The 96692-nt window shown below is 63.9% G+C and carries 96 protein-coding genes, 3 pseudogenes and 1 riboswitch; of the genes and pseudogenes, 52 read left to right on the top strand and 47 right to left on the bottom strand.

Annotated elements, in window-relative coordinates; translation table 11 throughout:
- Window positions 1-374 precede the first annotated feature (374 nt).
- Window positions 375-986: an FMN-dependent NADH-azoreductase gene (locus tag ACIP21_RS21275; RefSeq protein WP_400691655.1), complete on the top strand. Its 612-nt coding sequence runs from the start codon at window positions 375-377 to the stop codon at window positions 984-986.
- Window positions 987-1119: 133 nt separating this feature from the next.
- A complete protein-coding gene (locus tag ACIP21_RS21270) occupies window positions 1120-2166 on the top strand; it encodes an alpha/beta hydrolase family protein (protein ID WP_400691652.1) in 1047 nt (348 codons plus the stop codon).
- On the opposite strand, the gene ACIP21_RS21265 is transcribed toward ACIP21_RS21270, so the two are convergent.
- The 4 genes from ACIP21_RS21265 to ACIP21_RS21250 form a co-directional block, all read right to left on the bottom strand.
- Window positions 2128-3321 (bottom strand): MFS transporter, encoded by a 1194-nt coding sequence (locus tag ACIP21_RS21265; protein WP_400691650.1) that lies wholly within the window; start codon window positions 3319-3321, stop codon window positions 2128-2130. The genes ACIP21_RS21270 and ACIP21_RS21265 overlap by 39 nt on opposite strands.
- A 252-nt stretch (window positions 3322-3573) precedes the next feature.
- The gene (locus ACIP21_RS21260) at window positions 3574-5160 is read right to left on the bottom strand and encodes an ABC-F family ATPase (RefSeq protein ID WP_400691647.1); all 1587 of its coding nucleotides are present in this window, start codon (window positions 5158-5160) and stop codon (window positions 3574-3576) included.
- 32 nt (window positions 5161-5192) lie between these two features.
- Window positions 5193-6347, bottom strand: a complete 1155-nt coding sequence (locus ACIP21_RS21255; RefSeq protein ID WP_400691683.1) for a tyrosine-type recombinase/integrase — start codon at window positions 6345-6347, stop codon at window positions 5193-5195.
- Entirely contained in the window at window positions 6248-6622 is a 375-nt protein-coding gene (locus ACIP21_RS21250; RefSeq protein WP_400691688.1) for a hypothetical protein, read from the bottom strand. Before ACIP21_RS21250 ends, ACIP21_RS21255 begins: the two co-directional genes overlap by 100 nt.
- 98 nt (window positions 6623-6720) lie before the next feature.
- Between ACIP21_RS21250 and ACIP21_RS21245 the strand changes: the two genes are divergently transcribed.
- The gene (locus ACIP21_RS21245) at window positions 6721-7224 is read left to right on the top strand and encodes a hypothetical protein (RefSeq protein WP_400691644.1); all 504 of its coding nucleotides are present in this window, start codon (window positions 6721-6723) and stop codon (window positions 7222-7224) included.
- 43 nt (window positions 7225-7267) lie between these two features.
- On the opposite strand, the gene ACIP21_RS21240 is transcribed toward ACIP21_RS21245, so the two are convergent.
- The gene (locus ACIP21_RS21240) at window positions 7268-7750 is read right to left on the bottom strand and encodes a class I SAM-dependent methyltransferase (RefSeq protein ID WP_400691641.1); all 483 of its coding nucleotides are present in this window, start codon (window positions 7748-7750) and stop codon (window positions 7268-7270) included.
- A gap of 284 nt (window positions 7751-8034) precedes the next feature.
- Here ACIP21_RS21240 and ACIP21_RS21235 point away from each other — a divergent pair, with 284 nt between their 5' ends.
- From ACIP21_RS21235 to ACIP21_RS21225, 3 genes are all read left to right on the top strand, one after another.
- The gene (locus ACIP21_RS21235; RefSeq protein WP_400691638.1) at window positions 8035-8679 is read left to right on the top strand and encodes a hypothetical protein; all 645 of its coding nucleotides are present in this window, start codon (window positions 8035-8037) and stop codon (window positions 8677-8679) included.
- Window positions 8616-8966: a hypothetical protein gene (locus ACIP21_RS21230; RefSeq protein ID WP_400691681.1), complete on the top strand. Its 351-nt coding sequence runs from the start codon at window positions 8616-8618 to the stop codon at window positions 8964-8966. Before ACIP21_RS21235 ends, ACIP21_RS21230 begins: the two co-directional genes overlap by 64 nt.
- A 63-nt stretch (window positions 8967-9029) precedes the next feature.
- A complete protein-coding gene (locus ACIP21_RS21225; protein ID WP_400691635.1) occupies window positions 9030-9254 on the top strand; it encodes a hypothetical protein in 225 nt (74 codons plus the stop codon).
- A 128-nt stretch (window positions 9255-9382) separates the two neighbouring features.
- Here the strand turns inward: ACIP21_RS21225 and ACIP21_RS21220 are convergent, their stop codons facing one another.
- Window positions 9383-9712 carry a hypothetical protein gene (locus tag ACIP21_RS21220; RefSeq protein WP_400691633.1) on the bottom strand — a complete coding sequence of 110 codons (330 nt, stop codon included), beginning with the start codon at window positions 9710-9712 and terminating at the stop codon, window positions 9383-9385.
- An 82-nt stretch (window positions 9713-9794) separates the two neighbouring features.
- Between ACIP21_RS21220 and ACIP21_RS21215 the strand changes: the two genes are divergently transcribed.
- The 5 genes and pseudogenes from ACIP21_RS21215 (at window position 9795) to ACIP21_RS21195 (ending at window position 11965) form a co-directional block, all read left to right on the top strand.
- Complete coding sequence (locus ACIP21_RS21215) at window positions 9795-10391, top strand: putative metallopeptidase (RefSeq protein WP_400691678.1); 597 nt, start codon at window positions 9795-9797, stop codon at window positions 10389-10391.
- 32 nt (window positions 10392-10423) lie between these two features.
- Window positions 10424-10498, top strand: a pseudogene (locus ACIP21_RS21210) (DUF2280 domain-containing protein); the annotation flags it as partial.
- 8 nt (window positions 10499-10506) lie between these two features.
- Window positions 10507-10758, top strand: a complete 252-nt coding sequence (locus ACIP21_RS21205; protein ID WP_400691686.1) for a hypothetical protein — start codon at window positions 10507-10509, stop codon at window positions 10756-10758.
- Window positions 10759-10775: 17 nt separating this feature from the next.
- Window positions 10776-11465 carry a hypothetical protein gene (locus ACIP21_RS21200; protein ID WP_400691630.1) on the top strand — a complete coding sequence of 230 codons (690 nt, stop codon included), beginning with the start codon at window positions 10776-10778 and terminating at the stop codon, window positions 11463-11465.
- An 11-nt stretch (window positions 11466-11476) separates the two neighbouring features.
- A complete protein-coding gene (locus ACIP21_RS21195) occupies window positions 11477-11965 on the top strand; it encodes a pyocin knob domain-containing protein (RefSeq protein WP_400691628.1) in 489 nt (162 codons plus the stop codon).
- Here the strand turns inward: ACIP21_RS21195 and ACIP21_RS21190 are convergent.
- Window positions 11912-12768 (bottom strand): IS5 family transposase gene (locus ACIP21_RS21190; RefSeq protein ID WP_400691625.1). Its coding sequence is split into 2 segments (ribosomal slippage): window positions 11912-12427 and window positions 12430-12768, totalling 855 coding nucleotides; the frame shifts between segments, so codons are not numbered across the junction. The genes ACIP21_RS21195 and ACIP21_RS21190 overlap by 54 nt on opposite strands.
- 630 nt (window positions 12769-13398) lie before the next feature.
- Between ACIP21_RS21190 and ACIP21_RS21185 the strand changes: the two genes are divergently transcribed.
- Complete coding sequence (locus tag ACIP21_RS21185; protein ID WP_400691623.1) at window positions 13399-13749, top strand: tail fiber assembly protein; 351 nt, start codon at window positions 13399-13401, stop codon at window positions 13747-13749.
- Window positions 13750-13774: 25 nt separating this feature from the next.
- On the opposite strand, the gene ACIP21_RS21180 is transcribed toward ACIP21_RS21185, so the two are convergent.
- Window positions 13775-14098: a YceK/YidQ family lipoprotein gene (locus tag ACIP21_RS21180; protein ID WP_400691620.1), complete on the bottom strand. Its 324-nt coding sequence runs from the start codon at window positions 14096-14098 to the stop codon at window positions 13775-13777.
- Window positions 14099-14187: 89 nt separating this feature from the next.
- On the opposite strand from ACIP21_RS21180, the gene ACIP21_RS21175 reads away from it, so the two are divergent.
- The 3 genes from ACIP21_RS21175 (at window position 14188) to ACIP21_RS21165 (ending at window position 15514) form a co-directional block, all read left to right on the top strand.
- Window positions 14188-14814: a glycoside hydrolase family 19 protein gene (locus ACIP21_RS21175; RefSeq protein ID WP_400691617.1), complete on the top strand. Its 627-nt coding sequence runs from the start codon at window positions 14188-14190 to the stop codon at window positions 14812-14814.
- Window positions 14811-15173: a hypothetical protein gene (locus tag ACIP21_RS21170; RefSeq protein WP_400691614.1), complete on the top strand. Its 363-nt coding sequence runs from the start codon at window positions 14811-14813 to the stop codon at window positions 15171-15173. The genes ACIP21_RS21175 and ACIP21_RS21170 overlap by 4 nt, the downstream gene beginning before the upstream one ends.
- 152 nt (window positions 15174-15325) lie before the next feature.
- Window positions 15326-15514: a hypothetical protein gene (locus tag ACIP21_RS21165; protein ID WP_400691611.1), complete on the top strand. Its 189-nt coding sequence runs from the start codon at window positions 15326-15328 to the stop codon at window positions 15512-15514.
- Between the two features lie 21 nt (window positions 15515-15535).
- Here the strand turns inward: ACIP21_RS21165 and ACIP21_RS21160 are convergent, their stop codons facing one another.
- Window positions 15536-15808: a hypothetical protein gene (locus tag ACIP21_RS21160; protein WP_400691608.1), complete on the bottom strand. Its 273-nt coding sequence runs from the start codon at window positions 15806-15808 to the stop codon at window positions 15536-15538.
- Window positions 15809-15942: 134 nt separating this feature from the next.
- On the opposite strand from ACIP21_RS21160, the gene ACIP21_RS21155 reads away from it, so the two are divergent.
- The gene (locus tag ACIP21_RS21155) at window positions 15943-16236 is read left to right on the top strand and encodes a hypothetical protein (RefSeq protein ID WP_400691605.1); all 294 of its coding nucleotides are present in this window, start codon (window positions 15943-15945) and stop codon (window positions 16234-16236) included.
- The gene (locus tag ACIP21_RS21150) at window positions 16233-16520 is read left to right on the top strand and encodes a hypothetical protein (protein WP_400691602.1); all 288 of its coding nucleotides are present in this window, start codon (window positions 16233-16235) and stop codon (window positions 16518-16520) included. The genes ACIP21_RS21155 and ACIP21_RS21150 overlap by 4 nt, the downstream gene beginning before the upstream one ends.
- Before the next feature lie 216 nt (window positions 16521-16736).
- Here ACIP21_RS21150 and ACIP21_RS21145 read toward each other — a convergent pair.
- Window positions 16737-17084 (bottom strand): annotated as a pseudogene (locus tag ACIP21_RS21145) (site-specific integrase); the annotation flags it as partial.
- Between the two features lie 116 nt (window positions 17085-17200).
- Here ACIP21_RS21145 and ACIP21_RS21140 point away from each other — a divergent pair.
- Together ACIP21_RS21140 and trbK are read left to right on the top strand one after the other, a co-directional pair.
- Entirely contained in the window at window positions 17201-17374 is a 174-nt protein-coding gene (locus ACIP21_RS21140; RefSeq protein WP_400691599.1) for a hypothetical protein, read from the top strand.
- Entirely contained in the window at window positions 17371-17616 is a 246-nt protein-coding gene (gene trbK, locus ACIP21_RS21135) for an entry exclusion lipoprotein TrbK (protein ID WP_400691597.1), read from the top strand. Before ACIP21_RS21140 ends, trbK begins: the two co-directional genes overlap by 4 nt.
- Before the next feature lie 166 nt (window positions 17617-17782).
- On the opposite strand, the gene ACIP21_RS21130 is transcribed toward trbK, so the two are convergent.
- From ACIP21_RS21130 to ACIP21_RS21110, 5 genes are all read right to left on the bottom strand, one after another.
- Window positions 17783-18442, bottom strand: coding sequence for a hypothetical protein (locus tag ACIP21_RS21130; protein WP_400691594.1), 660 nt, complete (start codon window positions 18440-18442; stop codon window positions 17783-17785).
- A 304-nt stretch (window positions 18443-18746) separates the two neighbouring features.
- The gene (locus ACIP21_RS21125; protein ID WP_400691592.1) at window positions 18747-18983 is read right to left on the bottom strand and encodes a hypothetical protein; all 237 of its coding nucleotides are present in this window, start codon (window positions 18981-18983) and stop codon (window positions 18747-18749) included.
- Between the two features lie 34 nt (window positions 18984-19017).
- Entirely contained in the window at window positions 19018-19290 is a 273-nt protein-coding gene (locus ACIP21_RS21120) for a DUF3077 domain-containing protein (protein WP_400691589.1), read from the bottom strand.
- A gap of 156 nt (window positions 19291-19446) precedes the next feature.
- The gene (locus tag ACIP21_RS21115) at window positions 19447-19689 is read right to left on the bottom strand and encodes a hypothetical protein (protein WP_400691586.1); all 243 of its coding nucleotides are present in this window, start codon (window positions 19687-19689) and stop codon (window positions 19447-19449) included.
- 343 nt (window positions 19690-20032) lie between these two features.
- The gene (locus tag ACIP21_RS21110; protein WP_400691583.1) at window positions 20033-22918 is read right to left on the bottom strand and encodes an autotransporter outer membrane beta-barrel domain-containing protein; all 2886 of its coding nucleotides are present in this window, start codon (window positions 22916-22918) and stop codon (window positions 20033-20035) included.
- Between the two features lie 363 nt (window positions 22919-23281).
- Between ACIP21_RS21110 and ACIP21_RS21105 the strand changes: the two genes are divergently transcribed.
- The 4 genes from ACIP21_RS21105 (at window position 23282) to ACIP21_RS21090 (ending at window position 24875) form a co-directional block, all read left to right on the top strand.
- Complete coding sequence (locus ACIP21_RS21105) at window positions 23282-23425, top strand: hypothetical protein (RefSeq protein WP_400691580.1); 144 nt, start codon at window positions 23282-23284, stop codon at window positions 23423-23425.
- Window positions 23426-23601: 176 nt separating this feature from the next.
- On the top strand, window positions 23602-23769 hold the full coding sequence (locus ACIP21_RS21100) for a hypothetical protein (RefSeq protein ID WP_400691578.1): 168 nt from the start codon (window positions 23602-23604) through the stop codon (window positions 23767-23769).
- 190 nt (window positions 23770-23959) lie between these two features.
- Complete coding sequence (locus tag ACIP21_RS21095) at window positions 23960-24328, top strand: hypothetical protein (protein WP_400691575.1); 369 nt, start codon at window positions 23960-23962, stop codon at window positions 24326-24328.
- 217 nt (window positions 24329-24545) lie between these two features.
- Entirely contained in the window at window positions 24546-24875 is a 330-nt protein-coding gene (locus ACIP21_RS21090; RefSeq protein WP_400691573.1) for a hypothetical protein, read from the top strand.
- Between the two features lie 8 nt (window positions 24876-24883).
- Here the strand turns inward: ACIP21_RS21090 and osmE are convergent, their stop codons facing one another.
- The gene (gene osmE / locus ACIP21_RS21085) at window positions 24884-25246 is read right to left on the bottom strand and encodes an osmotically-inducible lipoprotein OsmE (protein WP_400691570.1); all 363 of its coding nucleotides are present in this window, start codon (window positions 25244-25246) and stop codon (window positions 24884-24886) included.
- A gap of 250 nt (window positions 25247-25496) precedes the next feature.
- Here osmE and ACIP21_RS21080 point away from each other — a divergent pair, with 250 nt between their 5' ends.
- Together ACIP21_RS21080 and ACIP21_RS21075 are read left to right on the top strand one after the other, a co-directional pair.
- Window positions 25497-26285, top strand: coding sequence for a lipopolysaccharide biosynthesis protein (locus ACIP21_RS21080; RefSeq protein WP_400691568.1), 789 nt, complete (start codon window positions 25497-25499; stop codon window positions 26283-26285).
- Between the two features lie 84 nt (window positions 26286-26369).
- Window positions 26370-26870: a methylated-DNA--[protein]-cysteine S-methyltransferase gene (locus tag ACIP21_RS21075; protein ID WP_400691566.1), complete on the top strand. Its 501-nt coding sequence runs from the start codon at window positions 26370-26372 to the stop codon at window positions 26868-26870.
- Here ACIP21_RS21075 and ACIP21_RS21070 read toward each other — a convergent pair whose 3' ends face one another.
- From ACIP21_RS21070 to ACIP21_RS21060, 3 genes are all read right to left on the bottom strand, one after another.
- Window positions 26871-27113 (bottom strand): hypothetical protein, encoded by a 243-nt coding sequence (locus tag ACIP21_RS21070; protein ID WP_400691563.1) that lies wholly within the window; start codon window positions 27111-27113, stop codon window positions 26871-26873.
- Window positions 27110-27853, bottom strand: coding sequence for a carbon-nitrogen hydrolase family protein (locus ACIP21_RS21065; RefSeq protein WP_400691562.1), 744 nt, complete (start codon window positions 27851-27853; stop codon window positions 27110-27112). Before ACIP21_RS21065 ends, ACIP21_RS21070 begins: the two co-directional genes overlap by 4 nt.
- A gap of 77 nt (window positions 27854-27930) precedes the next feature.
- Window positions 27931-28443, bottom strand: a complete 513-nt coding sequence (locus tag ACIP21_RS21060) for a DUF3016 domain-containing protein (protein WP_400691560.1) — start codon at window positions 28441-28443, stop codon at window positions 27931-27933.
- A gap of 75 nt (window positions 28444-28518) precedes the next feature.
- Here ACIP21_RS21060 and ACIP21_RS21055 point away from each other — a divergent pair, with 75 nt between their 5' ends.
- Complete coding sequence (locus ACIP21_RS21055; protein ID WP_400691557.1) at window positions 28519-29238, top strand: metallophosphoesterase; 720 nt, start codon at window positions 28519-28521, stop codon at window positions 29236-29238.
- Window positions 29239-29261: 23 nt separating this feature from the next.
- Entirely contained in the window at window positions 29262-29885 is a 624-nt protein-coding gene (locus ACIP21_RS21050; RefSeq protein WP_400691555.1) for a LysE family translocator, read from the top strand.
- On the opposite strand, the gene ACIP21_RS21045 is transcribed toward ACIP21_RS21050, so the two are convergent.
- The 8 genes from ACIP21_RS21045 to ACIP21_RS21010 form a co-directional block, all read right to left on the bottom strand.
- A complete protein-coding gene (locus ACIP21_RS21045; protein WP_400691552.1) occupies window positions 29882-32152 on the bottom strand; it encodes an autotransporter outer membrane beta-barrel domain-containing protein in 2271 nt (756 codons plus the stop codon). The two genes, ACIP21_RS21050 and ACIP21_RS21045, sit on opposite strands and share 4 nt — an antisense overlap.
- A gap of 135 nt (window positions 32153-32287) precedes the next feature.
- On the bottom strand, window positions 32288-32563 hold the full coding sequence (locus ACIP21_RS21040) for a peptidylprolyl isomerase (protein ID WP_013972552.1): 276 nt from the start codon (window positions 32561-32563) through the stop codon (window positions 32288-32290).
- Between the two features lie 102 nt (window positions 32564-32665).
- Window positions 32666-33436, bottom strand: a complete 771-nt coding sequence (gene hbdH / locus ACIP21_RS21035; protein ID WP_400691549.1) for a 3-hydroxybutyrate dehydrogenase — start codon at window positions 33434-33436, stop codon at window positions 32666-32668.
- Window positions 33437-33459: 23 nt separating this feature from the next.
- The gene (locus ACIP21_RS21030; RefSeq protein ID WP_400691546.1) at window positions 33460-34476 is read right to left on the bottom strand and encodes an ABC transporter permease; all 1017 of its coding nucleotides are present in this window, start codon (window positions 34474-34476) and stop codon (window positions 33460-33462) included.
- Window positions 34476-35534 (bottom strand): microcin C ABC transporter permease YejB, encoded by a 1059-nt coding sequence (locus ACIP21_RS21025; RefSeq protein WP_400691543.1) that lies wholly within the window; start codon window positions 35532-35534, stop codon window positions 34476-34478. The genes ACIP21_RS21030 and ACIP21_RS21025 overlap by 1 nt, the downstream gene beginning before the upstream one ends.
- The gene (locus tag ACIP21_RS21020; protein WP_400691675.1) at window positions 35531-37459 is read right to left on the bottom strand and encodes an extracellular solute-binding protein; all 1929 of its coding nucleotides are present in this window, start codon (window positions 37457-37459) and stop codon (window positions 35531-35533) included. The genes ACIP21_RS21025 and ACIP21_RS21020 overlap by 4 nt, the downstream gene beginning before the upstream one ends.
- Window positions 37460-37466: 7 nt before the next feature.
- Window positions 37467-37748 carry a peptidylprolyl isomerase gene (locus tag ACIP21_RS21015; RefSeq protein WP_400691540.1) on the bottom strand — a complete coding sequence of 94 codons (282 nt, stop codon included), beginning with the start codon at window positions 37746-37748 and terminating at the stop codon, window positions 37467-37469.
- Between the two features lie 81 nt (window positions 37749-37829).
- Window positions 37830-38891: a 3-deoxy-7-phosphoheptulonate synthase gene (locus ACIP21_RS21010; RefSeq protein ID WP_400691537.1), complete on the bottom strand. Its 1062-nt coding sequence runs from the start codon at window positions 38889-38891 to the stop codon at window positions 37830-37832.
- Between the two features lie 632 nt (window positions 38892-39523).
- Between ACIP21_RS21010 and benA the strand changes: the two genes are divergently transcribed.
- The 10 genes from benA (at window position 39524) to ACIP21_RS20960 (ending at window position 48520) form a co-directional block, all read left to right on the top strand.
- A complete protein-coding gene (gene benA, locus ACIP21_RS21005; RefSeq protein ID WP_400691535.1) occupies window positions 39524-40882 on the top strand; it encodes a benzoate 1,2-dioxygenase large subunit in 1359 nt (452 codons plus the stop codon).
- Entirely contained in the window at window positions 40879-41364 is a 486-nt protein-coding gene (benB, locus tag ACIP21_RS21000) for a benzoate 1,2-dioxygenase small subunit (protein ID WP_400691532.1), read from the top strand. The genes benA and benB overlap by 4 nt, the downstream gene beginning before the upstream one ends.
- Window positions 41365-41436: 72 nt before the next feature.
- A complete protein-coding gene (gene benC, locus ACIP21_RS20995; protein WP_400691529.1) occupies window positions 41437-42447 on the top strand; it encodes a benzoate 1,2-dioxygenase electron transfer component BenC in 1011 nt (336 codons plus the stop codon).
- 156 nt (window positions 42448-42603) lie between these two features.
- On the top strand, window positions 42604-43365 hold the full coding sequence (locus ACIP21_RS20990) for a 1,6-dihydroxycyclohexa-2,4-diene-1-carboxylate dehydrogenase (protein ID WP_400691527.1): 762 nt from the start codon (window positions 42604-42606) through the stop codon (window positions 43363-43365).
- 51 nt (window positions 43366-43416) lie between these two features.
- A complete protein-coding gene (locus ACIP21_RS20985) occupies window positions 43417-44538 on the top strand; it encodes a muconate cycloisomerase family protein (protein ID WP_400691525.1) in 1122 nt (373 codons plus the stop codon).
- A gap of 160 nt (window positions 44539-44698) precedes the next feature.
- On the top strand, window positions 44699-44989 hold the full coding sequence (gene catC / locus ACIP21_RS20980) for a muconolactone Delta-isomerase (RefSeq protein ID WP_400691522.1): 291 nt from the start codon (window positions 44699-44701) through the stop codon (window positions 44987-44989).
- 39 nt (window positions 44990-45028) lie between these two features.
- Entirely contained in the window at window positions 45029-45943 is a 915-nt protein-coding gene (catA, locus tag ACIP21_RS20975) for a catechol 1,2-dioxygenase (RefSeq protein WP_400691519.1), read from the top strand.
- A gap of 143 nt (window positions 45944-46086) precedes the next feature.
- Window positions 46087-47142: a metal-dependent hydrolase gene (locus tag ACIP21_RS20970; protein WP_400691517.1), complete on the top strand. Its 1056-nt coding sequence runs from the start codon at window positions 46087-46089 to the stop codon at window positions 47140-47142.
- Between the two features lie 69 nt (window positions 47143-47211).
- Window positions 47212-48123, top strand: a complete 912-nt coding sequence (locus tag ACIP21_RS20965) for a LysR substrate-binding domain-containing protein (RefSeq protein WP_400691514.1) — start codon at window positions 47212-47214, stop codon at window positions 48121-48123.
- A gap of 184 nt (window positions 48124-48307) precedes the next feature.
- Window positions 48308-48520 (top strand): cold-shock protein, encoded by a 213-nt coding sequence (locus ACIP21_RS20960; RefSeq protein ID WP_400691511.1) that lies wholly within the window; start codon window positions 48308-48310, stop codon window positions 48518-48520.
- Window positions 48521-48588: 68 nt separating this feature from the next.
- Here the strand turns inward: ACIP21_RS20960 and ACIP21_RS20955 are convergent, their stop codons facing one another.
- Both ACIP21_RS20955 and ACIP21_RS20950 read right to left on the bottom strand, forming a co-directional pair.
- Window positions 48589-49686: an alkene reductase gene (locus ACIP21_RS20955; RefSeq protein WP_400691508.1), complete on the bottom strand. Its 1098-nt coding sequence runs from the start codon at window positions 49684-49686 to the stop codon at window positions 48589-48591.
- A gap of 167 nt (window positions 49687-49853) precedes the next feature.
- Window positions 49854-50864, bottom strand: a complete 1011-nt coding sequence (locus tag ACIP21_RS20950; protein WP_400691505.1) for an aldo/keto reductase — start codon at window positions 50862-50864, stop codon at window positions 49854-49856.
- A gap of 262 nt (window positions 50865-51126) precedes the next feature.
- Here ACIP21_RS20950 and ACIP21_RS20945 point away from each other — a divergent pair, with 262 nt between their 5' ends.
- Window positions 51127-53295 carry a PQQ-dependent dehydrogenase, methanol/ethanol family gene (locus tag ACIP21_RS20945; RefSeq protein ID WP_400691502.1) on the top strand — a complete coding sequence of 723 codons (2169 nt, stop codon included), beginning with the start codon at window positions 51127-51129 and terminating at the stop codon, window positions 53293-53295.
- Between the two features lie 7 nt (window positions 53296-53302).
- Window positions 53303-54736, top strand: a complete 1434-nt coding sequence (aldA, locus tag ACIP21_RS20940) for an aldehyde dehydrogenase (RefSeq protein ID WP_400691672.1) — start codon at window positions 53303-53305, stop codon at window positions 54734-54736.
- Between the two features lie 91 nt (window positions 54737-54827).
- On the opposite strand, the gene ACIP21_RS20935 is transcribed toward aldA, so the two are convergent.
- From ACIP21_RS20935 to ACIP21_RS20925, 3 genes are all read right to left on the bottom strand, one after another.
- Window positions 54828-56726: a sigma-54-dependent Fis family transcriptional regulator gene (locus ACIP21_RS20935; protein WP_400691500.1), complete on the bottom strand. Its 1899-nt coding sequence runs from the start codon at window positions 56724-56726 to the stop codon at window positions 54828-54830.
- A gap of 105 nt (window positions 56727-56831) precedes the next feature.
- A complete protein-coding gene (locus ACIP21_RS20930) occupies window positions 56832-58352 on the bottom strand; it encodes an FAD-dependent oxidoreductase (RefSeq protein WP_400691497.1) in 1521 nt (506 codons plus the stop codon).
- Between the two features lie 153 nt (window positions 58353-58505).
- The gene (locus ACIP21_RS20925) at window positions 58506-59834 is read right to left on the bottom strand and encodes an MFS transporter (protein ID WP_400691495.1); all 1329 of its coding nucleotides are present in this window, start codon (window positions 59832-59834) and stop codon (window positions 58506-58508) included.
- A 161-nt stretch (window positions 59835-59995) separates the two neighbouring features.
- On the opposite strand from ACIP21_RS20925, the gene ACIP21_RS20920 reads away from it, so the two are divergent.
- On the top strand, window positions 59996-61093 hold the full coding sequence (locus tag ACIP21_RS20920; RefSeq protein ID WP_400691492.1) for a sugar diacid recognition domain-containing protein: 1098 nt from the start codon (window positions 59996-59998) through the stop codon (window positions 61091-61093).
- Window positions 61094-61203: 110 nt separating this feature from the next.
- The gene (locus tag ACIP21_RS20915; protein ID WP_400691489.1) at window positions 61204-62340 is read left to right on the top strand and encodes a glycerate kinase; all 1137 of its coding nucleotides are present in this window, start codon (window positions 61204-61206) and stop codon (window positions 62338-62340) included.
- Here ACIP21_RS20915 and ACIP21_RS20910 read toward each other — a convergent pair.
- Together ACIP21_RS20910 and ACIP21_RS20905 are read right to left on the bottom strand one after the other, a co-directional pair.
- Window positions 62337-63539 (bottom strand): MFS transporter, encoded by a 1203-nt coding sequence (locus ACIP21_RS20910; protein ID WP_400691487.1) that lies wholly within the window; start codon window positions 63537-63539, stop codon window positions 62337-62339. The two genes, ACIP21_RS20915 and ACIP21_RS20910, sit on opposite strands and share 4 nt — an antisense overlap.
- Before the next feature lie 30 nt (window positions 63540-63569).
- On the bottom strand, window positions 63570-64946 hold the full coding sequence (locus ACIP21_RS20905; protein ID WP_400691484.1) for a 3-deoxy-7-phosphoheptulonate synthase class II: 1377 nt from the start codon (window positions 64944-64946) through the stop codon (window positions 63570-63572).
- Window positions 64947-65241: 295 nt separating this feature from the next.
- On the opposite strand from ACIP21_RS20905, the gene ACIP21_RS20900 reads away from it, so the two are divergent.
- From ACIP21_RS20900 to asnB, 7 genes are read left to right on the top strand one after another with little or no spacing between them, the layout of a single operon-like run.
- On the top strand, window positions 65242-66558 hold the full coding sequence (locus ACIP21_RS20900) for a phenylacetate--CoA ligase family protein (RefSeq protein WP_400691481.1): 1317 nt from the start codon (window positions 65242-65244) through the stop codon (window positions 66556-66558).
- Window positions 66555-68270, top strand: coding sequence for a prenyltransferase/squalene oxidase repeat-containing protein (locus ACIP21_RS20895; RefSeq protein ID WP_400691479.1), 1716 nt, complete (start codon window positions 66555-66557; stop codon window positions 68268-68270). The genes ACIP21_RS20900 and ACIP21_RS20895 overlap by 4 nt, the downstream gene beginning before the upstream one ends.
- Window positions 68271-68279: 9 nt before the next feature.
- Entirely contained in the window at window positions 68280-68687 is a 408-nt protein-coding gene (locus ACIP21_RS20890) for a hypothetical protein (RefSeq protein WP_400691477.1), read from the top strand.
- Window positions 68684-68968: an acyl carrier protein gene (locus ACIP21_RS20885; RefSeq protein ID WP_400691476.1), complete on the top strand. Its 285-nt coding sequence runs from the start codon at window positions 68684-68686 to the stop codon at window positions 68966-68968. Before ACIP21_RS20890 ends, ACIP21_RS20885 begins: the two co-directional genes overlap by 4 nt.
- The gene (locus tag ACIP21_RS20880) at window positions 68965-69960 is read left to right on the top strand and encodes an AMP-binding protein (RefSeq protein ID WP_400691474.1); all 996 of its coding nucleotides are present in this window, start codon (window positions 68965-68967) and stop codon (window positions 69958-69960) included. The genes ACIP21_RS20885 and ACIP21_RS20880 overlap by 4 nt, the downstream gene beginning before the upstream one ends.
- The gene (locus ACIP21_RS20875; RefSeq protein WP_400691471.1) at window positions 69947-71332 is read left to right on the top strand and encodes an amidase family protein; all 1386 of its coding nucleotides are present in this window, start codon (window positions 69947-69949) and stop codon (window positions 71330-71332) included. The genes ACIP21_RS20880 and ACIP21_RS20875 overlap by 14 nt, the downstream gene beginning before the upstream one ends.
- 10 nt (window positions 71333-71342) lie before the next feature.
- Window positions 71343-73178: an asparagine synthase (glutamine-hydrolyzing) gene (gene asnB, locus ACIP21_RS20870; protein ID WP_400691469.1), complete on the top strand. Its 1836-nt coding sequence runs from the start codon at window positions 71343-71345 to the stop codon at window positions 73176-73178.
- Here the strand turns inward: asnB and ACIP21_RS20865 are convergent.
- On the bottom strand, window positions 73167-74138 hold the full coding sequence (locus ACIP21_RS20865) for a LysR family transcriptional regulator (protein WP_400691466.1): 972 nt from the start codon (window positions 74136-74138) through the stop codon (window positions 73167-73169). The genes asnB and ACIP21_RS20865 overlap by 12 nt on opposite strands.
- Window positions 74139-74411: 273 nt before the next feature.
- Between ACIP21_RS20865 and ACIP21_RS20860 the strand changes: the two are divergent.
- A pseudogene (locus ACIP21_RS20860) lies at window positions 74412-75059 on the top strand (SDR family NAD(P)-dependent oxidoreductase); the annotation flags it as partial.
- On the top strand, window positions 75036-76136 hold the full coding sequence (locus ACIP21_RS20855) for an SMP-30/gluconolactonase/LRE family protein (protein WP_400691669.1): 1101 nt from the start codon (window positions 75036-75038) through the stop codon (window positions 76134-76136). The pseudogene ACIP21_RS20860 and the gene ACIP21_RS20855, both read left to right, overlap by 24 nt.
- On the opposite strand, the gene ACIP21_RS20850 is transcribed toward ACIP21_RS20855, so the two are convergent.
- The 5 genes from ACIP21_RS20850 to ACIP21_RS20830 form a co-directional block, all read right to left on the bottom strand.
- Complete coding sequence (locus ACIP21_RS20850) at window positions 76126-77076, bottom strand: site-specific integrase (RefSeq protein ID WP_400691463.1); 951 nt, start codon at window positions 77074-77076, stop codon at window positions 76126-76128. The genes ACIP21_RS20855 and ACIP21_RS20850 overlap by 11 nt on opposite strands.
- 157 nt (window positions 77077-77233) lie before the next feature.
- Complete coding sequence (locus ACIP21_RS20845; protein ID WP_400691460.1) at window positions 77234-78106, bottom strand: phosphate/phosphite/phosphonate ABC transporter substrate-binding protein; 873 nt, start codon at window positions 78104-78106, stop codon at window positions 77234-77236.
- Window positions 78094-80421, bottom strand: coding sequence for a putative bifunctional diguanylate cyclase/phosphodiesterase (locus tag ACIP21_RS20840; protein ID WP_400691457.1), 2328 nt, complete (start codon window positions 80419-80421; stop codon window positions 78094-78096). The genes ACIP21_RS20845 and ACIP21_RS20840 overlap by 13 nt, the downstream gene beginning before the upstream one ends.
- An 80-nt stretch (window positions 80422-80501) precedes the next feature.
- Window positions 80502-81488, bottom strand: a complete 987-nt coding sequence (locus ACIP21_RS20835) for an SCO family protein (protein WP_400691454.1) — start codon at window positions 81486-81488, stop codon at window positions 80502-80504.
- Window positions 81489-81550: 62 nt separating this feature from the next.
- Complete coding sequence (locus tag ACIP21_RS20830) at window positions 81551-84946, bottom strand: Ig-like domain-containing protein (RefSeq protein WP_400691452.1); 3396 nt, start codon at window positions 84944-84946, stop codon at window positions 81551-81553.
- 250 nt (window positions 84947-85196) lie between these two features.
- A riboswitch (TPP riboswitch) is annotated at window positions 85197-85311 on the top strand.
- Window positions 85312-85389: 78 nt separating this feature from the next.
- Between ACIP21_RS20830 and ACIP21_RS20825 the strand changes: the two genes are divergently transcribed.
- Window positions 85390-86037 carry a TenA family protein gene (locus ACIP21_RS20825; RefSeq protein WP_400691449.1) on the top strand — a complete coding sequence of 216 codons (648 nt, stop codon included), beginning with the start codon at window positions 85390-85392 and terminating at the stop codon, window positions 86035-86037.
- Window positions 86034-86699, top strand: a complete 666-nt coding sequence (gene tenA / locus ACIP21_RS20820; protein ID WP_400691446.1) for a thiaminase II — start codon at window positions 86034-86036, stop codon at window positions 86697-86699. The genes ACIP21_RS20825 and tenA overlap by 4 nt, the downstream gene beginning before the upstream one ends.
- 33 nt (window positions 86700-86732) lie before the next feature.
- Here tenA and ACIP21_RS20815 read toward each other — a convergent pair whose 3' ends face one another.
- From ACIP21_RS20815 to icmH, 7 genes are all read right to left on the bottom strand, one after another.
- The gene (locus ACIP21_RS20815; RefSeq protein WP_400691443.1) at window positions 86733-86933 is read right to left on the bottom strand and encodes a hypothetical protein; all 201 of its coding nucleotides are present in this window, start codon (window positions 86931-86933) and stop codon (window positions 86733-86735) included.
- Window positions 86934-87695: 762 nt separating this feature from the next.
- Window positions 87696-88016 carry an Imm45 family immunity protein gene (gene imm45 / locus ACIP21_RS20810; RefSeq protein WP_400691441.1) on the bottom strand — a complete coding sequence of 107 codons (321 nt, stop codon included), beginning with the start codon at window positions 88014-88016 and terminating at the stop codon, window positions 87696-87698.
- Window positions 88017-92612 (bottom strand): RHS repeat-associated core domain-containing protein, encoded by a 4596-nt coding sequence (locus ACIP21_RS20805; protein ID WP_400691439.1) that lies wholly within the window; start codon window positions 92610-92612, stop codon window positions 88017-88019.
- Window positions 92613-92665: 53 nt separating this feature from the next.
- Window positions 92666-93097 (bottom strand): DcrB-related protein, encoded by a 432-nt coding sequence (locus ACIP21_RS20800; protein ID WP_400691437.1) that lies wholly within the window; start codon window positions 93095-93097, stop codon window positions 92666-92668.
- Between the two features lie 43 nt (window positions 93098-93140).
- Window positions 93141-95126 carry a type VI secretion system Vgr family protein gene (locus ACIP21_RS20795; RefSeq protein WP_400691435.1) on the bottom strand — a complete coding sequence of 662 codons (1986 nt, stop codon included), beginning with the start codon at window positions 95124-95126 and terminating at the stop codon, window positions 93141-93143.
- A 71-nt stretch (window positions 95127-95197) separates the two neighbouring features.
- Window positions 95198-95713: an Hcp family type VI secretion system effector gene (locus ACIP21_RS20790; protein ID WP_400691433.1), complete on the bottom strand. Its 516-nt coding sequence runs from the start codon at window positions 95711-95713 to the stop codon at window positions 95198-95200.
- Window positions 95714-95845: 132 nt separating this feature from the next.
- A complete protein-coding gene (gene icmH, locus ACIP21_RS20785) occupies window positions 95846-96637 on the bottom strand; it encodes a type IVB secretion system protein IcmH/DotU (RefSeq protein ID WP_400691666.1) in 792 nt (263 codons plus the stop codon).
- Window positions 96638-96692: the final 55 nt, after the last annotated feature.

The raw sequence follows: 96692 nt of genomic DNA, 5'->3' as shown, positions 1-96692 counted from the left end.
ATGGGTTTCGATGAAGAGATCGGAGACCACATCCCAGGCCTCGTCCGTGAGTTCGTAGCGCCTTGCCATCACAGAATTCCTTTCCGTTAATGGCGTGTGACTCTACAAAATCTCAGCGCTGGAGGATCGACAATTAGGTTTCTCGGGATTTCGTACAGAGCCTAGGGAAGAGAAGGGCTGAGCATTTTGACCTTTTCCTCCCCTAAACTGGCATTCCCCACAAAACGTTGAGGTCTTGCATGGGAATGTCTCACTGTTCCACCCGTGGGACAAACTAACGCATTTTCCATGACTTTTCAGCCATTCGGCATCCCGGTAGGATTCTCCCCATCGTGATCGCCCAACGCCGCGGTCTTCATTCACAGGAGAGTCCCATGAAACTGTTGCACATCGATTCGAGCATCCTGGGCGACAATTCCGCCTCCCGCCAGCTGAGCCGCGAAGTGGTCGAGGCCTGGAAGGCCGCCGACCCGAGCATCGAAGTGGTCTACCGCGACCTGGCCGTGGACGCCATCGCCCACTTCTCCGCCGCCACCCTGGTTGCCGCCGGCACCCCGGAAGAAGCCCGTGACGCTGCCCAGGCCTTCGAAGCCAAGCTGAGCGCCGAGACCCTCGCCGAATTCCTGGCGGCCGACGCCGTGGTGATCGGCGCGCCGATGTACAACTTCAGCGTGCCGACCCAGCTCAAGGCCTGGATCGACCGCGTCGCCGTCGCCGGCCAGACCTTCCGCTACACCGAAGCCGGCCCGGAAGGCCTGTGCGGTGACAAGAAAGTGGTGCTGGTGTCCACCGCTGGCGGCCAGCACGCTGGTCAGCCGAGCGGTGTAGGCCACGAAGACTTCCTCAAGGTGTTCCTCGGCTTCATCGGTATCACCGACCTGGAAATCGTCCGCGCCCACGGCCTGGCCTACGGCCCGGAACAGCGCACCCAGGCCATCGACGCCGCCCAGGCGCAGATCGCCAACGAGCTGTTCGCCGCCGCCTGATCGGCTTCGGCATGAAGAACCGGCTGTCGCCTTCGGGTGACTGCCGGTTTTTTTTCATCCAGTTTTCATCTGCCGCAGGCCGCGCTGGCCCTATGCTGAACGCTATCCTGCTGACGTGCGCAATGGCCAGCCGATGAACACTCCCCGCTGCTTGCTGGCACTGCTCCTGCTCGGCGGCCTGCTTGGCCAGGCCGAAGCGTCGCCTTGGGTGGCAGGCCTGCACCAGATGACCCTCGACGACCCGGTCGATGCCCGGCCGATGCAGGCCATGGCGTTCTACCCCGCCAATGGCACGCCGCACAGCGTGCGCATCGATGGTTACCCGCTCGAGGTTGCCGAAGAGGCCCCCGTGGCGTTGGGGCAGTTCCCGCTGCTGGTGCTGTCCCACGGCAATACCGGCAGCCCGCTGGCCCTGCATTACCTGGCCACTTCCCTGGCGCGTCGGGGGTTCGTGGTGGTGGCGGTGGTGCACCCCGGGGACAACGCCCGCGACCACAGCCGCCTTGGCACCCTCAGCAATCTCTATGGCCGCCCGTTGCAGGTCAGCGAGGCGATTACCGCCACCCGTGAAGACGCGCTGCTGGGCCCCTACCTGAATGACGGCAAGGTCGGCGTGATCGGTTATTCGGCGGGAGGCGAAACCGCGCTGATCCTTTCAGGCGCCCAGCCGGATCTTGATCGCCTGCGCCGCTACTGTCTGGAGCGTCCCACCGATGGCGATGCCTGCAAGACCCATGGCGTATTGATTGCTGACCGTAGCGAGCTGGCGCCCAAGGCCGACCCACGGGTGGGCGCGGTGATGCTGATGGCGCCGCTGAGCCTGATGTTCGGCCGCCATGCCCTGGCTGGCGTGAACATCCCCGCATTGATCTACAGCGGCGACCGCGACCAGCTGGTGGCCGTGGACCGCAATGCCGAAGAACTGGCGCGCAAGCTGCCGATCACTCCGGACTATCGGCTGCTGGCCGGGGCCGGGCACTTCGTGTTCATGGCCCGCTGCGACGCGGAGCAGCTCGCGCGCATGCCCGCGTTGTGCAAGGACGCCGATGGCGTCGATCGCCGCCATATCCATCATTCGCTGCAGCGCGATACCGCCGCGTTCTTCAGCCAGGCCCTTGGCGGCCCGGCACATGCCGAGCGTTCAGCCGCGACGGCTGCGCCGCGCCAGCAGCAACGTTAGGCCAACCCCGGTCAAGGCGAGCAGGGCCGCGACACAGAAGATCGACGCATAACCTTTGTGTACCGCCACGGCGCCCATCAGCGGGCCGGCAACGGCCAGCGCCATGTCGAAGAACACCGCATAGGCCCCCAGGCCCGCGCCGCGGCTGCTGCTCGGCACCTGCTTGATCGCTTCGACGCCCAGCGCCGGGTACACCAGTGACAGGCCAAAACCGGTCAGGCCAGCGCCGAGCAGCGCCCAGGCCGGCGCGGGTGCCAGCCACAACAGGCCGAGGCCGAGCACTTCGGTGGCCATGCACGCCACCGCCACGTTGTAGCCGCCAAAGCGGTTGACCGCGTTGACGAACAGCAGCCGCGAAATGATGAAGCACAGCCCGAAGGCGCTCAGGCACCAGGCCGCGCCAACCCAGCCGCGCTCCAGGTAATAAAGGGTAACGAAAGTGGTCAGCGTGCCGTAGCCAATCGAGGCCAGGGTCAGCCCCAGCCCGCACGGCGCGACCCGGCTGAACGCCGCCCAGAAGGGCAGCCGCTCCCCGCGGGTCACCACCACGTCCGGGCGCTTGCGCAGCACCAGCAAGGCCACCAGGGCCAATACCAGCAGTGCAGGGCCCAGCACGCCGAAGCCCAGCCCGGCCACCGCCAGCACGCCGACCGGCGCGCCAATGGCGATGGCACCGTAGGAAGCAATGCCGTTCCAGGAGATCACCCGGGCAGTGTGTTCAGGCCCGACCTGGCTGATGCCCCAGCTCAGGGTGGCAACACCGATCAGCCCTTGGGCCAACCCCAGCAGCACCCGGCCACCGAGCAACAAGGCCAGGCTCAGCAACGGCACTTGCAGCGACCAGGCCGACAGCAGCGTCAGCACCCCGCAGCCGGCGATGCCCAGCAGGCCAAGGCGAATGGCCTGCTTGCCGCCCAGGGTGTCGGCCACGCGCCCGGCATAGGGGCGGCTGAGCAGGGTGGCAAGGTATTGCAGGCCGATGGTCACCCCGGCGATCACCGCGCCGAAGCCAAGCTGGTCGTGCACGTAGCTGGGCAGTACCGCGATCGGCAGGCCGATGCAGAGAAAGGCGATGAAGGTGTAGAAGACGATCGACAGGATCTGCAGGGTGATGTGGAAGGTGCTGCTGGCGGGGGCGGGTTGCTGCGCGGTCATGGGCTCGTTCGCGGGTGGGCGGTTGGGCGTGACCTAATGATGGACGGTGTCGGTGGGAAATGAAAGCAGGCTAACGAATTATTCGTCGGGCAGTATCAGTCTGTGGGATTGGTGGTGGATTCTTCGCGGGTGAACCCGCTCCCACAGGGATATCACCAAGCCTGAAGGCTGCGCCATACCTGTGGGAGCGGGTTTACCCGCGAAGAGGCCGGCCCAGGCGCCACGAGGCAACCAGGCCAGCGTTCAGTCACTTCAGACCACGACACCCTGGCTGCGCAGGTAGTCGTCATAGGTCCCGCTGAAGTCAACCACCCCATCGGCGCTCAGCTCGATGATGCGGGTAGCCAGCGACGACACGAACTCACGGTCATGGCTGACGAACAGCAGGGTGCCTGGGTAGTTTTCCAGGGCCAGGTTCAGCGCCTCGATCGATTCCATGTCCAGGTGGTTGGTCGGTTCGTCCATCACCAGCACGTTGGGCTTCTGCAGGATCAGCTTGCCGAACAGCATGCGGCCTTGCTCACCACCGGAGATCACCTTCACCGACTTGAGGATCTCGTCGTTGGAGAACAGCATGCGCCCCAGGGTGCCGCGGATAATCTGCTCGCCGCTGGTCCACTGGCCCATCCAGTCGAACAGGGTCAGGTCTTCTTCGAAATCGTGGGCGTGGTCCTGGGCGTAGTAGCCCACTTCGGCGCTGTCGGTCCACTTCACCGCGCCGGCATCCGGAGTCATCTCGCCGACCAGGGTGCGCAGCAGGGTGGTCTTGCCGATGCCGTTGGGGCCGATGATCGCGACGCGCTCGCCGGCTTCCACGGTGATGTCGAAGTTCTTGAACAGCACCTTGTCGTCGAAGGCCTTGGCCATTTTCTCGACTACCACCGCCTGGCGGTGCAGCTTCTTGGTCTGCTCGAAGCGGATGAACGGGCTCACCCGGCTCGACGGCTTGACCTCGGCCAGCTGGATCTTGTCGATCTGCTTGGCCCGCGAGGTGGCCTGCTTGGCCTTGGAGGCGTTGGCCGAGAAGCGGCTGACGAAGGTCTGCAGCTCGGCGATCTGGGCTTTCTTCTTGGCGTTGTCCGACAGCAGCTGCTCGCGCGACTGGGTGGCGGCGGTCATGTACTCGTCGTAGTTGCCCGGGAACAGGCGCAGCTCGCCGTAGTCCAGGTCGGCCATGTGCGTGCACACGCTGTTGAGGAAGTGACGGTCGTGGGAAATGATGATCATGGTGCTGTTACGCGCCGTGAGGATCGTTTCCAGCCAGCGGATGGTGTTGATGTCCAGGTGGTTGGTCGGCTCGTCGAGCAGCAGCACGTCCGGGTCCGAGAACAGCGCCTGGGCCAGCAGCACACGCAGCTTCCAGCCCGGCGCCACTTCGCTCATCGGGCCGAAGTGCTGTTCCAGCGGAATACCCAGGCCCAGCAGCAGCTCACCGGCGCGCGATTCGGCGGTGTAGCCGTCCATCTCGGCGAATTCGGTTTCCAGCTCGGCGACGGCCATGCCGTCTTCCTCGGTCATTTCCGGCAGGGAGTAGATGCGGTCGCGCTCGGCCTTGACCTTCCACAGCTGGCCGTGGCCCATGATCACCGTGTCGATCACGGTGAATTCCTCGTAGGCGAACTGGTCCTGGCGCAGTTTACCCAGGCGGGTGTTCGGCTCGAGCATGACCTGGCCACCGGACGGCTCCAGGTCGCCGCCGAGGATCTTCATGAAGGTCGACTTGCCGCAACCGTTGGCGCCGATCAGGCCGTAGCGGTTGCCGTTGTTGAATTTGACCGAGACGTTTTCGAACAGCGGCTTGGAGCCGAACTGCATGGTGATGTTGGCGGTAGAAATCAAGTGCTTGTCCTGCGGGGGTTCCAGAGGTGTATTTAGGCCCTCTCGTCCGTTTTGGGCCAATTGTGGGCCAATTCGACTCGGGGCGGCAGCTTCTCCAGCTCCCTCCAATCCGAGGAGGAGCTGATCCATTTCGCGTAGGTAGAAAGCAACATCTCCACGCTGTGGCCGAGCTGGTTCGCGATAAACGCAGGGTTTATCCCAGACATGAGGCACATGGTTGCGTAGGTGTGGCGGGTGTCGTACTGACGGCGTTCACGGATGCTCAGCGCCTTGAGCGCTGATTTGAAGTGGCGGATTGTAACACTTGGCTCGTTGATCCACAGCCCACCTTTGCTCGGTTGGAATACAAAAGGGCTCACTGGGTGGGCCGATTTGGATGCCATGCGTCGAAGAGTCGCCATCCGCTGGGCCTGGGTGATGGCGTTGAGCGCGCGTTCGTTGAGCAGTACCACCCGGTGATGCTTGGTCTTCGTGCGCTCCTCGGGCGCCCGATTGACGATGCCCCGGCGAATCGTTGCCGATCGCTGGTCCAGGTCGACATCCTCCCACTTCAGGCCCATTGCTTCGCCAGGCCGGACGCCGCTGAAGAAGCAGAACTCGAAGAACGCCGCGTAGATTTGGGAGTACTTGCGAAGCGTGGCATAGAGGTGCGAGATGATTGTCTCGGCCTCCGTCCGGGTGTACGGATCGACAACCTTCTTCACAGGCCGTGGCTTGTCGAGCGAGGCGGTAGGATTCTTGGTGATCAAACCATCGAACACCGCCGTCTTGAACACGCTCGAGAGCTTGATGATCGCATTGCGCTTCACGCCGACCGAGGTCCATTGGATTTGCGAGATCACCCCGCGAAGCATGGTAGGGGTGATCAGGTCGAGCCGGCGCTGGCCCAGGTATGGCATCCAGTACATGTTGAAGATGCTCTTGTAGTTGTTTCTGGTGCCTAGGACGATGTCCCGGCTGTCCAGCCACATCTGGGTGTAGGCGCCGAGGCTCGGCATGGCGTCGGCAGCCTGTCGGGCTGCTTCCGAGCCCGGAAAGAGCTCTGCGTACTTCTCATCATCGAGCAGGCTGTGCCGGATCAGGTTGACTACTTGATCACGTAGACGGCTGGCTGCTTTGATACCCTGCGCTGTCGGAGGATGTGCGACGGTTTCCCCGCGACGCTCACCGTTCCAAGTGAAACGGATTCGGAGCGAGTCTCCTCGGATTTCAATTCCAGGGGGCAGACCCACAGGCTTTCTAGCCATTCCTCATATCTCCATCTGCTGTACATGATGTTGCGACCGTTCTTGTTCCAGACGCCCTCGGGGATCTTCCCGCGCTGGCGCCTGGTTTGAAGGGCGCGCAGCGTAATACCCAGCAGGTCGGCCATCTTTTCTTCCGTCACCTTGTCCATTTCCTGGGCAACGGCCTGTTCTTGCCCGGCGTGTTCATCGCCTGGCTTTTTCCTTTTTGAATGCATCGAGGTCTCCACGCCGCCGGTGGCGGCAGGTTGGGCTATGGATAATCCATTGGCGCGCGGGTAATCTCCGGCTTCCGTTTCCAGAGCCAGGGGGCCACATGTCGAATGGAATCAAATGGTGTGCAGCGATCCTGCTGGCCGTTGCGATGTCTGGCTGCGGTAGCCAACGCTTGAGCTATGCACCGTCCGCTGCGCAATTCAGTGACCGTCAGCAGGCTGCTGACTTTGTCGAGCAGTCATTTTTCGAGGACTATGGAAAGAAGTTCCGACCACAGTCGGTGCTGATCACCGATAGAGTAATCATCTTGTCTGACGGGGTTATCTCGGAGGCTACTGGATTTGCATCCGCGGCTCCCCTTGGCACGGGCGCTATCGCAGCTGGCAGCAGCCGGAGCGTGACCAGGGACGCCAGCAGACGCATCTATCTGAGTTCTATCGACGACATCTCCATTTATCAAAAGCGTGGCAGGTCTAGCCGTTTCACGGTGATCATCCGGGGAGCAGATGGCCGGGAACTCGGCTCAATCCGGACCGGCAGCCTGGACCGAGCTCAGCGATTCAGCGACGCCCTGACTTACTTGAAAGCATCAGCGAGGCCATGACTCGCCCGCGCATGTCGGCTGGCTTGAGTTGTAGGGGGAGGGGTTAGGCTGCTGGGCGTTTCATGAAGGTGATCCAGTGCGTCTTTTCGCGCTTGCCGGACTTGTGGCCAAACAGGGGCTTTTCATCGGTCAGGGCCAGCAGGTCGCTTACCAGCACCTGCGTTTCGTTCCACTTGAAGATCAGGATTCCCTCAGGCTCGAGTACGCGGAAGCACTCGGCGAAGCCTTGGCGGATGTCCTCCCGCCAGTCGCTGGTGAGGACTCCGTATTTGGCTCGCATCCAACTGTCCACACCGGCCCGGGTCAGGTGAGGAGGGTCGAATACCACCAGGCGGAAGGTGGAGTCTTCGAATGGCAGGTTCCGGAAGTCCATCAGCACATCGGGTTCAACCTTCAGCACTCGGCCGTCGCAGAGCAGGTGTTCCTCGTCGCGGATGTCGCCGAACAGGGCGCGCTGGTCTTCCTTGTCGAACCACATCATGCGGCTGGAGCTGCAGGGATCGAGCACTTTGGCCACAGCGCTCATCGCGGCGCCTTCCATACCAGGTAGGCCATGTACATCAGGGGCAGGATCATGACTGCGTCTCCTCCATGCCGGTGTCTACTGCCTTGTCCAGGGCATCCTTTGCCAGGATGTCTTCGTGCTAAGGGCACGAAGACACTCGACCACTACCGCATGTACCTCACAGCTAAGAAAGTCACTGGAATCGCCGTTTTCGGCCATTCCCAGCTGATCTACCTAAGGGATGCGGGGGCATTTCCTGTGCTGGGGTTCGACAAGCAGCACCAGTTTCACTTCGAGGTGATGTCATGAGCATCATCCGTGCGCCTCGGCCTGAAGCCAACTTCTACATGCTCAACAAGTCGATCAGCGAGGACGGGCGCCTGAGCTGGGCTGCCCGTGGCCTGCTGGTCTTCCTGCTGGGCAAACCGGACCACTGGGCCGTGTCCGTCACTCACCTGCGCAACGAGACTGCCAAGTCCTCAAAACCGACCGGTCGTGACGGCGTGTACGGCCTGCTGCAAGAGCTGATCGCCGCTGGATACGTAGAGCGCCGCCAGGACCGTGGCAAGTCCGGCTTGCTGGGCGAGACCCATTACGTCGTGTCGGAAACACCGCTTCCGGATTTGCCGTATCCGGTTGAACCGCTTCCGGCTCAGCCGTATCCGGCAAATCCGACACTAGTAAGTATTGAAGGTAAGCAAGGATTGAATGGAGTAAGTACCGACGCTCGCCAAAGCGAGCTGGTCGACTTCGAGCGCTTCTGGAAGATCTATCCCCGCAAGGTGAGCAAGGCCGACGCCAAGAAGGCTTGGGCGAAGATCAAGGTCGGCGCTGACCTGTTCGACCTGATGGCCAATGCCCTGGCTGCATGGACCGTTTCGACTGACTGGACCAAGGACGGCGGCCAGTTCACCCCGCAGAGGTCTGGATCATCGCCGCGCTGCTGGTAGCTGGCGGGGCGGTGCTGGGCTGGCAGTCGGCCTACTGGTCTATGACCTCAGCCCAGGCCAACCAGGTAACCCAGATCCGGGAAGCCTACGACGCGGCCATGGCCGAGCGCGACAAGCGCCTGGACGAGCTGACCAGTAAGGCCGAGAGCGCCGCGACCAAGGCGTCGAAGGCTGCGACCACTGCGACCCAGGCAGCAGACAAGGCTGATGAGGCTCTCAATCGGGTCTCCCCATCATCACTCCAATCCGGTGCATTAGATGGAGAGGGTGCGTCGGGGGGGCATTGACCGGCAGCCAGCCGAATAGAGAGTCTGATACCATCCTCGGACAATCCAGTTTGAGGGGTAAGAATGGCTGTCTCCGTGAGGGTTCTTGTGGGAGCCGATAAACCAAAGCAGTACCATAAAGCTGAAATCTTAGCCGTATGGGAGGTGGTAGTGAATGGCGTAGTCAGGCACTTCATCGATATCGAAGAAGCCTTCGCACATGTTAAGCACATAATGGACATCGAACTGAAACGTGCGCTCAACCCGAGAAAACAGGAACTCGAAGATTCGATGGGGATGTCGGTCTGATCCTTCATCTCTGTTGAGGGGCGTCATTTAAGTACCAAGCAACCCGACTGGGAGGCGTTCAAGCGAGCCTTCCAGCCCGGGGAGCTTTCCGTCCGCATCGGTCGGTTCCTCCGACTGATCCTGTAGGGCTAGATGTGCACTTCGTAAAGTTTCCAGCAAGCTTCGATGGCCATTTCGCGGGTAACGAAGAGCGTTTTTGTTGGATCTGGGTGCGGAATTTTCAAGTCAGTAATCGGGCCCAGTAGGGTTAGAAAATCTCTTGGATCCCGATTGACGTGCACTTGCTCCAGTTGATTCAGCAGATAACCATTCTCCGCAAGAAACGTAACGGCCCCTTCCTTGTGAGCTCGGGCAAAGCTGATGGCGGTCTCGCTTGCCTTGTCACGGTTGGCGAGAAGTAGCAAAGAGGCCGCAAGCTGAGTCGCTGCTTGGCCTGGCTGGTTGTTAAAGTCAATCATGTCCTGTGCATCCTCTTGGTTGGCGTCTTTGAAATGGGGTTGATAAGTGCAGAATCAAGTCCTGATTGAATCGCGGCGACCGGTGCCGGCGGCTGACCAAGTCGAGTCGTTATGGCTTACGCTTCGACCAGCGCCGGAGGTGTGGGAGTGGATCTCGCGCGAGATTCTCGCCGACACTGGCAGCATTCATAATCCTGAGCATGCCCACCTGATCCACGCCAACATCGGTGTGCTCTGGGCATCGACCGGGTTCGCCAAACAGGGGCGGGTGGTTCTCGGTCAGGCTGAGCAGCTGATCTTCCGTGCGGGTGGATGGCAGAAGGCTCGACAAGAGCAGCAGATGCGGGAGTGGTTCGGCGAAGAGCCGGCCTATCTCATCACCTTGGCTGCCGACTACTGCGCCCAGTGCACCGACGCCGAGTTCTGCGCCCTGGTCGAACACGAGCTTTACCACATCGCCCAAGCGACCGATGAGTACGGTGCCCCCAAGTTCACCCAGGAGGGGCTGCCCAAGCTCTACCTGCGCGGCCACGACGTAGAAGAGTTCGTCGGTGTGGTGAGGCGCTACGGAGCCAGCAACGACGTACAGCAGCTGATCGACGCTGCTAGCCGGCCGCCTGAGGTGGCCAAGATCAACATTTCGAGGGCCTGCGGAACCTGTCTGCTCAAGTTGGCCTGATTCCCTGACGGGGTTTGACGGATGGCAACCATATGGCAGCACTACGAAGCGAGGTCAAAGCCTACATCGTGCAGGCGCTGGCCTGCTTCGATACGCCTACCCAGGTAACCTGGTGGTGGACATCACCGATCGCCTGGCCAAGATGCTTGGCACCATCTACACGGGCGCTTCGTCTGGTTCGGCATCGGTTCCCGGGCTCAGCTCTGGTGCCCCGTTCTACGTGGTCACTCCGGTTTCCACCGACCCGGCGGCCATGGCGATGTTCGCACCGGCCATCTCGCTCAACCAGGACGGCGAGACCATCAGCTGGACGTTTGAGGCGAACAAGGCGCAGTCACCCTCGTACATTACCGTGGGGGTGTTCTGATGCCTGCAGGGCTCCAAGTGTTCACGCCCGACGGTCTCGTGCAGATCGATGATACCTGGGTGAACTTCGCCATGGTCAGTAAGCAATCACTGACTTCGGCAGACAACATCCCGTTTGATGGCACGTATGTGCGCGGCGTGCAGTTCTTCGTTTCGTCGCCGCAGGATCTCGTGTTCGTCCATAGCACGAGCGAATTCGGCTTCATGATGCGGCGCATCGAGACCAACGGAAATAACCGCTGCATTGTCGTCACCAAAGCCTTGGGCGTGGTAATCGAGGTGTTCGTTTTCCGCAAACAGCCGCCGGCGGCCTCGCTGTTCGGCTTGCAGATCTGGAATGCTGGCGGGGAATTGGTATTCGACGCAGCCTCGAAGTTCTGCAAAGTGACCGGTGTGATACCGGCCTTCACCGGTTCAGGAAGTTACTCCCAACCAGCAGGGAAGAAGTACGCGATCTGCTTTCCGCAATACATGGGTCGATGGACTGCAGATTATGTCCCGTCTTCTTCGGGCGAGATTCCGTTTTACCGGCACGCCTGGTACACGTACTTCTTATATTGCAGGTCGGACGGGGTGACGCTGACAGGGCTGTATCCGTACATGGCGCTTGAAGCTCCGTGGTACGTCCCCGTTCCGCCAACTCCCCCGTCTTATGACCGGTATTACACCGGTGGCGGCTCTTTAATTGCCGATGTCACCAACTACTGAAAAGGTAAAATATGCCACTTGATCAAGTCAGACTTGGCACGCCACCGCTGGGCCAAGATGGGGATGATCCGCGCACGGCATTCACGCGGATAAACACCAACTTCAAAAACTTGGATGACTTCGGTTTTTCTGGTCCAGTTCAACGAGCTGTGACCAATCTGGATGATGCAATCGCTCCTGGGTGGTACTCGGCCCTGACGGGCACCGCCTCCAGCCTTCCACCCGGAATCACCAAGCCGCTGTTGTTCGTGGCCACCACTCCGGCCGGAGACATCGTTCAGCGGGCAACCGATGTGGTTACCGGGACTTCTGCGGAGAGGATTTTCGGTTTTGCTGCGGGAGCGTGGACGGCCTGGCGCGTGCTGGGCACTGCTGCCGCCGCGAACCTTACCACCACAGCTACCGACGCGACCCTCGGCCGCGTGATCAAGGTAGGCGATTTTGGCTTAGGCTCTGTACGAAAAGAGATGTCGCAAACACCGCATGGAACAAGCCAGTGAGACCATGGCGGCATAACTTTTCGCGAGCTTGTCGAAGCGTGTCACGATCCTGCGGTTCTCTTTCAGCCAGCCAAACATGCGCTCGATGATGTTGCGCTGTCGGTATTTAGGCCGATCGAACAGCCTGGGTAAGCCAGGCTTGGGTTTGCGCTTCATTGAGCGCAGCGGGATGACGGGCTGCATTCGATATTGATCGCAGTAGCGGCGTAGCGCTTCGGCGTCGTAGCCCTTGTCGGCCAGCAGCCATTTACAGCGTTTGCGCGGGCGACCACGTTGGCTTGAAGGAACTCTGACTTCGTCCAAGAGAGGCTGGGCGTAGCTGATATCACTGGCTTGACCGCCAGAGAGAAGGAAGCGCAACGGTGTTCCATTGGCGTCGCAGAGCATGTGAATTTTGGTGGTCAGGCCACCGCGACTGCGACCTAAAGCGTGATCGGCAGGTTCGTCAGGCCCCCTTTTTTCCGAGCGCCAGATGAGGCTCGGGTTGCACGTACTGCGGTCGAATCGATCATCCAGGTTTGCAGATCAATCAGGCCCTTTTCATTCAGCCTGAGCTGCAAGCGTCTGAGCATCTGATCGAATGTCCCCTGGTTTCGCCAACCTCGGAACCGTTGATACACCGTTGACCACGGGCCAAATCGATCTGGCATATCTCGCCACGCAGCACCCGAGCAGAGCACCCAGAGTACGCCATCGAGCATCAGGCGGTCGCTCAGGCGCGGCCGGCCCCGGCCATGTGTTTCGATGAAAAGATCGGAGACCACATCCCAGGCCTCGTCCGAGAGTTCGTAACGCTTTGCCATCACAGAATTCCTTTCCGTAGATGGCGGGCACTCTACAAAATCTCAGCTCTCGAGGCGCGGCGATTGGGTTTCTCGGGATTTCGTACAGAGCCTAGGTCTACCCGGCGCCCTTTGGTCGACTAACTGCAATAACTCTACTGCGACAGGGATCTACGGGATTGACGCTGCGACGATCAATCGGCCTAACTTTTTCAACGACGTATTAGTCTATGGGGCAATGATTGTCTTCGGGCGTAGCGATGCCGAATGTATTCAGGTTGCATATTCGGTCACATCTCCTGCCTGGGGGTTCCGTAAAAAACTAGGCGGGGTTTGGGAGGCTACATGGACCGAGCACACTGCAATGGGTGTCGGCCAAGTATGGGCGGATGTTGCCGCGCAACGCTCGATAGGCGTCGTTTATACAAATACGACTGGCAGGACCATCGCGATCAACGTAGCGGCCCAGTACACATCCCCTGGGCAATGGCTCACCGTAAGGGTCAACAATCAAGACATTTACGGGTCGAGTGGCGGTGGAACCGGCACGGTAATGGCGGCCTTTGCATTGATCCCTCCAGGCGCTACTTATCAGGTGAATAATAACGGCGGTGGCTCTGTGATAGCTCCGGCATGGAAGGAGTTACGCTAATGAAGTATTTTAAGAATGAAGAAGATGGACAGATTTATGCCTTTGAGGATGATGGATCCCAAGATTTTCTCATCACGGACAGCATGAGGCCATTAACGCCGGAGGAAACTGAGCAACTGCTCAATCCGCCCGTGGATTACGCGGGTTTGGCCCTGCTAGAGGCCACCCACCTGCGGGCAGCGGCCGACTCTGCCATCGCTCCGTTGCAAGATGCCGTCGATCTGGGGCGCGCTGACCAGGCCAAGAAGGACCTGTTGCTGGCGTGGAGGAACTACCGAGTAGACCTGAGCGAAGTACCTGACCAAGTAGGATACCCAGCTGAAATCGAGTGGCCCACGCCGCCGGCCTGAGGACTCCACAGACTTAGGCGAGGCGTCAGTATTCCAGCCTTCTGATGGGAACGTTGCCGCGCTTGTACTGCTGATAGCCGGTGTACGGAAGGATAAGCGTGTCAGCAATAGCCGATGCACCCATGTCTACCAAGATCGGGAAAGGTGCCCAGTGCGCCCCCTTTCTTTGCGGGCCATTCAGATTGCAGAACTGATAGGCAACGCCGCTGTAAGCGCGCGTGATGGTGAAGCAGTCAGTCTGCCATTTCGCCAAGTCGTCAACTGCCTTGGATTCGTCCGACACCGTCCGCACGGTTCCGCAGCCGCTCAGCACACTGGCAAGCGCCATTCCCATCCATAGATTTTTCATCAGGCCACTCCCTCTGTGATGGCCAGATCATAGCGCACCTCTTTCTATGCCCGCTTCGAGCGGGTTTCTTTTTGCCTGGAGATAACCACATGCCTCTCACCGAGCTGCAGCTGCTGCAGATCATGCCCAACGCCCGTCCAGTTGTCGGCGTCTTCGTGCCAGCGCTGAACCGGGCCATGGCCCGCTGGAAGATCGACAGCCGCATCCGCCAGGCCGCGTTCCTGGCTCAGATCGGCCACGAGTCCGGTCAGCTGCGCAACCTGGTGGAGAACTTGAACTACAGCGCCGACGCCCTGGTGCGCACCTGGCCAACCCGATTCACTTCGCAGAACGCCAGCGCGTACGCTCGGCAGCCGGAGAAGATCGCCAACAAGGTGTACGGCGGGCGCATGGGCAATGGGCCGGAGGCCGGCGGTGATGGCTGGCGGTACCGCGGGCGCGGGCTGCTCCAGATCACCGGCCGCAGCAACTACCGGGAGGCCGCTACCGGCCTGGGCCTGCCACTCGAGAGCGAGCCGGGATTGCTCGAGCAGGCTGAACACGCTGCCCAGTCTGCCGCCTGGTGGTGGGCGAAGCGCGGCCTGAACGAGCTGGCCGACGCTGGCCGCATCCAGGATATCGGCAGCGTCATCAACACCGGCCAGCCTGGCCGGGTGCCGCATGGCGCAGCTGAGCGCAAGGCGCTGTACGACCTGGCGCTGAAGGTGCTGGCATGACGTCCTGGGCGTTGCGCGGCCTCGGCGCCGGCCTGCTGATTCTGATGGGCATTCTGTTGGGCGCCTGGGCCACCAGCTGGCATTTCCGCCCGCTGCTCGACGCCGAGCAGGATCAGGTGGCCAGCTGTAGGGCCGCCCGCGACAACCTGGCCGGCTTGGCGCAGGAGCAGGGCAAGGCCCTGGGCGATCTGGTACTGGCCGCGCAGGCCCGCCAGGCCGCCGCCGAGCACGCGGTGAGCGAGGCCAAGGCCAGTGCGGATCTCGACTACGCCGCGGCGAACCGGCTGCAGCAGGAGCGCACAGGGGGTGACCAGTGCGCAGCCGTGACCTCGATAATCGACAAGGAGATTGAGTTATGACGCTGGGGGTGAACTCGAAAACCTGTAGGAGCGAGGGCGGTGCCTTTCGGGCTGCATACCGCCTAACCCGTGGCTTTGCCTGTGGGAGCGGGATCGTTCTGGCCCTGGCCCTACTGGGTTGTGCCAGCCGGGCCGAGCCACAAGTGCAGTACATGCGCGTCGAGGTGCCAGTGCAGGTGCCATGTCGCGCGCCGGATGTGGCCGTACCGCCCTGGGCGGCTGCCGGCCTGCGCAAGACCGACAGCCTGGAGATGAAGGTGCGGGCGCTGCTGGCTGAGCGTCGGCAGCGTATCGGTTACGAGAAACTTCTGGTCGTGGCTTTAAAAGCCTGTCAATGGTGAAAGCTAGACTCCGCCAAGATTCTAATTCTGAATGTCCACAGCCTTCAGAATGACCATCAGCTTGTGGCCAAGCTCGCTTTTCAAGTCCCAGAAAATATGCCTGATCTTGGCGATCACAAATTCTTGACCTTTCTCTGGAAAATAGCTCCACGTCGCCTCGTTCAAGGCCCTGTGGTCGAAGGAGTCCCCTTTTGATAAGGCGGGGAAAGGAGTGCTCGCCTTGACGCTCCAAATAGGATCATTCAGGAAGGAGTCTTGGTAGACCTCAAGGTGATACGTGACCGGTAACGACATTGGCGCCCCCCCTAGTTTTGATGATGTTCGTCAAATGTAGCCGGTTTTGCGCTCAAGGGGCGCCACTCATCAGCATTTGCCCACGATCCGCCGCCTATATACGATACTGTGTTTCTATACAGTATCGGTGTCGCATGTATTTCCTCCTCGTCCGCCGCCGCGTGAATGGCGTGGCCATTCCTACGAAGCAGCTCGGGAAAATTCATCCCCTGCGCGCCGACATCCACATCGGTGATCACCACAGTGAGCCGCTGGGTCGGGTGGCCACCCAGGCCTGGGTGTTCAACCCGACGCCTGGGCCGGACGTCATCCCACGTATGCACGACGCCAAGGTCAATGGCATGGCTCAGCTCGGCATCTACATCAACGGGGTTGAAGAGGTCGACGGCGCGCTGTACGCCCAGTCCTGGTGGTGCAGGGCAGAATGATGAGCGAATTGCCGAGAGCCTGGCTCGATGAACTCAATGACGAATTTGCCTTGGCCACCGACCCAGATGGCCGGTCGGCGGTCCTGAGCGAGATGGCAATGGCCGCGCACCGTCGCCGAGAGGTGGATGCCGATCAGCTTTGCGAGATGCTTGAGTTTGTCGAGTCGGCGCGGCTGTACGGCTTGACCGAACACGAAGAGTGGTACGCGATCGGCCTGTTCAAGTACACCGAGCCAGAGCCGAACCATTACGTGCACGAGATCCTGCGGCCGGGAAAGAAGTAGTCAACGGCGGGGTATATTTGGGAGAAGGGAAGCGCTCGACAGGACGCCGAAGGAGGGGGGAATCTTGGGCCAATTTTTGGGCCAATGGATGCGTTTTGGTGCGTTGTGGAGAGGCTGAAACCCCCGGAAATACTGCACCCTACACCGCTCAAAACCGCGAGAATAATCGCATGGTGATGTTGGCGGTGGAGATCAAAGGGCTTACCTATCAGTAACTTACGACGCTGGATTTTCAGCTGATACCGATTTGATACCAATCTTGAGTTTTTCCAGCTCGCTCCAGTCGGAGCTTGAGTTGAGCCAACGGGCATACGTCGACAGCAGCATCTGCACGCTGTGACCCAGCTGTTGGGCGATAAATGCGGGGTTGAGGCCGGACATTAAGCATATCGTCGCATAGGTGTGACGGCAGTTGTATGGGGGGCGACGCCTGATCCCCAATTCATTCAGCACCGGCACCCACTGTTTGTGCAGATCGGACGTCTGCTTCACGTACTCGCTGTTCTTCGACGGCGGGAACACATACGGCGTCTCGGTTACCGATCTCTTCCCAAGCCGCCCTCGCCGGCGAGGCGTTATCGTTGAATAGGGGAAGGCGCTGGCTGGTGGCTCAGTGCCATGTTTTGCGGGGGGTGGGGATGTTTGCTATAACGCCCGGCCATTTCACAGGAAGGAACCTCATGCAACGCACCATCATTGGAGCAATCCTTGTAGCTGTCACCGCTCTGTCGCTTGGTGGCTGCTTCGAGTCAGCGGATGAGAAAGAAGCCAAGATCGCAGAGCAGAAGTCGAAAGACTTCTGGGACATGGGTGGCCCTACCGATCGCAGCAAGAGCGAGGGGTTCAAGCCATGAAGCAATGCCTCGCCGCAATCTTCGCTGCTGCACTCGCTCTAGGCCTGGCCGGCTGTAAAGAAGAGTTCGACTACTCCGTTTCTGACGAGCATTGCTCTCCTGAATATTGGGAAAAGCTGCCTGACGACGTGAAGCAGAAAAATCTGATCGATGAATGCTCCCGGCAGGAGCACTCCGGCGGCGGCTTCTCCAAGAAGTCGATCGGGCCAGATGAATTGCCAAAGAAACTCACCTCTTGGTAAGTTCTCTCCCCGACGCCGCCTAACTCCGGCGGCGTTTTCGTTTGGGGGGAAGGCGCTGGCGGGCAGCGCCGAAGGGTCAGGTGGCAATCGGGAACTGCTTGGCCAGGGCCTGTTGAAAATCTTCTCTATTCGGCTGGCGACCCGTTCGGTTTGGTGGCCACGGCCACTATTTTTTACTCACCGCAATGCGTTGTATCAGTACATATGCTTCCGTATACCCATAAGCCTGCAGGAACCCGTTGTAGGTGTCGGAATGGGCCATGATGCATTCAGCGTAGTACTGCAAGGGCACCGCAATGTCGGCTTCGTGCAGGTAGTCCTGCTGAAGGAAGTGCTCAAGCACCAGCAAGTGATCGAATAAAGCCTCAAAGCAGTCACGAATGAATTCCTGCTTCTTGCTGAACACCGTTCCCTTCCCATGAACGGCAAGCGCAGGCTTCAGTTCACCCCAGTGAACGACGTAGGTTTGGCCTTGATGAGTGAAGGTTCGACCTGACCAGTCCATCATTTGCATCGCAGCGCGGGCGAGTGGGTCTGTGAAAATTTCCTTCATCATGTCACGTGCAGCGGCAAGCTGCTTCTGACGGTGTTCTTTGCGCTTCTCCTGGATCGCATTTCGGGCTGACCTCAAACCGCTCCAGATACCCCATATTGCCAAGGCCAATGTGACCAGCGTGCTGATGACGGTTACCCAGTCCTTGAGCGTGGTGGGCGAGAAGGGACTGCCCTGGGCAGGGCTCTCTGCTGCCATCGCGACTGTCGTCATCAGAATCCAAGCCGGGGAGATCAACCAGGCAGCGTTTTGGATCTTCTTCGTGGCAGTCATCTGGAGCACCTCTGAGGAATGGCTAAGCAAAAATAGCTTTGTCTATTTATTGAGTTGCTCGGACGCCGCTGCCGGGAAGCGTGCCACGCCGTGGGTCTTGGAACGGGAATTGCTGTGTACCTGTAACACTCACCATTCGGGGGACGCAGTCATGACTCAGAAAGATCTCTACTTCATGGGCTACGTGGTTGCCGCGGTGCTGGCGGTGGATGTCATGGCTGTTTTTGCCTTTTTGCAGGCCATCGCCTGACCCAGTCCTGGGCGGGTGTGGCCCCTTATGCGGGGGACAATCGAAGGTTGAACGTCAACCTTCCGGCGCGCTCACCCCGCAGATGAACTCCTTCGAGCCAAGGCGATGCGAGCCGTACTCCACCACGTAGCCGTCACCGCGACGTTGCGCCTCGGCCTTGGCGGTCTGCTGGTCGGCGTAGACGTCGACGAAATGCCAGGGATGGCGGTCGCGTAGCACGCCCCATCCCAATACCCAGCCCTCGCGGTCTGGGTCAGGCGGCAGGTTTCTTGCCAGGCTGCGAATGGTCATGACGCGTTCACCGATGAACAGTTCAGGCGTAACACTAGCTGTTCGAATGTGTCATGCCCAGTTCGGCATCGTCCAGCAGGGCCTTGGCCATGGCGCAGAGGTAGTGTGACGCCCAGATCAGCTGGGGTTTGTCTTCCATGAGGCCGTCGAGGCTGAGGTCGCGGGCGTAGCCCATCAGTTCCGAGGCTTGTTCGCGGGCGTGCTGGCAGGGGATGCCGGCCTCGATGCGGAAGAGAGGGTGGGTCTGGTTTTCGCCTTGGTAGAAGGTGGTTTTGCCGACGGTGAGCTTGGTGTCGTCTGTGGTCATTGTTCAATCTCCCTGAAGTTTCCTGTGCCTGTGCTGGCCCTTTCGCGGGTAAACCCGCTCCCACAGGGATCACCACAGGCCTGAAGGCATGCGCCGTACCTGTGGGAGCGGGTTTACCCGCGAAGAGGCCAGCACAGGCAACACGTCACCCAAGCCTCAATGCAACGTCCGAGGCTCCGCCGGGATCTGCACCTGGATCAATGCCTGCTCGAGCAATGCCCGCAGCGCTTCCATCTCATGCATCGAGGTCATCATCAGGATCGAAGCCGGTGACTTGGGCTGCAGCAGCAATGCCTGATGCACGACCGTGGCCGCGCACAGCGCGTAATCGGTGGCCTGGATCAGGGTGTCTTCGAGGGAATGAATATCGTGGGGTGGATCGGGCACTATCTTCAACATTGCTTATTACCTTTCTGAGTGCCGCCACCTACCTGCTGTCAAACAGAAGGGTGGCAGCTGTACATGGGTTGACAGACCGGCGGAATAAGCAAGTTCCGGCGCACGCAAGCGTGCCCCACGTACAGCCACCATAGAAAAGTAAGCTGTGTGCTTAATACCGTTGCGGCCTGTCAAAGCCGTATCGTCAATGAGCGACGACAGCCCGAGACTAGAGCGCTGCCAGACCAGCCGCAACGGGAAATGCATGGCGAAAGTATCTTTGGGAAATGCCCTACAAGAAAGGGGCAAATTCTGATTTTTTGTTACATGTCCCCGTTGTGGAGATTGCCCAACGCAATACCGCTTACCACATCACCCGCACACCCACCTTGGCGCCCAGCGCGTGGCTGTCGCCAAAGTCCTGCACGCTGGTACGCCCTTGCAGTTCCGCGAACAGCGAGGAGTGCTCGTCGTTCCAGTTCAACGACGCACCAACACCCAGGCCTGCCCACAGTGCCTGCTCCTCGCTGCGTACATGCAGGTCGGAGACATCGGCCGAGGTGCCGTTCTCGAAGTCGTAGTACAGGTTGGTGATGCCGTACACCCGGGTGCTGCTGCCGGTACCGTCGTCCGCCTTCCAGCGGTTGCTGCGGTCGAGCATCAGCCCGAGGCGCGATACCAGGCTGTTGCCATCGTCCTGGGAAATGTCGGCGCCGTACGGGTCACTGAAGCTGTCGAAACGCACGCGCGACCAGGACAGCTGGGCTTGCGGCGTGAGCGACCAGTGCGGGTCGAGGATCACCCGGTGGCCCACCTCGACACTGGCCGCCACGCCGTGGCCACGGTTGCCTTCCACCAGCTTGCGGCCCAGTTGCGAGGAGCGCAGGTCACTGTCGTAGCGGGTCACGCTGAGCTGGCTGTCGACATAGGTGCCGTCGCTGCCATACCAGGTCGCGGCGCCGCCGAAGCCGTAGCCGGTCACATCGATCGAACCATCGCCATAGACCGACGAGACTCGGGTGTCCGCCTTGCCGTAGTGCAGGGTAGGGCTGACCACCAGCGTGCCGTCCTGGCCCTCGTACAGCGGCACGTCGAAGCCTGCTTCAAGCTTGCGGCTGTGCATGTCGAAGCCGGCACCGGTGGTGCTGTGGGCCGGGTCGATGTCGGCCTGGTCGCCTTCCACGCGTACCCAGGCGCCGCGGCCGATGGCCGGCAGGCCGGCTTCGGGTTCGGCCTGGAGCTCGGCGTCGGGCTGCCAGTAGCGGTGGCCCACACGGTCGTGCAGGGTGCCAAGCTGGTTGAAGCGCTGCAGGACGCTGGCATAGCTTTCATACAGCGCGACCGTCGGGGCCAGCAGTGGGGCGGCGGGGGGCGTCACGGAAGGCGTTTCAGGTGTGGTGGGGGGCGCAGTCGTCGTGTCGTCCAGTTCCGAGCGCAGGTACCAGCCGCCATCCGCCGTGCCGCTGGCGCTGTTCTGGTAGAGGCGGTAGGCGTAGGCGCCCGCGACCACGGCCTGCTGCCCTTTGTAGAGGTAATCGCCTGCCAGGCTGAACACGCCGTTGGACAAGCCTTGCACGTCGATCAGCTTGATGCCCTCGACAGTGGGTGCGCCCAGGCCGCCAAGGTTGGTCACCGCGATGGTTCCGGTGCCCGAGGTGTCGCCGGTGATCACCAGGCGGCCGGTGGCGGAGGCGTCGTCGCCCAGCACGGTGTTGACCCGCACCACGCCACCGCTGCCGATGTAGTTGCCATCGATGGTCAGGGTGCCCGAACCGCCACCGGGGGTGATGGCGCCGGCGTTGGTGACATCGCCGAAGACCGTGCCGTTGCCGGACAGGGTACCGCCGGCCAGCACGCTCACCGGGCTGCTGATCGAGCCGTCGATGGCCAGGGTGCCGCGGTTGATCGTGGTCGGGCCGGTGTAGGTGTTCACGCTGGCCAGGGTGGTGGTTCCGCTGCCGTTCTGCGCCAGGCCGCCAGCGCCGCTGACCAGGCCGGCGAAGGTGTAGGCGTCGCTGCGGTCGAACGCCAGGGTCGCGCCGCTTTGCACGACCACGTCGCTGGCCAGCGAACCGCTGGTCCCGCCGTTGCCCAGTTGCAGGGCGCCTTCCTTGACGGTCCAGGGGGTGCTTTCGGTGCCGGCGCCGGTCAACGCCCAGACGCTGGTGCCGGTCTTTTCGAAGAGGTCGAAGTCGCGGTACTGCGCGCTGCTGCCGATGCTGGACACATCGAACACGCTGTCGGTATTGCCGCCCAGGCGCAAGGTATCGTTGCTGCCAGCGGTGGCGAGCACGTTGCCGACGATATCGGAGCCCGCCTGCAGTTCGAGGGTGGCGCTGTTGGTGGGCAAATCCGCTGTGCCAAACTCGATGGCATTGGCGTAGCCGCTGCCAGCCTGAATGCTGCCCGAGTTGATGATGGTCAGCAGGGAACGCGTCTGTACGTACACGGCTGCATTGCCGGCACTGCCCTGGAGCAGGCCGCTGTTCTCGATAGTGACGGTACCTGCGGCGATGCGAATGGCGCGGCCGCCGCCCGACCCTGCGCTGAGGTCGCTGCCGCCGCGGATGATGCCGTGGTTCTCGATCCTGCTGTTGACGGTGTTGGCAGACGATACGCCTGAGCCGGCAATACCCCCGGACACGTCGCCACCCTCGATCACCCCGGTCACCGAGTTGATGAGCGTCGAGGTCGAGGAGAGTGACACGCCCGCACTGAGGGAACTGTTGGACGAATCGAAGCCAGCGGCGCCGTCACCCCCTTTCACATAGCCATTGTTGATGACGGTCATGCCAAGGTTGGCAGCGATACCCGCGCCTCCACCGCCCGTGGCAGCGGTTTGAGCGCCGCCGGTGATGTGGCCGTTGTTGGTCAGCTGCCCGCCCGTACCGCTGACTTGCACGCCGGCGATGCCGCTACCGTCGGCGCCGACGTAGGTGCCGTTCAACACAATGGGCGCTGCGGCAGAAGTGGCGAAGTTGCCGGTAGCCGTCCCTTTGGTCATCACGAAACCCTGGGTGTCGACCGTGATCGGTTTCGTTGGAACGGGAGCCCCCCAGACCCCGGACATGGTGATGTCGTTGTTCAGATGAATGATGGCGTCAGGGTCGGAATCGGCATTGGCCTGGGTCATCGCCGCGGCGTACTCGCTCTGGCTGGACACCCAGTATTCGGCGGCCGAAACGGGTTGAGTCGCCAGGGCTGTCAACGCCAGGGCGGCCGCCAGGGAGGAAGGTTCTAAGGGGCGCACGCAAGTACGCTGCACGGCATTATTCTTGAAAGAAGGCATGATGCAGTCAGGCTCGGATATTTAGGTGTTGTCGCTCGCAGTCCGGCGACCACGCTGTATCCGCTCGGGCGGTTGAAACTTTATCCGCGTTATGTGTCGCGGTTATCATTTATGGCATTAAAAACAGTGATTGTTAGTTGCCCTTAGTTGGCACTTTAGTTCTGTTTCGAAGGTGGCGTGAATGAACGTCACTCAGGGGAATTGCCCGCTGCCCGCGAGGGGTTTGATGAAAGTTGACGACTGGCGGCAGTCGCCCTGAACCTCCAGGCCAGGCGCAGTCAAACGCTACGCAGGGCCTCGCTTCGCCAGGCCGGAGGTACACACATGAAACGTAAAGCCGCTTGGGTCGTTATCGTGTCGGGCGTGTTGCTGCTCAGTGGTTGCTGGCCATACTGGCATGATGGCGGCAGGCATCACCGGCATTACTACGACGGTGATCACCACGGGCAGGATTATCGTCGCTACTGAGGCCTGGACGGCTGAACGGTGACCCGTTTGCAGGGGGCGCCCGGATACAGGCGCCTCCTGCGCAAACTGTAAAGAATTGGAAAAGCTCACCCGAGCAGGTGAAGGCTGGACTTACAATCGCCGCGCTGCCCAGCCAACCAACAGGCGGGCATCAGATCCTGTTTCCGGAGTGTTTGATGAAGTTGAATCACGTTTTCCGCGCCGCTGTGGTGGCTACCCTGATTTCCGCGCTGTCGGGTTGCTGGATGTTCATGCCGCCAGGTGGCGGTGGTGGGCACGGCGGTGGTCACGGTGGCCCAGGCATGGGCATGGGCGGTGGCATGCACGGTGGCGGGCCACGCTGAGGCTTGCGCTGCAAGCAAGCGTTATTGCAATGACAAAGCCCGCGACAGCGGGCTTTGTTTTATATAGCAAACCAGCCTAATGGCCCGTTCGATGCCAGGGTTACTATGAGCAGGGATGGCACACAACTAGAAAGGGTTTTACCTGGCACACGTTTTCAATGTTCTCGAGGGGGCAGCAGGAGCGTGTCGCGTGAAGAACTCAAGATCGCTTGCAGGCGCACTACTGATATCGGCAGTTGCCACGCTGTGCATGTCTGGGTGTGCGCAGAACCCGGATGTGCGAGACGGCCATGACACCACCTCTGGGGTTATCGAGAAGAGCCCGCCGGCGTACCTGGGCTGCGTCAAAGGTGAGTTGCCGGGGAATGCGAAAGTCTATGAAGTGAATGACGCAGGCTCGGTGAAGTTGTTCGTCGACAGCACCGACCCGGATAAAGCGGCTGGCCTGGTCGAAGTGCGCGGCACGGGCACGCAGCATAGCTTCACCGCTTATCAGCGCGATGCCTGGTACGACCATGGCCGCTTGCTCGATGCTGCACTGATGTGTTCCAGAGCCTGAGCCGCACCTCGCGGCATTCTCCTTGAAGTGCAAAAAGCCCGCACCAGGGCGCGGGCTTCTTGATCCCTCGGGCGGCGAAATACCGAGTTCATTCAAGCATTTTTGGTTCGATGCAAGTGTGGCATCAGCCGAACTTGTCAGGTGCTCGACCTTGGTGGATTAGTACTTTGTCGACAGAGTGGCTAAAATGCACCACGCCACTATCGATTTTTTGCAAATGCCTATATTTCGCATTCTCTTCTGTTCCATTCTCGCCGCCAGCCTGGTGGCGTGTGCCAACCCTGGCAAACCCACTGCCAGCAAGGAAACCCATAAGTCGCCAAGTGAATATGCCGCGTGTGTATTCCCCAAGTGGCAAGCACTGGCGCCTGCCACCACGCAGAAATCCATCGCCCATGGTTACCGCCTGACCGCGCCGAGCGCGGTAGCGTCCGACGTGGTCCTGGACGTGGTGGAGCTCCATGGCGGCAGCCGCGCCACCTTCTACAAAGGCAGTTTTCTGACCGGTGGCACACTGCGCCAGGCGGCGCGGTCGTGCATCGACTGACGAGGCCGTCAGTAGCCTGAGCCGCTCATGCCGCCCATGCTCGGCAGTGATTGCCGGGCCCTGGCCTGGGTGTTGCTCCATTCGGCGCAGGTCATGAAGGACGACTCGTCCACCTTGCCGCGGCCATCGAAGCTGACGCTGTAGGGTTTCTCTTGGCCGCCTTGCCTGAGCCTGTAGTCGTAGCAGCTACCGGGCACGACGGTGCGGTCGGACTGGGCATCCGGCTTGCCGCCGATCTGCTCTACCTGGGCCTTGCTCATGCCTGGGGTGACTTTGGCCACCAGGGGTTGGTCACGGTACATGGACGTGTTGCTCGAACAGCCAGCCAATGCCGACAGGGCCAGCACCAGCGCACAGGTGGACGTGTTCATGGCAGTGCTCCTCGAGGAGAATACCGGCACGGGACTGCCTCACTCCAGCCGGCTCTTCATCATACGCTTGAACTGCCTCGACCGCCGCCACCTGCGCCATTGCCCGTGCAGTCGATGGAGAAACTGCAACCATGACTCAAGTGTACGAATCAGGACTTCGTGGTCGATTTGTGTAAAGTTCGGTAAACTTTGTCTACCTCATACCGATTAGTTAGTACCTTAGCGAAAACAGTGATCCAGATTCATTCAAATGAAAACTCTTCCGTCGCAGCTCAATGCTGAACGCGGGGCGTTCTCCAGTTTCGAGGCGTGTCGCAATACCCAGAAAGGCCCCGTGGTGATCCTCGCCTCGGGCGCTTCAGCCAGGCATTTTCCCCTGGGTGAGTTCGCCCACCTGCCGATCATCGCCATGAATGGCTCCATTTCCCTCACCGCTGCCTGTGGGCTGAAGCCGTTCTTCTATGTCTGTACCGACAGAAGTTTCCGCGACCAGCAACCGGAGCTGTTCGCCACCGCGTTGCAGCACAGCGAGCGCCTGGCCTTGTGGCCGGATCAGTTCGGCAACGCCGACATCCCCCCTGATACCGAATGCTACCCGCTGCACAAGGCCGACAACCCGGGCATGCTGGACGGCTTGCGCGGGCATGGTGCCAGCCATGTCTGCGGCCGCGCATTGTGGAGCAAGCGGGCGCGTTCCATCGCCTTCAGCAAGGACATGTCGAGCGGCCATTTCGATGCCCGCACGGTCGCCTACGTGGCGCTTCAGCTGGCCTATCACCTGGGCTTCGAGCAGGTGCTGCTGGTGGGGGTTGACCTCGATCAGGCGGTAGGGCGCTTCTATGAAACCGGCACGGGCACGGTCTCGCCCTGCGGGCTCGACCAGCACTGGGACAGCCGCATCCTGCCCTCGTTGAGGCTGATGGCCGAGCAGGTGGTGAACGAGCAGTTCCAGGTCTACAACCTGTCCACCAGCTCGCGCATCCCCGACCAGTTGATCCCGAAGATCGACCTGGACGAGGCCCGCCGCATCGCAGCCTGAACATTGCCTGCGCAAGAAAGCGGATGCGCCGCCCCCCGTGCGGCGCTACAGTGCGCTGACCTTGCCTTGTAGTGGGAACCACCGATGTCCAGCGCCTTCACCCTCATGCAATCTCCGGTCGGCACCTTGACCCTGGTGGCCCGCGGCGAGCGGCTGGCTGCCGTGCTGTGGGAGGAGGAGCGCGAAAACCGCGTGCGCCTGGGTGAACTGCAGCGGGACGATCAGCATCCGACGCTGCGCGAAACCGCCCGTCAGCTAGGCGAGTACTTTGCCGGCACGCGTCAGCGCTTCGAGCTGGCACTGGACTTCGCCGGTACCGAATTCCAACGCCAGGTGTGGGCGGCCTTGCTGACCATTCCATTCGGCGAGACCCGCAGCTACGGCGACATCGCCCGGCAGATCGGCAACCCCAGTGCGGTGCGCGCGGTGGGAGCCGCCAATGGGCGCAACCCGATCTCGATCATCGCACCTTGCCACCGGGTCATCGGGGCGTCCGGCGGGCTGACCGGGTTCGCTGGCGGCTTGCCGGCCAAACAGTACCTGCTGGCCCTGGAGGGGCGGCAGAGCCTGGCACTGGACCTGTGATCAAGCAACCCAGCTCACTGCCAGGCCAGCCAGCAGTGCAACCACCGTGCCCGCCATCAGGCTGTACTGCCGCTGCGCTCGCCGCACATAGGGGCGCATCTCGCGCAGGTACTGCCCAGGTGTCGGCGCATCGGGCTGGTGCCGCAAACCCTCGGCGACCTCGGCCAGTTGCCCGCGAATCATCAGGCCGACCACATAATGGGTCACGGCATAGCTGACCAGGGTCGAAAGGACGTATTTCATTCGGCGCGGGTATCCAGTGGCAGCCCGCTGGCGGTTTCGCGGGTGGTGTCCAGTACGATCAAGCCTTCCTGCCGTTCATCCAGTGCCGCCAGCAGATTGCCCTGGCGGTCCCAGGCTGCCGAGCCGCCGGCGCCGATGAAGGTATCGGACGGGCCGACGCAGTTGGCCATCAGTACCGGCATGCCCAGGCTGCGCGCCACCTCAGGGTAGTGTTCATGGCCTTCGCGCACGCCCTTGGCAGTCTTGGCCACGCTGACCAGGTACAGTTGCGCGCCCATCGAATGTGCCTGCACGGCGTGTTCGATGAACATCGATTCATAGCAGATGGCGGGCGCGACCTGCAGCTGGCGGATACTGAACACCAACGGTTCGTCGCCAGCACTGAAGAATGGCAGCTCATCGTCGTGCAGGCGTTGCTTGGCATAGGCCAGCACCGGTTGCCCCGGGCGCAGGATCGGCATGCCGATGCGGACACCTTGCAAGGTGGGCAGTGGCAGGCCCGCGGCCACGCTGATGCCGAGACGGTCACAGGCCGCCTGCAATGGCGTCAGGCGCTCCGAGCTGACGGGCAAGGCCAGCTGGCGTGCCAGCGTCGGTTCGTAACCGGTCAGCGACAGTTCTGGAAACACCACCAGCTCGGCGCCCAGGTCAGCGGCCTGCTCGATGCAGCGCAGGTGGCGGGCCAGGTTGCCCGCCACGTCGCCTTTGCGCGAGGCCAGTTGTACGGCGCAGAGTTTCATGCTGAGTCCCTTCCCTGGTGCAGGTCGAAGCACCGAGCATACTACCGGCAAGCCGGCCTGCACCAGTGAAGGCGTCTTCAGGAGGCGTGCACCGCGAAGCGTTGGCGGAACCAGTCGTCGAGCATGGCCTTTTCGGCATAGAGGCGGTCGCTGCTGCGGGCGGCACGGCCGGGGCGGCTCAGGTACATCTTGTCACTGACCCGTTCCTGGGCCTGCTGGTCCGGTTTGCCGGGTTGCCGCAGGGTGTAGCTCAGCTCGATGGTCGGCCAGGTGATCTCCCGCATGAAGCGGACCTCGTAGGCTTGCCGGTGCCAGGGCTCGAATCGGCCGGCCAGGTCGATGTCGCGGATGTCGATGACCAGTTGCTGATCCGGCTGCAGGTAGCGCTGGCCGAGCTTCTGCAGGTATTGGGTGAGTGTCTTCATGACGTATTCGTCGGCGCCCCGTTCATAGCCGGGGCTGTCGAGGCTGGCGTCGCGGAACTTTTCCGGGTGGTCGAAGCGCACGTCGACCTGCGCAGGCGGGATGCCTTGTGCCATGCTGTTGGCAGAGAGCGCCACGAGCACGGCACAGACCAGAGCGTTACGCATGATGCACCTCCGACGGTGGATGCGTGTCGCTCCATTTTACGCCTGCCCAGGTGCGGCAGCAGGGGAAGAATTGTAATGAGCCGGTTTCGGCGGGTGGCCGCCAACAGTGCGGGGCGTGACCTGGCGGTGGGCGATATCCATGGCCACTTTCAGCGCTTGCAGCAGTGCCTGGACGCGGTGGGGTTCGACCCGCAGGTGGATCGCCTGTTCAGCGTCGGCGACCTGGTCGACCGTGGCCCACACAGTGAAGCAGCCCTGCAATGGCTGGCCATGCCGTGGTTCCATGCGGTACAGGGAAACCATGAAGCGCTGGCGGTCAGCCACTTCCACGGCGGGCGCCTGGACCTGGAGATGTACCGTGCGGCAGGGGGGGGCTGGTTCATCGACCTGCCAAGGACGCAGCAGGCAGTCTTCGTCGAACAATTCCTGCAACTGCCGATTGCCCTGGAGGTGCAGACCGCAGCCGGGCCGATCGGCCTGCTGCATGCCGACAGCCCCTTCGACGACTGGGCCGCTTTGCGCGACAGCCTGCTGTTCGACGACGACCCAGGGGTGCGCGAAGTCTGCCAGTGGTCGCGCAAGCGCCTGAAGGAGGGCAACACCGAAGCCGTCCGCGGGGTCCGGGCATTGCTGGTCGGGCACACCCCAGTGCTGCAGGCCAAGCAGTTGGGCAACGTCTGGCATCTGGATACCGGCGGCTGGGCCAGTGGCCACTTCAGCCTGATGGACCTGGCTACCTTGGCCCTGGTGAGCCCGGCAGTACTTGACCCGGCGCCATGCAGGCGACCAGAGTAGCGCCAGTCTGCCTGGAGAACACAATGGACCTGTCGAGCCTGCTGTTATTCATCCCCGCCTGTTTCGCCCTGAACATGGCGCCGGGGCCGAACAACCTGCTGTCGTTGCACAACGCCAGCCGCTACGGCCTGCGCACCGCCTGCGTCGCCGGTGGCGGGCGCATCGTCGCCTTCAGCGGCATGATCGCCCTGGCCGCCATGGGCCTGGCGGTGGTGTTGCACACCAGCGAATACCTGTTCCTGGCGATCAAGCTGGCGGGTGCCGCGTACCTGTTCTACATCGCCTGGCAGCTATGGCGGGCACCGGTGGGCGAGGGCGTGGTGGCCAGCGAGCATCCGCGCGGCCCCTGGCGCCTGGTCCGCCAGGAGTTCGTGGTGGCGGCTTCCAATCCCAAGGCGATCCTGATCTTCACCGCCTTCCTGCCGCAGTTCGTCTCGGTAGGCGGCGCCACGCCGGTCAGCGAGCAGTTCCTCTGGCTGGGCGGGTTGTTCCTGCTGCTGGAGTGGGCGGCGATCGCCATCTACTCGGGGCTGGGTGCCTATCTGCAACGCTGGTTCAACCAGCCCGGGCCGCGCCGGTTGTTCAACCGGGTCAGCGCCTCCCTGCTGGGCTGCGCCGGCCTCGGCTTGCTGGCGGCGCGGCGCTAGAATTGCCAGCGCACACCCAGGTTGACGCCGCTGGCTTGCTGCTGGCGGCTGTCGAGGTTGCTGGAGTACTGCACCCCGCCGTGCAGGCTCAACGCTTCGCTGACCTGGGCGACCAAGCCGCCCTCGAGCTGTATCGAGGTGTAGCGGTAGTCGGTCTTGATCTTGTCCACGTCATCGAAGACCACCGTGTCGCGACCACCATCGCCGTGCCACATGTCGATTTGTGCGTAGGGCTGCAGCAGGCGGCCGCTGCCCTGGTTGTAGGCACCCTGCAGGCGCATGCCCAGACGTCCGGTCAGCTCCACCTGGGCGTCATGGCTGACCCGTGAGACGCTGTCGCTGGTGCTGTCGAGAAAGGCCTTCTGGGCAATCAGCTGTGCTTGCGGCTCCAGCGTCCAGCGTTCGGACAGGCTGATAGGGTAGCCGGCCTCCAGTGAGGCGGCCCAGGCATGGCCGTCGACGTTCAGCTTGTCACCGCGGTCGGAGCGGGCGCGGCCGTCGAGGCGGGTGTATTGCAGCACGCCGTCCAGGTAGCCCTGTTGCGGCCCGACCAGTGTCCAGTAGGCACCGACGCTATCGCCCGTGAGCTTCAGGTCGCCGACCCTGCGGTCCTTCATGGCCAGGGCAAAACCCTTGACGTCGCCGTCCAGCCTGCTGTGGCCGACGTACACGCCGATCTGTTGGCGGTAGCCGTCGTCGGCCAGGCCGGCATAAACGTCCTGGCCGACCTTGAACCCGTAGAGGTCGCCATCCAGGCTGGGGCTCACCGTACCGCTCCACTGCTGGCGCAGGGCGCCGCCATAGGCCTGGCCCCAGCTGGCTGGCAGCGCGCCCTGGCCCGCGAGCAACTGCTGGTCGCCCTGACGCTGATGGAAGGTGCCCAGCGCCTGCCGTGCGATGATCGCCGCGCCGCGAGACACTGCGGCATAGACCGGCACTTCCGGGCGGTATAGCGGCAGGCTTTCGGCGGCCGAAGGGGGCGGCAGCTCGACCTGGCCAGGGGCGGGTGCGGCCACCGGAGGGGTGACGCCTGGTGGCGTGGCCACCAGGGTCGAGCGCAGGTACCAGCTGTTCTCGCTGCCGGCCGTGACGCCACCTTTGAACAGGCGGTAATCATAGGCACCGGCCGACAGTGTCTGGGTCTGGATGAACGCCGCGTCGCTGCTGGTGGCGCCCTCGCGGGCCTCGACTACCTGGATGCCATTCTGCCGAGTGGCAGCACCCGCACCGCCCAGGTTGTTCACCTGCAGACGCGTGGTGCCGCCAAGCGTGCCCTGACTCACCACCAGTCGGTCCGAGGCCGCATCGTCGCCGGCCAGTACGCTGTTGACCCGCAGCACGCCGTTGTCGCCCAGGTAATTGCCGACCACCGTCAGCCGGCCTTGGCCATCGTTGCCGCTGCCAAGGTCGACGGTGCCAGCATTGCGCAGGGTGGCATGCTGGCCGCTGGTGTGCGGCGCCAGCGTGCCTTGGCGGGAGAGCAGGGTGCTGCTGCCGTCGACGCTGAGCTGGCCGGTACCGCTGTCGCTGTCACCCAGGGTCAGGTTGTCGTCGAACATCAGGCGGCTGTCTTCGCTGAGGGTGATGCTTTCCCAGTTGAGGTACCTTGCGCCGCCGGTGATCTCGCTGGTCTTGAACAGCAAGCTGTCGGTGCCGGCGCCGCCATCCAGGTCGGTGACCAAGGTATCGGCCTTGAGGCCGATGACCGTGGCCTGATCGTCGCCAATGCCCATGTCGACCTTGCCGCCAATGCGTCCACCTGACCAGGTGAACACATCGTTACCGGCGCTGGCCAGGACGCTGCCGAGCAGTTGGCCGCCACTGATGGTGATGCGGTCGGTGCCGCCGCTGGTGCTGATGTTGCCACCGATGGTACCGCCCCGCAGGATGATGGTGTCATTGCCGAACCCGCTGACCAGGTTGCCATCGATGCGAGTCCCGACCTTGGCGTCCTGGGACATCTCGAAATAGTTGTCCGCCAGCTTGAGGTCCACGCGGCCGATGTGTCCGCCCGAGAACACGGCTCGGTCGCCGTCCTCGAACGCACCGATGATGTGCCCGTCCGACATCTCGAAGCGGTCGTAGCCTTCGCCCTGGTTGAGCGACTCGAGGGTGCCTCCGGTCATCTTGAAGTCGTCGATGTCCGTGGTCTGCACCACGGCGCCCAGGGTGTCGCCGCTCGAGACGCTCCGGGTTTCGGCGTGCACGAGCAAGGGCAGGGCCAGCAGCGGCAAGGCAACAGGCACAAGCAGGCGTGGATAGCGCATAGGCAGGTCTCCGTGTCCATGAAGAGGGACCACAACCTGGAACTGCGCGCAGTGGCACAGCCTCGGCCCTGCCTGCTTTGTAAGGAAACCCGCGGGGTAGGACAACTGGCAGAAATGCTAGGTGGCCCCCGGCCATTAGTCGCGATAGAACGTCTGCACCAGGTGGTAACCGAACTTGCTCTTGATCGGGCCATGCACAACGCGCAACGGCTTTTTGAAGATCACCTGGTCGATCGCGCCGACCATCTGCCCCGGGCGGATCTCGCCCAGGTCACCGCCGCGCTTGCCCGAAGGGCAGGTGGAAAACTTCTTGGCCAGCACGTCGAAGGCCTCGCCATTGGCGATGCGCTGCTTGAGCTTTTCGGCCTCGTCAGCGGTCTTGACCAGGATGTGGCGGGCTTGTGCTTTCATGGGACACCTGTGCTTCGGGGCGAAAAAGGGCGCCATTATGCCTGATCGCGCAGCGTGATGCGGCCCGACACGCACCCAAGGGGTTGCGCGTCAGGCCACTTGTCACTGGGCCAACCAGCCGCCATCGACGTTCCAGGCGGCGCCGCGAACCTGGCTACCGGCTTCGCTGCACAGGAAGCGTACCAGTTCGCCGAGGTGCTCGGGCGTGACGAACGCCAGCGAGGGCTGCTTCTCGGCCAGCAGGTCGTGCTGCGCTTGCAGGGGATCGCTGCCATTGGCGGCACGGTCGTCGATCTGCTTCTGCACCAGCGGGGTCAGCACCCAGCCTGGGCAGATGGCGTTGCAGGTGACGTTGCTGGTGGCGGTTTCCAGGCCCACCACCTTGGTCAGGCCGATCACCCCATGCTTGGCGGCCACATACGCGGCCTTGCCGGTGGAACCGACCAGACCGTGCACCGACGCGATGTTGATGATCCGCCCCCAGTTGCGCGCACGCATGCCCGGCAGCGCCAGGCGGGTGCCATGGAACACTGCCGACAGGTTCAGTGCGATGATCTTGTCCCAGCTTTGCGGCGGGAACTCCTCCACCGGCGCCACATGCTGGATCCCGGCGTTGTTGACCAGGATGTCGATGCCGCCGAACTCGCGCTCGGCCAGGCTGAACAGGGCCTCGATCTGCGCCACGTCGGACAGGTCCGCCGGGTGGTGCGCGACCTTGACCCCGTGGCGGCCGATTTCGGCCATTGCCGGGGCCGGGTCGCCGAACCCATTGAGCAGGATATCGGCCCCGGCGCGCGCCAGCACCTGGGCGATGCCCAGGCCGATGCCGCTGGTGGAGCCGGTGACCAGTGCTGTCTTGCCTTTCAATGTCATGCGCAACCTCCTTGGACGAGAACCTACCTTCTGGGGTCGAATGCCTCACGCAAGGCATCGCCGATGAACACCAGCAGCGACAAGATCAGTGCCAGTGCGAAGAACGCGGTAAAGCCCAGCCATGGCGCTTCCAGGTGCTGCTTGCCCTGGGTCACCAGCTCGCCCAGCGAAGCGCTCCCGGCCGGCATGCCGAAGCCGAGAAAATCCAGCGCCGTCAGGGTGGTGATGGCCCCGGTGAGCATGAACGGTACGAAGGTCATCGTCGCATTCATCGCATTGGGCAGCACATGGCGCAGCATCACTTGCGTATCCGGCAAGCCGAGGGCCCGCGCCGCCTTGACGTACTCCAGGTTGCGCCCGCGCAGGAACTCGGCGCGCACCACATCGACCAGGGTCAACCAGGAGAACAGCGCCATGATCCCCAGCAACCACCAGAAGTCCGGCTCGACGAAGCCACTGAGGATGATCAGCAGGTACAGCACCGGCAACCCCGACCACACCTCCAGCAAGCGTTGCCCGACGAGGTCGACCCAGCCGCCGTGATAGCCCTGCAAGGCACCTGCGCCAACCCCGATCAGCACGCTGACCACGGTCAGGGCAAAGGCGAACAGCAGCGAGGTGCGGGTGCCATACAGCACTCGGGCCAGTACGTCGCGCCCCTGGTCGTCGGTGCCCAGCCAGTTGTTCAGGCTCGGCGGACTGGGTGTGGGCACCTGCAGGTCGTAGTTGGGCGTGTCGGCGCTGAACGGGATCGGCGCGAACAGCATCCAGCCGCCCTGGCTTTCGATCAGCTGGCGTACATAGGCGCTGCGGTAATCCGGCTGGAACGGCAGTTGGCCGCCGAACTGCTGCTCGGTGTAGCGTTTGAGCGCCGGCACGTAGAGTTCGCCCTTGTACCCCAGCAGCAGTGGTTTGTCGTTGGCCACCAGTTCGGCGCCCAGGCTCAGCAGCAACAGCCCGGCGAACAGCCACAGCGACACCCAGCCCAGGCGGTTGCGGCGAAAGCGCTGCAGGCGGCGACGGGAAACCGGCGACAGCATCAGTGCGCCCTCGTGTCGAAGTCGATGCGCGGGTCGAGCACGGTGAAGGCCAGGTCGCCGATCAGGCGGAACAGCAGGCCGGCGAGGGTGAAGATGAACAGCGTGCCGAACACCACCGGGTAGTCGCGCGATACGGCGGCCTCATAGCTCATGCGCCCCAGCCCATCGAGGGAGAAGATCACCTCGATCAGCAGGGACCCGGCGAAAAACACCGTGATCAGCGCCTGGGGCAGGCCGGCCAGCACCAGCAGCATGGCGTTGCGCAGCACGTGGCCATAGAGCACCCGGCGCTCGCTCAGGCCCTTGGCCCGGGCCGTGACCACATACTGGCGGGAGATCTCGTCGAGAAAGGCATTCTTGGTCAACAGCGTCAGGGTGGCGAAGCCGCCGATCACCAGCGCCCCGACCGGCAGTACCAGGTGCCAGAAATAGTCGGCCAGCTTGCCCAGCAGGCTCAACTGGTCGAAGTCGTCGGACATCAGGCCGCGCACCGGGAACCAGTTCAGCGAGGTGCCGCCGGCGAACAGCACGATCAGCAGCAGGGCGAACAGGAACGAGGGCAGGGCATAGCCGACCACGATCAGCGCGCTGCTCCAGGCATCGAAGCGGCTGCCATGGTGCACTGCCTTGCGGATGCCCAGGGGGATCGACACCAGGTAGGTGATCAGCGTCGCCCAGAAGCCCAGGGACAAGGTCACCGGCAGTTTGTCGAGGATCAGCTCGGTGACCTTGGCGCCGCGGAAGAAGCTCTGGCCGAAGTCCAGCCGTGCATACTGGCCGAGCATCAGCCACAGGCGCTCCGGGGCGGTCTTGTCGAAACCGTACTGGCGCTTGATCTCCTCGATCAGCTTCGGGTCCAGGCCACGGGTGGCGCGGGATTCGCCGTGCACCACCTCGGCCCGCGAACCGGGCGCGCCAGCCCCGATGCCTTGCAGGCGCGCGACCGCCTGCTCGACCGGGCCACCCGGGGCGGCCTGGACGATGGCGAAGTTGACCAGCAGGATCGCCAGCAGTGTCGGGATGATCAGCAGCAGGCGGCGCAGGATATAGGTGGTCATGGCTGGGCCTTCAGGCGCTCGGCCATCTGTGGGTTGGTCAGCGCAGTCGGGCTGACTTCCCACCAGCTGTCCAGGCCTTCGTCATAGGCCGGCTGGACTTTCGGCAGACCGAAGCGGTTCCACCAGACGGTCGAGCTGCCAGGCGGGTAATAGTTGGGGATCCAGTAATAGTTCCATTGCAGCACCCGGTCCAGGGCATGGGCGTGGCTGAGCATGCCGGCCTGGGTATCGGCGCGCACCAGGCCGTCGATCAGTTGGTCCACCGCCGGGTCCTTGAGCACCATCAGGTTGTTCGAACCGGGGTCGTTGGCAGCGGCCGAGCCGAAATAGTTGTACAGCTCGGCGCCGGGCGACAGGGTGACCGGGTAGCCGGTGACGACCATGTCGTAGTCGCGGGCCATCAGGCGATTGACGTATTGGGCCGAGTCGACGTTGCGGATGTTCAGGGTGATGCCGATCTGCGCCAGGTTGCGTTTCCACGGCAGCAGCAAGCGTTCCATGCCGGACTGGCCATTGAGGAAGGTGAATTCCAGGGCTTCGCCCCGGGGGTTGACCAGGCGGTCGCCATCGGGCTGCCAGCCGGCTTGCTGCAACAGGGCCAGCGCCCGCAACTGCTGGGGGCGAATGATCCCCGAACCGTCGGTCACCGGCGCGTGGAAGACCTGGCTGAACACCTCGTCCGGCACCTGGCCGCGCAAAGGCTCCAGCAGCTTCAGCTCATCGGCGTCCGGTGGTTCGCGAGCGGCCAGCGGGGTATTGGAGAACAGGCTCTGCTGGCGGATGTACAGGTTGCGCATCATCTGCCGGTTGCTCCATTCGAAGTCCCAGAGCAGGGCCAGCGCCTGGCGCACGCGGCGGTCCCTGAACTGCGGCCGCTCCAGGTTGAACACGAAGCCTTGGGCGACCTGGGGCTTGGCCGGGCCCAGGTGGGCGCGCTGCAGGCGACCGTCGTCGAGCTGCGCGCCGTTGTAGCCGAGGGTGTAGGCGGTGGCAGAGAACTCGCGGTTGTAGTCGTAGCCACCGCCCTTGAGCACCTGGCGGGCGACTTCGGTGTCGCCGAAGTACTCGATGCGGATGTGCTCGAAATTGTAGCGCCCGCGGTTGGCCGGCAAGTCCCGGGCCCACCAGTTCGGGTCGCGCTCGAAGGTGATGCTGCGGCCGTTGTCGATGCGCCCGATGCGGTACGGGCCACTGCCGATCGGCTTGTCGAAACCGGCGCCGTTGGCGAAGTCGCGGTTGGACCAGTCGTGCTCGGGCATCACCGGCAGGCTCGCCAGGTCCAGGGGCAGGGTGCGGCCATGTGGCTGCTTGAAGTCGAAGCGCACGCTACGCGGGCTTTCGACGGTGACGCCGGCGACATCGGCGAACTGGGTGCGGTACTTGAGGCTGCCTTCGCTCATCAGCTTGTCGAAGCTGAAGCGCACGTCTTCGGCGCGTACCGGCTTGCCGTCGGCGAAGGTCGCGCGTGGGTCGATGTCGAAGCGCAGCCAGGCATCATTCGGGCCGCGCTCCATGCGCCGGGCGATCAGGCCATAGACGCTGTAGGGCTCGTCGAACGAACGTTGCGCCAGGGGCGCGTACAGCCAGCCGTCGACTTCGGCGACGCCGGTGCCTTTGTCGATGTAGGGCAGGACATGGTCGAACTGGCCGATCTCGATGGCCGAGCGCCGCAGCAGGCCGCCCTTGGGGGCATCGGGGTTGGCGTAATCGAAGTGGCTGAAGGTGTCGGTGTAGCGGGGGGCTTCGCCGTAGACGGTGAGGGCATGGGTGGGGGCGGCTTGGGCCATGGTGCCCATGCACAAAAGCATGATCCCGCAAATGACCTGTGGGAGCGGGTTTACCCGCGAAGAGGCCAGCCCAGGCATCCTCATTGCCTGTTCGAGCCTCTTCGCGGGTAAACCCGCTCCCACAAGGGACACGATGATCAGCCGATCAGTCCTGGCGGCTGGTCACTTCCAGCAGGTGGTAGCCGAACTGGGTCTTCACCGGGCCTTGCACGGTGTTGACCGGGGCGCTGAACACCACGGTGTCGAATTCCTTGACCATCTGGCCCGGGCCGAACGAGCCCAGGTCACCGCCCTGGCGGCTGGATGGGCAGGTGGAGTTGGCCTTGGCGATTTCGGCGAAGTCGGCGCCGGCTTCGATCTGGGCTTTCAGTTCGTTGCACTTGTCTTCAGTGCTGACGAGGATGTGACGGGCGGTGGCGCGTGCCATGGGTACTGCTCCTTGGGGTGAAAAACGCCAAGCCTAGCGCACTTGATCGGGTCATGTCTCGCCAGGCTTGCTCCTGATCGTTTACAGGCGGGCTGCGGCCTCGCGCAGCAGGGTTTCGGTCGCGTCCCAGCCCAGGCAGCCGTCGGTGATCGACACGCCGTACTTCAGCGCCCCCTTGCCCAGCGCCTGGCAACCGTCGAACAGGTGCCCTTCGAGCATCACCCCGACCAGCGAGCGGTCGCCGACCAGGCGCTGGGCCAGCACGTCCTCGAACACCGCCGGCTGGCGCGCCGGGTCCTTGCCGCTGTTGGCGTGGCTGCAATCGACCATGATCCGCGCCTGCAAGCCGGCCTTGGCCAGCCCCTGGCGGGCCTGGGCGACGCTGTTGGCGTCGTAGTTCGGGCCCTTGTGACCGCCGCGCAGCACCAGGTGGGTGTCCGGGTTGCCCAGGGTCTCGATGATCGCCGGGTAGCCCTGGGCGTCCATGCCGAAGTGGCGGTGCGCTGCGGATGCGCTGCGCATGGCGTCACAGGCGATGCCCACGCCGCCGTCGGTGCCGTTCTTGAAGCCGACCGGCAGCTCCAGGCCGCTGACCATTTCCCGGTGGATCTGCGATTCGGTGGTGCGCGCACCGATGGCGGCCCAGCCCAGCAGGTCGTCGAAGTAGCCGGCGGCCATCGGCTGCAACAGTTCGGTGGCGATCGGCAGGCCGCGTTCGATCATGCTCAGCATCAAGCCACGGGAGAGGGCGATGCCGGCGTGCATGTCGTCGCTGCCGTCCAGGTGCGGGTCGTAGGCCAGGCCTTTCCAGCCCACCGTGGTGCGGGGTTTTTCCACGTAGGCGCGCATCACCAGCAGCAGCTTGTCGTCGACTTCACGGCTCAGGGCGGCGAGGCGGTCGGCGTATTCCAGGGCCGAGCGCGGGTCGTGGATCGAGCACGGGCCGACGATCACCAGCAGGCGCTCGTCGCGGCCTTCGAGGATGGCGCGGATGGCCTGGCGATGATCATGGACTTGCAGGGCGAGTTCGGCAGAAAGCGGCATCTGCTGCTTGAGCAGGTGTGGGCTGGGCAGGCGCTGGCTGACGGTGGTGTTGGCAGCGTGCGGTTGGGTCAGGGGCAGGGCGAGGTTCGAGGCTTGCATGGCGTTTTTCCCTGGGCGGACGGCGGGTTCTGGCCCGCGCGGTCGGCCCTATCGAGGTGTTCGACTATTCGTTGATTGATTGTCTGCAGCATTGCCACCTGTGAGGGACCGAACGGAGGCGGCAGGCTGGCCCGAACGGGATTGGCTAAATCGCCAGGCATAGGTGCTTGCGTAGTAATAAGTGGCGTAGTTCATGAATCTGTCCTCGGTAAGAATCGGTAAAGTGCTGTGGCCTGAAAAGCAAAACCCCCGGTCGGGGAGCCGACCGGGGGTTTGAGTATTCTCATGTTCGGCGGCCCCTCGAAGGTGGGCGCCGGGTGGGTAATCGGCGCCTAGTGGCTAAACCAATACCCAAAATAAAAGCCTGCAGCCGCCTGACGACCGGCAACGGCCCGCACAGGGCGCAGGCTGCGACCGGTGTGGTTGGCGTGGTTGCGGGTGTGTTTCGGCATGTTGCTCTCCAGTGAATGAGCCCGAGCTTACTTCAGCCGGTGGGCACTGTTCAATGGATAAATGCTATCGCTTCGATAATTGCAGAAAACGGATAGCACTCTGCAGCCACTGGATATTGCCAGCCCAAGGCAAACCCTAACCTGACCCGGCCTGAACAATAACAATTGGAGACCCTGGCCATGTCCCTGGGATTCGACTACCTCAATGCCATGCTCGAGGACGATCGCGAAACGGGCGTCTATCGCTGCAAACGCGAAATGTTCACCGACCCGCGCCTGTTCGATCTGGAGATGCAACACATCTTCGAGGGCAACTGGATCTACCTGGCCCATGAAAGCCAGATCCCGGAAAAAAACGACTTCCTCAGCCTGACCATGGGGCGCCAGCCGATCTTCATCGCGCGCAACAAGGACGGCGAACTCAATGCCTTTCTCAATGCCTGCAGCCACCGCGGCGCGATGCTCTGCCGGCACAAGCGCGGCAACCGCTCCAGCTACACCTGCCCGTTCCACGGCTGGACCTTCAACAACAGCGGCAAGCTGCTCAAGGTCAAGGACCCGAGCAATGCCGGCTACCCCGACAGCTTCAACTGCGACGGCTCCCACGACCTGACCAAGGTGGCACGCTTCGAGTCGTACCGCGGCTTCCTGTTCGGTAGCCTGAACGCCGACGTCAAGCCGCTGCTGGCGCACCTGGGCGAGTCGGCGAAGATCATCGACATGATCGTCGACCAGTCCCCCGAAGGCCTGGAAGTGCTGCGTGGCGCCAGTTCCTACATCTACGAAGGCAACTGGAAGCTCACCGCCGAGAACGGCGCCGACGGCTACCACGTCAGCTCCGTGCACTGGAACTACGCCGCCACCCAGAACCAGCGCAAGCAGCGCGAGGCGGGTGACGAGATCAAGACCATGAGTGCCGGCGCCTGGGCCAAGCAAGGCGGCGGCTTCTACTCGTTCGAACACGGCCACCTGCTGCTCTGGACCCGCTGGGCCAACCCCGAGGACCGCCCGGCCTTCGAGCGCCGTGAGCAACTGGCCGCCGATTTCGGCCAGGCCCGCGCCGACTGGATGATCGAGAACTCGCGCAACCTGTGCCTGTACCCGAACGTGTACCTGATGGACCAGTTCAGCTCGCAGATCCGCATCGCCCGGCCGATTTCGGTGAACAAGACCGAAATCACCATCTACTGCATCGCACCGAAAGGCGAGAGCGCCGACGCCCGTGCCCAGCGCATCCGCCAGTACGAAGACTTCTTCAACGTCAGCGGCATGGCCACCCCGGATGACCTGGAAGAGTTCCGCTCGTGCCAGACCGGTTACGGCGGCGGCAGCGGCTGGAACGACATGTCCCGCGGCGCCCGGCACTGGGTCGAAGGGGCCGATGACGCCGCCCGGGACATCCAGCTCAAGCCGCTGCTGTCGGGCGTGCGCACCGAGGACGAAGGCCTGTTCGTGCTGCAGCACAAGTACTGGCAGGACACCCTGCTCAAGGCCCTCGAACAACAGACCCCGTTGATCCCCGTGGAGGCCGTGCCATGAGCCTGCATGACACCGTGCGCGACTTTCTCTACCGCGAGGCGCGCTACCTGGACGACGCCCAGTGGGACCAGTGGCTGGAGCTGTACGCCAGCGACGCGACCTTCTGGATGCCGTCCTGGGACGATGACGACACCCTCACCGAAGACCCCCAGAGCGAGATCTCGCTGATCTGGTACGGCAACCGCGGCGGCCTCGAGGACCGCGTGTTCCGCATCAAGACCGAGCGCTCCAGTGCGACCGTGCCGGACACCCGCACATCGCACAACATCAGCAACATCGAGATCGTCGAACAGGGCGAGGACAGCTGCCAGGTGCGGTTCAACTGGCACACCCTGAGCTTTCGCTACAAGACCACCGACAGCTACTTCGGCAGCAGCTTCTACAGCCTCGACCTGCGCGGCGGGCAGCCGCTGATCAAGGCCAAGAAGGTGGTGCTGAAGAACGACTACGTGCGTCAGGTCATCGACATCTACCACATCTGATCCGAGGTAACGCGAGCCGCTCGGTGCGCCCAAAGGGGTGCGCTGCGGCCAGGCTCGCCCGCGAGGTGCAACATGAGCTTCCAGATCGCGCTTAATTTCGAAGACGGGGTGACCCGCTTCATCGAGGCCAGCGGCCATGAAACCGTGGCCGACGCCGCCTACCGCCAAGGCATCAACATCCCGCTGGACTGCCGCGACGGCGCTTGCGGCACCTGCAAGTGCAAGGCCGAATCCGGGCGCTACGACCTGGGCGACAACTTCATCGAAGACGCCCTGAGCGAGGACGAAATCGCCGAAGGCTACGTGCTGACCTGCCAGATGCGTGCCGAGAGCGACTGCGTGGTACGCATCCCGGCCTCGTCGCAACTGTGCAAGACCGAGCAGGCCAGCTTCGAGGCGGCCATCAGCGCCGTGCGGCAACTGTCGGCCAGCACCATTGCCTTGTCGATCAAGGGCGAGGCGCTGAGCCGCCTGGCCTTCCTGCCGGGGCAGTACGTCAACCTCAAGGTGCCGGGCAGCGACCAGAGCCGCGCCTACTCCTTCAGCTCGCTGCCGAAGGACGGCGAAGTCAGCTTCCTGATCCGCAATGTGCCGGGCGGCCTGATGAGCAGCTTCCTCACTGGTCTGGCCAAGGCCGGCGACAGCATGAGCCTGGCCGGCCCGTTGGGCAGCTTCTACCTGCGGCCGATCCAGCGTCCGCTGTTGCTGCTGGCCGGCGGCACCGGCCTGGCGCCGTTCACGGCGATGCTGGAGAAGGTCGCCGAGCAGGGCAGCGAGCACCCGCTGCACCTGATCTACGGGGTCACCAACGACTTCGACCTGGTCGAGCTCGACCGCTTGCAGGCACTGGCCGCGCGCATTCCCAACTTCACCTTCAGCGCCTGCGTGGCCAACCCCGACAGCCAGCACCCGCAGAAGGGCTACGTGACCCAGCACATCGAACCTGTGCACCTGAACGAGGGCGATGTGGATGTGTACCTGTGCGGGCCACCGCCGATGGTCGATGCGGTGAGCCAGTACCTGCGCGAGCAAGGCATTGTCCCGGCGAACTTCTATTACGAGAAGTTCGCGGCGGCGGCCTGAGACTCCTTGAGGCTTTCAATTCCGAAGACAACACCGCCCCCTGTGGGAGCGGGTTTACCCGCGAAGAGGCCAGCAGGTCCAGCGGCGGTGTCCGGTCTGACGCATTCGCGGGTAAACCCGCTCCCACAGTGTCGGGCGCAGAAGCGGAGATAGATGATGAACAACAGATTTCAAGGCAAGGTCGCACTGGTCACCGGCGCCGCCCAGGGCATCGGCCGTGGCGTGTGCTGGCGGCTCAAGGCCGAAGGCGCGCAGGTGGTGGCGGTGGACCGCTCCGAACTGGTCCACGAATTGGCCGGGGAGGGCATGCTGACCCTCACCGCCGACCTCGAACTGCACGACGAGTGCGCCCGGGTCATGGCCACCGCGGTGCAAACCTTCGGCCGCCTCGACATCCTCGTCAACAACGTCGGCGGCACCATCTGGGCCAAGCCGTTCGAGCACTACGAAGTCGCGCAGATCGAAGCCGAAGTGCGCCGCTCGCTGTTCCCCACCCTGTGGTGCTGCCACGCCGCGCTGCCGTACATGCTCGAACGCGGCCAGGGCGCCATCGTCAACGTCTCGTCGATCGCCACCCGCGGCATCAACCGCGTGCCTTACGGCGCGGCCAAGGGCGGCGTCAACGCCCTCACGGCTTGCCTGGCCTTCGAAACCGCCGGCCGTGGCATCCGCGTCAACGCCACCGCCCCCGGCGGCACCGAGGCGCCACCTCGCCGCGTGCCGCGCAACACCGACGCGCAGAGCGAGCAGGACCAGGCCTGGTACCAGCAGATCGTCGACCAGACCCTCGACAGCAGCCTGATGCACCGCTACGGCAGCATCGACGAACAGGTCGGCGCCATTCTTTTCCTGGCCTCCGACGAGGCCTCCTACATCACCGGCGTGACCCTGCCGGTGGGCGGTGGCGACCTCGGCTGAGGGCCATCCCTGCCGGCGCCGCTTCTCTGCACGACTGAACTGGAGCTTTTCATGACAAGCCCGACCATCGAACGGCTGGACGCGCTGATCGTCGACCTGCCGACCATTCGCCCGCACAAGCTGGCCATGCACACGATGCAGCAGCAGACCCTGGTGGTGCTGCGCCTGCGCTGCAGCGACGGCGTCGAGGGCATCGGCGAGGCCACCACCATTGGCGGCCTGGCCTACGGCTACGAGAGCCCCGAGGGCATCAAGGCCAACCTCGACACGCACCTGGCGCCGGCGCTGATCGGCATGCCCGCCGACAACATCAATGCCGCCATGCTCAAGCTCGACAAGCTGGCCAAGGGCAACACCTTCGCCAAGTCCGGCATCGAGAGCGCCTTGCTCGACGCCCAGGGCAAGCGCCTGGGCCTGGCGGTCAGCGAGCTGCTCGGTGGCCGCGTGCGCGACAGCCTGGAAGTGGCCTGGACCCTGGCCAGCGGCGACACCGCCCGCGACATCGCCGAAGCCGAACACATGCTGGAGGCCCGCCGGCACCGGGTGTTCAAGCTGAAGATCGGCGCCAACCCGCTGGAGCAGGACCTGAAACACGTGGTGGCGATCAAGCGCGAACTGGGCGAGCGCGCCAGCGTGCGGGTCGACGTCAACCAGTACTGGGATGAATCGCAAGCCATCCGCGCCTGCCAGGTGCTGGGCGACAACGGCATCGACCTGATCGAACAGCCGATCTCGCGCATCAACCGCGCCGGCCAGGTGCGCCTGAACCAGCGCAGCCCGGCGCCGATCATGGCCGACGAGTCGATCGAGAGCGTCGAGGATGCCTTCAGCCTGGCGGCGGACGGCGCCGCCAGCATCTTCGCCCTGAAGATCGCCAAGAACGGTGGCCCACGCGCCGTGCTGCGCACCGCGCAGATCGCCGAGGCTGCCGGCATCGCGCTGTACGGCGGGACCATGCTCGAAGGCTCGATCGGCACCCTGGCCTCGGCCCATGCCTTCCTCACCCTGCGCCAGCTGACCTGGGGCACCGAACTGTTCGGCCCGCTGCTGCTGACCGAAGAAATCGTCAACGAGCCGCCGCAGTACCGCGATTTCGAGCTGCACGTCCCGCGCACCCCAGGCCTGGGCCTGACCCTGGACGAACACCGCCTGGCGCGTTTCACCCGCCACTGAAACCACGGGCTGAAGGAAGACACAGCCCCTGTGGGAGCGGCTTTAGCCGCGAAGCAGGCGACGCGATGGATGGCACGGGCTTCGCCCGTGTTCGCGGGTAAACCCGCTCCCACATTAACCGTGCCAGCCTTTGAACATTCTGCAAGACAGGAGAAACACCATGCTGTTCCACGTGAAGATGACCGTGAAGCTGCCGGTCGATATGGACCCGGCCAAGGCCAGCCAACTCAAGGCCGACGAAAAGCAACTGGCCCAGCGCCTGCAGCGCGAGGGCAGCTGGCGCCACCTCTGGCGTATTGCCGGGCACTACGCCAACTACAGCGTGTTCGACCTGCCCAGCGTCGAGGCACTGCACGACACGCTGATGCAGCTGCCGCTGTTCCCGTACATGGACATCGAGGTCGACGGCCTGTGCCGCCACCCCTCGTCGATCCACAGCGACGATCGCTAATTCGCAACTTCGCACAAGAACAAGACGAGGAAACCCATCATGACCGTGAAAATTTCCCACACTGCCGACATTCAGACGTTTTTCCAGCAAGCCGCCGGTTTCGGCAACGATGAGGGCAGCCCGCGCCTGAAGTGCATCATCCAGCGTGTGCTGCAGGACACCGCGCGCCTGATCGAAGACCTGGAAATCACCGAGGACGAGTTCTGGCACGCCGTCGACTACCTCAACCGCCTCGGCGGGCGTGGCGAGGCCGGGCTGCTGGTGGCGGGCCTTGGCGTCGAGCACTTCCTCGACCTGCTACAGGACGCCAAGGATGCCCAGGCCGGCCTCACCGGGGGCACCCCGCGCACCATCGAAGGCCCGCTTTACGTGGCTGGCGCGCCACTGACCCAGGGTGAAGCGCGCATGGACGACGGCAGCGAGCAGGGCGTGGCCACGGCGATGTACCTCGAAGGCCAGGTGTTCGGCCCACAGGGCCAGCCGCTGGCGGGTGCCACGGTCGACCTGTGGCATGCCAATTCCCGCGGCACCTATTCGTTCTTCGACCCGAGCCAGTCCGAATACAACCTGCGCCGGCGCATCGTCACCGACGCCGAAGGCCGTTACCGGGCGCGTTCGATCGTGCCGTCCGGCTACGGCTGCGACCCGCAGGGGCCGACCCAGGAATGCCTGGACCTGCTCGGCCGCCACGGCCAGCGTCCGGCGCACGTGCACTTCTTCATCTCGGCGCCGGGGCATCGGCACCTGACCACGCAGATCAACCTGTCGGGCGACAAATACCTGTGGGATGACTTTGCCTACGCCACGCGCGATGGGCTGGTGGGCGAGGTGGTGTTCCATGAGGGCGCCAATGGTCGCCATGCCGAGCTGAAGTTCGACTTCCAGCTGCAGAAGGCCCAGGCCAGCGAGGACGAACAACGCAGCAGCAGGCCTCGGGCCTTGCAGGAGGCCTGATCCACCAGACTGAGCCCGACGCGGTCTCTGTGGGAGCGGGTTTACCCGCGAAGAGGCCAGTACAGGTGTTGTCACACTCCAGTGTTTGCACCTTGCGGCCTGACAGGGTTAGGTTTCCACCATTGCCTCCAGGAAGCCCAGCCGTGGACTCGATCACCCAAGCCGTACTTGGCGCCGCCCTCCAGGGCACGGTACTCGGCCGTATCCAGGGCCGCCGTTCACTGCTCTACGGCGCTGCCCTGGGTACCGTGCCGGACCTGGACGTGGTGATCCGCTACGCCGACCCGGTGTCGCAGATGACCTATCATCGTGGCTTTTCCCATTCCCTCTTCGTGCTGACCGGCCTGGCCTTGCTGCTCGCCTGGCTGGTCAACACGCTGGCCCGAAGGCGCTGGCCCGACCAGGGCTACACGCTGCCACGCCTGTTCCTGGCGTTCTGGCTGGTGCTGGTGACCCACCCGATCCTGGATGCCTTCACGGTCTATGGCACCCAACTGTTCTGGCCCCTGCACTTCACCCCGCTGAGCTGGGCGGCGGTGTTCATCATCGACCCGGTCTACACCGTGCCACTGCTGGCGGCTGTGCTGTACGCGGCCTTCAAGGGCTTGAAGGGCAGGGCCTTTACGGTGTTGGGCCTGGCACTGGCATTCAGCACCGCCTACCTGGGCTTCGGCCTGGCTGGGCGCATGGCGGCGGAGCAGCGCTTCGAGTCGGCCCTCCAACAGCAAGGCATCCACCCCAGCGAAGTGCGCGCCGTGCCCATCGCCTTCAACAGCCTGGTCTGGCGGGTGCTGGCCAAGACCCCGGACGGCTACTACTACGAGGGTATCAGCAGCACCTTCGACCGTGACCCACCGGAAATGCAGCGCCTGCCGCTGAACCTGGAGGCGGGCAAGGCGGTGCAGGATGCACCGTTGCTCCAGCGCCTGCGCTGGTTCACCGGTGACTGGCTGCGCTACGACGTGGTGGGCGACCAGTTGGTGGTCACCGACCTGCGCATGGGCATCCCCGGCAACTACACGTTCCGCTTCAACATGGCCCATCGCGATGACCAGGGGCAGTGGCGGGCCGACACGCCCACGCGCTGGACGGGGCCGGGCGTCGGCGCAATGTTCAACGGCGCTGACCTGGTGCTGATCTGGCGGCGCATTCTCGACCAGCGGCCGCCGTTGCCACTGGCCAGCTGGACCGAGCGCTGAATGCCTGCCCTTGCAATACCGGGATTCGTACCCATCTAAGCCGGTCTTCAGTTTGCCCAGGAACCTGCCATGGAACCCAACCGCTTCGGCGACATCGCCGCCTTCGTCAGCGCCGTGAAGGCCGGCAGCTTCACCGCCGCGGCAGCCAGCCTGGGCCTGACCCGCTCGGCGGTGGGCAAGAGCATCGCCCGCCTGGAAGCGCGCATGGCGGTGCGCCTGCTCAACCGTACCACGCGCAAGCTGAGCCTGACCGACGAAGGGCTGGTGGCCTTCGAGCGCTGGCGGCAGATCCTCGACGACCTGGACGAGGTGGAAAGCACCATGGCCCTGCGCCGTGGCAAGCCGACCGGCACCTTGCGCCTGACTGCGCCGCTGTCGTTGGGCCAGCGCCATGTGCTGCCGATTCTCGATGACTACCTCAAGCAGTGGCCGGAGCTGCGCGCCGACATTCGCTTCACCGACCGCTTCGTCGACCTGGTCGAGGAGGGCATCGACGTTGCCGTGCGTATCGGTGCCCCCAAGGAAGACTCGCAATTGCTGACCCGCACGGTCGCCTGGCAGCAGTTCGTCACCTGCGCATCGCCCGAGTACCTGCGCCTGCACGGGGTACCCCAGGTGCCGGCGGACCTCTATGGCCACGACAAGATCGCCTTCCTGACCGGCGAGAAGTCCATGCCCTGGCGTTTCCACAGCGCCGAAGGGCTGCACCTGTGCGAGGAGCCAGGGCGCCTGAACATCGACAGTTCCGAGGCCATGCTCGACGGCGCGCGGGCCGGCTTCGGCCTGATTCACCTGCCCACCTACATCACCGGCGACGACCTGCGCGCCGGTACCTTGCAGGAGGTGCTGCAGGATTACCGCCCCCCGGCGGATCCGATTCGTGTGGTCTACCCGAGCAAGCGGCACCTGTCGCCGCGGGTACGCGGGTTCATCGACCTGCTGGTGGCCACCTGGGAGCAAGGCGTGCCCTGGGAAGACTGACCGGGACGTCCAGGCAAATCCCGCCACGGTAGGGCAGATGGAGCACAGGCGGTACTGGCAAAATTGCCAGGGCTGCCTTTTAATTGAATGGCTGACTCCAATAGGACGTGGAACCTGTCATTCGCCAGGTCACATGGGGGGTCAGTCAACTGCAGCAGGCTGCCAGCGAACGAGGATTCAACGCATGTCCAACAGACAGACCGGAACTGTTAAATGGTTCAATGACGAGAAAGGCTTTGGCTTCATTACCCCGGACGGTGGTGGTGATGACCTGTTCGTTCATTTCAAGGCAATCGAGTCGGACGGCTTCAAATCGTTGAAAGAAGGCCAGAAGGTGAGCTTCGTTGCCGAGAAGGGACAGAAAGGGATGCAGGCCGCCCAGGTGAAAACCGATTGAACCCGAGCGTCAGCGATTGAAAAAGGGGGCCGTTCGCCGCCCCCTTTTCTATTCTGCCTGGCCGTGGGTCATGCCCGTTGCAGGAACGGGTAGTCCGTATAGCCTTCGGGCCCGTTGGCGTAGTCGAACTGCGCCCGGTGCGGGTTCAATGGCGCCTGCAGGCGCAAGCGCTCCACCAGGTCCGGGTTGGCAATGTAGCTGCGCCCGAACGCCACCGCATCGATCAGGCCCCGACCGATCAGGTCTTCGCCTTTTTCCGCAGTGTAGGCACCTGCGGCAATGATCACGCCCGGGTACGCCGCACGAATCTGTTCACGGAATGCATCGCGCAGCGGCTTGCCGCCTGCCCAGTCCGGCTCGGACAGGTGCAGGTAGGCCAGGTTGCGCTTGGCCAGTTCCTTGATCAGGTACAGGCCTGCGGCTTCCTGGTCTTCGCCGTTGTCCACGCCATTGAAGCCACCCAGCGGGAACACGCGAATGCCCACGCGCTCGGCGCTCCAGTTGGCAATCGCGGCATCCACCGCTTCGAGGACGATACGGGCACGGTTCTCGACGCTGCCGCCGTAGCGGTCTTCGCGCTGGTTGGCGCTCGGGGTGAGGAACTGGTGCAGCAGGTAGCCGTGGGCGGCATGCAGTTCGATGAAGTCGAAACCGGCTTCGCGGGCGTTGACTGCCGCCTGGCCGAAGTCGGCGACGATGGTGGCGATTTCGTCTTCGCTCAGGGCGCGCGGGGTGGAGGTTTCCACGCGCATCAGGTTGCCTTGCCCGTCACGCAGGGTGGTGCGGGCATTGGCGGGCAGCGCAGACGGCGCGACCGGCGCCGCGCCATCGGGTTGCAGCGAGGTGTGCGACACCCGGCCGGTATGCCAGACCTGCACCGCGCTGTGGCCGCCGTCGGCATGGATGCCTGCGTTGACCGCTTTCCAGGCGGCGATCTGTTCGGCGCTGTGGATGCCCGGCGAACCCGAGTAACCCTTGGCCTGGAAGGAAATCTGCGTGGCTTCGGTGATGATCAGGCCGGCGCTGGCGCGCTGGCGGTAGTACTCGGCCATCATCGGCGTCGGCACGTCGCCCGGTTCCAGGCTGCGCAGGCGGGTGAGGGGGGCCATGAACACGCGGTTGGGCAGGGTCAGGGGGCCGATCTGCAAGGGTTGCAAGAGTTTCATTGCTGCTCCAGAGGTGGAAAACCAATGGCGCGAACGATACTCGGAAGATTGGGGAAAGGGGGGACCGGGACCCCGGCGTAGAGCTCCCCAATGGGGTTTGCCTGATCTGGCCTCTTCGCGGCTGCAGGAGCGGCTTTAGCCGCGAAGAGGCCAGGACAGGAGAACATTCAGCGCCGGGCGACACGCCCACTGACAAAATGCGCCACATCATTGAAGCCCGGCGTCGACGCATGCCCCGGCGTCACCAGCGAATCGACGAATGCTTCGTCCTCTGCCGTGATCTTCACCTCCAGCGCCCCACCATAGGTATCCCACTGCGCCTCGGTGCGCGGCCCGACGATGGCCGAACTCACCAGCTGGCTGTTGAGCACCCAGGCGATGGCGAACTCCACCAGCCCCACGCCCTTGGCCTGCACGTAGTCCTGCAACTGCCGGGCAATGGCCAGCGACTCCTGGCGCCATTCCACTTCCAAGATGCGCTTGTCCTGCCGCGCGGCGCGGCTGCCGGCTTCAGGTGTCGCCCCGGGTGCGTACTTGCCACTGAGCACGCCCCGGGCCAGCGGGCTGAACGGCACCACGCCCAACCCGTGGTACGCCGCTGCCGTCAGCTGTTCGGGCTCGGCCTGGCGGTTGACGATGTTGTACAGCGGCTGGCTCACCACCGGCTTGGCCACGCCCAGGCGCTCGGCGACGTGGCAGATCTCGGCGATGCGCCAGCCGCGGTAGTTGGACACGCCCCAGTAGCGGATCTTGCCCTGCTGCAGCAGGTCACCCATGGCCCGCACGGTTTCCTCCAGCGGCACCTTGTGGTCCTCGCGGTGCAGGTAATAGAGGTCCAGGTAGTCCAGGCGCATGCGTGTCAGGCTGGCATCGATGCCGTTGAAGATGTGCTTGCGCGACAGCCCGCTGCGGTTGGGCAGGCCATCGGTTGCGCCCATGCCGACCTTGGAGGCGACAACCCAGTCCTGGCGATGGCGGGCTACCGCTTCTCCGACGATTTCTTCCGAACGCCCGGCGTTGTACACGTCGGCGGTGTCGATGAAGTTGATGCCCTGGTCCCAGGCCTTGTCGATGATCCGCAATGCATCTTCGGTGCCGGTCTGCTCGCCGAACATCATACTGCCCAGGGTCAGGGCGGAGACTTGCAGGCCGGATTGGCCAAGGGGACGGTAGATCATGCCGGGTGTCCTTCGCGGGGAGTGATCGGCTTGTTTTACACACAACCGCCGGGCTTTGAAAGGCTGGCACAGGTGTGTCAGGGCTGCGCCAGCTGTGTCGCCCCTGCGCCAGCCATGGCCTCGCCGCGGTTTCTCTCGCCTTGAGCCCGGAGCGCTCTACTTCGGGGGTTGCATGAAACTTTCAGGACGCTGGCACAGCCGTTGCTCTGTCCTTGCCCGACGCCTGCCGCGGTGTCGCCATAACAAGAACGGAGAACCGAGCATGAACCGAACCGGCCCGCACCGCCTTTTCTTCCACTGCCTGACGCTGGCCCTGGCCTGCAGCACGCCGGCCTTCGCCGCCGAGGTCGATGGCCAGCGCATCATCGATGCCGACAAGGAACCCGGCAACTGGATGAGCCATGGCCGTACCTACGACGAGCAACGCTACAGCCCGCTCAAAGGGATCGACCAGCACAACGTCAACCAGCTCGGCCTGGCCTGGAGCTACAAGCTCGACCTTGACCGTGGGGTGGAAGCCACGCCGATCGTGGTCGACGGGGTGATGTACACCACCGGGCCGTTCTCGGTGGTCTACGCCCTGGACGCACGCAACGGCAAGCTGCTGTGGAAGTACGACCCGCAATCGGACCGCCAGCGCGCCGGCGAGGCCTGTTGCGATGCGGTCAACCGCGGCGTGGCGGTGTGGCAGGGCAAGGTCTATGTCGGCGTGCTCGACGGCCGCCTGGAGGCCATCGATGCCAAGACCGGCCAGCGCGTCTGGTCGGTGGATACCCGCGACGACCACAAACGCAGCTACACCATCACCGGCGCCCCCCGGGTGGTGAACGGCAAGGTCATCATCGGCAACGGCGGTGCCGAGTTCGGCGTGCGCGGCTACGTGACGGCCTACGATGCCGAGACCGGCAAGCAGGCCTGGCGCTTCTTCACCGTGCCGGGCGACCCGAAGCTGCCGCCGGAAAACAAGGCCATGGCCATCGCCGCCAAGACCTGGCACGGCGATGCCTTCGTCGAGTGGGGCGGTGGCGGCACGGCCTGGGACTCGTTCGCCTACGACCCCGAGCTGAACCTGCTGTACATCGGCGTCGGCAATGGCTCGATGTGGGACCCGAAATGGCGCAGCCAGGCCAAGGGCGACAACCTGTTCCTGTCGTCGATCGTCGCGGTCGACGCCGACACCGGCGAATACGCCTGGCACTACCAGACCACTCCAGGCGATGCCTGGGATTTCACCGCCACCCAGCACATGATCCTGGCCGAGCTGCCGATCGACGGCAAGCCGCGCAAGGTACTGATGCAGGCGCCGAAGAACGGCTTCTTCTACGTGCTCGACCGCGCCACCGGCGAGTTGCTGTCGGCGAAGAACATCGTGCCGGTGAACTGGGCCAAGGGCATCGACATGAAGACCGGCCGGCCGATCCTCGACGAGGACGCGGCGGCCTACTGGAAGGACGACAAGCGCCGCCTGGTGACCCCGGCGTTCTGGGGCGCCCATGACTGGCACCCGATGTCCTACAACCCGCAGACCGGGTTGGTGTATATCCCGGCGCACATCATGTCGGCCTACTACCAGCACATTCCCGAGGCGCCGAAGCGTAACCCGTTCAAGAGCGTCTACCAGCTGGGCCTGCGCACCGGGATGATGCCCGAAGGCGCCGACGGCTTGCTGGAAATGGCCAAGACCTGGTCCGGCAAGCTGATCGCCTGGGACCCGGTGAAACAGGCGCCGGCCTGGGAAGTCCCGTACATCACCATTTTCAACGGCGGCACCCTGAGCACCGCCGGCAATCTGGTGTTCGAGGGCAGCGCCGATGGCCGGGTGATCGCCTATGCCGCCGACTCGGGCAAGAAGCTCTGGGAGTCGCCCGCGGCCAGCGGCGTGATGGCGGCACCGATCACCTACTCGGTGGACGGCGAGCAGTACGTGACCTTCATGGCCGGCTGGGGCGGGGCGTTCTCCACCTTCGCCGGCGCCTTGTCGCTGCGTGCCGGGGTGCAGCCGTTCTCCCAGGTCCTGACCTACAAGCTCGGCGGCACCGCCAAGCTGCGTGAGCCGGCGCCACCGGCCAACGCACCGGAACCACCCGCGCTGACCGCCGATGCGCAGACCGTCGCCGCCGGCGCTGCGCTGTACGACGGCAACTGCTCGCAATGCCACGGCATCCACGCGGTCAGTGGTGGCGTGCTGCCGGACCTGCGCAAGCTCACTGCCGAAAAGCACCAGATGTTCCTCGGCATCCTCTACGGCGGCCGGGTGCCGGACGGCATGCCGTCGTTTGCCGACAACCTCAAGCCCGAGCAGGTCGAGCAGGTGCACCAGTACCTGATCAAGCGCGCCCACGACCTCAAGCGTGAAGGCAACGCCTGGCAGCAGTTCAGCGCCAGGCCGGCGGCCCAGCCGCCGCTGGCCGACAACCAACCACAGGAGTGACATGACCATGACCGATCCGGTTTATCAGAACTTCATCGACAACGCGTTCGTCGCCAGCGAGGCGCTGATCGAGGTGCACAACCCGGCCAATGGGCAGTTGCTCGGCCGCGTGCCGGAGTCGCCCGCCGAGCAGGTCGAGCGGGCCATCGCCGCAGCGCGCCGGGCGCAAAAAGGCTGGGCCGCGAAAACCGCCCTCGAGCGCGCCGGCTACCTGCGCCAGCTCGCCGCCAAGGTGCGCGCCAACGCCGAGCGCCTGGCGCGCATCATCACCCAGGAGGGCGGCAAGGTGCCGAGCCTGGCCCAGGTGGAAGTCGATTTCACCGCCGACTACCTGGACTACATGGCCGAATGGGCGCGGCGCCTGGAAGGCGAGGTGCTGACCAGCGACCGTGCCCAGGAACACATCTTCCTGATGCGCAAGCCCCTCGGCGTGGTGGCGGGGATCCTGCCGTGGAATTTCCCGTTTTTCCTGATCGCCCGCAAGATGGCCCCGGCCTTGCTGACCGGCAACACCATCGTGATCAAACCCAGCGAGGAAACCCCGATCAACTGCTTCGAATTCGCCAGGCTGGTGGCCGAGACCGACCTGCCGGCCGGGGTGTTCAATGTGGTCGGTGGCAAGGGCGCCAGTGTCGGCCATGGCCTGTCGAGCCACGCCGGCATCGACCTGGTCAGCTTCACCGGCAGCGTGGCCACTGGCGCGCGGATCATGGCGGCGGCGGCGCCGAACATCACCAAGCTCAACCTGGAGCTGGGCGGCAAGGCCCCGGCCATCGTCCTGGCCGACGCCGACCTCGACCTGGCGGTGAAGGCCATCGTCGCCTCGCGGGTGATCAACACCGGCCAGGTGTGCAACTGCGCCGAACGCGTGTATGTCGAGCGCAAGGTGGCCGATGCGTTCATCGACAAGGTTGCCCAGGCCATGGCCGCCACCCGTTTCGGCGACCCGTCGCGCCAGGCCGACCTGGACATGGGCCCGCTGATCAACCAGGCCGGGCTCGACAAGGTGGCGCAGATGGTGCGCACGGCGGTCGGGCAGGGCGCGCAGGTGGTAACCGGAGGCCAGGTCGCCGACCTGGGCGCCGGGTTCCATTACCAGCCGACGGTGCTGGCCGGCTGCAAGGCCGACATGGAGATCATGCGCAAGGAGATCTTCGGGCCGGTGTTGCCGATCCAGGTAGTGGACGACCTGGACGAGGCGATCGGCCTGGCCAACGACAGCGAGTACGGGCTGACCTCGTCGCTCTATACCCGCGACCTGAATGCGGCGCTCAAGGCCTGCCGCGAGATCGACTTTGGCGAGACCTACATCAACCGGGAGAATTTCGAGGCCATGCAGGGCTTCCATGCCGGGGCGCGCAAGTCCGGGATCGGCGGGGCCGATGGCAAGCATGGGTTGTACGAATACACCCGCACCCAGGTGGTTTACATCCAGGGGTAAGCCTGTACCGGCCTCTTCGCGGCTAAAGCCGCTCCTACAGCAATGCAGTGCCCCTGTGGGAGCGGCTTTAGCCGCGAAAGGGCCAGCCCTGTCAATCCAACTGGTTCGGTTGAACGATCCCGTAGCGCTTCATCTTCCTGTACAAGGTCGACCGCGATATCCCTGCCGCCTCCGCCGCCGCACTCATGTTCCAGCGCTCACGCCGCAACACCTCCAGCAGATGCCGTGCCTCGACATCCCCGACCTGCTGCTCCAGTGCCAAAGGGCTGGCAACCGCAACACGTTCCAGCAATTCCTCTGGCAGATCGGCCAGCTCGATGACGCCACCTTCAGCCAATGCCACCGCCTGGCGTAGCGCATTGAGCAACTGCCGCACATTCCCCGGCCAGGCATGCGACAGCAAGCAGTGCCGCGCGTCATCGCTCAAGCGCAGCTCGCCTGACAAACCCGCCAACAGCGCCTCGATCAGTTCCCGCCGGTCACTGCGCTCACGCAACGCCGGCAGCCTCATGCGCAACCCGCACAAGCGGTAATAAAGGTCCTCGCGAAAGCGCTGCTGGGCGATCATCGCCGGCAGATCCTGGTGCGTCGCCGAGATCACCTGCACATCCAGCCGTACCGGCCTTTCGGCGCCCAATGGCACCAGCTCGCGCTCGGCCAGCACGCGCAGCAGCCGGGTCTGCAGGTGTGCTGGCATGTCGCCGATCTCGTCGAGAAACAACGTGCCGCCATTGGCCTGCTCCAGCTTGCCTTTCATGCCCTTGCGGCTGGCACCGGTGAAACTGCCGGCACGGTAGCCGAACAGCTCGCTTTCGATCAGCGATTCAGGGATCGCGGCGCAGTTGAGGGCCACGAACGGTTCGCCACGGCGTCGGCTGGCCTGGTGCAGGGCGCGGGCGAAGGCCTCCTTGCCGGTGCCGGTTTCGCCGTTGAGCAGGATGGCGATGTCCTTGTCCAGCACCTTGCGCAGGCGACGCACGCCTTGCTGCAACTGCGGGTCCTGGCCGGCCAGTTGTTCGAGGCCGGGATGCTCGCCGCGCACCGGTGTGTGCGGCGCCTGGGCCGGCTGCCGGTAGCCGGCGGGCACGCGCAGGCCGACCTCCAGCAAATGCCGTTGGTCGTGGCTGCGCAAGTGCGTGCCACGGGCGCCGCCTTGGGTGAGGTCGAGCAACCGATCGATGTCGGCGTCCAGCAGTCGGTCGATGCGCTGGCCGAGCACGGTGTCACCTTGGGCCAGGAATGCCGCGCGATTGGCGCCAATCACCCGGCCGGCCTCGTCCAGCGCCAGCAGTTGTTCGGCGGCCAGGTCGGCGAAGCCGTCGCAGGGCTTCAGCGCCAGGGTCAGGCGGTCGCGGTAGCGCTGGCGGAAGTGGCTGTTCTCGATCAGCCGGGCATACAGGCTCACCAGGTGCAGGGTCAGGTGCTGGGCCTGCTTGGGGCCGTCGTTGTACAGGCAGGTGGCATTCAGGCAGCCGAGCAGTTGATTGTGCGCGTCGAAGATCGGCGACACCGAGCAACTGAGCCGGGCATTGGCGGCCAGGAAGTGTTCCTGGCGGTGGATGGTCAGGGCCTGCTGCGCGGCCAGTGCGGTGCCGATGCCGTTGGTGCCGGCGATGGCCTCGTCCCAGCGCGCCCCGACCACCAGCCCGGAGCGGGTGTAGCGCTGGGCATCGGCGGGCAGGCGGGCATCCAGGGTGATGCCGTCGGCGTCACTGAGCAGCACGGCAAAGCCGGCGTCCACCACGCGCCGGGCCAGGCCACTGACGCCCTGGCTGGCGATGGCCAGGTAGGCCTCGTGCTGGGCCTGGTGCTGGCGGATCTCGGCGGCGCTGAGGATGTTGTCGAGGTGACGCCGTTCGGGGTCGAGGCGGTGCTGAGTGATGCTACGATACCAAGACTCGGCGATCAGCGTTTCCGGCATCGGGCCACGGTCGCGGAAGTGGCAGTCGACGAAGGCGGCCAGTTCCCTGGCGCGGGTTTGAGCGGGCATGGGCGCTCCATGGGTTCTTGTTATTCGAGTGTGGGAAACCTTAGCTGGTTTTATCTTGCCTGTGCCGGCCCTTTCGCGGGTGAACCCGCGAAGAGGCCAGCGAAGCTAGCCAATCAACTCCAGGGCTTCTGCAAGGCCCAACGGCCTTTTCATCCGCTGCGACAAGGTAGCCATGGCATCCGAATATCCCATGGCCACCACCGCCTCGACCTGGTCCCCTACACACTGCAACGCCACGAAATCACCTTTCTCCGGCTCCCCGACAAACTCGATCCGCTCCCAGTTCCGCGCATGACCCAGCACTTCATAGGTGCGCCCATGCTGATAGGTCCAGAAGAATGGCACGTCGTTGTAGCGGCGTTGCTCGCCCAGCATGTTGGCGGCCGCAATCACCCCGTGTTGTTGGGCCAGGCGCCAGTGCTCGATGCGCACGGGCTGGCCGGCATGGGGAAACCTGGCGATATCGCCGGCCGCCCACAGGCCTTCGGCGGCCAGCAGCTCGGCCGTGACCGGCAGCGACTGGTCATCGGCCAACGCAACCCCATGGACGAACGCGGTGGCCGGCCTGACCCCGGTGCCGAGCAGCACCAGCGTCGTCGGCAAGCGCTCGCCATTGGCCAGTTCCACGGCCTCGACCCGCTCATGCCCGAGCACCCGTCGCACGTCGGTGGGGCCATGGAACAGCACGCCCTTGCGTTCGTGCAGCGCACGGATGTTGCGGCCGATGCGTTCCCCCAGCTGCTTGGCCAGCGGCACCTCGTGACGCGTGACCACATGCACCTGCGCGCCATAGGTGCGCAGGGCTGCCGCCGCCTCCAGGCCGATGAAGCCATCGCCGACGATTACCACCGGCTGCCCGGGCTGCGCCGAATCCAGCAGGCAGGCGGCATCCTCGCGAGAACGCAACGTCATCACACCCGTCAGGTCGGCCCCCGGAATGTCCGGGCGCAGCGGCTTGCCGCCAGTGGCCAGCAGCGCCGCGTCGTAGCTGAGGTGCTGGCCGTCGGCAAGGGTGATCTGGCGCTTTTTCGCATCCAGCGCCCGGACCTTGCCGAAGCGCCGTTCCAGGTGCCCCTTGCGCAGCTGGTCGGGCTCCAGCAGGGCAGGCACTTCATCGGGCAGCATCTCGCCGGCAATGACGAACTTGCTCAAGGCGGTACGGTCGTAGGCCGGTTGCCGTTCCTGGTCCAGCCAGATCAGGTGGCCACCGAAGCCATGGGCCAACAGGGTGGCGACCGCAGCCGACCCGGCGGCACCGGCGCCGATCACCACGAAGGTGCGCGCATCGCTGTGGCGGGGCGGTTCGCTGTGCGGCAGGGGCTGGTCATCGACCCACACCTCGCCGTCCTTGACCCAGGCCCGGTAACGGCACAGGTCGAGCAGGGCCGGCGGCTCGCAGACCGCACCTTCGTCGACGGCGAAGGCGGCCTTGTGCCAGGGGCAGACCAGCAGGCCGCCGCAAACCACGCCTTCTTCCAGCGGGGCGCCGGCGTGCGGACAGTTGCCTTGGTAGGCATGGACCTGGTCGCCCTGGCGGATGAGGATCAGTTCTTCGTTGCCGGCCTGGACGCGCAGGGGGCGCCTGGGGTCGAGCTGGTCGAGGCGGGCCACGGTGTGCTGGGTCATCTGGCTTCTCCAAAGGGGCCTTTGGAACCATTTGACGCTTGGCAGGAGGGAGGGATGCGTTGGGCTGACGATCGGTGGGGAATTGTGCTGGCTTGTTCGCGGGCAAGCCCGCTCCCACCGGGATATGTGGGAGCGGGTTTACCCGCGAATGGCTCAATTGGCCCGTGCAGTACTCAAGGCACTCGCCCGGGAAACCCGCAGGGCCACCAGGCTACCCAGCACGATCAACGCTGCCAGCGAGTACAACGCGGCATCGGTCGAACCCGTCTGGTCCTTGATGAACCCCACCAGGTACGGGCTGAGGAACCCGGCCATCTGCCCCACCGAGTTGATGATCGCCAGGCCCGCCACCGCTGCACTGGCGCTCAGCAGTGCGGTCGGCATCGGCCAGAACATCGGCAGGCCGGTGAGGGCGCCCATGGTGGCGATGGACAGGCCGAGAATGGCCAGGGCCGGGGTGCCGGCGAAGTTGACCGCGATCAGCAGGCCGACAGCGCCCATCAGCATCGGTACCACCAAGTGCCAGCGGCGTTCGTTGCGCAGGTCCGCCGAGCGCCCGCAGAGGATCATGAACACCCCGGCCAGCAAATACGGGATGGCGCTCAGCCAGCCGATCAGCAGAGGGTTGTCGAAGCCCATGCTCTTGATGATCGACGGCAGCCAGAAGTTGATCGCGTACACGCCGCTCTGGATGCAGAAGTAGACGAAACCGAAGGTCCAGATCAGCGGGTTGGTCAGCACCGCCAGCACGCTGTCGCCGGTGGTTGCGGGCTTGCTGGCGGCATCGGCGGCGAGGTCGGCGGCGATCAGCTGGCGTTCGGCCGGGCTGAGGAAGGCGGCGTTCTGGTAGCCGTCGCTGAGCAGCTTGATGGCCAGTACGCCCAGGACAACGGTCGGCAGGCCCTGGATCAGGAACAGCCACTGCCAGCCGGCCAGGCCATGCTGGCCGGCGGCGAAGTGCTCGAGGATCCAGCCGGAGAACGGCCCGCCCAGCAGCCCCGAAACCGGGATCGCCGACATGAACAGGGCCATGATGCGGCCGCGGCGGTCAGCCGGGAACCAGCGCGAGAGGTACAGCACCACACCGGGGAAGAAACCGGCTTCGGCAGCGCCGGTCAGCAGGCGCAGGGTGTAGAACTCGGTGGGCGTGGTGACGAACAGCAGGCAGGTCGACAGGCTCCCCCAGGCGATCATCATCGCCGCGATCCAGCGCCGCGGGCCAAAGCGGTTGAGCGCCAGGTTGCTCGGCAGGCCGCAAAGCACGTAGCCGATGAAGAAGATGCCGGCGCCGAGGCCGTACACGGTTTCACTGAACTTCAGGGCGTCGAGCATCTGCAGCTTGGCGAAGCCGACGTTGACGCGGTCCAGGTAGTTGAACAGGTAGCAGATGAAGATGAACGGGATCAACCGCAGGGTGATGCGCCGGTACAGCGCGTTGCGGGTGGTGTCGGTGCCTTGGTCAGGGGCGGGGCTGTGTGCCATGATCGGGATCTCTGTTGTTATGTTTATTGCCGCGTCGCCTGTGCCGGCGCTCGCCCTGACGAGTCTCGGGGAGTGTGACGTGGCTGTCTTTGTGCGTTTGCACAGCTTATCCTGCAGGGCGCTGTGCCGCCGTACAAAAACCGCTGATAAAGGATCGCTGAATGTTCGAACTGGACCATGACCTGGCACAGGATATCGTCGACCGGGCGATGGCTATCCTGCCGTGCAACGTCAACGTCATGGACAGCCAGGGCCTGATTCTCGGCAGTGGCGAGCCGGAACGCATCAACACCCGCCACGAAGGCGCGCAACTGGTTCTGGCCAACGGCCGTGTGGTCGAGCTCGATAGCGATGCGGCCAGGTGCCTGAAGGGCGTGCAGCCCGGGGTCAATCTGCCGTTGATGCACGACGGCCGGTTGATTGGCGTGCTCGGGCTGACCGGCGAGCCGCAGCAGTTGCGCACCTATGGCGAGCTGGTGCGCATGACCGCCGAGATGCTCCTGGCCCAGCGCCACCAGCAGGCCGAGCAGCAATGGCGACGCCAGCGTTGCGATGACCTGCTGGCCTTGTTGCTCGGCGGCAGTGGCGATTCGACGCGGCTGCTGGACGAAGCGCAACAGTTGGGCCTCAAACCACAGCTGCCACGGGTTCCGTGCCTGTTCGAGCTGCGCGCCGGGCCGCCCGCCGAAACCTTGGCCGCCTGGTTGATGAGCCGTTACCCGGAAAGCTGGTGCGTCAGCCCAGCCCGCGAATCACTGCTGTGGTGCCGCGCGGCCGGCCTGGTGCTGGATGAAACGCGGCTGATCGAGCGCCTGCGCCGTCACGGCTGGGAGGTCGAGCGCCTGGCCATGGGCGCCGCCGCCCATAGCCTGGAACAACTGCGCCGAGGTTACCGGCGGGTTCGCGACCTGCTGGCCTACGGCCGCGAGGTGCTGCCCGGCGAGCAGTTGCTGAGCCTGAGCCGCTACCGCTTGCCGGCCTTGCTCTGGCGCCACCGCAACGAAGACGCCCTGGATGAACTGCTGGAGCCGTTGCAGCGGCTGCGCAGCAGGGATGCCAGTGGGCAGTTGCTGGCGACCCTGCGCGCCTGGTGCGCCCACGATGGCCAGAGCCAGGCTTGCGCCGATGCCCTGGGCATCCACCGCAACAGCCTGCGCTACCGCCTGGAGCGCATCGCCGAGCTGGGCGAGGTCGACCCGCAGCGCCTGGAGGGCATGCTGACGCTGTACCTGGGCTTGCAGTTGCTGCCGCCCGCGTGAGCGCGACAAAGCAATTGCCCAAATAACCTTGGCCGGCCTTTGTGCATCCGACTAACGCCTCCTGGCCACGCAGCTGTCAGCATGCCGCTTATCTGGACAGGAGAATCCCCATGAAGATCGTCATCGCCCCCGACTCGTTCAAGGACAGCCTCGACGCTGCCGGCGTCGCCCGCGCCATCGCCAGCGGCCTTGCCGAGGCCTTGCCGAGTGCCGAACTGGTCGAGTGCCCCATGGCCGATGGCGGTGAAGGCACCATGGACGCGATCCTCGCCGCCAGCCACGGCGAATTGCGCCGGCAGACCGTGCGCGGGCCGCTGGGGCAGGGCGTCGAGGCTGGCTGGGGCTGGCTGGCCGACAGCCGCACGGCGGTGATCGAGATGGCCCAGGCCAGCGGCATCCAGCTGGTGCCGAGCGGCCAGCGCGATGCCTGTCGCAGCAGCACCTGGGGCACCGGCGAGCTGATCGCCGCAGCGCTTGCCGCCGGGGCGAAACGCATCGTTCTGGCGATTGGCGGCAGCGCCACCAACGACGGCGGCAGCGGCATGCTGCGGGCGTTGGGCCTGCGCCTGCTGGACGCCGATGGGCAAGCACTGGAAGAAGGCGGCCTGGCCTTGGCCAGGCTGGCACGTATCGATGCCAGCGATCTGGACCCGCGGCTGGCCGAAGTGCAGGTAGAGGTGGCAGCGGACGTCGACAACCCGCTGTGCGGTCCCAATGGCGCTTCGGCGATCTTCGGCCCGCAGAAGGGCGCCACCCCCGAGCAAGTCCAGGCGCTTGACCAGGCGCTGGGGCATTTCGCCGATCACTGCGCGCAGTTGCTGGGTGACGATGTACGCGAGTTCCCCGGGTGCGGGGCAGCCGGCGGCATGGGCTTCGCGGCCAAGGCGTTCATGGGCGCGCGTTTCCGTCCGGGGGTCGAGGTCGTGGCAGAGCTGGCCGGCCTGGATGCCCTGGTACAGGGCGCCGACCTGGTGATCACCGGCGAAGGGCGCTTCGACGCCCAGACCCTGCGCGGCAAGACGCCGATGGGCGTGGCGCGGGTCGCCAAGCGCCATGGCGTGCCGGTGGTGGTGCTGGCCGGCACCCTGGGTGAGGGCTATCAGCAGCTGTATGCCCATGGCATCGATGCCGCCTTTGCCCTGGCCAGCGGCCCGATGACCCTGGAGCAGGCCTGTGCCAACGCCGGGCAGCTGCTGCAGGAGCGGGCCAGCGACATCGCTCGGGTCTGGCGCTGCGCCAAGGCTTAGGTCCTTGGTGCCGCGTTGCGGCCCTTTCGCGACATGCAGGAGCGGCCTTGTGTCGCGAAAGGGCTGCGCAGCAGCCCCAACCCCAGCAAGGCAGCCCCCATCCCCGCCAACGGCAGATATTCCAGGCCGATCCTCTCGATCACCCAGCCGCCAAGACCTCCCCCCAGCGCCGTCCCCAGGTTGAACGCCGCAATACTCAACCCCGATGCAACGCCCGTCGCCTGGGGCGCCAACTGTTTGGCCAGGGCAATCAGGCGCAAGGTCGACAAGGTGACGATGGCGAAGAACAGCGCGCCCAGCCCCCCTACCAGCAGCATCACCGCCCAGGGCATTTCGCGCCCGACATGGAGCAGCCCCAGGTTGGCGGCCAGCCCAACCAACGCCACCGTCAGGCAGCGGCCCGTGTCGAAGCGGTCTGCGGCCTGGCCCGCCAGCAGGTTGCCGAGCAAGGTGGCCGCGCCGAACATCAGCATGGCCAGGCTCAGCAGGCGCACGCCACCGTGGGTGACTTGCAGCAGAAAGGGCGAAACATAGGTCAGGAAGGAAAACGTCGCCACGCTGACCAGCATGGCGATACCCGCTGCGGCCAGGATCGGCCGCCGCATCAGCGCGGTCAGGCCAGCCAGGCGCCCGCCTGCGGGCCGGGGCGGTGGCGCCTGCGCTGGCATCAGGTGGAGCAGGCCGACCAGGCTGAGTATCCCGAGCACGCCCAGCGCGACGAAAATCGCCCGCCACGACCACAGGCTGCCCAGCAGGGTGCCCAGCGGCACGCCCAGTGCCAGCGCCAGGGTCAGGCCCAGCCATACCAGCGCCAGGGCGCGCCCTGCGCGCGGCTCGTCGACCCGCTTGACCGCCACGTCGGCCGCCACCGCCATGAACACGCCATGGCCCAGGCCGATGACCAAGCGGATCAGGTTCACCGCCCAGAGCTGCTCGACCCAGGCGAACGCCAGGCTGCCAAGCGCCAGCACGGCCAAGGTCAGCGCCAGGACGTTGCGCTCGCGCCAGCCGAGCAGCAGCGCCGTCAGCAGCGGCGCACCGATGGCGGCGCCCAGGGCATAGGCGGCGATCGCCGAGCCGACGGCGGTGGTCGAGCTGCCGAGGTCGACGGCCATGGCCGACACCAGGCCGGCGACGACGAACTCGGACAGGCCGAAGGTAAAGGTACACAGGGAAAACACATAGATGACGATAGGCATGGGTGGCTTGATCTTCCGTGATATCAGGGTTCAGCAGCACTGTCGCCAGGCGCCGGCATCCAGGCTGACCCGCAGCGCCAGCTCCATCGCCTGGTCGCCATTCAGGCGCGGGTCGACCTGGCTCAGGTAACGCCGGCCAAGGTCGGCAGGCTGCAGCCCGGCGGCGCCCCCAAGGCATTCGGTGACCGCGTCGCCACTGGCTTCCAGGTGCAGCCCGCCAAGGCTGGAGCCATGCCGGGCATGCACGGCGAAGGCGCTGGCGATTTCCCCGAGGATGTCGTCGAAGGCACGGGTCTTGGTGCCGCAGGGCAGGGTGCGGGTGTTGCCGTGCATCGGGTCGCACAGCCACAGCACCCGTGCACCCTGGGCCTTGACCGCCTCGATCAGCGGCCCCAGGCGCGCTTGCAGATGGGGCCCCATGCGATGGATGAGGGTCAGGCGACCTGGCTCGTTGTGCGGGTTGAGCCGTTCGAGCAGGCGGCGCAGTTGCAGTGGGTCGGTGTCGGCCCCCACTTTCACTGCCACCGGGTTCGCCAGGCCGCGCAGGTATTCGACGTGGGCGCCGTCTGGCTGGGCGGTGCGCAGGCCGATCCAGGGCAGGTGCGTGGACAGGTTGAACCAGCGGCCGTCGACGTGTTGTCGGGTCAGCGCCTGCTCGTACTCCAGCAGCAGCGCCTCATGGGAGATGTACATTTCACGGTGCAGGAAGGCGCCGGGTTGCGAGCCTGCCAGGGTGCGCATGAAGCGCAGCGTGCCGTGCACCTCCGCCAGCAGCGGGCGCAGGCGGGCCTGGTCCTGGGCCTGGTCGAGCCAGGCCAGCGGCCACTGCCTGGGGTGCAGCAGATTGTCGATACCACCGGCCTGCAACGTGCGCAGGTGGTCGAGGGTCTGGGCAGACTGTTCATGGGCCTGCAGCATGCGCCGGGGGTCGGCGCGGCGGGCTTCGGGGGTGAAGTCCGGTTGGTTGACGATATCACCGCGATACGCGGGCAGACTCACGTCACCATGGCTCTCCCGGTCACTGGAACGTGGCTTGGCATATTGCCCGGCCAGCCGGCCGATTTGCACGATGGGCAATTGCAGGCCATGCATCAGCACCTGGCTCATCTGTTGTAGCAGTGCCACCTGCCGGCTGCTCTGGGCCAGGTCGTTGTCGGCGAAGCGCTCGGCGCAGTCACCGAGTTGCAGCACGAAACGCCGCCCCTGCTGGGCCTCGGCCAACAAGTTGCGCAACTGCAGGATGCGCTCGGCGCCCACCAGGGCCGGGCGTTGCCTGAGCGTGGCGAGGGCCTGTTGCAGCGCCAGTGGGTCGTCGTAGGTCGGTTGCTGGAGGGCAGGGCAGCGGCGCCAGCCCTCGATCGTCCAGGGGGCCTGGGCATCCGGCGCGGTGGCGGTGGGGGTCGGCATGGTGTGTCTCTCCTGAGGTGTCGTCGCTCGCTCTGCCCGAAGAGCAGGTGGCGGCGATAGTGCGCAGGGCGACCCTGGCTTGGGAAATACAAAAAATATCTTTGTCTGATATCCCACCGTAAATACGGAGTATTTCCTTAGTAATGAGTTGAATGTTCCTACGTTGGCGTGCGTATTGTTCGGCCACTGCCGCCGATTAATACCTTGCAACTATCACAGGCGGTTTCAAATAAGTATTTTACTTGGCACCGGCCCTCGCCAATTCTCTGCGCTGCTTATTCGAGAGGGCGAGTCGATGTTAGTTCACAGCGACCAGGATTACGGCGTGCTGAAGGACGCGGAGCGCGAGCTTCAGCTTCAGGCGGGGCACATTCCCGACGCCGCATTTTATGAACGCAAGTTGCAGGCAGTCTGGGCCCGTGCGCAACACGGTGCCCACTACGCCGATATCGGTGAATACCGTTATTCGGCATTCAAGGCATTACCGCTGACACCCAAGTCAGTGCTGAAAAGCCAACCGCTGAAGTTCTGCACCGTGGAACTCGGCGAGGCCGCCAAGTACTACGCCACCACCGGCACCACGGGCGAACCCACGCCCACTCCCCGGTTGAAAGAGGACATCATCTGGAACGCGGTCAGCGTCGCCAGCCACTGGCGCTCGGTGCTGCGCCCCGGGGCGCGGGTGGCCAACCTGATGCCGTCGGACATCGTGCCGGTGGGTGACCTGATCGCCAACGTCTGCGAATACCTGGATGTTTCCCACGTGCGGTTGTATCCGTTCACCACGGGTATCACCGACTGGGAGCGGGTGTGCAAGACCTTCGACAACTACCGGCCGACGGTGCTGTTCATTGCGCCGGGGGTGCTGGTGCAACTGACTCGCTACCTGAAGCAGCGCGAGCTGTTGCAGGCATTTGCCGGCTCGGTGAAGGCGATCATGTTGCTCGGCGAGGTCAATACCCGGCCGTTCCGCGAGCGCCTGGCGCGTTGGTGGCAGTGCGAGGTATTCGACGCCAGCTACGGCAGCACCGAAACCGGCACCCTGGCCGCCGTCGGCGACGACCAGCAGATGCGCCTGGCCACGGCCACCAATTACTTCGAACTGTTGTTGCCCGACGGCCGGCTGGTGACCCCGGCCGAAGGCCTCACCGGCCGCCTGGTGGTGACGCCGCTGAACCTGTATGCCCGGCCGCTGCTGCGCCTGGACACCGGCGACAGCGTGACCATCACCGCGCCCTGGGCGCCTGGGCGGGCCAGCCCGACCCTGCTGATCAACGGTCGCGACAGCGACAGCATCAGGGTGGCCGGGGTCGACCTGGAGATCCGCGCCGTGGAAGAAGTGGTGTACGGCAGCTGTGACGCCACCGGCTACGTGATCGAGGTCGATCGGCAAAACGACAGCGCCGCGTTGATCCTCGAGCGTGACGTCAACTGGGACAGTACCCAGGAAGCACAATTGCAGGCCCATCTCCTTGCGCGCTCCGAGCAATCCATGGGCCTGCGCTGGAGCCGCGTGCTGTTCGTCAACAACCTGTCGGCGCTGAACAAGAGCGGCGCCTCGCAGAAGAGCTGGAAGAAGACCAACCTGCGTTTCGTCGGGGGGCAGCCATGACCCCGCCACGTTTCCCTGCCGGGCAGGGCCTGGGCAATGGCCAGCCGGACCTCTGGTGCACCTATGCCGCAGTCCGCAGCCTGGCCTGGGTCGAGCGCCTCGATGGCGTCGACGTTCCCGGTCTGCAGGCCTATATCCAGTCACGCCGCAACCGAGACGGGGGTTTTGCCTGGAGCAAAGGCATGCCCTCGGATGCCTGGGCCACCTTCTACTGCACCGAAACCCTCGACGACCTGGGCGTCGCGGTCGACGGGCGGGAAGAGACCGCAGCCTGGCTGCATACCTTGTTCGATGGTCATGCCTATGCCATGTGCCCGGGCCAGACCGCCGATGCCTGGGCCAGTCACTATGCCCTGCGCACCCTGATCGAGGTGTGCCAGGGGCGGGCACGGGACGTCGAACCGCTGTACACCTGGCTCGACGGATTGCAGTGCGCCAACGGCGGCCTGAGCTGGTCCGCCGACTTCGCCCGGCGCGACGTGTCCGATACCCGCGCCTGTTTCTACGGCGTGATGGCAGCGCGTGCCCTGATTCGCCAGGGGCTGCCCGCGCCGCGTTGGGATATGCCGCGGCTGGTCGGCTGGTTGCAGGCACAGCAGCTGGACTGCGGCGGCTTCCGTTTCAGCGAGGCGGCGCAGGTGCCTTGCCTGTGGGCGACCTACCGCGCCACTGCCAGCCTTGCTGCCTTGCAGGCGCAACCCCTTGGCCGCCAGCGCTGTGCCGACTGGATCGATGGCCTGCGCGGGCCCAGCGGCGCCTTCGTGCGCTGGGCCGGCTACGACGGCGAGGATGTCTGGGCGGCGTTCTGCGCCGTGGGCTCGCTCAAGGCGCTCGGGGAGCCGGTGGCGCACCTGGCCGACGAGGTGGCGGCCTACATCGGCACCTTGGCCATGCCCCAGGGGGGTTATACCTATCGCCGGGCCGACACCGCAGCGGACGTGCTGAGTACCGCTGCTGCGCTGCTCGGCGGCGAGCTGACGCCTGCCCGCCAGGCCCAGGCGCTGCAGTGGATCGAAGGCTGCCAGATGCCCAACGAGCCGGGGATCATGTACATGCCCGGGCGTGGCGCCGAGGTACGTTGCACCAACTGGGGGCTGGCGGCGGGTGCGTTCGCTGGTCAGCCGCAACCGCGCAAGGCGATCGGCCGCTGGCTGGCTGCGCTGCAGAACCCCGATGGCGGCTTCGGTTTCTGGGAAGGGCGCGGTTCGGACATGGTGTCCACGGCCTCGGCCGTTTCGATCCTGCGTCACTTGAAGGATGACGGCGAGGTCGACCTGGCGGCCCTCGAAGGCTATGTGCTGAGTTGCCGCCAAGCCCAGGGCTTCGCCTCCTTCCCACGTGGCGAATGCTCGTTGCGTGCCGGGCTGCAGGCCCTGGGCTGCCTGGCCCATGTCGGGCATGAGGTGCGCGGCGAAGTCGCCCAGTTGCTTGCGGCGCACAAGGTCCGCCAGGGCGGTTTCGCCAACCAGGGCCAGCGCATTCCCGACCTGCTCAGCACCTACCAGGCCGTGGCGCTGGCCGCCGATCTCGGCTTGCCGGTGGACCTGGGGCACCTGCGTTTCTTCCTCGACAAGGTGCGCGGTGCGGCGGGCCACGCCTGGTCGCCGCTGTTCCTGCAAGGGGTGGATGGCTTGTCGGCCTGCCTGGGGCGGCTGCTCGAAGCCTTTGCCGCGGGCCGGCGTCAGCGCCTGCCCAGCCTGCAACTTTCCTGAGGAGCGTCAATGCCGACCCTCGATGTTTCCTGCGCGCCGCTGCAACCGCTGGCGCGCAAACGCCTGGCCCTGGCCTTAACCCGCCAGCTCAAGGCCCTGGGCGCCGAGAGCGCCCACTGCATGGTGTTCTTCAAGCCTCTGCCAGAGGGCTGCGTGTTCAGTGCCGGCATGCCCCTGCCCACCGCCGACCGCGAGGGCCTGCCAGCGCAGTTCCATGTGCGCGTCACCTTGTCGGCGGCCCGTGACCGGCAGGCCCATGAGGCGCTGGCTTCAGGGCTACGGCAGTGCCTGCACGCGCAGTACCCGAATGCCTTCATCTACCTGCAATTCGACCCGATCCAGCCCGAACACGTGTACTTCAGTGCCGGGCCGGACTTGACCAACGCTGCCAACCCACAAGGAAAAACCGGCTCGTGAGCGACCTCAGCATTGAACAACGCATCCGTCACACCCTCGGCCAACTGCTGGGCGAGGAGGTGACTGCCATCGACAAGAACGCCAGTTTCCGGGACTTTCTCGGTGAACGCTTCGACAGCCTGATGGCCGTCGAGGTGATCACCGCCATCGAAGGTTGCTTCGAATTCGAGGTGGACTACCTGAGCGACGACGTGCGCTTCTGGTTCGAGACCCTGGCCAGGCTGGAGCAGTTCGTCGGCGAGAAGCTCGAAGACCAACGGACCCTGGAGTGCGCCGAGTGAGCGCCGAGCAGCGTTTCGCAACCTCCGGTTCCACCGGTGCGCCGCGTCAGTGGCTGCGCAGCCAGGCTCAGATGGAGCGCGAGGCGGCGCTGATCCTGGGCCGTTGGGCGCCTGATGTGCAGGACATCTTCAGCTTCGCGCCGGTGGCCCACAGCTACGGGATGATCCTCGGTGCGGTAGGCGCCCAGGTCATGAACGCCAGGCTGCAGGCCTGTTCCCTGGAGCAGCAGCGCCTGCCGGCCTTCGATGGCCAGGGGCCGTGCGTGATCCTCGCCATTGCCAGCACCTGGCGCCTGCTGCCGGCGCTGCTGGCGAAATGGTCGGGGCAGCGCTCGGTACTGGTGGTGCACAGCGCCTCCTTGCTGCCGCCGGACGCCCTGGCCACCGTGCAGCGGCACGCCGGCGCCCGGGTGCGTTTCGTCGAGCTGCTCGGCGCCACCGAAACCGGGGCCATGGCGTTCCGCGAGCTGGACGCGCAAAGCCAGGCCGACCAGCCCTGGACCCTGCTCGACGACGTCACCTTGCTTACCCCGGTCGGCCAGGCCGGCGCCCTGGCCGTGGCCAGCCCGCGCATTGCCCGGGAACAGGGCCAGCCAAGGCCTGCGGCCAACCACCACTGCGATGACCAGGTATTGCCGCTGGACCTACGGCGTTTCCAGTGGCTGGGCCGGGCCAGCAGCCTGATCAAGGTCAATGGCCTGCGCCTGGACCTGGCGCGCCTGGCCAACGACCTCGGCCAGCGCCTGGCCTGCCCGACCCTGGCCTGCGTCGCCGTGCGCGACGCCCTGCGCGGCGAAGCCTTCGAGGTGCTGTTCAGTTCCCCGACGCTGAGCGAGCGCGCCGTGCTCGACGCCTGCCAGCAACTGCCCCCCGGGCATCCACGGCCGGTCGCGGTGCGCCGCGTCGCCGACCTGCCGTTATCTGCCACCGGCAAGCCCCAACCGTGGGCGGCCATCACTTCTGTCAAGGAATACACCCATGACCCACGTTAACACCCAGGACACCATTGCCCAGTACCTCGCCAGCTGCGGCGCCGATGCCGGCAGCGGCCGCGAGCAGCCGGAATACCTCGGCCTCGGCCTGCGCAAGCGTCACCAGCTGCTGGAGCGCAACCCGGCACTGGCCGCCGACTGGGCCGTCGAGTATGCGGGCTGGCAGGTGCACGCCGACAGCCACTACCGCTGCCTGACCAGCACCCGTGCGGCCGACGCGCCGTGGTACCGCCTAGGCGTCAAGGACACCGTCGACGTCGCCGGCCTGCCGACGCGCCTGGGCCTGCGCAGCTACCGTCACTATCCGCAGCGCAGCGCCGCTGCACTGACCTTCCTCGACCCGCGCATCGCGCTCACCGCCAAGGTCGCCACCACCGAGCTGAACATCGCCTTTGGCGCCGGGTGTCGCAACCCGCATTTCCCCACCATCGACCCCTCGGGTTCCAGCACCGGCTCGGCCGTGTCGGTGGCCGCCGGCCTGTGCGACATCTCGCTCGGCACCGATGTGCTCGGTTCGGTGCGCTGGCCGGCATCGCACTGCGGCATGGTCGGCCTGCGCATGACCCACAAGGCCGAAAGCCTGGCCGGCGTGTTCCCGCTGTCGCCGCGCATGGATGCCCTGGGCTGGGTGACCCGCAGCGCCGATGACCTCGACCTGCTGTTGCCGCTGCTCGGCCTCGACGCGCTGCTGGGCCACCAGCAGCCGCTCAAGGAGCGTTACCAGGTGGCTGTCCTCGAGCATGCGCTCGACCCCGGCCTGACCAGCCCGGCGATGCTCGACATGCTCGGCCAGGCACGCACCGCGTTGGCCGACCTGGGCATGCACGCCGGCGAGGTGAGCATGCCTGACCTGTGGGCCTGCCGTGGCGACGCCTGGCAGCTGTGCGCGCGTGACGCCTGGCTGGCCTCCCAGGCCTGGATGCGCCGTTTCGACTGCGAGCTGCACTGGTCGACCCTGAGCGCCTTGGCGGTGGGCGAGGGCGTCGGCGAGGCGGAGTACCAGCGTATCCACCAGCGCATGGACACTGTGCGTGACGGCATCGATGCCTGGTTCGACTCGGCCGGGGTGGACTTCGTGGTATTCCCCATGGACCCCAACCGCCCGTTCGACCGCCGCAACCCGCAGCCCGGTGATTCGACCATCCCGTCGCCGGCCGACGAGGGTTATGCGCAGAAGATCAGCTTCACCCCGCTGGCCAGCTTCAGCGGCCTGCCGGCGATCACCGTACCGATTTGCCTCAGCGCCGATGGCAAGGCCCCGCTGGCGCTGCAGATCATGGGCCGGCGCGACAGCGAGCGGCAGCTGCTGGACATCGCCAAGCGCCTGCAAGCCGTCACCGGCCTGCTGCCTACCCGTCGCCTGCAGGTGTAAGGAGCCGACCATGTGCGGAATCACAGGCTGGGTGGACTACACCCGCGACCTCACCCAGGCCGGTACGGCGCTGGGTGCCATGAGCGACACCCTGGCCCTGCGCGGCCCGGATGCCAGTGGCCACTGGCAGTACCGGCATGCACTGCTGGGCCATCGCCGGCTGGCGATCATCGACCTCACCGGCGGCGTGCAACCGATGACCTTTCGCTGCGCAGGTGGCGCAGAGGTCACCCTGGTGTACACCGGCGAGGTCTACAACCACGATGCCCTGCGCGAGCAGCTGCGCCTGAAGGGGCATCAGTTCCAGACCCGCAGCGACACCGAGGTAGTGCTGCATGCCTACCTGGAGTGGGGCGAGCAGTGCAGCGAGCACCTCAGCGGCATGTTCGCCTTCGCCGTGTTCGACACGCGCGATGGCCACTTCCTGCTGGTGCGCGACCGCCTTGGGGTCAAGCCGCTGTACTACGCCCGGCACCAGCAGGGCCTGCTGTTCGGCTCGGAGATCAAGGCCATCCTCGCCCACCCTACGTTCAGCCGCGCGCTGGATGTGGTCGGCCTGGTGGATGCCTTGAGCCTTTCGCGCGGCACCACCCGCACGGCCCTGCAGGGCATCAGCGAGCTGCCGCCGGGGCACCGGCTGTCGTGGCGCCCCAGCGGCCAGCCGAAAATCACCCGCTACTGGCAGTTGCAGCGTCGCGAGCATCAGGATGACCTGCATGGCACCGTGGCGCGTACTCGCGCGCTGCTGGAACACGCCCTGGGTGAGCAACTGCACGCCGATGTGCCGGTGTGCTCGCTGCTCTCCGGCGGGCTGGATTCGACCCTCCTCACCGCCATGGCCCAGCAGCGCCTGCGGGCGGAGCAGGGCGGTACGGTCAACTCGTTCTCGGTGGACTTCGTCGGCCAGGCCGAGCAGTTCCAGGCCGACGCGTTCCGCCCCGAGCGCGACCAGCCCTATGCACTGGCCGCGGCCGAGTACATCGGCAGCCGTCACCAGACCATCCTCATCGACAACCGCGAGCTGGTGGCCGACCCTGCGCGCCTGGCGGTATATCGGGCCAACGACTCGGCGGCCACCTTCGGCGACGTGGACACCTCGTTGTACCTGCTGTTCAAGGCGATCCGCGGGCATTCCACGGTGGCCATCTCCGGCGAGGCGGCGGACGAGGTGTTCGGCGGCTACGCCTGGTTCCGCGACCCCGAGGCCATCGCCGCCCAGCGCTTCCCCTGGTTGTCGCGCATGCAGCTGTTGCAGCCGGCGCTGATCAACCCCGAGTTCAACCGCTTGTGCGATTTCGGCAGCTACCAGGACAGCTGCTATCACCAGGCCCTGGACAGTGTCGAGCACCTGCCCGGCGACAGCCCGCAGGAGCGGCGCATGCGCGAGCTGTGCCACATGCACCTGCAGCGCTGGCTGCCGATCCTGCTCGACCGCAAGGACCGCCTGAGCATGGCCGCCAGCCTGGAAGTACGCGTGCCGTTCACCGACCATCGACTGGTGGAATACGTGTACAACGTACCCTGGGCGATCAAGGGCAAGGATGGCGAGGAAAAGTGGCTGCTCAAGCAGGCCTGCGCGGACATCCTGCCGCCGGCGGTGCTGCAACGGCGCAAGAGCCCGTACCCGACCTCGGCCAACCTAGCCTACGAGCTGTTCCTGCGTGAGCGTGCGCGGCTGTTGCTCGCCGATGGCGGCAGCCCGGTGTTCCAGGTCATCGACCGCGGGCGCCTGGCCAGCGAGCTGCGCCAGCCTGAGGGGTACTTCAACTCGCAGTTGCGGCGCAACAACCTGGAGACGGCCCTGGCGCTGGAAGCCTGGCTGCGCGACTACCGCCTAGCGCTGTAGCTCGCGCTGATCGCTGCCATCCAGGATCACCGGATTCTGGATGGTATCGGCGAAGCGCCGTGGCGCGCCGAGGTCGAGCATGGAAATGAAACTGCCCAGGGCCGGCGAGGCATTCTGCAGGTTCCAGTTCATGTACAGGCCCATGGTCGGCGTGGGCTGGTCCTTGATCGGCCGGATCGGGCGGAACTGCACGCGCTCGCGCAAGGTGGAGTAGGCGATCGACTCCGGCACCAGGGCCACGCCGAAACCACAGGCCACCAGGCCGATCAGGGTATGGATCTGCGCCGCTTCCTGGACCACCTTGGGGTAGAAACCCGCCGACTCGCACAGGGCGATCAGCTGGCTGTGGTAGCCACTGCCCAGTGCCTGGGGGGTGAAGACGAAGTCTTCCTCGGCAAAGTCGCGCAGGTCGACCATCTTCTGCTGGGCCCTGGCATGGGTCGCCGGCAGGGCCATGACGATCTGCTCGTTGAGCAGCAGGCGCGACTCGATGGTGTCCGGTGGCATCGGCAGCTTGCGCATGAAGCCGATGTCCGCTTCACCGGCCATCAGTGCCTTGGCCTGGGACGCCGACGGCATTTCCCGGATGGTCAGGCGCACGTTCGGATAGATTTCGCGAAATTTCTTCAGGGTGTTGAGCAGCGATTCGTAGTAGGCGATGGAAATGGCGGTGATGGTCAGCTTGCCGCAGATGCCTTCGGAAACGTTGCGCGCGTACTCGATGCCCTGTTCCAGCTCCTTCAGGGTGCGGTAGGCGGTTTCCAGGAACGCCATGCCGGCAGCCGTGAGCTTGACCCCGCGCTTGTTGCGCAGGAACAGGCTGAAGCCGAGCTTTTCCTCGAGTCGGTTGATCGCCTGGCTCAGGGGCGGCTGTGCCATGTGCAGGCGAATGGCTGCCTTGTGAAAGTGCAGCTCCTCGGCCACGGCGATGAACTGCCTGAGCAAACGTGTCTCGATCATTCTACGTTCCTTCATCGAGTCGAACTGGCGCCGGGAGGGCGTTCTCCGGCGGCCGACCGCGCAAGGCGGCCATCATACGAGGTGGCATCGCGGCGACAAAGCCCCCAGCGGCACATGCCTTCTGTGGGGCTTCATGGGGGTTGGCTGAGGCACATCGGCAGGCAGTGGCCGGGAAGTGATATCCAACAGATATCAAAGTTGCATGCTTTTAATATTAAGTCATTGATTTTTTTATTGTTATCGTAAAAAAAGGAGAATCGGAAGGGCTCTACAATGCCAATTACAGACCCATTCAAGGGCAGAGTCGCCATCGTCACCGGCGCCGCCCAAGGCCTTGGCCTGGACTACGCCATGGCCCTGGCCGAGCGCGGCGCGCACCTGGTGATCAGCGACCTGGGCACTGACCGCGCGGGCGAAGGGCAAGACCCGAACGCCGCCAATACCGCGCTGCAAGCCATGCAGGCCCGTGGCTACAGCGTGGTCGCCCACACCGGCCAACTGGACAACGAAGAGGGCTGCCGCCAGCTGGTGGAGCTGGCCATCGAGCATTTCGGTGCGCTGGACATCCTCATCCACAATGCCGGCTGGGTCGATTACCAGGGCATCGAGAGCCAGGAGCAGGCCTTTCTCGAGCGCGCCCTGGGCATCAGCGTGCATGCGCCGGTGTGGCTGGCCAAGCATGCCTGGAAGTACCTCAAGCAGTCCCCCGCGGCGCGCATCGTCCTGACCACCTCGGACCGTGCCATGTACCAGCGCTATGCACAGCCGGGCCTGGTGGCCTACTCGGCGGGCAAGATGGCCCAGGTCGGGATCATGAACGCGTTGAGCATGGAAGGGCAGGAACACGGCATCCTGGTCAACGCCATCTCGCCGGTCGCCAAGACCCGCATGTGGGGCGTGACCCAGCCACCGGAGGAACTCAAGGCCGAATGGGTGACGCCGGGGGTGTTGTACCTGGCCAGCGCCCTGTGCCGCGACACCGGGTACATCCTGCGCGCCAGCAACGGCCAGTTCACCGCCACGCGCTTCAGCGAGAACAGTGGGGTCCGCTACCCGCGCGACCTTGCCCGGGTCGAGGCGTCCAGCCTGGCCGAGGTGGCCGAGCGCTGGAGCCGCATCAAGGAATGCAACTACGTGCCGGTGAAGATTGCCAACACCCGCGCCGACCTCGGCGAGAGCCCGGTCTGGGATGCACAGAGCGGCACCTTGTACTTCGTCGATATCACCGGTGGGCGGATCAACCGCCTGTCCGCCGAGGGCGAGGTGGAGCGTCTCTACGAGTCTGCCGCGCGCATCGGCGCGCTGGCACTGACCGAGCACGGCAACCTGATCTTCACCGAGGACGCCAGCGTCGCCATGCTCGACGTCGGCCCGGGCAAGGTCCGGCAGTATTCGGTGCCGGTGCACCATCGCTCCAGCTACCGCTTCAACGACGGCGCCTGCGACCCCCAGGGGCGCTTCGTCACCGGCCTGATGGACGAAGGGCCGAGCGGCAAGACCGGGGCCCTGTTCCGCTTCGATGCCGAGCTGCACGACGAGGTGATCCACGACGGCCTGGCGCTGCCCAACGGCCTGGCCTGGTCGGCGGATGGCAAGACAGTGTTCTTCGTCGATTCGGTCGAGCGTGCGATCTACCGCGCCGAGTACCTGGAAGAAGGGCGACTGGAAGAGCCCACGCTGTTCGCCGAGACGCCGGCCGAGCTGGGGCGCCCGGACGGCATCGCCCTGGACCGCGAAGGCGGCCTGTGGGTCTGCCAGTTCAACGGCAGTTGCCTGCTGCGCTTCGACCGCAACGGGCACCTGACCGATCAGGTGATGATGCCGGTACCGCGCCCGACCAGCTGCTGCTTCGGCGGCGAAAACCTCGACACGCTGTACATCACCACGGCGCGCGTCGGCATGTCGCCGGCCGAGCTGCGGCACTTCCCGGACGCCGGCGACCTGTACATGATTCGCCCGGAAGTGGCAGGCATTGCCCGATACGCCTTCAAGGAATGAGCGTCTGCGCCTGGCTGGCCGGTAACACGGCCAGCTCGCCGAAGCGCTGCGCCGCGTCGATGTAGCGCAGCGCCGACTTGGCATCCTTCCAGCCGACGTAGCTCATCAGCGATTTCAGCTCCCAGCCGTTGGCCGTGGCCCAGGTGGCGAAGCCCCGGCGCAGGGAGTGGCCGGTGTACAGGGCCGCAGGCACCCCGGCGCGTTCCAGCATGCGCCGCAACAGGCCGATCAGGCTGTTGCTGTTGAGCGCTGCCTCGCCCAGGTTGCCCCAGCGGTCGAGCTTGCGAAACACCGGGCCATGGGCGATGCCGGCCACCTCGATCCATTGCAGGTAGGCGCTGACCGGGCACAGCGCCTTGAGCGCCGGGGTGCGGTGCTGCACGCCGATGGCGTCGCGGTCGCCCTTGCTGCGTGGCAGGAACAGGCTGATGCCGACGCCCGCTTCAGCCTGGATATGCTCGACGCGCAGGCGCGCCAGTTCATCGCCGCGAAAACCCCGCCAGAACCCCAGCAACAGCAGGGCGGCATCCCGCCGGGCCCGGCGCAGGGCAGGCAGGTCGTGGCATTCGCGGGCCTGGCGGGCTTCCTCCTCGAACTGTTCTACGGCGTGCTGCAGGTGTTGCAGCAATAACGGTGCGGCCTGCTTCGGTGGGGTCGGGTGCAGGGTGCGGATGCCGCGCAGCACCTGGCGCACCAGCGGGGCCTTGGTCGGGTCGGGAAAGCCCTGGCTGACATGCCACTGGCTGAGGGCCGCCAGGCGCTGGCGCAAGGTGCTGACGGCGTGCTGCTCGGCATGCTCGGCGAGGTAGCGGGCGATGCTCTCGGCGGTGGCCGGCAGGAACCCGCCCCAGTGCGCCTCGAAGTGCTCGATGGCCGCCTGGTAGCTGCGCCGGGTGTTGTCGCGGGTGGCGGCGCGGACGTAGCGCTCGATGTCGGTCATGGTGGTGGGGCCGGTTGCTGATGGCGACACCATACCGCTAAAGGGTTGGCCTGTCCCGGCCCTTTCGCGGGTAAACCCGCTCCCACAGATACTGCACTCGGCTCAGAATTCAGAGACCCTGTGGGAGCGGGCTTGCCCGCGAAGGGGCCGGTGCAGGTCAGCGGGGCAAAGCAGCATCCATCATTTTCTGCAGCGGGTCATAGTCGGCCTGGCTCACCGGCACCAGCCCGCTGGCATCCTGGGAGGCGACGAAGCCCGTCAATGCCTCGGGGTCGTCGAGCATCGCCTGGCGGATACGCTGCTTCAAGGCCGGGCACAGGCTGGCACTGAACACATACGGGTCGTATTGGATCGGCCGCGAACGCCACAGCACCTTGAGCGTGGCCGGCGCCAGGGCATGCCGGGCCAGGTAGGCGTCGACCCGCTCGCTGGCGACGAAGGCAGCCTCGACGCGTCCGTCGAGCAAGGCTTCCAGCGCCTTGTCATGGGTCCCGGCATAGACCAGCGAGCCAAAGAACTGCGGCAACGGCGTGCCGACCTCGGACGGGAACTCGACGCTGGGCACCAGGCTGCCGGACGTGCTGGCCGGGTCGCTCAAGGCCACCCGCTTGCCCCGCAGCGCATCGAGGTCAGCGCTGGTATCGCTACGGGCCAGCAGCAACGAATGGTAATGGCTGCCCGCCGGCGTGAAGGGCCCGGCGCTCAAGGTGAAGGTGGCGAACGGTTCGATGCCTGGGTCACGGCGGTGGGCCAGCACATAGGACGCAGGGCCCAGGCGGGCGATGTCGGCACCGCCGGAGACGACGGCATCGACAACGGCTTCATAGGAGGCGGCGATCACCAGTTCCACCGGTACGCCGGCGGCCTGGCTCAGGCGCTGCAGCAGTGCCTGGTGTTCGCGGACCATCTCCTCGTTGCTCTTGATCGGGATCACCGCCAGGCGCAGGCTGCGCGGCGTGCAGTCGGCCAGCGCGCTGCCGGCCAGCAACTGGGCCAGCAGCAGCCCGGCCAGCAGCTTCAGTGCACGCATGGCTTTTCCTCGATACCGTTGAAGGGGGGATATTCCAGCAACTGCCCCGGCGACAGGGGCCGGCTGAAGTAGTAGCCCTGGGCGATATCGCAGCCGGCGAGCTTCAGGCACACCACCTGCTCACGGGTCTCGACGCCTTCGGCCACCACTTCCAGGCCCAGGCGCTTGGCCAGGATGATGGTCGAGGAAACGATCGGGCTGTCGTCGTAGCTGTTGGACAGCGGCGCGATCAGCGAGCGGTCGATCTTCAGCTTGCTCAGCGGCAGCGACTGCAGGTGGGCGAAGCCGGCGTAGCCGCGGCCGAAGTCGTCCAGGCTGATGCCCAGGCCGGCCGCACGCAGGCGATGCAGGTGCTCGATGGCATCGCCTTCGGGGTCGAGGATGGTGGTTTCGGTGATTTCCAGCTCGAGCCGCTGCGGGGCGATGCCGTAAAGGTGCAGCTTGGCCAGCAGGCGGGTGCTGAAGTCGGCCTGGCGCAACTGCAGCGCCGACACGTTCACCGCCAGGCGCGTGTCACGGCCCTGGGCATCCCAGCGGGCCAGTTCCTCGCAGGCCAGGCGCAGCACTTCCCAACCCAGTTCGACGATGAAGCCGCTGCGCTCGGCCAGGCCGATGAAGCGGTCGGGGTAGAGCAGCCCGAATTGCGGATGGTCCCAACGCACCAGCGCTTCGTAGCCGAGCACGCGCTGGCTGTCGAGGCGGATCTGCGGCTGGTAGTGGAGCACGAACTGGCGTTCCGTCAGGGCGCTGCCGAACGCCTGTTCGAGGGTGAAGGCCTGGATGTCGGCAAGGTTCAGCGACGGGTCGAAGAAGCGGTACTGGGCGCGCCCGGCCTGCTTGGCCGAATACATCGCAGCGTCGGCGCTGCGGATCAGGCTGTCGATGTCCTGGCCATCGCGCGGGCAGATGCTGACGCCGACGCTCGGGCTGGTGTTGACCTCCTGGCCGTCGAGGGCATAGGTGGCCGACAGCTTCTGCACCAGGCCGCGCACCCAGCTGTTGATCTGTTCCTCGCTGCGCTCGCCCGCCAGCAGCACCACGAATTCATCGCCGCCGAACCGCGAGGCCTCGTCGCCTGGCTCCAGCAGGCGCTGGATACGCCCGGCCACGGCCTGCAGCAGCAGGTCGCCGATCTTGTGCCCGAGCGAATCGTTGATCGACTTGAAGCGGTCCATGTCGATGAACAGGATGGCCATCAACCTGCGCTTGCCGCGCTGGCGGGTCAGTGCCTGCCCGGCCACCTCGACGAACTGGCGGCGGTTGTGCAGGCCGCTGAGGTGGTCGGTGGCGGCGGCGTGGCTGCTGCGCCGGTGCTCGTCTTCGAGGCGGCCGATCAGTTGCTGGTTGACCTGCTGCGCATGCTCCAGGGCGCTGAACGCTTCCTGGCGCTTGCGCAGCAGGCGCAAGGTCCAGGCCAGGCTGGCGAGGATCATCAGGGTCATGCTCAGGTTGAGCCAGAACTGGCGCGAGTAGGCCAGCAGCGAAGGGGCGAGAATTTCAGCGTGGCGTTGGCTCACCACGACGCTGAAGCCACGCTCGGCGACGCGCCGGTACAGGCTCTGGTAAGCGTTGCCGGCGGCATACTGGGTCAGTTGCCCGGCTTCGCTGCCGGCATCGCCCAGGGCCGGCTCCAGGCTGTCGCCGGCCACCACCACGCCGCTGGTGTCGATGCGCAGGCGCTCCTGGCCATCGGCCTGGAGCAGGCGCACCAAGCCGCTGTCGCCCAGGTCGATGTGCTGGAACAGCACCGCCAGGTAGCCGATGTCCAGCTGCACCACGAGGATGTTGTCGATCTGGCGGCCTTGCAGGTCGGTGAGCGGCAACAGGAACGGCAGGCGCCAGTTGGGTATGGCCGATGGCGCGGTGTCGGGCGCAACGCGGGGCAGGAACGGTTTGAAACCGTAGTGGGCGACATGCACCTTGAGCTGTTGCAGCCAGTCGGCGGGCAGTTGCGCGGCCTCGTCCGCATGGCTGGACGACAGCAGTCGGCCCTGGCGGTCGTACAGGCTCATGCGCTTGAACACGGGGTCTTCGGCCAGCAGGCGGGCCAGGCTGAAGCTGCCCTGGCGCAAGGCTTTCATGTCGTCCTGGGTGACACGGCCGACGGCCTGGGCGCGGTCCACCAGCTGGCGCAGGCTTTCGCCGACGATGCTGGCCAGGTTCAGGTGTTCGCCGGCCTTGGCCGCCAGCGCATCCTGGCGCGAGGCGGCCTTCTGGGTGAAGTACAGCCCCCAGAGAAAGGCCAGGGTGGCGGCACAGAGCATCAGGATCAACAGGCGCAGCAGGCCTGCGGAGGACAGAGAACGGCGGATCACTGCGGGTATTCCCGACCGTGGGGTGAAGGTCGAAAATACGACAGGGAGATGACAGCCTAATGACTGGTGGCGATGTGCCGCTAAGGTTTTCCCCGATCTGCAAGGGGGGCCTGCTGGCGCGCAGTTTCTTCTTCCAGGTAGCTGATCAGCGCGCCGACCTCTTCATCGCCGAGACGCATGTTGGGCATGGCCAGGCGGTTGTATTGCTCATACAGCAGGGTGGCGAGCGGGTCTTTTTCCGCCAGCATCTGGTCCGGCTCACGCAGCCAGCGATTGAGCCAGCTGGCCTCGCGCTGGCGGGTGACGCCCAGCAGGTCCGGGCCGATGCCAGGTTGCCCAGGCTCGCGGTTGCCCACGGTGTGGCAGGACGAGCAGCGGGTACGGAAAATCTGCTCGCCGCTGCTCGGCGGGCGGATTTCGGGGGCATTGGCGTAGTCGTTGGCCATGGCGGTGGCCTGCTTCCAGTTGTGCAGGCTGTTGCCCAGGCGGTCGGCGAGGATGTACGGGCTTTCGAAGGGCGAGGCCTTCATCCAGCGGCCGGTGGCCTGGTTGCCGATGATCAGGCTCAGGTTGTGGTCCTTGGAGCGGCCGTTCTCCAGGCCATCGATGTACAGGCCCAGGCGCCGGCGCAGTTGCTCGATGTCGGCAGGCTCGCCGGTGAGCAGGGTCCAGCCGGGGCCGATGTTGAACTTCTCGGCGTAGCGCTTGAGGGTGGCCGGGGTGTCGTTGTACGGGTCGATGCTGATGGAGTAGAGGAAGATGTCCTTGCCGACACGGTCGCCGAGGATCTTCTGTACCTGGCGCAGGCGCGCGGTTTCCACCGGGCAGGAGTCGGAGCAGCCGGTGAAGATGAAGTTGATGGCGACCACCTTGTCCTTGATCAGGTCGTCGAAGAAGCGCACCTTTTCGCCGTCCTGGGTCACCAGTGGTGTGTTGGGGAAGTAGTCGGCGCCCCAGGGGGTGCCGGACCCGCTGGCTTGGGCCGATTGCGCCGGTTTGATCGGCCAGTAGTGCAGGCCGGCGGCGAACATGCACAGTGCAAGCAGGACACGCCATGACCAGGCCATGATGTCATTCCTCGGGTTTGCTGTGATGGGGGCCGCATGGCGGCCCCGTTTTCAACAGTCGATCACTTGACGCTGACCGGCACGGTCACGCTTTGCCCCAGGGACGAGCGCACGGTCACTGTCGCCGGTGTCGCCAGCGTGCCGCCGGTGGTGGTCACCGACAACCGCCAGCGCGCTCCGCTGGAGGCAGCGCTCAAGGTCGCCGTGCCCAGGTTCACCGGCCCGCTGGTGGTGGCTGCGGTGACCGTGATGCTGTTGCCGGTGGCCACCGAGGTGGTGCCGGACAGGTCCCAGGTGTAGCGGTTGCCACTGCGCACCTGGACCACGGCACTGCTGACCTGGATGTCGTCCATGGCCGCCGCCGGGCTCACGGCGATGCTCACCGTGGCCGGGGTCAGCGAGTCGGCACCCTTGGCGTCACGCGCGGTGTAGTTGAAGCTGGCGGTGAAGGGCGTGTCGACGGTGGCCGGCGGGGTGTAGGTCACGCTACTGCCATCGGTGCTGGTCGTGCCCTTGCCGGAGTCTGGCTGGCTCAGGTCCTTGACGGTCAACGGCAGGTTGCCTTCGGGGTCGGTGTCATTGGCCAGCACATTGAGCACGATGGCTTTGCCCGCCGTGGTCGCGGCACTGTCGTTGTTGGCCACCGGTGGCTTGTTGGCCGGGTCCTGGCCGCTGTTGCTGCTGGCGGTGCGGAAGGTCGGCAGGCCGACCGAGGCCATGTACTGCACGCCATCCCAGCCTGGCAGCGGGGTCGGCATCACCTGGAATTGCCCTGGGTGTTCGATGTCCCAGCGCAGCAGCATCGACGAGTCTTCGTGCTGGGTGTTGTGGCAGTGCTCCATGTAGGTACCGGCGAACTCACGGAAGCGGATGGCCATTTCCACCTCGCCCGAGGAGTCGGCGTCCGGGCCGATGCGGTAGACATCCTTGCGCGCCCATTTTTCCCATTCCGGCGGTGCCTTGCCATCACGGCTGAGGATCACGCCTTCCTCGAAGTGCACGTGCACCGGGTGGCTCCAGCCGTTGCCGCCATTCTTGATCTTCCACACTTCCAGGGTGCCGTCACCGCTGAAACCGCCCTGGGTCGCTTCGCTGGCCAGCTGGGGCGCGGCGCTGATGCGGCGTGGGTCCATGCTGTAGCCAAAGCCGCCGTCGGTCTTGATGGTCCACGGGGTGGAGTCGGTGCCGTCGGAGCGCCCGAAGATGAACTCGCGGTGGCGGGCCTTCTTGATTTTCTCCTGGTCGGCGGCCGCAGTGCGATCGATCGTCAGCGGGATCATCTTGAGGCCTTCGGCCTTGCCTGGCTTGGCCGGCTCGTAGGCGCTCGGGTCCATGCTGACGTCCTGGCCGCTGTAAGGTTGCACGATCAGTTGCAGGAACTTGCCGACGACCGGGTCGCCTTTGTCCCACTCCGGCCCCTTGCTGGTCTGCTTGATCACCGCCTTGTACTTCTCCGACAGCACGTCGGCCAGCGAAATGACCTGTTTCGGGCCTTTGCCGGTGTCGTGCTCCATGAGGTTGACGAAGTACAGCTTGTCGCCAACCTTGATCCCGTTCTTGGCGAAGTTGACGATGATGTCGTAGCGCTCGGCGATGCCCTGCAACGGCATGATGCCGTTGTTGTCATCGAGCTTGCCGTCGCCATTGAGGTCCATGGTGCCGTCGAACGGCACGGCGTGTTCCATGATGTTGCCGTCGTTGCCGATCATGTGGAACGGCACCCGCGCATACGACACGTTGGAGCCGGACGGGCCCTTGAACTCGCCGCCGTTGCCGGCGATCTCACGCACCACGGCAAACTTGAAGTAGCGCGACACCGAGCCGTTGAGGATGCGGAAGCGGTAGCTGCGCGCGCGCACCTTGAGCTTGGGCTGGTACTGCCAGTTGACCAGGATCTGGTCACCGAGGAAGCCGTCGGTGTTGAACGGGTTGAACCACAGCTGGCCGTTCTGATCCCAGGCCTTGTCGGCGATCAGCAAGTTGACGTCGTAGTCACGGTTGCCCCAGGGCATGCCAGTGCCGCTGGGGAAGCGCAGGTTGACGCCGTCCTGCAGCGCTTCGTTACCGCGGTCGAGGGCGCTGTAGTAGTTCATCATCACGGCGTTGCCCTTGTAGACGTTCTGCGCCGTGAAATCCATCATGTGGTCGTGGAACCAGTGGGTGCTCATGGTTTCGTGCCAGTCGCCGCGAATCTTGATGCTGCCGTTGTCGCAGGTTTTCAGGCCTGGGTTGGCGTCGTTGACGAACAGGGTTTCGCCAGGCGAGCACGGGAAGGCGGCGCGCGGGTCCTCGGCACGGGTGTTGATGGTGTCGTAGCCGGCCAGTTGGATCGGCCAGCGGTAGTCGTAGTACTGGCCAGGGAAGAAATAGGCGTTGGCGAAGCCGTCGCTCTCGGCTGGCGAGTGGCCGTTGTGCTCGTGGGTGGAGATGGTGTGCAGGCCAAAACCGGCGTTGGCCGCCGGGTCGATCGGCAACGCGTTGTAGTGGCGCATCAGCACCGGCTGGCCATAGCGCACCATCAGCAGCTTGGCCGGGAAGGTACCGTCGAAGGTCCACAGCGACTTGTGGTTCTGCAGCGGCATGTTCGGGTGGAAGCGGGTGTCGATGCCCTTGGTGGTGCCGAGCGTGGTCGGGATGTCAGAGGTCTGGTAGTACAGCCCGCCCGGGGCGAATTCGCCCACGGCATAGTTGTGCAACTGCTTGCGGTCACGCAGCCCCTGGTTGATGCGCGCGCCGGCTTGTGCGGTCTTGAACGCGGCCTGGGGATAGAACTCGTTCCAGCGCTGATGCGACCAGCCCTTTCCTGGTGGCCGGCCTTCGGCGGGCGAGCCCACCGAGTTGCGGTTCAGGAACATCTCGATCTGCGCCTTCCAGGGGTTGCGGTCCAGGGTGTTGGCGTACTGCGTGGGGAACGGGTAAAGCCCCGGTTGCTTGAGGAAGGCCTCCAGGGCATTGCCGCTCGGGCCGCTGCGGGCGACATTGTCAGGGTCCTGGGCCGGTTCGGCGCCCAATGTCGGCACCGGGAAGGTCAGCGCCGGAGGCGGCAGGCTGGGGTCGAGCTTCTCCGGGCCGAATTCTTCGAACAGCAGCAATTGCTGGGTGAAGGGCTGGGCACCGAACAACGGGCTCGGCTTGCCATTGGTAGGGTAATTGCGTGAGGTCTGCAGCGCCGGGGGCAGCACGTTGTCGACACGGTTGGTCGACCGGTCGCCGAACACCCCGTCCTTCAGTTCCAGCGAACCCTCGTTGGCCTCGGGCAGGTTGAACAGGTTGAGCAGGGCCGGGTTGGGGTCTGCCGGCTGGTCGTCGAAGTGCGAAGGGTCCGTCGGCGGTGGCTGGCTCACGTCATCGAGGGAAGAGGCCATGGCTGAGATCAGCCCGAGGCTGAGCATCAGCGCGGTCACGGCGGACAGGGTGAAGGCAGGGCGGTTGGGGTGGGTCATGGCAGATGTTTTCATTGCCGGGTGCCTCGCTCGCGGCTAAATGGCTAGGGGCCATCAATGGCGTTGTGCCTGGGTGGAACGGCCGGAGCAATGGATGTGCCAACAGATGTTTCAGTAATGCTTTGTTAAACAAATCCTTGTGGCGCCTGAGGCGCGCTAAATAACGGGGTGTCAAGGAACGGGTGTAAGTCCCCGAAAACGGGTGGGGAAGGCCCAGGATCGGTGCTGGAGAAGGTGACAATTCCCATTCAGGTCTGTATACCTGTTGCCCACCAAGGGGAGCCCGGCAACGGGCTGAGAAACCGCTGGCAGTAGCAGCGCGGTGACCCTTCGAACCTGATCCGGATCATGCCGGCGAAGGGATGGGACTGCCGACCTGCCTTTTTGCCGGCCTCATTGCGAGGCCGCTCCATGCCCAGCCACAACGGTCTCGCTGTCACCCTATGGAGGGCAGCAACATGACCGAACGTTTCAGCCAGACCTTGCGCGAGCAGAACCAGCCAACCTGGTCCGCCGCCGTTGGCCACCGCTTCGTCACCGAACTCTGCGCCGGCACGGTCGCCGACCCGATCATGGTCCGCTACCTGGTGCAGGACCATCGCTTCCTGGACAGCTTTCTGACCCTGCTGGGCGCCGCCATCGCCACGGCAGACACGTTCGAGGCGCGCCTGCGTTTCGGCCGCTTCGCCGGGATGATCTGCAGCGACGAGAACACCTACTTCCTGCGTGCCTTCGAGGCTTTGGATGTCAGCCCCGAGCAACGCGGCGCCCCCGCCGACACGGCTCCCACCGCCGGCTTCAAGGCGATCATGCGCGAGGCGGCGGCCACCCGTTCCTACGCGGCCGCGCTGGCGGTGCTTAACGTTGCCGAAGGCCTGTACCTGGATTGGGCGGTGAAAGCGCCAAAGCCTTACCCGGCCAGTTTCGTCTACGCAGAATGGATCACCCTGCACGACAACCCGGCGTTCAATGACTTCGTCGCCTTCCTGCAAGCCGAACTCGACCGCGTCGGCCCTCAGGAAGCCGCACTGGCCAGCGACTTCTACGCCCGCACCGTGGCGCTGGAGCTGGCCTTCTTCGATGCCGTCTACGCCGAGGAGGCTTGAGCATGGATATCTTCGAGCGCCTCAAGGCCGCCACGGCCGGCCAATGGTCCAGCTACGTCGACCACGCCTTCGTCCGCCAGATGGGCGAGGGCACCTTGCCGGAAGCAGCGTTCCGTACCTACCTGGTCCAGGATTACCTGTTCCTCATCCAGTTCGCTCGCGCCTGGGCGCTGGCCGCCTACAAGAGCCGCCTGCCGGCCGATATCCGCGCCGCCCAGGCCGGGTTGGCAGCGATTCTCGACGAAACCGAGCTGCACCTGCGCCTGTGCGCGCGCTGGGGGCTGTCCCAGGCCGATATCGAGGCGGCGCCGGAGCACCAGGCGACCGTGGCCTACACCCGTTATGTGCTCGACTGCGGCGCGGCGGGGGATTTGCTGGAACTGCATGCGGCCCTGGCGCCGTGCGTGATCGGTTACGCCGAAATCGGCCGGACCTTGGCCGAGCAGATTGGCGACCTGAGCGAGCACCCGTATCGGGAGTGGATCGGCGAGTATGCGGGCGAGGGGTATCAAGGCGTGGCGGCAGCAGCGCGCAAGCATCTGGATGAGCTGGCGGCACGGAGCATGACGGAGCAGCGGTTCGTGGAGCTGGCGGGGGTGTTTGGGCAGGCTTCGCGGTTGGAAGCGGACTTCTGGCAGATGGGGCTCGATAGCCTGGCGTGAGGGCGGGCGAGGCGGCCCGGGTTTGGGGTCGCCTCAGTTAGAGATGTTTCGAGTGGTGTACCAGTAGGCCGTGCACAGGTAGCGGATAGCGACCTTGTCTGTCGTCGAAAGCTCGCGGAATTGCTCGACCAGGCGGGCTTCTTCGCGGGAGAGGTGGTGGCATTTCGGGAAAAGGCGTTGCTGCAGAGCGCTGAGGGTTTGCAGCGTGCGGTGGAGGAAGGAGTCTCGGATCATTCAGGGCTCGCTTGAGTTTCTTGTAGGCCGCTGGGTGCGGGTCTTTGAGACTTTTTACTGGGTGAAGGTGCCAGGGGCAAGGTACGAGCGCCTCGATGTGAGGTTTTGCTGATTTAGGGCAAGAAAAGGTCAAGTTTTATCGTCAGTGGCGAGCGCTCCTTGGCAAGGATGATTCAGCGGGATTGCTTGCTTCCTCTTGGTGGCTTGGATGGGGCTTGTTCGAAGGCTTCGGGTGGTGCTGGCGCTGCTTGGACGTTGAACAGACGGCAGATGACTCACCAGCAGATGGCTAGGTCGGCGTTCTGATGTCCTCGTTTGTCTGTGGTTTTTGGAAGTCTTTTTATTTACTTTCGATTTCAATTATCCAGTGATGAAGGTCATCATTGGTGTATAAATAATCTCGGTCTGAAGAAGGTAGATCAACAGCCCCTGGTAGCTTCAGGTATTTCCAAGTCACGGGGTCATCGATATTAATGGGTTATCATTAAAAATATCAAATGCCCATGCCGAAATATTTCCTCTATTTTCATTTGAGTTCAATATGCTTGATACTTTATTTATTAAGTCAGTTCGCTAGGGTTGGCTATACATAGTGCTATCTCCTTCCGTGGTAGTTGCCATTAATATGGAATATGTAGTGGTTCTTTTCGTGGATGACAGGCTTCGGGGCCGCACTTCTTACCTTTCCCGTGTTCCTCCTGGGGGGGTTAAAGATGCACCATGACTTTCTGGGACTGAACACCTGGGAGCTTGGGGGTGCTTTTATAGGCTCGCTGCAGGATAATGCTCTAGGAAAAGCACTTCAGAAACATCACATTCCGGATAAATCCATTTTTCCCAGTTAGATATCAGCCATTCGAGGCGAACACCTCGCCCAAACTGCGATTCTGATTCGCTTGGTAGCTTGACTAAAACTAGACCCGCCTTTTGTCCTGTGGTAACGACAAGCCCGAATTCGGATTCATGATCTGGCATGCTAGTAAGCATTAGATCTACGACGTCTTCATATGGCCATTTAGCAGGGAAGCGTAGAATGGCACCATTTGACACAAAATTTCTAGGGTGCTCAATCAGTCTATTCATTTATTTAACCCTCAGGTCATGTCCGCCGCCTGGATCAAGAGAATTTAATATGGGCCTTAGGCTCATGTCAACTTCTCCCAGATGTTTGCCACTTTTTAAGCTTGTTCGCTCGAATCGTCCGTGCTGAGTATCTATAGAATAGTAGTGTTTTCCATCGGTGTAAATTGTTCTGCCTCTGTTGAATTTCTCAATATTGGTGGCCCTCTTCCAGTTGTGCGCGCTAGCAACTTTGCTGGCCATATCTTTTACCATGGCTACTCGTTCATTTGCAGGTAGCTTGGCAAGGGCCCTTTCGAATTCGAATGTTTTAGTTCCATTCGGCAGTAAGTCGCAGGATGTCCATCCAGACGGATCAATCCACAATATCGGATTTGGAGCGTATAGGTAAAGATTAACCCCGCCTTTAAGACCGATCGGATCGTACTGCGTAAATCGCCCGATATTTGGATCAAAATATCTAAATGTGTTGTAGTGCAGGCCTGTCTCTCGATCAAGATACTGCCCCTGAAACCGCAGATTCTGCTCTCGCGCCTGCCTGGGACAGTGCCACTCATCCCGCGTACCACCCCATCCCTGATTATCACTGCGCCAGAGTGTCTCTCCATCAGCCCCCGTCAGTTGCTCGGGCAGTCCCGCAAGGTTGGTATGGAAATACTGAACATCTTCTTGTCCAGGCTTCCCGTCGATCCTTGCCAAAGGCTCGTAGCTATCCGAACTGGCATAGACATAGACGCTCGACAGTCCTTTCTGCTCTTCTTGCAACAACCGTAGCCCTTGCCAGTGAAATAACGTGCACCGGACCGGCTCGGAATTCTCTTCCCGATACACCTCCTTGCTTATTCGTCTGCCCAGCGGGTCATAATTGAAAACTACGCGCTCGCGCAGCGTGCTTTTGCATTGGTCAACGCAGATTAATCGGTGCTCGGCGTCGTACTCGAAGTATTGCACCCAATTGCTGCCGATGCGCTTCTCGCGCAGGCGACCGAAGCGGTCGTAACGATAGCGCTTGTCCTGATACACCAGCACGCGGTTGTGCTTGATCAGACCGTTGAGCTTGGAGCCGTCGAACAGGTTGCCGGCCTTGTCGTACTTGAAATCTTCGACTTGCGTGGCTTGCCAGCTGGGGCGCGACTGCTGAACGGTTTGCAATTGTTCGTTCAGGTCGTAGCCGTAACGGTTGCGTCCTGAGTAGCTCTTGCTCGTGTGCGGTAGGGCAAGGAAGCGGCCGATGATTTGTTCGAGATGGACGGTGTTATCGTTGGCAGTGTTGGTCGTGCCGCGACGCTGGGTCTGGGTCAGTACTTCGCTAATCATGTTGTCGCTGGCATCATAGCTGTAGGCCTTGTCCAGCAATGGCAGCACTTCAACAGGGGCGTCGCGGTAATGGATGGCCTTACCTGCCAAGCGACCGCTGCTATCGTATCGCGTACGTGTAATCAGCTTGCCTTGGGTGCGCATGACCTCATCGTGCACCGCATCGCGCTCGAAATCAGTGACGACGCGACCGTTCAAGTTGATCTGGTGCAGGTGGCCGTTGCCGTAATGCAGGTAATTCAGCTCCCGCTGATCGGGCAGGGTCAAGGTTCGAAGGTTACCCAGTTCGTCATAGCGATAGTGCAGCAAGCCAGCGTTGCAGGTTTCGCTGAGTAACTGTCCGTTATCATCGTAGGTAAAATCCAGTTGCTGTTTCGTGCCTTCGGTATCGGTGAAAATAATCGAAAGCAGATTGTCGGAGTCGTCATAGCGGTAATCGGTAACGCCGTCATCGGTTTGTTTGCACAACAGCCGACCCATTGCATCCCGTTCGAAGGCATGAACGATGGCAGTGTTCCGGGTTGGCGGGGCGTTTTCGGACAGTGGCAGCTGTTCTTCTGGCGCAGGGAGATGTGTAAGCCGGGTTACGGCATTCAACACGTTGTAATCGTATACTCGTCCGCTGCCATCGAGATCCTGTTGCGCAACGAGTCGGTCTAGCGCGTCCCAGCCGAAGCTATAGGATTCGTCGTTTTCATTTGTGAGTTGGAGCAAACGGCCATAGGCGTCATAACTGAACTTCACGCGATAGCCCATGGCATCTGCGCGTTCGATCAGACGGCCACTGCCATCATAATGAAACTGCAGCTTCTTCTGCGCAGGGTCGATGTAACGTGTGAGTTGGCCTGCGACATCTACCTCATAGCGGTCTATGCGGCCATCGGGACGCTCGCTTTCTAACAGGTAGCCGCGTGCGTCGTAGCGGAAGAGGGTTTGCTCACCACGAGCATTGACACGTTCGCGCAAGCGGCCATACAGATCGTAGTGATAGAGGATTTGAGCGTTGCTGCAATCGCGGTAGCTGAGCAACTGGCCCCGGGCATTCCAACTGAGATACTTGTTTTTTTCCAAGGCGTCGGTGACGCAGATCACGCGACCTTCTCGATCGTATTGATACACGGTTTCGCGATCCAGCGGGTCCTTCTCCCAGAGCATGTTGCCATGGCTGTCGTAAGCAAATTTTTGTATCCGGCCTGACCCATCCGTTATCTGAACGGGTAACGCCCAATGCTGCAAATACTCGATATGCTCACTGCGTCCTAGAGGATCACGGGTCTCGATCAAACGGCCGAGGTCGTCGTAGCTATAACGCCATTCTCCTCCTTGAGGGTCGGTACTCTTGGCCAGTTGGCCGGCAATGATTTCCTCTTGCCAGCAATTACCAAGTGGGTCGATGTACTTGTACACCTCGTACATCGGCCCCCAGTAATAGCGGCTCTGGCGGCCGAGGCTATCGGTGACGGCTGTTTCACCGTCTTCCAAGTTATACTCGAACCGGTATTCCTCGCCATCGCTCCCCCAGTGACGTACCACCCGCCACTCGTGGTCAGATTGTTGCTCAAGCAAAGGCGGCAAGGAGTAGGGCGTGCCATCGGCGCGTTTAGGCGTTGGACGCTTGGAGGGAATACTGAATTTTTCCCACTCGTAGTGGCGCACAGCGCCACTAGCCAACTGATGACTGTTGAGATAACCCTCGGTGTTGTAGGTAAAGCGGCGGATCAGTTGGCCAGTGGCATCTAGCACTTCGTGCAACTGCCCGTGCTCGGTATACCGGTAGCTCGCGAGTGTTTCGTTACGTTCTATGGCAAGTGGTTCGCTGTTCTTTAGGAAAGCTTGTGAAACCTTGTTGACCCGATTTGGGTGACGCAGGTCATAGTGCAGTTGAACAATGGTCCGGCCATATTCGTCGTATAGAACCTGCAATCGGCCCTGGTCGTCGTACAGTAGGTCGATCACGTTGAGGTTGCGGTCACCGAGGCGTATCAGGCGTGAGCGCTGTGGGTTGAAAGGATCGCTGTCAAAGACTTGATAGCGTCCTTCGTTGATGTCCTCGACGACAGTCTGACCGCCTTCCAGTTGGAAGAATGCAAGACCGTCGGTGACACTAACGAACGCATCGCCGGCGCTGAGGCGCCCCAGTTCCAAGCGGTTGCCTTCTTCGTCGATGTAGATCCACAGCTGGCCGCCTTGAGGGTGCGGGACGCGTACCAGCTCTACCTCGTAGGGGACACTCCAGCCCATACCGAAGAGGCCGTCACGGCGTTTATCATTGCTGTCGTAACCACGCGCCCATTCGATTCCCAGCAATCCCGGAAGGTTGAAGTCAACATCCTCAGGTCCACCGAGCACTTTGCTGCCAGTCGACACGATGACGGGATTGCCTACGCAGCGTTTGAACAGCGAGAAAGGAAACATGCTCTTCAAGGGGCGGGGACGGAATCGTATTCGTCGTGAAATTAGGATCCCGGCAATAATTCCCGTAAACATCGCCATCTTGCTTTTGCCATTGCGAATGTCACGAACCGTCGCCGTGCCGCCCCCGACGCGCACATTCGGCGACACTTTTTCATTCACATCGATGGTGGCATCGCAGGTGGTCTTGTCACCTGATCGGGCAGCGGGTTGGCCGTTGATGAAAACCTTGTCCGATCCCTGGGCGATCTGGTTGTCGGGCAGAGGTGGGTGGCGGCTGCAGGAAATCGTATCTTCGTCCCTGGGTTTTGCACCAGGATCCTTAGGTGTCGTGACGGGCGGATTGAAGATGTCACGTATCGCCATGCCCAGTCCCAAGACCGGGAGCAGGTAGGGCGCCGCAGCCATCGCCATGGACCCCACATTTTCCAAGATGGAAGGTTCTGCCTGTTCACCTTCGGCCGCTCCGCCGCCCGGTGGGCCCGTAATACCCGCTGCGCGAGCGGCGGGCTTGTCGTTGATAAAGACATTGGCTGACCCGCTTTCAATCTTTCCGTAGGGATCGGGTGCGTCGACACTGTTGCCAAGGTCGTCGCAGAAACTGGAGATCGCACTTCCAATAGACTGCTCTTCGCCGACCGAAAGGGTGCTCACTGCACCGACCGCCACGCCGGCGACGGCAGCGATAGCGATGCCGGCTGCGCCGCCGGTCGCTACGGTACCTACAACAGCCAGACTGATGGCGGCGGCAACGGCAGCAGTTGCTGCTGCATAGATGACAGCTTCGGCGATTGCGCTGAGCATTTCGGCCGCAAGCGAAGGATGTAGAATTGCATCGCCCTCACGGGCTGCATGGACGATTTGCGCCATAGGTTTCAAGCTCTACGTGGTTAGAAAGGAATTGACCTGAGGCGAAGAGGGGCTCAGGCAAATCGGAGCTTTTGTTTGATCTCGCGCCAGTGCTCGATATCGCTATCACTTAATGGGCCGGGCTTGCTGTAGTTGAGCACTAACAAGCGTTGCTGATAGGGCACCAGGCAGGCCGCTTGGAGTTGAAAGTTGGGCTTGTCGCCGACCATGAATTGAACGGCCATCTCGCGCGCCTCCACGAACTGCTCTTCGCCCCCCAGTCGTGCGACCTGGGTGGCTGTGATGGTCAATGCCTTCGATTTTTTGCGGAGCACGTTGAGTTGCTCTTCAATGGCTTCGTCCAAGGTCTTGTTGTGTGTGACCGGGCTGCGAGCCACTACCAATGTCGTTCCCCGGTTGGCGAAGCGCAGCATGTTCAGTGTCAGGTCTTCGGGTGCTTCCTCGCCCAAGTCGAGGAGCACATCTTGAGTCATGTATTCAGTCATGCGGGGGAGTCCTTTCTGGCGTCTTCTGCGGTTACCGGTTGCATCATTCGAAATGCCCATCTACGTCGGCCTTCAGTCCACTGCTCGTGCGGCCATTTGCGGTAGCGCCCGCCTGCCCGCCCTCAGGGTTGAGATCGAGCTTCGCTGCGGACGTATTGATCTGCCCGCTCTGCTGGCCGGTGAGGTTGAAAGTCTCGCAGGTGATATTGAGGGTGCCGTTTGCATGCATTTCGATAAGTGTCTTGCCGCACTTGAGGCGTATCGTGTTGCCGGCTTCCACTTCGTAGTCGCCGGCAATGAGGTCGTTCTTGCCGCCACCGACTTTCAGGGTGTCGTTCGCTTTCACTGCGCGTAGGCGGTTACGGCCGATGGCGATGGTCTCGTCCTGACCAATCTTCTGGGTGCGGTCCACGCCAACCGTGAGTGATTGGTTGTTGTTGACCTCCGTGTTCTGGTCCTTCTGGGCATGGATGAAGACTTCCTCTTTGCCCAGCTCATCCTCGAACCGCAGCTCGTTGAAGCCATCGCCCTTGTGGGTCTGGCTCTTGATGGTCATGCGGGTCTTGTGGTCGGGCAGGTCGTAGGGCGGTAGTTGATCGCCACAGTAGGTGCGCCCAGTGATCAGCGGCTGGTCAGGGTCGCCATTGACGTAATGGATGATCACGTCCTGGCCGATGCGCGGGATGGCCATCGAACCCCAACTGCCCCCGGCCCAGGCCTGGGACACCCGCACCCAGCACGAGCTGAATTCGTTGTTGTTGCTCTCCCGGTCCCAGGGGAAGCTGACTTTGACCCGGCCCCATTCGTCGCAGTAGATTTCCTCGCCCGGTGGCCCGACCACGGTCGCCATGTGTGGGCCGTCAACGCGAGGCTTGTCCAGCGGAGCAGGGCGCCACTCGGTTCTGCCGGGAACAAGTTGAGCCGTCTGCTCGTAGCGTGTGCTTTGGTCGAGGCCGGCGGCTTCTTCCTGCAAGCTGGTGAACTGGCTGCCCCTGTGAACCACACTGTTCACGCGCCAATGGGCATTCAGATCATCACGGGGGTGGCCTGTGAGCGTGAAGCTCAGGCCAGGTTGCAGCCTGACGTCGTCCCCCTGAACTTCTGCGATGCGCACATCATGGCGCAGGGCGTTGATCCGGTTCTCGGTGAATGGCTTGCCCACGGCATCGCGTTTGTAGCGGCCGGGATAGTCGAAACGTTCGTATTCGGTGGACTGGTGCTCCAGAAAAGGGCCGCAAGCACGGTGCTCCTGGCGATACGCCGGATGAGTGAAGGTGTAGTCGCGCTGGACCTGTCGCGAGGTTCGCACTTGCTCGCTGTAGCGCAGGCGTCGCAAGCAGGGTCTGGCCTGATCGCCACCACTGTTGGCGTGATACAGGACGGTATTGGGGTGGATAACGTCCTCGTCTTCGAAGAAACCCTCGTCATCGTTCTCGGTGCTGGGCGCGCCATGGCTGATCATCCCAAGGGATTGCAACTGATCAGTGATGATCAACTTGTGCAGTTTTTCGCGGTGCTCGAAGCGATAGACGAAGCCCTCTTCAGCCGCCAGGCGGGCGATGAAGTCAAGGTCGGTCTCGCCCGCTTGCACACAGAACTCGCGCATGGGGTGGGCCATGTTCGCGCGCAGTTCGTATTGATCGATACCCTGACGCTCGAGCATCAGCTCAAGAATCTGCGGGACGGTCTTCTGTTGAAAGATGCGCCAGTTCGAGCGCAGTCCGGCGCGGGCCAGGATGGGTTCGACCAAGGCGTGATAGTAGGTACGGTAAAAGCCGCTTTCGCCCTGGCTGAATCGGCTGACCAGACCGTGCACGTAGCGCACCGGCCCTTCGCCATCCCAGATCGTGAACACGCCGGGTTTATCCAGCAACTGGCCGAAATCGATATCGGGTTCGAAGCTGATCAATTCCAGTTCGAGGGTGAACGGCGCGCTGATTGCTTCCTTGAGTTCGAACGACACCACTTCAAACTCGGTATTGCCAACGAGTGGCTCGAAGCTATACCGCAAGTCAGATTGGCTAGGCATGAAAAGTCCTTCCCCGTCTGTGAGTTCAAACGCCCCTGGCAGGACCTGCCCGCCAGGGATGTTCGGCCGGGTTAGACGATCGGTTTACGCCAGTCGTCGGAGCCTTCGGTGCCTGCGACTACATGGGTCCAGGATATCTTGCGATAAGACATCGCCACCTCGATCAACTGGGTGAAGTCAGCGTTCTCCTTGTTCTGTGCGTGAGGCAAGGTGGTGTTGATGTCGACAATGGTGGCGTCCTCCAGCTTGGTGGTGAAGAAGTGCTCCTGCTTGCCCTCCACGGAAGTGCGGTACCAGTTGACTTCAACGGTGGGCAGCATTTCGCCGCTGGACAGCGCCTGATACATCAGTGGTGTCGCTTTGTTCAGTGCGCTGGTGAAGGTGAAGGGTTTATGTACCCGTTGGCCTGCAGGCTGGCCGCTCTGCGGGTCGGTAGGTACGGTTACCTGGTGCTTGATCTCCTGCACCAGGATCTCGTCTTCGTGGCCCTCGACAAACACGTTGCCGACCGAATCGGAGGTGAAGGCGCCCGCGGTGATGTTGCCCTGGGTCTGGCCTTCGATCTTGATGTAAGCGGGTGTTGGCATGGCAGTTCTCCTGCGTCCATGTGGATGAAGCACGCGGACCAGAGGTCGCGTGGCCATCGGAATCGATGGGCTTTTTCAACGAGGCAAGCGCCCCGTCAATTCGTGAATACGGTTATGCCGAATGCCGGCGGTCTACTGCTGCAAGATGCCGTTGAGCGACTGCAGCACTTCGCTGGTGATCAGGTGCAGGCGGTAGCTGTAGATGCCGTAGGCCGTGGCCATCGCAATGGCGGAAATCACCAGCGGGCTCCACCAGGGCCACTGCCGGTTAATGCGGAAGTTGCGCGGGGCAACATTGGTATAGGGGTCGCAGACGGTTGTCGGCGCAGGTCCACGTAGCTCACGGATGATTCCGTGGAGTTGGTGAATGAGGGTGTTCAGTGTTTCTTCGCCCTTCGGCGCGAGGGCGTACTTGCCTTTGAGGCCCAGGCACAGGATGAAATACATGAACTCCAGCACGTCCTTGTACCGCTGGGGCTCTTGCATCAGGCGCGAGATCACGGTGAAGATCTTTTCGCCGCCGAACGTTTCGCTGTGGAAAATGCTGAGCAGCGGCTCTTGGCTCCAGTGGCTGCTCTGGCCCCACGGCCGTTCCATCACGGCCTCATCGATGAACAGGCACAGGCCGTACGAGTACGCCAATAGTTGCGTGGTTTCATAGCCATGCTGACGCATCTCTTGCTGGATGTTTTCAATCTGGTTGCGCAGCTGCTGGTGCACCTCCTCGATGTTGGGCAACGTATCGAGCGTGCGTATGCGCATGACCAGGCCAAACAGCGGTGCGGCGGCGTCCAGCATCAAGTTGCCGTAGCCGCCTCGCAGTTGAAAGTCCGGATCTGCGGGATAGCCTTCGCCAACCAACTCCGGCTCTGGTGTGAAAGCCTCAGAGGCTGGGGCGTCAGTGGGCAAAGACTTCCCAAGCATCGATTGCAACTGCTCGGCTTGAGCAGATGCGGTTGCATTGTGTGCGTGGTTGTTC

The sequence above is a fragment of the Pseudomonas sp. NPDC089401 genome (assembly GCF_044749485.1).
Classification (GTDB): Bacteria; Pseudomonadota; Gammaproteobacteria; order Pseudomonadales; family Pseudomonadaceae; genus Aquipseudomonas.
This window is presented reverse-complemented; position numbering and strand designations above follow the sequence as displayed.

Coding starts and splice junctions, on each gene's coding strand:
- ACIP21_RS21275 (WP_400691655.1), top strand. CDS start 375: ATGAAACTGTTGCACATCGATTCGAGCATCCTGGGCGACAATTCCGCC.
- ACIP21_RS21270 (WP_400691652.1), top strand. CDS start 1,120: ATGAACACTCCCCGCTGCTTGCTGGCACTGCTCCTGCTCGGCGGCCTG.
- ACIP21_RS21265 (WP_400691650.1), bottom strand. CDS start 3,321: ATGACCGCGCAGCAACCCGCCCCCGCCAGCAGCACCTTCCACATCACC.
- ACIP21_RS21250 (WP_400691688.1), bottom strand. CDS start 6,622: ATGCATTCAAAAAGGAAAAAGCCAGGCGATGAACACGCCGGGCAAGAA.
- ACIP21_RS21245 (WP_400691644.1), top strand. CDS start 6,721: ATGTCGAATGGAATCAAATGGTGTGCAGCGATCCTGCTGGCCGTTGCG.
- ACIP21_RS21240 (WP_400691641.1), bottom strand. CDS start 7,750: ATGAGCGCTGTGGCCAAAGTGCTCGATCCCTGCAGCTCCAGCCGCATG.
- ACIP21_RS21235 (WP_400691638.1), top strand. CDS start 8,035: ATGAGCATCATCCGTGCGCCTCGGCCTGAAGCCAACTTCTACATGCTC.
- ACIP21_RS21225 (WP_400691635.1), top strand. CDS start 9,030: ATGGCTGTCTCCGTGAGGGTTCTTGTGGGAGCCGATAAACCAAAGCAG.
- ACIP21_RS21220 (WP_400691633.1), bottom strand. CDS start 9,712: ATGATTGACTTTAACAACCAGCCAGGCCAAGCAGCGACTCAGCTTGCG.
- ACIP21_RS21195 (WP_400691628.1), top strand. CDS start 11,477: ATGCCACTTGATCAAGTCAGACTTGGCACGCCACCGCTGGGCCAAGAT.
- ACIP21_RS21185 (WP_400691623.1), top strand. CDS start 13,399: ATGAAGTATTTTAAGAATGAAGAAGATGGACAGATTTATGCCTTTGAG.
- ACIP21_RS21180 (WP_400691620.1), bottom strand. CDS start 14,098: ATGAAAAATCTATGGATGGGAATGGCGCTTGCCAGTGTGCTGAGCGGC.
- ACIP21_RS21175 (WP_400691617.1), top strand. CDS start 14,188: ATGCCTCTCACCGAGCTGCAGCTGCTGCAGATCATGCCCAACGCCCGT.
- ACIP21_RS21170 (WP_400691614.1), top strand. CDS start 14,811: ATGACGTCCTGGGCGTTGCGCGGCCTCGGCGCCGGCCTGCTGATTCTG.
- ACIP21_RS21165 (WP_400691611.1), top strand. CDS start 15,326: ATGCGCGTCGAGGTGCCAGTGCAGGTGCCATGTCGCGCGCCGGATGTG.
- ACIP21_RS21160 (WP_400691608.1), bottom strand. CDS start 15,808: ATGTCGTTACCGGTCACGTATCACCTTGAGGTCTACCAAGACTCCTTC.
- ACIP21_RS21155 (WP_400691605.1), top strand. CDS start 15,943: ATGTATTTCCTCCTCGTCCGCCGCCGCGTGAATGGCGTGGCCATTCCT.
- ACIP21_RS21150 (WP_400691602.1), top strand. CDS start 16,233: ATGATGAGCGAATTGCCGAGAGCCTGGCTCGATGAACTCAATGACGAA.
- ACIP21_RS21140 (WP_400691599.1), top strand. CDS start 17,201: ATGCAACGCACCATCATTGGAGCAATCCTTGTAGCTGTCACCGCTCTG.
- trbK (WP_400691597.1), top strand. CDS start 17,371: ATGAAGCAATGCCTCGCCGCAATCTTCGCTGCTGCACTCGCTCTAGGC.
- ACIP21_RS21130 (WP_400691594.1), bottom strand. CDS start 18,442: ATGACTGCCACGAAGAAGATCCAAAACGCTGCCTGGTTGATCTCCCCG.
- ACIP21_RS21125 (WP_400691592.1), bottom strand. CDS start 18,983: ATGACCATTCGCAGCCTGGCAAGAAACCTGCCGCCTGACCCAGACCGC.
- ACIP21_RS21120 (WP_400691589.1), bottom strand. CDS start 19,290: ATGACCACAGACGACACCAAGCTCACCGTCGGCAAAACCACCTTCTAC.
- ACIP21_RS21115 (WP_400691586.1), bottom strand. CDS start 19,689: ATGTTGAAGATAGTGCCCGATCCACCCCACGATATTCATTCCCTCGAA.
- ACIP21_RS21105 (WP_400691580.1), top strand. CDS start 23,282: ATGAAACGTAAAGCCGCTTGGGTCGTTATCGTGTCGGGCGTGTTGCTG.
- ACIP21_RS21100 (WP_400691578.1), top strand. CDS start 23,602: ATGAAGTTGAATCACGTTTTCCGCGCCGCTGTGGTGGCTACCCTGATT.
- ACIP21_RS21090 (WP_400691573.1), top strand. CDS start 24,546: ATGCCTATATTTCGCATTCTCTTCTGTTCCATTCTCGCCGCCAGCCTG.
- osmE (WP_400691570.1), bottom strand. CDS start 25,246: ATGAACACGTCCACCTGTGCGCTGGTGCTGGCCCTGTCGGCATTGGCT.
- ACIP21_RS21080 (WP_400691568.1), top strand. CDS start 25,497: ATGAAAACTCTTCCGTCGCAGCTCAATGCTGAACGCGGGGCGTTCTCC.
- ACIP21_RS21075 (WP_400691566.1), top strand. CDS start 26,370: ATGTCCAGCGCCTTCACCCTCATGCAATCTCCGGTCGGCACCTTGACC.
- ACIP21_RS21070 (WP_400691563.1), bottom strand. CDS start 27,113: ATGAAATACGTCCTTTCGACCCTGGTCAGCTATGCCGTGACCCATTAT.
- ACIP21_RS21065 (WP_400691562.1), bottom strand. CDS start 27,853: ATGAAACTCTGCGCCGTACAACTGGCCTCGCGCAAAGGCGACGTGGCG.
- ACIP21_RS21060 (WP_400691560.1), bottom strand. CDS start 28,443: ATGCGTAACGCTCTGGTCTGTGCCGTGCTCGTGGCGCTCTCTGCCAAC.
- ACIP21_RS21055 (WP_400691557.1), top strand. CDS start 28,519: ATGAGCCGGTTTCGGCGGGTGGCCGCCAACAGTGCGGGGCGTGACCTG.
- ACIP21_RS21050 (WP_400691555.1), top strand. CDS start 29,262: ATGGACCTGTCGAGCCTGCTGTTATTCATCCCCGCCTGTTTCGCCCTG.
- ACIP21_RS21045 (WP_400691552.1), bottom strand. CDS start 32,152: ATGCGCTATCCACGCCTGCTTGTGCCTGTTGCCTTGCCGCTGCTGGCC.
- ACIP21_RS21040 (WP_013972552.1), bottom strand. CDS start 32,563: ATGAAAGCACAAGCCCGCCACATCCTGGTCAAGACCGCTGACGAGGCC.
- hbdH (WP_400691549.1), bottom strand. CDS start 33,436: ATGACATTGAAAGGCAAGACAGCACTGGTCACCGGCTCCACCAGCGGC.
- ACIP21_RS21030 (WP_400691546.1), bottom strand. CDS start 34,476: ATGCTGTCGCCGGTTTCCCGTCGCCGCCTGCAGCGCTTTCGCCGCAAC.
- ACIP21_RS21025 (WP_400691543.1), bottom strand. CDS start 35,534: ATGACCACCTATATCCTGCGCCGCCTGCTGCTGATCATCCCGACACTG.
- ACIP21_RS21015 (WP_400691540.1), bottom strand. CDS start 37,748: ATGGCACGCGCCACCGCCCGTCACATCCTCGTCAGCACTGAAGACAAG.
- ACIP21_RS21010 (WP_400691537.1), bottom strand. CDS start 38,891: ATGCAAGCCTCGAACCTCGCCCTGCCCCTGACCCAACCGCACGCTGCC.
- benA (WP_400691535.1), top strand. CDS start 39,524: ATGTCCCTGGGATTCGACTACCTCAATGCCATGCTCGAGGACGATCGC.
- benB (WP_400691532.1), top strand. CDS start 40,879: ATGAGCCTGCATGACACCGTGCGCGACTTTCTCTACCGCGAGGCGCGC.
- benC (WP_400691529.1), top strand. CDS start 41,437: ATGAGCTTCCAGATCGCGCTTAATTTCGAAGACGGGGTGACCCGCTTC.
- ACIP21_RS20990 (WP_400691527.1), top strand. CDS start 42,604: ATGAACAACAGATTTCAAGGCAAGGTCGCACTGGTCACCGGCGCCGCC.
- ACIP21_RS20985 (WP_400691525.1), top strand. CDS start 43,417: ATGACAAGCCCGACCATCGAACGGCTGGACGCGCTGATCGTCGACCTG.
- catC (WP_400691522.1), top strand. CDS start 44,699: ATGCTGTTCCACGTGAAGATGACCGTGAAGCTGCCGGTCGATATGGAC.
- catA (WP_400691519.1), top strand. CDS start 45,029: ATGACCGTGAAAATTTCCCACACTGCCGACATTCAGACGTTTTTCCAG.
- ACIP21_RS20965 (WP_400691514.1), top strand. CDS start 47,212: ATGGAACCCAACCGCTTCGGCGACATCGCCGCCTTCGTCAGCGCCGTG.
- ACIP21_RS20960 (WP_400691511.1), top strand. CDS start 48,308: ATGTCCAACAGACAGACCGGAACTGTTAAATGGTTCAATGACGAGAAA.
- ACIP21_RS20955 (WP_400691508.1), bottom strand. CDS start 49,686: ATGAAACTCTTGCAACCCTTGCAGATCGGCCCCCTGACCCTGCCCAAC.
- ACIP21_RS20950 (WP_400691505.1), bottom strand. CDS start 50,864: ATGATCTACCGTCCCCTTGGCCAATCCGGCCTGCAAGTCTCCGCCCTG.
- ACIP21_RS20945 (WP_400691502.1), top strand. CDS start 51,127: ATGAACCGAACCGGCCCGCACCGCCTTTTCTTCCACTGCCTGACGCTG.
- aldA (WP_400691672.1), top strand. CDS start 53,303: ATGACCGATCCGGTTTATCAGAACTTCATCGACAACGCGTTCGTCGCC.
- ACIP21_RS20935 (WP_400691500.1), bottom strand. CDS start 56,726: ATGCCCGCTCAAACCCGCGCCAGGGAACTGGCCGCCTTCGTCGACTGC.
- ACIP21_RS20930 (WP_400691497.1), bottom strand. CDS start 58,352: ATGACCCAGCACACCGTGGCCCGCCTCGACCAGCTCGACCCCAGGCGC.
- ACIP21_RS20925 (WP_400691495.1), bottom strand. CDS start 59,834: ATGGCACACAGCCCCGCCCCTGACCAAGGCACCGACACCACCCGCAAC.
- ACIP21_RS20920 (WP_400691492.1), top strand. CDS start 59,996: ATGTTCGAACTGGACCATGACCTGGCACAGGATATCGTCGACCGGGCG.
- ACIP21_RS20915 (WP_400691489.1), top strand. CDS start 61,204: ATGAAGATCGTCATCGCCCCCGACTCGTTCAAGGACAGCCTCGACGCT.
- ACIP21_RS20910 (WP_400691487.1), bottom strand. CDS start 63,539: ATGCCTATCGTCATCTATGTGTTTTCCCTGTGTACCTTTACCTTCGGC.
- ACIP21_RS20905 (WP_400691484.1), bottom strand. CDS start 64,946: ATGCCGACCCCCACCGCCACCGCGCCGGATGCCCAGGCCCCCTGGACG.
- ACIP21_RS20900 (WP_400691481.1), top strand. CDS start 65,242: ATGTTAGTTCACAGCGACCAGGATTACGGCGTGCTGAAGGACGCGGAG.
- ACIP21_RS20895 (WP_400691479.1), top strand. CDS start 66,555: ATGACCCCGCCACGTTTCCCTGCCGGGCAGGGCCTGGGCAATGGCCAG.
- ACIP21_RS20890 (WP_400691477.1), top strand. CDS start 68,280: ATGCCGACCCTCGATGTTTCCTGCGCGCCGCTGCAACCGCTGGCGCGC.
- ACIP21_RS20875 (WP_400691471.1), top strand. CDS start 69,947: ATGACCCACGTTAACACCCAGGACACCATTGCCCAGTACCTCGCCAGC.
- asnB (WP_400691469.1), top strand. CDS start 71,343: ATGTGCGGAATCACAGGCTGGGTGGACTACACCCGCGACCTCACCCAG.
- ACIP21_RS20865 (WP_400691466.1), bottom strand. CDS start 74,138: ATGATCGAGACACGTTTGCTCAGGCAGTTCATCGCCGTGGCCGAGGAG.
- ACIP21_RS20850 (WP_400691463.1), bottom strand. CDS start 77,076: ATGACCGACATCGAGCGCTACGTCCGCGCCGCCACCCGCGACAACACC.
- ACIP21_RS20845 (WP_400691460.1), bottom strand. CDS start 78,106: ATGCGTGCACTGAAGCTGCTGGCCGGGCTGCTGCTGGCCCAGTTGCTG.
- ACIP21_RS20835 (WP_400691454.1), bottom strand. CDS start 81,488: ATGGCCTGGTCATGGCGTGTCCTGCTTGCACTGTGCATGTTCGCCGCC.
- ACIP21_RS20830 (WP_400691452.1), bottom strand. CDS start 84,946: ATGAAAACATCTGCCATGACCCACCCCAACCGCCCTGCCTTCACCCTG.
- ACIP21_RS20825 (WP_400691449.1), top strand. CDS start 85,390: ATGACCGAACGTTTCAGCCAGACCTTGCGCGAGCAGAACCAGCCAACC.
- ACIP21_RS20815 (WP_400691443.1), bottom strand. CDS start 86,933: ATGATCCGAGACTCCTTCCTCCACCGCACGCTGCAAACCCTCAGCGCT.
- imm45 (WP_400691441.1), bottom strand. CDS start 88,016: ATGAATAGACTGATTGAGCACCCTAGAAATTTTGTGTCAAATGGTGCC.
- ACIP21_RS20805 (WP_400691439.1), bottom strand. CDS start 92,612: ATGGCGCAAATCGTCCATGCAGCCCGTGAGGGCGATGCAATTCTACAT.
- ACIP21_RS20800 (WP_400691437.1), bottom strand. CDS start 93,097: ATGACTGAATACATGACTCAAGATGTGCTCCTCGACTTGGGCGAGGAA.
- ACIP21_RS20795 (WP_400691435.1), bottom strand. CDS start 95,126: ATGCCTAGCCAATCTGACTTGCGGTATAGCTTCGAGCCACTCGTTGGC.
- ACIP21_RS20790 (WP_400691433.1), bottom strand. CDS start 95,713: ATGCCAACACCCGCTTACATCAAGATCGAAGGCCAGACCCAGGGCAAC.
- icmH (WP_400691666.1), bottom strand. CDS start 96,637: ATGCTTGGGAAGTCTTTGCCCACTGACGCCCCAGCCTCTGAGGCTTTC.